The following is an 84,082-nucleotide window of genomic DNA, read 5'->3' on the forward strand; positions in this document are numbered from 1 at the left end:
CCCTTCCCATCCCGAACAGGACCGTGAAACAGCTCCACGCCGATGATAGTGCGGATTGCCCGTGTGAAAGTAGGTAATCGTCAGGCTCCTTATGCAGTACGTCCAGAACCCCGGTGTCTCCGAAAGAGAGCCGGGGTTCTGGCGTTTACGCGCGTGGAAAATACGAAACCACGCTCAGAACGAATTTCGCCCTGAGCGTGCACGCAAAAGCTACTTCGGCTGCTCAAATCAGCCGATCCAATTCGATACACCATCGCTGGAACCTCAATGCGCAGTTCCCGCGCAAGCACTCAGTGCTTACGGCGCACCCGATCCAGCACGTGATGCTCGGACAGCCAGTGGTGCATCATGCCTTCGCCGTTATGTTCTTGCCGATAGGCTCTCGATTCAAAGATCGACAACCCCAGCAATACCAGCAGCCCAACGGCCAGGCCGATCAGTCCCGCGATAGTTTCGCCATCCATGGCAGCCTCCTTGGTTCGCAGCCATGTCCTTATCTTAGGACAGCAAGGGGCGAGAGAAAATAGCGCTGTTGGCGAGCCGCCAGACAGGACGAGCAGGCGCTAGACTGTTGCGCGGCAACATTTTCTGAAGGAGTTTGTGCTGATGTCACGAGCCTGGCTGGCCATCGCAATGGCCGCACTGCTTTCCGCTTGCGCCGACGATACGGCGAACAAGCATCACGGACCGCCACCTCACGATCCGCCCGACTATCACGGTGTACCGACTGACGATCGGCCGCCCGCGATGATCGACGCACCGCAGCCGGCGCGATAAACAGGACCGGCAAAAAACAGGCGCCTCAGGGCGCCTGTTGCACTTCCAGCGGCGTGATCGTGCCCGTGACGCGCCCAAGCAGGGGCATCAACGTCAGTCCGCGCGATGCCATAAAGATCAGCAGCGCGACCCAGAGACCGTGGTTGCCGAACGGCCCCACGAGCGCCCATGAGGCGGCGAGAAAAACGGCCAGGGAGACAGCCATGGCCTGCATCAATTCACGCGTGCGCGTCGCGCCGATGAATACGCCGTCAAGCAGGAAGCCCCACACAGAGACGAGAGGCGAGAGGGCCGCCCAAGGCAAGAATGCTGACGCGGCAACGCGCACAGCGGCCTGGTCCGTGAGCTTGTCGATGATCCACGCACCGGCACACCAATAAACCAATGAGAAGCCAAGAGCGCCCAACGCGGACCAGAGCAGATTGACCTTCACCGCCTGTCGGAAGGCATGGCGATCGCGCGCGCCGATTGCCGCGCCGACCAGCGCCTCAGCCGCATGCGCGAAGCCATCGAGCCCATAGGCCATAAACGTCTGGAAATTGAGCAGCAGGGCGTTGGCCGCGAGAATCGCATCGCCTTGTCGCGCGCCCACATGGGCGAACCACGCGAACGAGCCAAGCAGGCACATCGTCCGTAAAAAGATGTCGCGATTGATGACCACCAGACGCTTGAGTGCGGCGGCTTCCGTGACTGCACGCCAGGCCAGCGGCGCGAGCCCGCGCGGACGCAACCGCCACAATACCCCTGCGCCGAAGACGAACCCCGCCGCATCGGCGGTAGCCGTCGCCGCGCCGATTCCCGCGATGCCCCAACCGAATCCATAGACGAACGCGAGCACGGCGATCACGTTGACCGCGTTGATCAGCAACTGCGACGCGAGCGCAATACGTACGCGCTGAGTCCCTAGCAGATAGCCAAGCACCACATAGTTCGCCAGCGCGAACGGCGCGGATCCAATCCGCGCGTGACAGTACAGTCGGGCGTTGCGCTGCACCTCTTCGCTGCCGCCGATGAGCTCAAGCGCATAGCGAATCAGCGGCGACTGCACGAGCAGAATGAGCGCGCCGATACCGAACGCCAGCAACAAGGCGCGCACGACATTGAGGCGCAACGCGGCGAGGTCCCCGGCTCCATGCGCCTGGGCCACGAGCCCGGTCGTGCCCATGCGCAGGAAGCCGAAGCCCCAGAACACGAAGTTGAAGAAAAGCCCGCCGAGCGCGACGCCGCCGAGATCCGCGGCGCTGCCCAGATGCCCCGCAACCGCGGTATCGACGGCGCCAAGAATCGGTTGAGTGAGATTGGCGAGAACGATCGGAAAAGCGAGCATCAGCACGCGCCGATGCCAGCCTGCGCCTGTCGGCAGCGCTTGAGCGCCGCTCAACTGCGTTCCTGCACGCAGACCCAGGGCGAAACCACGACGGCCCAGAGTTCGGGCTTGCGCGCGGCGTAATCGGCAGCGGTTTCGGACTGCATGCGCTCGACGTGGCCGGCGGACAGCCATTGCGCGACCTGCGCTCCGTCGTCGCTGGCGATCGCTTCGGCGACGCTCACGAGATCGAGATCGCGCGCCACGGACAGCAGCTTGCCCTGAGCGAAGAATCGTTCGAGGTCCTGCCAGTCGATCTTGGCGGTTTCGCCGAGCAGTTTGGCGTAGAGGGAGCTGGGGGTAGCGTCGTCGGTAGTCATGATTCTGGGCCTGAAGGTGCGGCCGATACTATAAACGATAGGCCGCAGGGGTAAGGAGGGGGCGAATGCGAGTCGAGCACGACTCACCCAGCCGACAAATCGAATGCGCCGTATGCGGGAACGCGAATAATCGGACGAATAAAGCTTTAAAGAAGTCCGCCAAAGCGCGCATTAAAATGCTCTCGATACTGGCAATTCGCGTGTTTCAAAAATCCCACTCGCGCCGATAATTGCGCGCATACGTGCGTTTGCACACTCAATGACAGGCGCCGCGCAAGCGTCCGGAAAAGCCTGATGCAACGCGGCAGAAAGCGCTCCCATTAACGCTTCAAAGGAGCCTTGCAATCATGCTGTAGCGCCCGTCCCACAAGCGTTTTCGGCGATTTCCAGTGATTGCACAAAGCCCGCTGCAATGCGTATTTCTATACGCAAATGAGGCGATGACCGCACGACGATTCGCCATCGGGAATTGTTACGGTACACAAACCGTGCGCCGCGTCACATTTTCCTGTCAATTAAGTGATTGCGCCGTGGGGGGGCCGTTGATAGATTGCCATTCGGCGCATGGTAAACCGGTCCTTTGCCGATATGCGCCAAACCCCCGTTAGCCCGGCGCCATGCCGGGCTTTTTTTCGTTCGGAGATCGAAGGGCTTCGTCGCATGCCCGATGGCCCCTTCGATGCACGACGATCAGCGCGGCGGCAAATCGCGCGCAGGGTCGATCGAGCGGCCTTGATAGCGCAGCTCGAAATGCAGCAGGACGCGGTCATTGTCGCTGCTGCCCATCTCGGCGATCTTCTGGCCTTGAGAAACCGCCTGGCCTTCCTTCACGAACAGCGCCTGATTGTGCGCATAAGCCGTGAGGTAGTCATTCTCGTGCTTGATGATGAGCAGATTGCCGTAGCCGCGCAGACCGTTGCCCGCGTAGACGACGGTGCCAGGCGCCGCGGCGACGATCGGCGTACCCGCACTATTGGCGATGTCGATACCCTTCGAGTCGCGGCCGTCGAAGCCGCGAATCACCTGGCCGGCGCTAGGCCAGACCAGGGAAATCGGCGTGGCGGCGGTCGCCGGTGCGCTTGCGGTATCGGCGCGGCTATCGCGCGGCGAGGATGCCGCGGCGGAGCCCGACGACGAGGCGCGCGGCACCGTGCGCTGCGCACCCGCTGATGAACCGGCCGGCGGCGAGACGCGCAACACCTGGCCCACTTCGATCGCATCCGGATTCGACAGATTGTTCCAACGCACGATGTTCGACACCGACTGCCGGTTGCTGCGCGCGATCCTGGAGATCGTGTCGCCGCGTTCCACGCGGTAGAAGCCCGGTCCGACCGGCGCCGAACCGCACGCGGCGAGCAGCGCGACGAGCGCCGCGCATGCGAAATGGCAAGTAAAGCGTTTGAATCCTTTGGTGAATTCCTTTCCCAACGTCGGACCTCGCTAGACGCAGCCGGCGGCTGCCCGGAAGCGGGCGCCGCAACGGCAAAGCGTCCGATTTTAGCGGGTTTGCCGCCGCGCTTGCGCTATCAACCGACGAATCGCCCGGCGCATCGCGTCGCATGGCGTTTGCGCGGAGTCATCTCGCTGCCGACTAATGGGCTCTGATGGCCTGTTAGTCAAGCGAGCCAAGCGCTCCGACGCGCAACTGCAGCGTGGCGGACTCTGTCGCGCCCGGCGCCAGCCAACGAAGGCCCAAGCCGTTGTGGATCGCATCGGGCAGGCCGAGCCACGGCTCGACGCAATAGAAGTCGGAGTCGGCAGCCTCGGTCCACGTTGTCACGGCGTACCAGGGCAGTGAATCCGGGCGATCGAGATCGATCGTCACGGCCCGCTTGAGGCCTGGCGTGACGAGCCGCACAGGCGTTGCAGGCGGCGTTGGCCCAAGCACATGGAAGCGGTCGATGATGGCAGCATCGTCGAGACGGTATTGCGTCACGCCCGTCTCCGGCGCGCTGATCGCCCCGTCGGGCAACTGATGGCGACGCTGCGCGGGCGGCATCTCCAGCGTGCTTTGCGCGCGTTGCGTGTGCGGCAGCTCGAAATAGAAGTGATGGCCCGCGTACCACGGCAGCGGCGTATTGCCGGTGTTGGCGGCCGTGAGCGTGACGTCGAGCGCATGATCGTCGGCGAGACGGTATAGCGCCTCGAAGCGGAACGCGAATGGATAGCCCACTCGCGTGGCGGGCGTATCCGTGAGCGTCATGCGCACGCCGCGACCGTCAGGATCGACTGCGGCGATAAACGGTAGATCTCGCGCAAACCCATGCATTGACAGATCGCGCACCACGCCCTGCGCATCGCGCCAGTGCCCAATCTGTCCATCGGCGAAATGACGCCCGAGAAACGGAAACAGCAACGGATTGCCGCCACGAACGCGCGCCGGCTGCTCCCAGTTGGCGTTCTCGGGCCAGCGGATCACGGCATCGCCGCCGACGTGCCACGACAGCAGCCGACCCCCTGCCCAAGGCGCGAAACGCAGCGTCGAAGCGCCGCTGTTGAGTTCGAGGATGTCGTGCGGAGGACGGTTTTCCATGTCGAGACGTCGCGAAAAGTTGAGGGAGCAGGGGAGCTCAATCCGGCGAAACGCGTACCGAAGGGTGCCCCGGGATTGTGCGCTGCTTTCGGATGCGTGAAAACCCTCGTCGGGAAATCGTGGGTGTCGCTCACGGAACGCCGCGCTCATAATCCAATACGAATGTGTCACCGTGCGTAACCGCACGTTTTCATATGTAGCAAAGACGAAGCAACGCAGCCATGAAGAAGGAGGGCGCAAAGATGGATCTCGCAATGACCATGGGAATGGGACTCTTCAGTCTGTTCATTGGAAGCAGCGCATACTTCTTTTACAAAATGGCGCGCTAGATAGCGTGCTGGGACACTAGCCCAGTCGCTAGCGGATGCGGTCAGCGCCACGCTGGCCGTGTAACTTTTCATAGCCTTTCTCCGTCTTTCAAGCCGACTTCCGCATCAATCCCTCCTGCCTGCGAAGCGGGCCGCCAGAGCGCGGCCATCGGCATCTTGCCGGCTTTCCCGCCGCTTTCGCCTCTACACTCGTCTGGCTTAGCGCAACCTTATTTTGTTGCGATGCGGTAACTTTTCCGACAAATGCGGCTTGAAGCTTGGCGCTGCAATTCGGGCCAGGCATAATCGGGGCGCTTTGCCGCGCCGTCCGCGCGATGGTCCGGCGTTTCGTCCAAACCCTTCCGAGGATCCCCCGCGTGAGTCTCTCGTTCCTGTTGTTTCTGAGCGTGCTGCAAGGCGTCACAGAACTCTTTCCCGTCAGCAGTCTTGGTCATACGCTGCTCGTGCCGGCGCTGTTCGGCATGCACATCGACAAACATGCGCCGCAACTGCTGCCGTTCCTCGTTGCTCTGCACCTCGGTACCGCCGTCGCGCTGCTCTGGTACTTCCGTGCGCGCTGGGTCGCGCTGTTCAGGGGTTTCTTCGCATCGCTGGGCGGCCGCAGGAACGATGACGGCCATATGATGTGGGCGCTCATCATTGGTACGATCCCGACCGGCATCGTCGGCCTCGTGCTTGAAAAGCGCATCGAAGCGATCTTTCACGACCTGCGCATCGTGGCCGCGGCCCTGATGGTGAACGGCGTGCTGCTGTGGTTCGGCGACCGCCTGCAACAGGCGCGCGCGCATCGCGCACCCGAAAAGCTCACGTTCCGCCAGGCGTTCCTCGTGGGCCTTGCGCAGATTGGCGCGCTGATTCCGGGCTTCTCGCGCAGCGGCCTCACGATGATCGCGGGCAATGCCGCCGGTCTCACGACGGAAAAGGCCGCTGAGTTCTCGTTCCTGCTCGGTACGCCGATCATCTTCGCTGCGGGCGTGCTCGAACTGCCGAAGCTGTTTCATGCGCGCGATCAACTCACGACGGCGCTCGTCGGCGGCGTGCTGACCGGCATCGCCGCGTGGCTCAGCGTGAAATTCCTGATGCGCTATTTCGAAGGCCGCGGCCGTCTGGCTTCGTTCGGTCTTTACTGCGTGATCGCGGGCGCGATTTTCCTCGGCTGGTTCGTGATGCACCCGCAACCGGTTTGATGGAGCCTGCTGCCGCGCAGGAGTCGGCCACGGTGCGCGGACGATCGGGGTATAATCCACGCCCGTCGTTGCCCGCGGGTGTTCAGGTTTCAACGCTCAGCTCGCAACACGCAGATTACCCACGCGACAGTAGCTCAGCTGGATAGAGCATCGGCCTTCTAAGCCGAGGGTCGGGGGTTCGAGCCCCTCCTGTCGCGCCAATAGAATCAAGCACTTAGCCCGTTCATTGCGATCGGGCTTTTTGCTTTCTGGATTCCGTGTAACCGCTGTGTAACCCGCTTTCACTAACCAACATTCAGCTGAGTCGCTTCGTCAAACCGCTTGCCTGTTGCCTCTACCGTTCGAATCTACCTGAAAGTCGAGCGGTTATCCGCGCTCGATGCGAGCTTAGAGGTCGATCGTAACGATTACCTACCTCTTGCGATGGAGAGTTGCTGAATCAAGAGCCGCGCATGTCGTTCACAGAATGCGCTGATGGAGGTAAGCGTTAGCCCAATCTAGCCGGAGAACTCGGCAGGCAAATAGGTGCATTGGCGAGTGCAGCCGCAGCGATATGTGCCGCACTTGTTTATCACAGGCCGCTCGAAAGAAAAAAGCCCGCAAACGCGGGCTTAAACAAACGGAGAGTGGGCGCTATGCCTTTCCATGTGGCGTGGATTCGAAGGTGTCTTTTAGCGCAAGACAGCAGGCACAGCGGCAACGGGCAACTACCGCACTGACTGTCTACTTCGGGAGACTCCAGTACCACTTATTCTCCGCGCCACGCTGCTTGCGGACGTTGAGGAGTTGCGCAGCGCGCCGCAACGTGCGCAACGCTACGCCGGCTTGCCGCGCCTCCCGTTCAACCTCTTTGGTCGGCACGACGTCCGTGCCCAGCACCTCGCGAAGGAACTCAGTCGCCGAATCCAGCGCGGAAGAGCTCTCATCGCATTGTTCATTCGGATCAGTCAGGAGTTCTTGAGCCGAGCCCGGCAGCATTGCGCCCCATGCGATGCGCGAAGCCGGGATACCTTTTTGCGGTTCACACTGCTCCAGATGGTATTCAAAACCGCCGTTATCCGGGCCAATGTTCGATTTGGATCGGGCAAGGACGCGACGATCCTCGCCGTCATCGCTCCTAACTTTGGCGGCAACCATTACCACACGAGCAACAGCGGCGAACGCGATAGAGCCAATTACGCGTTGCGTCGGATCTGCACCCTGACCGCCTTTCGAGAAGTGCGTAATTCCAATCAGGCACGCACCCGTTTCGTGGGCGAGATCCACCAGAGGCTGCAATGCGCGGCGCGTCTCGGTGTTCTTGTGGCTGTCGCCGGTGACAGCCGACACGATCGGATCAACGATGATGAGGCGAATGTTTCCTTGGCGCAGGGTTTGCTCGCGAAGCGAGAACATATCCCGCGCCGGATCGAAGGGGCGCAATTCACCGTTGATATTGACGCCGCTGATGAAGTCGACGCGCTTGAGGTCGGCACCGGCAGCCATCAGGCGCGGAACGAGGGTGTCCGCCGCATCGTCTTCGCCGCTCCAGATCAACACGTTGCCCGGTTCGCAAGGGGTGCCATCAGGCCATTGGCCGCCGCGCGTTACGGTCGCGGCGAAATCAACCGTGATAGTCGTTTTGCCTTGGCCCGGAGCGCCTGCGAGGAGGTGCATTTTGCCGCGTGCGAGCCAGCCGTTCCAAAGCCATTCAACCGGCTGCGGAACGAGTTCGGCAGCATTGACAAGAACGACGCCATTTTGAGCGGGTGCCGTCTTGACGATGCGTTCTGCGTTGGCGACAACGGCGCGCATGATTTCCGTTTCGTTGATCATGCTGCCTCCTTGAGCGTATCGTTCAGATCATTGGCTGCTTGGCGCGTCACAAAGACCTCCATCCCAGCTTGGGACAGTTGGTGCGCAAGCGTGCGTGCTTGATCGACGCAGTCACGGTAATGAGCGGCTTAACGGACGAGCCAATCCAAGTGCCGCGATCGGGACGGTGGCTCTCCGTGTACTCGCAGCGAAAGCAATGGGACACGCCGTTGCCGGCTGCTTCGATGGTCAGACCCAAAGTACGGTCACGATCGCCGCGCCCGCATGCCGGGCACGTAACGCGGTGATTGCCGGCAGCGTAGTTGAACCAGTCGATCATTACGCGGCCTCCGCCAGCTGCTTGATCGAATCCGCAGGCCACATCAGGCGGCCGTTCGCCAGCTTCACCGGCCGCAGGCTGAAATACGTGCCGGTTTGGCAGTAGCGTTTGCGAATGGATTGCGGACGGAGCGCCAGTTGTGCCGCGAGCTGGTCAGTCGGAATCAGGCGGCGATTGTCGGTAATCGTCGCGATATTGTTTTTGCAGTTCATGAGGCTTAACCCAGAGTCAAAGATTGAACTTTTCGCGTCCTCTGATCGGGGTGCCACTGCTGAACGACTTCTGTGCCCCCGCGAATCAATTCAGATCGCTTGGGAGAAGTCTGAGATCCGCAACCTTGCGCAATCAAACCGCAACCGCAGAGCCTTATGCAGCAAGACTTTGCGGGCAGTTGCCGCAACTTTGGGTGCAACTGGCTTCTTCGCCGCTACCGGGGACGGCGATGGAAAACGGAGTTTCTCGGCTGCTCGTTTTCCTTCGCTTCGTTCACCAGTTTGTTCACGTATTGCCGGGAAACCGCAAATTCATCGGCCAGATCTTGCTGGCGCTCTCCAGCGGTGGCGCGACGCCGAATTTCCTCGCGCTGATTTTCCGATAGCCTCACTGTGTTGGCGCTATTTGCCTTTGGCGACGGTGAAGGAAATCGATACGGAATGCGTGTCTCGTGCTCTTCAAGCCAACCGTTGAGATCGTCCCAGTAAGCCTCCTCGTAGTACCACCGTACAGGAGAGCCGGCCGCATGTACGAGGCGCGCTCGTTTGCCAGGCTCATACGTAGCAAGCTCGCCGCGCCCTGTCGAGGCGCATAGTTTCTCTTGAATAACGTCAACCGACTCGCCGGAGGTTGCAATTGCTTCCGCTGCCTCTTCAAGCGTGTAGCGACCCTCCGCTTTCTTGTCATCGCTCTGGCGCTTGAGCTGCATTTGGTGCTGGGTTAGCTCATCAAAGCGCTTCGCTGCGTGCAGTCTTTCAATTGGTGTCAGGCGATCCCACATTAGGCCCGCTACGAGTGCTGTAAATTGCCTGTCGACGCGTTCTGCTAGATCACGCGGGAGGTCGCAAAATGCTTTGTTCAGATGTTCGCGAATCGCGATCTCCAAGGTCGCATGCTCAACCTGCAATGCATCTTTGTCGCTCACTTGCATCCTATGAATCCAATCGTTTGTTTGTGCGCTGGGTCTGTGCCAATCGACATGCTCGGCGTCTGGCACGCGGCCGACAAGGGTCGTAATGGTAGACCCATGTTGTCCAGGTTGGCCAACTTTTCCACGTCTCAAATGATGGCCAAGTTGGCCATCTTGGGTGCTTGTTGGATGACGGGCAGAGTGGGGCACTGTACGACGCGACGCTCTGCCGGGGCTTTAGCCATTGAGATCGGAATCGCCACTACAACCGCTTGATCGACGCGGCGACGACGCAGATCGCGACATTGAGCGAGTGGCTATTCATCGAAAGAACTCTGTGATAGCTTTCACCGTTATTGCCGTCCGTCACGTAGTGTGAGAGAGGCGCGCCTTAGGCTCTCATCCTCGTTGATGACTCCCCCGTTGACAACCATTCGCTAGAACATGGCAAGCAGCTTCTTCTTCCTTCAGGCCGACAAAAATCACTCGAACCAGGATTTCGTGGATCGCGTCGAGCATCTTGCCGCTGAGAAAAAAGAGCAAACTTATATTATCTCGCGGCCGCTTGGTGACAGTCGGTATAGCTATCCGCACGAAGGCGCAGTAGTTGTCCTTTCGCCAAAAAGAAAACTATCGTTTGTGGATTTTTCGGGTGACGGTAATTCGTTTGAAGATTTCGTGGACGATTTCCTCGAAGATTTAGCGTCTATTTCCGATAAATATCGTTACAAGGATGCTATTGGGCGACCGCGATCATGGAAAAGCGATCTTACGCTTAAAATCCATGCGGACAACGTTGATGCCTTTGAAACTTGGAGTGAGGAATCAATAATTGTTGACCCTGCAAAGCAGCGGATTGCTGAATTATTGGTTTCCCTGCTCACAGGTAGCATAAATGATATTGAGCGAGTCAAGGCAGATTTGCCGGATAGTCTATTGGACAAAGTTAAACGGAAGATTCTTTTGTTTGATGGCGACCAAACGCGCTTCATTTATGAGGAGCGAGAGAGTGACATCGTTCGAATCCAAGGATTGTCGGGAACTGGGAAAACAGAACTGCTTCTGCACAAACTCCGCGATCTGTATGTGAACTCACCGAGCTCAAAGATCGCGTTCACATGCCACAATCGAATTCTCGCAGACAATCTCAGACGAAGAATCCCCGACTTCTTCAATTTTATGAAGGTAGAGGAGCAAATCGAATGGGAGCAGCGGCTTTGGTGTTTTCATGCGTGGGGATCAGCAAATAATTTGAATTCTGGATTGTATCGGCTCATCTGTGAGCGCTATGACTTGGAATTCGAGCGATATAGCCCTTATATGTCATTTGATCGTGCATGTAAGCAGGCGCTTGCGGAGCTTAGAGGGCTTCCGAATTATGAGCCGTATTTTGACTATATTTTGATTGATGAAAGTCAGGATTTTCCTGATTCTTTTGTTGATCTATGTAAGTTGGTCACAAAAGAAACGGTTTATGTTGCTGGTGATATTTTCCAGAGCATCTTTGACGATAATATTGCGCCAACAATCGAGCCTGATTTTTTGTTGAGCAAATGTTACAGAACGGATCCGCGCACTCTAATGTTCGCTCATGCAATTGGTATGGGGCTTTTTGAGCCACACAAGCTGCGCTGGCTCGAAGATGACGAATGGAAGGCTTGCGGCTACGTTATTACGAAGAGAGCTGGCGGCTCCGCCTATCGCCTCACTCGTGAGCCGCTTCGCAGATTTGAAGACATTGATAACTCAGTACCAAGTGTCGTAGTGAACGCCGTTCAAGATGAGTTCTGGATTTCTACGATTCGCCACACAATTGATACGATTAAAGCGTTGGCAAATGAGCATCCTTCACTCACGCCTGACGACATTGGTATCATCTTGCTCGATAGCGGTGACGTCGTTTATACGCTTGCCGATCAACTTGCCATTGCCATTCGGAGAGAGCTTGGTTGGCAAGTAAATAAGGCGCATGAAACGAAGAGACGGGAAAGCAACCACCTGTTTATTAGTAATCGCAATAATGTGAAGGGGTTGGAATTCCCTTTCGTGATTTGCATTAGTCAAAAAATTTCGAGCGGATACAAATACCGAAACGCGCTATATATGACGTTGACGCGATCATTTTTGCAATCATATCTATTGGTTTCTGATCGCGAGAATGCCGACATTTTGCCCGATGTAACGAATGGGCTTCGGAGTATTAATGTCGATGGTTGTATTGAAGTTTCTCCGCCGGGGATTGAGGAGCAGAGACTCATCAAAACTACTATTCGAGCAGTATCTAATCAATTGTCATTTTTTGACATGGCCGAGAAAATTTTCGATGAAATTGGCGTGATGCCGATTATGCGGGAGCCGGTGTTTGACGCATTGAAGAAAGTTATCGGTGAAGATCTCGATGAAGATAATATTCGAGATACCACGCGCTTTATTTACAAAAAAATGCTGCGCGAGAAATCATAAAAATGAAAAGATTTGATTTGGCCATCGACAAATATCAAGCGGAAGAGCTTTTTAGTGCCGTTCGATCAAAAAAAGATGTGATTGTTCTGTGGATGCAGGCGATCAAGATGTTTCTTGCCAATCAACCGGCCGAGAATGACAAGAAAATTGCTGATCTTTCGATAGTGGTTCGCTCGATGAGTCGGCTTTTTTGTGAGTTAAATAATGGGGATAAGATATTTTCGGTCGCTTTTCCATTCAACTCTAAGAGTGTGGAGGGGCGACTCGAATTTTCTTCCCGCGAGGGGGTTTTAATCGATAGTCGAGTGTCGTCGCAGGTTCTTACTCTTATTCAGGGCAATGGGATATTTGACTGCCTTGACTTTAATGATTTTATTGATCCAATATTTGATGCTGCTGATGTGGATAATAATCTGTGGGGATTGATTCGGGAATTGATGCTTGTTGAGGACGCGTACCTTAGGTATGACAACGACCCTGATCAGGTCAATGGCCACATCCATCCCTTGCATCATATCGACATGTACTACTCGTCGAGCGGGTCATTCAAAATCGGATTAGATCAACAAATCGATAAGGCATCCCTTATTGGGATATTGAGCACCGAAACAGACTGTCATTATTTAAGGCCAGCCGAAGTTGCCGCTGTGAGGCGCGGAAATCAGAGGTAGAGCGAAATGCACGATGCGCATTCTTACACGGCAGTCTAGGACGGATAGAGCGTGTGCTGATGACATGCTGGAGTTCATCAAGGATGCGCGCAACGCAAATCCGAGGCTTACGTTTGGCGGTGCCATTTTGACTAAACACGACGGCCGCCAGAAGATCTGCAAGATCGTCGCCGGTGCTGTGAAAGATTACTACGGATGCGTACTTGAATCGTCGATCCCGCCGACGAACAGCATTGTGAAAGCTCAAGCAGCCGGCAATACGATCCTTCAATACGACGGTGATGACCCCGTTTCGCATGACTTCAAGCAGATGGCGCTCGAAATTATGGCGATAACTGGTCTTGCTGCGAAGGAGCCAGTCTTGGCTTAGTCCAGGGGCTTGCTTCGACGATCTGAGTGCGTCCGAGTAGTGACAAAACAGCACGAAAGTCAGCAGAGCCCCAGCCTGAATGGGGCGAGTCAAACATCGCGTAGCTCGCGTGGTTGTCGCTGATTGGGCAGCACAAGTGATATCAATACGTGTGCTGCCGATCCGCAATCTATTGTGATGCAGTGTTAAGAGTCTTGAACTTTGGAATGGCCTGTTCTGACTTGAAATCAATACAGGCCTGCTCCAGCATCCACACCTCGATTTTGTCATGCCACATGCGCAGCAGGTCGAGCGGACGGCGGCGGTAATGCTTCTCCGCCAGTGCGCTTGGCTTGTGTCCTTGAATCTGCGCCACTACGCCCACCGGACACTCAACCCATTCGGAGAGTGTGCCGAACGAGCGCCGCAGGCCGTGGAGTGTTACATGGGGCAAGCCGGCCATCTGCTGCGCCTTAGTGTGCGCGATTCGCGGCTCAGCCAGCTTGCCATCTGCCGAGGTTTTGCTGGAAAAAACCCACTCAGACGGTTTCCATGTCTTGCCCTCGGCTCCGATACGCGCGAGAGCACGCACGTTCGGCGGCGAGTCGTTCAGGCGCTTCAGTTCAAGCAGTAGGGTCGCGAGGTAGGGCGTAAGCGGGATGACGCGCCCGGTCGCAGTTTCCACCTTGTCGGAGACGTGGAGGCTGCGCCACTGAAAATCTACATCGTCCCAGCGGAGACCGGCCAGTTCCTCGCGGCGCGCGCCTGTAATCAGCAGACCTTGAAGGTACGTGCTGATTATGGGATTGGTAATCCGGCGCACCGCATTGAACCATGTCGCTAGTTGCTCGCGCTGGAGGCAGTCGTCCTTTGCTTTCGGGCGGGGAACAGCGTCGCGCACCATTCGCGCTGTGTATGCACCGTCGGGAACAAGGCGGCGATAGTCCGGGCGTTCGTCGCACCAGCGAATGAACGCGCGCAACTTGCGATAGGCCTGTTCGGCATTCGTCGGGCGGCTTTCCGCCTCACCATGTAGCCAGGTGGCGACGTGCTCGGCGTCGAGGTTAGACAGTTTTAGTCCCATGAGCGGTGCGAGCGGCCCTGCGACGGTCAAGCCCTTACCGCGCTTCTTTTCTTGTCCGCCAGCCTGTGCGAGGTGCTCGTGGTCGAGCATGTGTCGCTCGCTCCATTTCGTGCGGTGCGCGTCGAGATAGGCTGCCCACGCTTCGCGGACGGTCGCATCCTTGCGTCGCGCCTCTAGTCTTCGCGTGGCGACGGCGGCAAGCTGTTCGGCCTTTTCCTCGCGGGGGTCTTTCCCAGCATCCGCCAGTCTCTTGAGGCGGCGTGCCTCGTCTCGCGCCTTGTCAATGCCCCAGTCCTTCGGCGCACCAATCGAGACGCGAATCGTCGCGCCGTCGAGCTTGCCTTGCCAGATGTAGGTGCGTGCTCCCGCAGCTGTAGCGCGCAGGCCGAGACCAGTAGCGGCGATATCCCATATAAACGCCTGTGACTTTCCAGCCGGGCAGCTATGCCCGTTGACACGAGCCGCCGTGAAATTGACCTTCGCCATCGTCCGATTTTCCTAAGATCCGGGTTACATGAGAGCCCCGTGTAACCGCCATGTAACCGGATTCTATGGAAAACAATCAATTCCGGTCAACGCTCAAATTTTGATAGAGTTGATAAAATCCATTGCTGGCGGGCGTTTTCGCGGTTTCTTGAAATGCGGATCAACGCCGATAAATATGCACTTGTTCGGCCTTCTAAGCCGAGGGTCGGGGGTTCGAGCCCCTCCTGTCGCGCCAAACAAAAAAGCCCGCAAATTTGCGGGCTTTTTGCTATCCGAAGGCCTTACGGGCGCTTCGCGCTTTTTTCGAGCCGACGGCGTTCCACCCATCCCTCGACTCGCTCTCCGGTTTTCGGATTGACGTAAGCGACGGACGTGAAATCCGCATAGTCATCCAGGCGAGTCAGTGCGTCTCCGGGGATGACGAACACACCCTTCATCTCGCATTCCTCTGCCGGTGCATAGAGGAACTGCAGACGGCCAACGCCGCTGACCACATAGCTGGACGGCGCGAGTTCGTCGGGCACGCTGTCTTTGGCGGCTTCGTCGTTGATGGCTGCGCACTGAGCCGACTGTTGGGCCGGCCACGGCTTGCCATTCACGCTCTGGCCAAATGACGGACTTGCCGACGTGACGGCAAGAATGGCTCCCAACGCGACCATGTGTTTCATTACGACCTGCATCCCCGATTTTATGAAAAGCCGCTAGATTAGCGTCGGCGCACGAAAAAAGCCCGCATTTTGCGGGCTTTCTGTCGTTGATTGCGCGAATCGGGCGCGAATCGAAGCGATACGTCATTTCCCAGCGCACTCAAGCCGCCATCTTCATCTGCAATGCCAGCGCGTCGCGCAGCCTTGTCAGCCGCTCGCGAAACGTAAAGGGCTTCTCGATACCCGCGATCCGCAACGTCGGCGCCGAGCCGCCCCCGATCACCAGCGTGCCGTAGTCGAAAATCCCGCCCATCGGTCCCTGGCGCACATGCACGCGCCGCACTTCGCCCAAGTCGAACATCACGCTGCGCGGTTTGAAGATCCCGAATGTGGCGATCATGCGTCTGCGCGTCAGCGCGAGCTGGGTCGTGAGCAGCAGGGCGATCACGACGCCAAACATCAGCAGTCCGCCGCCAAACAGCAATACGGCAGAAAGAGCCGCATCGCCCAGGCAGCCCAGCAGTACGCCCCACACCATCATCACGATGCCGAGCGAGAGCCACGGCCCCATGGCCCACATGCTCAAATGACCCTCATAAACGACCCGTTCGCCGGGCGGCAATGTCGATTCCACGCGCCTCATTCTTGACCTCCATCAAAACCTGCCTAAGCAACTAAATTGAGATTAGGCGATGGGGAGGATCGGACGCTGTGGTCAAAAGTCGCGTTCGAAGCGTCCTTCAAACACGATTCCAACAAGAAAACGGGCAACCCGAAGGCTGCCCGGAAGGAAGACTGGACGGCACCCCTGACGTCCAGTTGTCGATGATCGGAACGATCCGAAACATCCGAAACGTCCGAAAGACTTACAGCTTCAGATCGAGCGCGTTGGTCAGGTCGCCCATCGGCTGAGCGCCATTGCTCTTGAGCGCGGTGTCGCGTGCGCTCAGGCCCGGCAGCGTCGGCAGCGCGAAGCGGCGGGTGATCAGGCGCAGGATCGAGGTCGTGTCGTACTGCGTGTGATCGACATAACCCTTCTTCGCGTACGGCGAGATGACGAGCGCCGGAATGCGCGAGCCCGGACCCCAGCGGTCGCCCTTCGGCGGCGCGACGTGATCCCAGAAGCCGCCGTTTTCGTCGTAGGTCACCACGATGACCATGTCCTTCCACTGCGGGCTCTTCTGCAGATGCGAAATGACGTCGGCGATATGCTGGTCGCCGCTTGCCACATCGGTGTAGCCCGGGTGTTCGTTCAGGTTGCCCTGCGGCTTGTAGAACGACACGGCCGGCAGCGTGCCTGCGTCGATCGCCTTGATGAACTCGCTGCCGTCCATGCCGCCATCCAGCAGGTGAGCCGTGCGCGCGGCCGTGCCCGGCGCGTAGTTCGTGAAGTAGTTGAACGGCTGGTGATGCGGCTGGAAGTTCGGCGCTGTCATGTTCGCGCCGTAGATCACGTTGCTGGTGCTGTTCTTCGCCGCGTTCACGGCTGCGCCCCACGCGCCGCTGTACCACGCCCACGTCACGCCCGCGTTCGAGAGCAGGTCGCCGATCGTCTGCGACGTCTGCGGCGGCAGCGTCGAGGCGTTGTTCGGGTCGGCCAGGTTGGCGTCGCCGCCCGAGGCCGCCGCGTTGCCGCTCGGCTGATACGGCGGCTGCATCGTGTTGACCGCGTAGAAGTCAGGCGTGAGGTTGCCCGACTTCACGAACTTGGGCACGCCGGTAAGCGCCGATGCCGGCGAGTTGGAGGCGAGCGTGAGCGACACGCCGTCGGCGTTCACCGTCGAGATCGCCGGCTTGGCGGCAGCCGTATTGGCGTTCGCGTAGTAAGGCGTGCACGCGCAGATCAGCCATTGGTGGTTCAAAAACGAGCCGCCGAACGCGCCCATGAAGAAATTGTCGGCGAGCGTGTATTGCTGGGCGATCTTCCAGAGCGGCAGTTTTTCGGCGCTGCTCGTATAGTGGCCCATCACGAGACCGCCCGAATCGCCGTAGGCGGCGAACATGTCGTTCTTGCCGCCGTGAATCTGCATCTGGTTCTCGTAGAAGCGGTGATACAGGTCGCGCGTCGTCGTCGAGAGCGGTGCGTTGTAGCCCTTCGGATCGTCGATCGCGAACGGCGCATTCGCCATGTTCGCGGTCATCGCGGCCGTGATGGCGGGCGTGACGCCGGTTTGCGTGAGACCGTTCCAGACCGTCGGCAGCGTGGCGAGCACGGAGCCGTCGCGGTCGAGCTGCTGGGCGCTGGCGGCGCTCACGTTCTGCAGACCGTTGGCGTTCGGGAAGCTGCCGTAGAGGTTGTCGAAGCTGCGGTTTTCGGCGTAAATCACGACGATGTTCTTCACCGACGCCAGGCCGGGTTTGATGTCGTTGCCGCCGCATGCCGTGACGGCGAGGGCCGCTGCCGCTGCTGCGATCGGCGTCGCATAGAACCATTTTTTCTTGATCATTTTTTCTCTCTCGCGTTGGGGTCCCCGGAGCTGGCGCGAAAGGAGCGCCTGCCTTTTGGGCGAGGCGAAGTGTCTCAACGGAATTTGACAGCTATGTGTAATTAATTACATTTAGCTTTTTCAATTCCTGTGTTTGCATGACTAAAACATTACGTAACGACATCTGATCGTCACATCGCTGACATACGCTTTCGCGAGTTCGATGCGCGACGAGGCGTATCGGCAATCGCGGTGAAAGCGCGCCTGGCCGCGCGCGCCGCCACGTTCCGGGGATCAGTTCATGTTGCGTAGATTGGCGCGTCGCTCGACGCGGATTCGGACCCACGCGCGCACTCAGGCGCGTTCGGCGCGGCTGATGCTGGCGGCACTCGCGCTGGCGGCGCTGGCAGCGTGTGATGGCGGCGCGTCACCCGCGGATGGCGCGAACGGCGCAGGCGCGCGCGGTGCGAACGCCAACGCCAACGCCGGCAACGGCGCCAAGCTGGTGAAGATTTCGACCCGCGCGGCCGCCACGCATGGCCAGTCGCGCGCCGAGGTCTATGCGCAGGTGCGCCGCATGACGGCGCTCGGCAAGCAGATTTTCTTCGATCCGTCGCTGTCGGGCTCGGGCAAGATGTCGTGCGCGACCTGCCATAGTCCCGATCGCGCTTTCACGCCCGCCAATGCGCTCGACGTGCAGATGGGCGGTGCGGATATGCACCGTCCCGGCATGCGCGCGGTGCCGACGCTCAAGTATCTGCAGGCGGTGCCGGCGTTTTCCGAGCACTATCACGACTCCGACGACGAAGGCGACGAAAGCGTCGATGCCGGTCCGACCGGCGGTCTCACCTGGGACGGACGCGTCGATCACGGCGCGGACCAGGCGCGCATCCCGCTGCTTTCGTCGTTCGAGATGGCGAGCACGCCGCACAAGGTCACCGCAGCCGTGCGCGCAGCGCCTTACGCGAACGCGTTTCGCGAGGCCTTCGGCGAACACGTCTTCGACGACGAGGACGCGACCTTCAAGGCCGTGCTGAAGTCGCTCGAAACCTTCGAGCAGGCGCCCGACGTGTTCTACCCGTATTCGAGCAAGTACGACGCGTATCTGGCGGGCAAGGCCACGCTCACGGCGGCCGAGTTGCGCGGGCTGCAGCTGTTCAACGACGAGAAGAAGGGCAATTGCGCGAGCTGCCATATCAGCCAGCGAGCCAAGGATGGTTCGCCGCCGCAGTTCAGCGACTTCGGCCTGATTGCGGTGGGCGTGCCGCGTAATCGCGCGCTCGCCGTGAATCGCGATCCGCGCTTTTTCGATCTGGGCGCGTGCGGCCCGGAGCGCACCGACCTCGATCATCGCGAGGAGTTCTGCGGCCTGTTCCGCACGCCCACCTTGCGCAACGTCACGCTCAAGAAGAGCTTCTTCCACAACGGCATTTATCATTCGCTGGAAGACGTGATGCGCTTTTATTCGCGCCGCGATACGAATCCGCAGGAGTTCTATCCGGTCGTGAAGGGGCGGGTGCGGAAGTTCGACGATCTGCCGCGTCGGTACTGGACCAATCTGAACACCGATGCGCCGTTCGATCGCAAACCTGGCGACGCGCCGGTCTACACCGAAGCCGAAATCAAGGATGTGATCGCTTTCCTTGGCACGCTGACCGACGGCTGGCAGCCCACGGCGCATTGATCGTGCAGGGGGCATCGCGCTTTGCGGACACTGATGCCCGCTCAGATGCCCGCGATCATGAGGCAGGTCGCTGTGAGGAGCACGAAGGAAACAAGCAGGCAGACCGTGCCGCCGCACAGCACGGTCTCGGGCCAGCGCGGCGCGTCGTCAAAGCGGATCGCGAAGCTCGCGGCCGATTCCGATTGATCGGAGCAGTGAGCGACGCGCGGAGTCGCCGTGTGATGGGCGATCAGCGCCATCAGACCGATGCACAGCAGGGCCAGCATGACAGCGAAAAGACGTAGGGCGATGGCGTAGGTCATGACGGGAACCTCGTGTTCGTGCATAAGCGGATGACAGTGCAAGGCTACGTTTTCGCTGTCAGACGCTCCATCGGATCAATCCTAAATTTCCGAGAATCGGGTAGGAATATGCCTCGACAAGCTGGGCATGCGCGCGAGGCAAAAATAGGGCGCATGCTATTCTTTTCAGGTTGTTTCGAAGAAATAGCCGCCCTTGCCCTTCCAGGAGAACGTTCGCATGTCGACCTTGTCCCGTGTTCTGTCCGGCGTTGCCGCCGCGTGCGTCGTGGCCCTCGCGCCGGCCGCGCAGGCCGCCAACCTTAACTTTCTCACCGACACACCGGCCTCCTGGATGAAGCAGGCCGATTACAGCTCGCTCACGCATGCCGTGCGCGAGGCCGTCGCCACCAAACAGGACGGCGAATCGGTCAGCTGGAACAACGACGGTCTGCGCAACAGCGTCAAGATCGACGCCAACATCACCGTCACCAAAACCGAAAAGGACGGCGACAAGACCTGCCGGGACTCGGAAGTGGTGGTCAACGCCAAGGGCCAGTCGATGACGGTGCGCCCGCAGTTCTGCAAGGTTGGCGACGGCGCCTGGGTCTACCAGAAGAAGCATTGAGGGCGCAGTGACAGGGAAGATCGTTTCATGCGGCATCGTGCTGCTCGATGCGCAGGGCCGCGTGCTGCTCGCACATGCAACCGGCACCGGCCATTGGGACATTCCGAAGGGGCAGGGCGAGCCCGGCGAGACCGAGGCGCAGAGCGCGCTGCGCGAGATGGTCGAGGAGACGGGCATCGCCATCGACGAGACTCGCCTGGTCGATCTCGGGCGTTTCGCCTATCGGCGCGACAAGGATCTGCATCTGTTCGCAGCGCGCGCGCTGGAGAGCGAACTCGATTTGTCGAGTTGCGTGTGCGTGTCGATGTTTGCGCGCCGCCATGACGGCGTGATGATTCCCGAGATGGACGCGTGGCGCTGGACCGCGCCCGCCGATGTCGATCAGTACGCGAGCCGCAGTCTCGCGCGCCTGTTCCACACCGCGCTCTCGCTGGCGGAGTTGCACGAACGTCTCTAGCCGCGCGCGCAAATGAAAAAAGCCCTGCAAATGCAGGGCTTTTTGACTTTGGGTAACGCCGGCAACGGGCTTACTTGCCCCAGCTGTCGCGCAGACCCACGATGCGGTTGAAAACCGGCGCGCCCGGCTTCGAGTCGTAGCGATCGGCGACGAAGTAGCCGTGACGCTCGAACTGGAAGCGGTCTTCCGGTGCGGCTTCGCGCGCCGCCGGTTCGACATACGCCTGGACGACGCGCTTCGAATCCGGATTCAGCGCTTCGAGGAAGTCGCGTCCGCCCGCGTCGGGCTGCTCTTCGCGGAACAGTCGGTCGTAGAGGCGCACTTCGGCCGGCACCGCGTTGTCGGCGCTGATGAACTGGATCGTGCCCTTGACCTTGTAGTTGCTCGACCCTTCGGTACCCGATTTGCTGTCCGGGAAATAGTTGCAATGCACGGCGACGATGTTGCCGTCGGCGTCCTTGTCCGCGCCCGTGCACTCGACTACGAAGCCGTACTTCAGTCGCACCTTATTGCCCGGGAACAGACGGAAATAGCCCTTGGGCGGCGTTTCCTGGAAGTCTTCGCGCTCGATCCACAACTCGCGCGAGAAGGTGAATTCGCGGTTGCCGCGCTCCGGATGATGCGGATGCACCGGCGCGCTGCACAGTTCCGACTGGCCTTCGGGGTAGTTGTCGACGATCAGCTTGAGCGGATCGAGCACGGCGGTCGCACGCGGCGCCTTGTCGTCCAGATCGTCGCGCAGCGCGCCTTCGAACACGCTCATGTCGATCCACGAATCGACCTTGGTCACGCCGATGCGCTCGCAGAACAGCTTGATCGCATCGGGCGTGAAGCCGCGGCGACGCACGCCGACGATGGTCGGCATGCGCGGATCGTCCCAGCCGTCCACATGGCTTTCGGTCACCAGTTGCAGCAGCTTGCGCTTGCTGGTGATTGCGTACGTGAGGTTCAGACGCGAGAACTCGATCTGTTGCGGCAGCGGACGCGTGAACACGCCGGCGTCGGCCAGTTCGTTGAGCACCCAGTCGTAGAGCGGACGGTGATCTTCGAATTCCAGCGTGCACAGCGAATGCGTGATGCCTTCGAGCGCATCCGAAATGCAGTGCGTGTAGTCGTACATCGGGTACACGCACCACTTGTCGCCGGTGCGATAGTGATGAGCGAAACGAATGCGGTAGATGACCGGGTCGCGCAGATTGAAGTTCGGCGCGGCCATGTCGATCTTCGCGCGCAGCACATGCGCGCCTTCCTCGAATTCGCCGGCCTTCATACGGCGGAACAGGTCGAGGTTTTCTTCGACCGAGCGCTCGCGGAACGGCGAATTCTTGCCCGCTTCGGTGGCCGAGCCGCGGTTCGCGCGCATCTCTTCCGGCGACTGGCTGTCCACGTACGCACGGCCGCGCTGAATCAGCAGTTCGGCGAATTCGTAGAGCTTGTCGTAGTAGTCGCTCGCGTAGAAGAGGTATTCCTTATCCTCTTTCTTCCAGTCGAAGCCCAGCCAGGTGACCGCGTCGATGATCGAATTGACGTATTCGACGCTTTCCTTTTCCGGGTTCGTGTCGTCGAAACGCAGATGGCAGACGCCGTTGTAGCGCTGCGCGACGCCGAAGTTCAGGCAGATGCTCTTCGCGTGCCCGATGTGCAGATAGCCGTTCGGCTCCGGCGGGAAGCGCGTTTCCACGCGCTGCGCCCACTTGCCCGAGCGGTTGTCGTCGTCGATGATGTTGCGGATGAAATTGGATGCCGCAGGCGCGTCCGTGCGGTCGGCGTCTTTACGTTCGGTATTCATGCGAAAAGGGAAGTCGTTCGAGGGCGCGATGCAAGTGGCCAGCCTGTCGGCAGGTGAGCGTTGAATTTTCAACCCTGCCGAAGCCGCACCGCGCGCCGGTGGTGCCTTCCATTCTACCTGACGCGACCTTTCCCGCCAGTCCAGGCGTCGGGGTGTCGCGTCGGGCTCACTTTGGCGGAGAAAAAATGACGATAAGCGAGCCGCGCGTGCTGGTGCTGCCGGGCTATATGAACTCGGGGCCGGGACACTGGCAGACGCGCTGGGAAGGCGCGCACAGGGGCTTCCAGCGACTGCGCATGCCGGACTGGATGCACCCGGAGTGCGACGCGTGGTGCGCCGCGCTGGAAGCGGCGCTGTGCGCCGAAACGGGCGGCGCGGGCAGCGTGCTGCTGGCGGCGCACAGCCTGGGCTGCCTGACGGTGGCGCACTGGGCCGCCCACCACGCAAGCGAGGCGACGCGAGCCAAAGTGGCGGGCGCGCTGCTAGTGGCGCTGCCCGACCCGCATGGCCCCGAATTCCCCCGCGACGCGCATGGCTTCGATCCGGTGCCGCTGGCCGCGCTGCCGTTCGCCAGCATCGTCGTCGCCAGCACCGACGATCCTTACGGCGGCGTGGCGTTTTCGCAGCGATGCGCGCAGGCGTGGGGTAGCCGCTGGGAGGATATCGGCGCGCGCGGGCACATCAACGCTCAAAGCGGCCTGGCCGACTGGCCGCAGGGCTTCGCCTGGCTGATGTCGATGAAAACGCGCGCCGCCGCCTAAACCACGCCCTTGTCGCGCAACGCCGCCACGCGCGCGCCGTCATAGCCGAGCACGTCGCGCAGCACCGCCTCCGTGTGTTCGCCGAGCGTCGGCGGATGCGCGGCCACGGCGGGCGGCGTCGCGCTCATGCGGATGGGATTGCGCACCAGCCGCGCCGTGCCGCCCGAGGGATGCGGCACGTCCACCTGCATGCCGCGCGCGATCACCTGCTCGTTTTCGAATACTTCGGCGAGGTTGTTGATCGGCCCGCACGGCACGCCTGCGCTCTCCAGCGCACTAATCCAGTCGCTCTTGCTGCGCGCGCGGATCAGCTCCGCGACGATCGGCACGAGCGTGTCGCGATGGCGCACGCGTTCGGGGTTGGTGGCGAAACGCGCGTCGTCAGCCAGGCGAGGCGCGCCCGCCACCTCGACGAACTTGCGGAACTGGCCGTCGTTGCCGATGGCGAGGATGATCCAGCTATCGCTGGTCTGGAACGCCTGATAGGGCACGATGTTGGGATGGGCGTTGCCCCAGCGCGCGGGCGGATTGCCGCTCGCGAGGTAGTTCGAATTCATGTTGGCGAGCATCGCCACCTGCACGTCGAGCAGCGCCATGTCGATGTACTGGCCTTCGCCCGTGCGGTCGCGGTGCGCGAGCGCGGTGAGCACGGCGACGCTCGCGTACATGCCGGTCATCAGGTCGGCGATGGCCACGCCTGCCTTTTGCGGACCGCCGCCGGGCAGGGCGTCGCGCTCGCCCGTGATGCTCATGAAGCCGCCCATGCCCTGCACGATGAAGTCGTAGCCCGCGCGCGACGCATACGGCCCGGTCTGGCCGAAACCCGTGACTGAACAGTAGACGATGTCGGGCTTCACCTCGCGTAGCGACTCGTAATCGAGCCCGTATTTTTTCAGCTGGCCCGCCTTGTAGTTCTCCAGCACCACATCGCTCTGCGCGGCGAGTTCGCGCACGATGCGCTGACCTTCGGGCGTGGCGATATCGACGGTCACCGAGCGCTTGTTGCGGTTCGCGGCGAGATAGTAGGCGGCCTCCGCCGTATCGTCGCCCGCGGGTGTCTTGAGGTACGGCGGCCCCCAGTGACGCGTGTCGTCGCCGGCGCCCGGGCGCTCCACCTTGATCACGTCGGCGCCGAAATCGGCGAGTGTCTGCGCGCACCACGGACCGGCGAGCACGCGGGTGAGATCGAGTACGCGAATGTGGCTCAGAGCGCCCATGCGGTGTCTTCCAATGTCGTTATAGGTCGGGTTCGCCGCCGCGCACGATGGGGTCGATAGGGTGGCCCGGGGCGGACGTTCGGTTCATCTTAAGCGATCCCGAATCGCGCGTGGCAAATTTCGGTACGACGTTCCGCCAAGCGGAACAACGGATGCGCCGTGGTGAGGTGCCGTGCGCCACTGTGGCAAGCCTGCACGCCATGCCGAGCGCGCCGCCGCGAGCGTGCGGCGATCCCGTATAATCGTCCGATTCAGCATCACGGAAACCGCGCAGAACGCGCCTTTCCGCGCTCAAACAAGATTCAGCACAGACGCCCCGAAGGTAAATACAGCACGCCATGAAAGCCTCCGAAATCCGCGAGAAATTCCTCAAGTTCTTCGAATCGAAGGGCCACACGATCGTGCGCTCGTCGAGCCTCGTGCCGGGCAATGACCCCACCTTGCTCTTTACCAACTCGGGCATGGTGCAGTTCAAGGACGTGTTCCTCGGCGCCGAATCGCGTCCGTACTCGCGCGCGACCACCGCGCAGCGCAGCGTGCGTGCAGGCGGCAAGCACAACGACCTCGAAAACGTCGGCTACACCGCGCGTCACCACACGTTCTTCGAGATGCTCGGCAACTTCTCGTTCGGCGACTACTTCAAGCGCGACGCGATCCACTACTGCTGGGAACTGCTGACCAAGGTCTACGCGCTGCCGGCGGAAAAGCTCACGGTCACCGTGTACCAGGAAGACGACGAAGCCTTCGACATCTGGGCGAAGGAGATCGGCGTGCCGGTCGAGCGCATCATCCGCATCGGCGACAACAAGGGTTCGCGCTACGCGTCGGACAACTTCTGGCAGATGGCCGACACCGGCCCCTGCGGCCCGTGCTCGGAAGTGTTCTACGACCACGGCCCGGAAATCTGGGGCGGCCCGCCGGGGTCTGCTGAAGAAGACGGCGACCGCTTCATCGAGATCTGGAATCTCGTGTTCATGCAGTTCAACCGTGATGCGCAAGGCAACATGACGCCGCTGCCCAAGCAGTGCGTCGACACGGGCATGGGTCTGGAGCGTCTCGCCGCGGTGCTGCAGCACGTGCACAGCAACTACGAAATCGATCTGTTCCAGAACCTGATCAAGGCCGCCGCGCGCGAAACCGGCATCAGCGATCTGGAAAACAACTCTCTGAAGGTGATCGCCGATCACATCCGCGCCTGCTCGTTCCTGATCGTCGATGGCGTGATTCCGGGCAACGAAGGCCGCGGCTACGTGCTGCGCCGCATCGTGCGCCGCGCGATCCGCCACGGCTACAAGCTCGGCAAGAAGGGTTCGTTCTTCCACAAGCTCGTGAAGGATCTGGTCGCTGAAATGGGCGCAGCCTATCCGGAACTGACCGAAGCGCAGCAGCGCGTGACGGACGTGCTGCGCCAGGAAGAAGAGCGCTTCTTCGAGACCATCGAACACGGCATGTCGATTCTCGACGCCGCGCTGGCTGATCTCGATTCGAAGGGCGGCAAGACGCTCGACGGCGAACTCGCCTTCAAGCTGCATGACACCTACGGCTTCCCGCTCGACCTCACGGCCGACGTCTGCCGCGAACGCAACGTCACGGTCGACGAAGCGGCCTTCGACGAAGCCATGGCGCGCCAGCGCGAACAGGCGCGCGCCGCGGGCAAGTTCAAGATGGCGCAGGGCCTCGAATACGCGGGCGCGAAGACCACCTTCCACGGCTACGAAGAAATTGTCTTCGACGACGCCAAGGTGGTCGCGCTGTATGTGGATGGCGCATCGGTCAATGAAGTGAAGGCGGGCCAGGACGCCGTGGTCGTGCTCGACCACACGCCGTTCTACGCGGAATCGGGCGGCCAGGTGGGCGACCAGGGCGTGATTTCGAACGCGAGCATCCGCTTTGCCGTGACCGATACGCTCAAGGTTCAGGCCGATGTGAGCGGTCATCACGGCACGCTCGAACAAGGCACGCTCAAGGTCGGCGACGTCGTGAAGGCGGAAATCGACGCCGTGCGCCGCGCGCGCACGCAACGCAATCACTCGGCCACCCACCTGATGCACAAGGCGCTGCGCGAAGTGCTGGGCGCGCACGTGCAACAGAAGGGCTCGCTCGTCGACGCCGACAAGACCCGCTTCGACTTCGCGCACAACGCGCCGATGACGGATGAGCAGATCCGCCGCGTCGAAGAAATCGTCAACGCCGAAGTGCTGGCCAACGCGCCGGGCATCGTGCGCGTGATGCCGTACGACGAAGCGGTGAAGGGCGGCGCGATGGCGCTGTTCGGCGAGAAGTACGGCGACGAAGTGCGCGTGCTGGATCTCGGCTTCTCGCGCGAACTCTGCGGCGGCACGCACGTGCGGCGCAGCGGCGACATTGGCCTGTTCAAGATCGTGATGGAAGGCGGCGTCGCAGCCGGCATCCGCCGCGTGGAAGCGATCACGGGCGACAACGCCGTGCGTTTCGTGCAGGACCTCGACGCGCGCATCAACGCGGCGGCGGCGGCCCTGAAGGCGCAGCCTTCGGAACTGACGCAGCGTATCGCGCAGGTGCAGGATCAGGTCAAGTCGCTGGAGAAGGAACTGGGCGCGCTCAAGTCGAAGCTGGCGTCGAGCCAGGGCGACGAACTCGCGGGCCAGGCCATCGAAGTGAACGGCGTGCACGTGCTGGCCGCCACGCTCGAAGGCGCGGATTCGAAGACGCTGCGCGAAACCGTCGACAAGCTCAAGGACAAGCTCAAGAGCGCGGCAATCGTGCTGGCGGCCGTCGAAGGCGGCAAGGTCAGCCTGATCGCGGGCGTGACCGCTGAGGCCAGCAAGAAGGTCAAGGCAGGCGAGCTGGTGAACTTTGTCGCCCAGCAGGTGGGCGGCAAGGGCGGCGGCCGTCCGGACATGGCGCAGGCTGGCGGCACGGAACCGGCGAACCTGCCGGCCGCGCTCGCGGGCGTGAAGGGCTGGGTCGAAGCGAAGCTGTAAGCGCGAGATTTTCCCGAACTCACCGATAAAGAAGGGCTGCCCGAAATGGCAGCCCTTTTTGTTTGTGGCTCAGATCGCGGCGGTTTCCGCGGGCGCCGGCGTTGCGCTGCGCGCATGTTCCAGCAGCGCCGATTTCAACGCGTCCAGCGCGGGAGAAAAATGCCCGCGCCGCCACGCTAGCAGCGTGTCGATCTGGCCGAGCGCGCCAAGCGAATGGATCGTGATGTCATCGGCGCCGCGCTGCAGATCGAGCACCGAACGCGGCGCGACCGCCACGCCTGCGCCCGCCGCCACACAGGCGACGATCGCGTGATACGAACCCAGCTCCAGCACGCGGGTGGGGCGGATGCCGTGCTCCAGATACCACGCCTCCACGTAGCTGCGGTACGCGCAGCCGCGCTCGAAGGCCACCAGTGTCGAAAGCGCCACATCGCCTGGCTGGCGGATCGGCCGATGCCCGCGTGGCGTGATCATCACAAGTTCCTCGCGATAGACGGGCACGGATTCGAACACCTCCGGGTCGGTCAATCCGGCCAGCGGCGTGGCGATCAGTGCGGCGTCGACTTCGAATTCGCGCAGGCGCTCGATCAGGCAGCCGGTCGTGCCGGTTTCCAGTTCGAGCGTCACGTCGGGCCAGTTCTGGTGATAGCGCGCAAGCACGCCGGGCAGGCGGCTCGCGGCCACGCTTTCCATGGTGCCCAGGCGCAGCCGCCCCGATGGACGCCCGGCCTTGAGCGCGTGGCGCGCTTCGTCGGCGAGCGCGAGCAGGCGTTCCGCGTAGGGCAGCAGGGTCTCGCCGGCGGGCGTGAGCACGAGGCGACGGCCATCGCGCGTGAAGAGCGCGGTGCCCAGCTGCTCTTCGAGCTGCTTGATCCGCGTGGTGACATTCGACTGCACACGGTTGAGCTTGGCGGCAGCCCGCGTCACGCCGTTTTCGCGGACCACGGCCCGAAAGATCGCCAGTGCGGCCAGATCCATGATTCTCTCCGTGGAATGGATTGAATCATGATAATTCATTTTTCGTGAACGGTTCCGGTGACTAAGATGGTTGGAACGGCGCCGTGCGCGACGCCGGCTTTCGTATCTGTCCCCGTATTTTCATTGGCTGGCCACCCATCATGAATGACATTGCATCCCGTCCCAACTTAGCGCAGGCGCCTCGCGCGCAGCCGGTTCGCCATCACGAGGCCCGCCGCGCGGCACTCGCCTGCATGCTCACGCTGGCGGCGGCGCTCGGCATCGGGCGCTTCGCGTTCACGCCGCTGCTGCCGCTGATGCTGCATGGCGGCGGTCTGGATCTGCGCCACGGCAGTTGGCTCGCGTCGCTCAATTACGCCGGCTACTTCGCCGGCGCGATGGCTTGTGCGGCACTGCGCTTTACGCCCGCACGCGTCGTGCGCGCTGGGCTGGTGGCGACGGCGCTCCTCACGATCGTGATGGGCCTCACGCAGTCGTTCTGGATGTGGGCGATCGTGCGTTTCGTGGCGGGCGCGGTCAGCGCGGCGACCTTCGTGTTCGCCTCGCAATGGGGCTTGCGGCGGCTCACGCAACTGGGCGCGCACGCATGGAGCGGCGTGATCTATACGGGGCCGGGCGTCGGCATCGTGGCGACGGGCCTGCTCGTGAGCGCGGCGGGCGGCCTGGGCGCGCGGGCCGGGTGGATCGGCTTTGGGCTGGTGTGCGCGCTGATCGTGGCGATCGTCTGGCCGGTGTTCGTGGAAACGCCTCGGCAGGCGCATCCGGCGCACCCGGCTGCCGCTGCATCGCAGGCGCGTGCCGCTGGCGCTCAGAGCGCCCCCACGGCCAGCCGCGCCGACGCCTTCTGGCTCGTCGTGCTCTACGGCGTGCCCGGCTTCGGCTACATCATCACCGCGACCTTTTTGCCGGTGATCGCGCGACACGCGCTGCCGGGCTCGATATGGCCGGATCTGTTCTGGCCGATGTTCGGCGCGGCGCTGATCGTCGGTGCGCTGTGCGCGGCGCGCCTGCCGCTGCACTGGGACAACCGCCTGTTGCTGGCCGCCTGCTATGTGCTGCAGGCGCTGGGCATCGCGTCGGGCATCGTGTGGCCCAACGCGGCTGGTTTTTCATTGGGCAGCGTGCTGATCGGCCTGCCGTTCACGGCGATCACGCTTTTCGCGATGCGCGAGGCGCGCATCATGCGCGGCGATCATGCGGCCGCGCTCATGGGTTATGCGACGGGCGCGTACGGGATCGGCCAGATTCTGGGGCCGCTGGCGGCCGCGCCGCTGGCCGCGTCGAGCGGGTCGTTCTCGCCTTCGTTGTGGCTCGCGGCGCTGTCGCTGGTTGCGGGCGCGGCGGGACTCGTGTGGCGGACCTTGCGCGGCGCGAAGCGACAAGGAAGCTGGCGCATCAACATCAAAAGGCCGTCCGCTGAGGGGACGGCCCGACCCGCTGCATCAGGCGACGACTGCCGCGTCTAGCGGAAGTAGTAGTGCATGCCGACCGTGAAGCTGTTGTTATTCCAGCTCGAATTCTTCGAATTGGTGTGGTCGCCGGTCCATTCCGCGGCCACGCCCAGGTTGCGCGTGACGGCGTATTCAACGCCCAGCCCCCAATGCGGGCGCGTCGCGGGCCAATCGAGCGTGAAGCCCACACGGGCATAAGGCATGATCTGGCCGATCGGCATGCCGATCTTGGCATCGACGCCGCCGTCCTTGAACGTGGCCGAGCCGTGATGCAGATCGGCGAATGCTTCCGCACCGATCATCAGCGAACCCACATCGAAACCGTAGCCGAGCGTGAAGCCGGGGAAGACCGTCGTATGGGTCGGCTTGTTGTATGCGCCCGAGGCATTGGAGACGTTCGCGCCCACCTTGAAGCCCGCGTAGGGGCCGGAAAACAGGCTGCCGCTGCCCAGAGGAGCCGATGCGCCCAGCGGCGCGGCCATGGGCAGAGCGTCATCTGCGTGCGCGAGCGTGACACCCGACGTCAGGGAAATAATAAGTATGGCTAACAGTTTCTTCGAAATCATGGTGCGAGGTCCGGTCAAGTGGAGACAGGCGAGATTTGCCTCGCCCGATAACGCTAGAAGTCGCCAGACCGTGCACAATTGAGACGTAAACGATTGTCAGGACGCCGTGCAGCGTGACCTTGCGCGGTGCGCGGTCTTTGCGCCCGTCACGCGTATGCCGATCTTGCCAACTATCCCGCCCGGGATAATCGGCGCGCGCACGCGGCCATCGATAGCGCACTAAAATAGCCGCTTGGCGCTTTCGCGCCATTCACTGCGACTTCCATCGATCCATGAGCGACTATCAGTTTTGCCCGCGTTGCGCCTCGCGTCTCGTCGAGCGCGCCGACCCCGCCCACGAGGGCGGCCGCGTACGCATGGCGTGCCCCGACACCGCATGCGCCTACGTGCACTGGAACAATCCGCTGCCGGTGGTCGCGGCCATCGTCGAATACGAAGGGCGCATCCTGCTCGCACGCAACGCCGCGTGGCCCGAAGGCATGTTCGCGCTCATCACCGGCTTTCTCGAAAACGGCGAGACGCCGGAACAAGGCATCGCACGCGAGGTGCTCGAAGAAACCTCGCTGCACGCACAAAGCGTCGAGCTGATCGGCGTCTACGAATTTATCCGTAAGAACGAACTCATCATCGCCTATCACGTCAAGGCGACGGGCACCGTGGCGCTTTCGCCCGAGTTGCTCGAATACCGTCTCGTCGAGCCCGCGAAGCTGCGCCCCTGGCGCGCGGGCACGGGGCAGGCGCTCGGCGAATTCATGCGCCGCCGCGGTCTGCCGTTCGAATTCGTCGAGCGTCCGGGCGATTGATCAGCACCCCTGCCGTGACGTTTCCAATCCGCTCCTGAACCCGCACGCTCACAGCCACGATGAACCGACCCGTCGCCATTGCCCGCTCCGACTATCGCCACTTCCTCGCCATCACCACGCGCTGGATGGACAACGACGTCTACGGCCACGTCAACAACGTCGTCTACTACAGCTACTTCGACACCGTCGTCAACGAGTATCTGATCCGCGCCGGCGCGCTCGATGTCGAGCACGGCGAGACGATTGGCCTGGTGGTCGAAACGCAGTGCAACTACTTCGCGCCGCTGGTGTTTCCCGAGCGCGTCGAAGCCGGTTTGCGCGTGGCGCGACTCGGTTCGTCGAGCGTGCGCTACGAAGTCGGGCTCTTTCGCGAAGGCGAGAGCACGCCCGCGGCGCAGGGGCATTTCGTGCACGTCTATGTCGATCGCGAAACGCGCCGTCCGGTGAGCGCGTTGCCCGCAGCGTTGCGCGCCGCGCTCGAGTCGCTCAATCCGCTCAAGCCGCTGGCGCTGCCGCAAACGCACGCGCAAGACTGACGCGCCGCCCGTGCAGGCCATCGTCATCGACACCCTCAACGGCGCGAGCTACGGCTTGCTGCTGTTCATGCTGTGCGCCGGTCTCACGCTGATCTTCAGCATGCTCGGCGTGCTCAACTTCGCGCACGCGAGCTTCTACATGCTCGGCGCGTATCTGGGCGTGACGCTGGCGGGCACGCTGGGATTTGGCTGGGCGCTGGTGCTGGCGCCGTTGGTCGCGGGCGTGGCCGGCGCGATCTTCGAGACGACCCTGCTGCGACGCGCGCGCCCGGGCGGCCCGCTCAATGCGCTGCTGCTGACCTTCGGCGCGGCGTGGGCGATCGGCGAACTGGTCAAGCTCGCCTGGGGACTCCAGCCGCTCGCGGCGAACGTGCCTGCATGGCTCGACGGTGCACTGTTCACCTATGGCGGCGCGGCATTCTCGCGCTATCGCGCCTTTACGATGCTGGTGGCCGTGGCGATGTTCGCGTTGATCTTCGCGGCGTTGCGCATCTCGCGCACGGGCCTGATCGTGCGCGCCGCGCTCACCCACGCGCAGGCCGTCGAGGCGCTAGGCCATGACGTGGCGCGCGTGCGCACGCTGGTGTTCGCGCTCGGCACCGCACTCGCGGCGCTGGCGGGCGCGGTGGCCGCGCCGCTCTTTGTGGTGGAGCCGGCGATGGCCGAATCGGTTGGCTCGATCGTGTTCGTGGTGGTGGTGACGGGCGGGCTGGGCTCGCTCGGCGGCGCATTGCTCGCTGCTCTTGCGGTGGGATGGCTGCAGACCTTCGCGGTGGCGAGCGACGTCTCGTTCGGCGCGCTGGCGCAACGGCTCGGTGTGACGATCGCGCCCGCGTGGAGTGCGCTCACGCTTGCGCAGATCGCGCCGATGTTGCCGTATCTGCTGCTGGTCGTCATGCTTGCCGTGCGCCCGCAAGGCCTGCTCGGCCAACGCGGCGAGGACGCCTGACGCGCCATGCATTCCGTGCGTTCGACGATAAAACCCCGCATACGCGCGCCCTGGATTGCGCTGGTGGCGCTGCTTGCGATGCCGCCGCTGGTATCAGCGTGGCTCTCGCCCGCGGGCGTGCCGCAGGGCTGGCTGCTTGCCGCGCTGGCTCAGGCTGCGACGATGATCGTGTTCGCGCTCTCGTACAACCTGCTGCTCGGCGAGACCGGGCTGCTGTCGTTCGGTCACGCCGCGCCTGCCGGTCTTGGCGCGCTGGCCGCGGCGCAGGTTTTCAACAGCACGGCGATGCCGCTGCCGCTTTTGCCCATCGTGGGCGGCGTGGCGGGCGCTGCCGTCGGCGCGCTCACGGCGCTCTTCGCCGCGCGGCGCGCGGGCACCGCGTTCGCCATGATCACGCTCGGCCTTGGCGAACTGGTCGCGGCTGCCGCGTGGGCGCTGCCCGACTGGTTCGGCGGCGAGGCGGGCGTCGCCATCGACCGCGCGAGCGGCCCGGCCATCGCGGGCTGGACCTTTGGGCCGCAGCGCGAGGCTTACTGCTTGATCGCGCTCTGGTGTCTCGCGGCCAGCGTGGCGATCCATGTGCTCACGCGCACGCCTTACGCGCGGCTCGCCAACGCCGTCCGCGACAACCCGGTGCGCGCCGCCGCGCTCGGCGCAACGCCCGCGCGCGTGCGGGCGATGATGATTGTGCTGGGATCGGCGTTCGCGGGCGTCGCGGGCACGCTCGCGCTCATCAACGTGGAGCTTGCCGCTTCGGAAAGCGTGGGCATGACGCGCTCGGCCGGCGTGCTGATCGCAACGGTGACGGGCGGCTCGGCGTCGTTCTTTGGGCCGGTGCTCGGCGCGCTCGTGTGGGTGGCGTTCAGCGTGGGCGTGGCGAGTGTCTCGCGCGCCTGGATGCTTTACGTCGGGCTGTTCTTCATCGTCGTGGTGCTGAGCGCGCCCGACGGGCTCGCGGGTTTCGCGGCACGGCAGCGGGCGGCGCTTGCGCAGCATGGCTGGCGGCGCTGCCGCGCGTACTGGACGACGGCCGCGCTCGCGGCGGGCAGCGGCACGCTCGCGCTCGTGCTGGCGGTGCAATGGGCCTACGCGCAGCGCTTCGGCGATGACGATGCGAGCGCCTGGTTGATGGCGCTGTCGCCGCGCGTGCTCGTCGCGACGATCGTCGCTTTGTCGCTGGCGGCGGCGTGGCTCACGCGCCGGGCAGGGCGGGCCGCCACCGCGCTTGCCCGCACCGGCCAGGTACGCACATGACCGCGCTTGCGCTCCGGCTCGATGGCATCGAAAAGCGCTTCGGTGCGACGCAGGTTCTGCGCGGCGTCGATCTCGACGTGCGTGAGGGCGAACGCCACGCCCTGATCGGTCCGAACGGCGCGGGCAAATCCACGCTCTTCAGCCTGATCGCCGGAGAACGGCGCGCGAGCGCAGGCCGCATCGCGCTGCGCGGCGAGGACGTCACGCGTCTTGCAAGCGCGGCGCTGGCCCGGCGCGGACTCGCGCGCAGTTTCCAGACCACCAGCGTATTCGCGAATCTGACGGTGCGCGACAACCTGCGCTGCGCGGTGCTGGCCTCGCTCGGCGGCGGCGCGGGTTTTGTTGCGCGCTGGCTCGGATCGAAACGAATCGATGTGCGCGCAACGGAATTGCTCGACGCACTCGATCTCGCCTATGCCGCCGATCACGCAGCCGCGACGCTCAGCTACGCGCAGCAGCGGGCACTCGACCTCGGGCTCGCGCTCGCGGGTGGCGCGCATACGCTCTTGCTCGACGAGCCCACCGCCGGTATGAACCGCGCCGAAGCCGCGCGCGCCATCGAACTGATCCGCACCATGACGGCAGGCAAGACCGTATTGCTGGTCGAGCACGACATGGATGCGGTGTTCGGTCTGGCCGATCGCGTCTCGGTGCTTGCGCAGGGCCGCGTGATCGCGACCGGCACGCCCCAAGTCATTCGCGCCGATGCGGCAGTGCGCGAGGTGTATTTCGGCGCATTCGGACAAGATGCGCAAACCGATGCGGGAGCGCCCGATGCCTGAACCCGGCGCGATGAATCCGCTGCTCGAAGTCGCCGGGCTGCGCGCGTGGTACGGCGCGAGCCAGGTCCTGCATGGCGTCGATCTGCGTCTTGGCGCGGGCGAAGTCGTGGCGCTCGCGGGCCGTAACGGCTCGGGGCGCTCGACTTTCGCGAAGGCGCTGATGTCGATGGTGAGCGCCGAGGGCATGCGGCGCTTCGCGGGCGTCGATCTCGCGCCGCTGCGCACGTTCGAAATCGCGCGCCAGGGGCTGGGCTATGTCGCGGAGCAGCGCGATATCTTCCCGACCTTGAGCGTCGACGAGAACCTGCGCCTGGGCATCAAGGATCGCACTATTCGCAGCACGCGCTTCACGCTCGCCGATGCGCACGCGCTCTTTCCGATCCTGCGCGAGCGCCGCAACGCGCGTGCGGGTGTGCTCTCGGGCGGCGAGCAGCAGATGCTCGCGCTCGCGCGTGCGCTGCTGGGCGATCCCGTGCTGCTGATCGTCGATGAACCCGCCGAAGGGCTGTCCGCGCCAATGACCGCGCGCGTGGCGGCGTGTCTGCGCGCGCTGCGCGAACGCGGCGTGGCGATCCTGCTGATCGAGCAGCGGCTTGCGCTCGCGCCGCAACTGGCGGACCGGATCGCGGTGATGGGGCATGGGCGCATCGTGTTCGACGACACGCCCGCTGCGCTCGCGCAACGCGCGGATATCGTGCGCGACTGGCTGGGGATTGGCTAAAAGTCAGGCGGTCTGCTTCGCCACGCGCGCCAGCGCCGTCATTGGCCCGATGCGGGCGAGCGTCGCGAGTTGCTGCGCGTCGCGCACGAATAGCGATCCGGCAAAGCCCAGCGCATTGAGCGAGATGCCGTCGACGCGTTCGGCCGCGCGCGGCACCATCAGCATCCAGCGGCGCGTGACGAGCAGGTTATAAGGTGCGCTCTGGTGCGCGAGACCGTCCACATCGATAGTGCCGATGGCGCTTGCACGCAGCATCGCGCGATAGATTTTCAGGGCGTTCTGCGCCGCGTCGGCGGCCATCATGTCGAACCGCGCGAAGGCATGCGCGAACGGCAAACCGTCAAGCCTCGCGCCGCGATCTGCTACGGATACCGAATCAAATAGCGCTTCGATCGGCACCGACAATCCTGCCTCGTCGAGCGGCAAGGGCACGGCCTGCAGATGCTTGTGAGGCTGGCTCGCGCCGGCCTCTTCGCCGCCGTTGTAAAAACCCAGCGCATCGCCGCCGCGCAGCGCCACGAGCAGCGCCTCGAAATCAGCGAGATCGAGCAATGCCGTCTGCGGCACGAAGCGGCGTGTGACGATCAGCAGGTGATCGTCGATCACGTTGTACTTGTTGAGCAGCGCGATGTGAGTGGGCGAAAGTACGCCCACGCAGAGATCGGCTTCGTAAGGAAGAAAAGGGTTGGGGCGTCCGGCTGCGGCTCCGGTCGCGGTCGAGGCATCGGTGCGGCGCGCGGCCTCCTTGCGCGCGAGGCTCGACACCTGGCGCACGGCGAAACGCACGCCATCCTGTTGCAGATGCGTGAGCGCGGTTTCGATGGGCTGGAGCGCGCCGCATTGCAGCGCGTGGCGGGTCTGCGCACGCAGCGCGGGCCAGAGCGTTTGGGAATTGAGCAAGGTCATGGGCAATCAGGCCGCGATCACGCTGCAATCAGGCCTTGTAGCCGATGGCGCGCAGCAGATCCTTGCGCCAGCGCACGTCGTCCTCGGCTTCGACGCCCAGCGGCGGCAGACCGTCCACCACGCCAACGATGCCGCGCCCCTGATTCGTTTCGGCGATCAGCACCTGGGTGGGATTGGCCGTTGCGCAGAAGATGCGGCAAACCTCGGGTACGGCCTTGACCGCATTGAGCACGTTGACCGGGAAAAAACCGTCGCCGAGAAACACGATGAAGCTATGGCCCGCCGCGATGCGCAGCGCGTTGTCGCTCGCCATGTCGACGAGCGCGTCCTGCGTGCCCGAGCGCCGCACGAGCCGCTTGCCCGAGGCTTCGCAGAACGCCAGACCGAAAGCGAGACCCGGCACTGCACCGAACAGCGCCTCGTGCAGATCCTCGACCGTTTTGATGAAGTGCGACTGGCCGAGAATGAAGTTGGTGTTCTCGGGCTTGACGATGTCTACCGTGGACAGTTGCATGGCGAACCTCGGATGATGGCTTCGACGGCGTGGTTCAAGACTAGTACGAAGCCGCGAGGCGTCCAAGCAGCAACCGGCGTGCCCAGAAAAAACGGCCGGCGCCTGAAAGGCAGCCGGCCGTTCCCGCCTGCGCGCGAAGGACGCGAAAGGTGCGTCAGGCGGTCTTCCTGGCGCGCTTGCCCTCGACATCGGGCAGGAACACCGTGAGGATGCCGATCAGCGGCAGGAACGAGCAGACCTTGTAGACGAAGCCGATGCTGGTGGCATCCGCGAGTTGCCCGAGCACGGCCGCGCCGATGCCGCCCAGTCCGAACGCGAAGCCGAAGAACAGCCCCGCGACCATGCCCACCTTGCCAGGAATCAGCTCCTGCGCATAGACGAGGATCGCCGAGAACGCCGAGGCCAGCACCACGCCGATGATGATCGTCAGCACGCTGGTCCAGAACAGGTTCGCGTAGGGCAACAGCATCGTGAAGGGCGCCACGCCCAGAATCGAACCCCAGATCACGTACTTGCGGCCGATACGGTCGCCCACCGGGCCGCCGATGATCGTGCCCGCCGCGACGGCGGCCAGGAACACGAACAGATGCACTTGCGCGGCCTGCACGGGCAGATGGAAGCGGTCGATCAGATAGAACGTGAAGTAGCTGTTGATGCTCGCGAGGTAGAAGTACTTCGAGAACACCAGCAGCACCAGGATGCTGATGGCCATTGCCACGCGGCCGCGCGAGAGCGCGACGGCGGGCGCTTCCGCGCGCTTTTTCTTGAGATTCGGATGCGCCTTGTACCAGCGGCCGATCTGCGTCAGCACGACGATCGCCACCAGCGCCGCCGCCGAGAACCACGCGATGCTGCGCTGGCCGTGCGGAATGATGATCGCGGCGGCGAGCAGCGGCCCGAGCGACGAACCCGCGTTGCCGCCCACCTGGAAGAGCGACTGCGCGAGGCCGTGCTTGCCGCCCGAGGCCATGCGCGCCACCCGCGACGATTCCGGATGGAACACCGACGAGCCGCAGCCCACCAGCGCTGCAGCCACCAGCAGCACGCCAAAGCTCGGTGCGACCGACATCAGCAACAGACCGCACAGCGTAAAGCCCATGCCGACGGGCAGTGAATACGGCATCGGCTTCTTGTCGGTGTAGACGCCCACCAGCGGTTGCAGCATCGACGCCGTGATCTGGTAGGTGAGCGTGATCAGGCCGATCTGCGTAAACGACAGCGCGAAGTTGTCCTTGAGCATCGGATAAATGGCCAGGATCAGCGACTGGATCATGTCGTTGAGCAGGTGCGAAAAGCTGATCGCGCCGAGCACGGAGTAGACGGTGCGCTGCGCGCCGGAGGCGGCGGGCGTGGCGCTTTGCGTGCCTTGAGCGGACGCGGGAGCGGCGCCGGACACGGCGCGTTTGTCGAGGCTGGTTTCCATGGTGTCGATAAGCAGAAGAGCCTCACGCGGGCGCCGCGACGCTGAAAAGCCAGCGGGGCGGCGATGGCGTGACGTTGTCATGTATGGGAGTTATGGAGCGCAGTGTAATGTGTCCTGCTTGAATCGTCATGACAACATTTGTCGCGAATCGGACAGGAAATCACGTGACGCCGTGCCTCAGCCTCCCGCAGCCTCCCGCCGCGCGATGGCGTAAAACCGCCCGGCATTTTTGATCGCGGATTTTGGCCGGTTATAACCTGCCCCATGCATGTGCACGGCAACAGCCGGGCACGCGCCGAAGCTACGGGGCCGGAACACGCAGGGCGTGCGCGCAACTAAAGATTGGCAGCGCCGTGCCGTTGACCGGAGTTGAGGCGTCAAGCGATGCGCATCGATCGTCATCGGATCGATGCGGGCTGACGCTCACAACAAGCAGCGCTTTGCAGGAAACCGGACCACGCGCCAAAAGCGCCAACTCCGGTCAGCTCAGCATGGAGACCGAAGGACGATGAGAGCAATCAAAGAGGCCAGCCTGCACACGGGTTTCGTGCCGGAAGTGGACGGCGGGGCAGGTGCGGCGCCGGGCGGCGCGCCACGGGGAAAGAAGCAGAAAAGTCGGCCGTCTTCGCATGGCAGCAAGCTGTCAGTCAAGTCGATGCTGCGCACCGCCTTCGGAGTCGTGCTGATCGGCACCCTGGCGATTGGCGCGTTTTCGCTGACGCAGATCAGCCGGCTCAACGACTCCACCCAGTCGATCTACGAACAGGGCCATGTCGCGAGCCGCGCCGCCGAGGAAGCGCGGGGTCACGTATTGCGCGCGAGCCGCGCGCAGAAGATGCTGCTCACGGCCACCACGGCGAAAGAGCGCGACGAACTCGGCGAAGGCATCGAAAAGGATCTGGGCGCGCTCGGCACGGAGATTCAATCGCTTGGCCAGTACGCCGAACAATCGGGCGCGGATGCCTTGGCCCAGCAAAAGCAGTTCGCCACCGCCGCGCAAACCTGGAGCAGCCATCTGCGCGACTTCGTCACACTGGTGAAGGCGCAGTCGCTCGATCTTTCGCAGATGAGCTGGCAAGTGGGGACGCAGGACGTGTCGCTGCTGGTCGAGACCGGCAAGCTCGAAACCCTCGTCGATCAGATCGTGGCGCAGCGCGGCGCAGCGGCCAAGGCCACCATCGCGGCCTCGGCGTTCATTTTCAAATCGTCGTTCGTGATGATTGCCGCGGCGACCGTGGCGCTGCTCGTGCTGGCCTTCCTGGTGAGCGAATGGGTGGTGCGGCGTCTTGCGCACCAGCTGGGCGGCGAGCCCGCGCATGCCAAGGCCATCGCCGCACGCATCGCCTCGGGCGACCTCGCGCAACCGGTGCACGTCCACGCTCGCGACGCTTCGAGCATGCTCGGTGCGCTGCGCGATATGCAGGCCGGCCTCTCCACCACGGTCGCCGAAATCGCCGCGAGCGCCGAGGCCATTGCGAGCGCATCGAGCGAAATCTCGACCGGCAATCTCGATCTTTCGCATCGCACCGAAGAGCAGGCCGTTGCGCTCGAACGCACGGCGAGCAGCATGGAGCAATTGACCTCGACGGTGCGCCTGAACGCCGAGAACGCGCAGCAGGCGAGCACGCTGGCGGGCAACGCCTCGCAGATCGCCGAGAAGGGCGGCGCCGTGGTGGGCCGCGTGGTGTCGACGATGAACCAGATCAACGAGAGCGCGAAGAGTATCGCCGACATCATCGGCGTGATCGAGGGCATTGCATTCCAGACCAATATTCTCGCGCTCAATGCGGCCGTCGAAGCGGCGCGCGCGGGCGAGGAAGGGCGCGGCTTCTCGGTGGTCGCGGGCGAGGTGCGCAATCTCGCGCAGCGCAGCGCGGCGGCCGCGAAGGAAATCAAGACGCTGATCACGGCGTCGGTCGAACGCGTGGAAAACGGCTCGACGCTGGCGACGGACGCTGGCCACACGATGGAAGAAGTGGTGAAGGCGGTGCGACGCGTGAACGACATCATCGGCGAGATTTCCGCGGCGTCGAGCGAGCAGCGCGCCGGCATCGAGGAAATCAGCCGCGCGGTCTCGCAGATGGATTCGGGCACGCAGCAGAACGCCGCGCTGGTGGAACAGGCGACGGCGGCGGCGCAGTCGCTCGACGATCAGGCGAAGGTCTTGAAGCGGCTGGTGGGGAAGTTTCAGTTGGCTTGAGGCACCTGGTCGCAGACGTGAAAACGCCGCTGGTCGCGAGATGCACCAGCGGCGTTTTCATGGTGAAGCCATTGCTCAATCCCTACTGCGCATCCCGCTCGATGATCCACTCATGCGCGGGATCGTTATGGAAATGCCATTCGCGCGTGGGGCCGGCCATCACGTTCAGATAGTACGAATCGTAGCCATACGGCACGACGACCGGGTGATAACCGCGCGGCACCATCACCACGTCGTGATCCTCCACCGCCATGGTCTCGTCCAGATCGCGCGCATCGGTGTATACGCGCTGAAACGCAAAACCCTGCCGCGGATTGAGCCGATGGTAGTACGTTTCTTCCAGCGCGCTTTCCTGCGGCAGACGATCGGCATCGTGCTTATGCGGCGGATAGCTCGACGAATGGCCGGAAGGCGTGCGCACTTCGACCACGAGCAGCGATTCGGCCGCCTCGGTCTGCGGAAGAATATCGCAGACGTAACGCGTATTCGCGCCCTTGCCGCGCGTGGAGCGCTTCATCTGCGCCGGCTCGATCAGCCGCACCGGCAGCGTGCCTTGCGCGGGCGCGCTCGCTACGCCCACTTCGGCTTCGCGCAACGCGCGCACGGTCGCTTTCACGCCAGGCGGCACGTAAAGGGCCGTCGGGGCGGCATCCTCGAACACGCTGTCGCGCGAACCCAGCGCCGAGTAGCGCTGGCCATCCACCTCGACATCCACCGCGCCCGAGAGCACGACGATGCAGCTTTCGCGCTTCGTCTCGTAGATGTGCACGACTTCCTCGGTGCCCAGGCGATACGCCGCGAAGCCCACATAACGCCAGCCCGCCGTGGCGGGTGTGACGCGCGCGATTGTCTGGCCTTCGCGCGAGGCTTTGACCAGCAGGCTCATGCTGCCTCCTTTGATTCGGTATCCGCTGCATCGACGAGCGCGCGCAGCGTGCGATAACCCTTCTGCGCGTATTCATACGACGGCGCGATCACGGGATCCTGCTCGGCTTCCACGACGAGCCAGCCGCGATAACCGTGCCGCTTGAGCCGCGCGATGATGGACGGAAAATCCACCGCGCCGTCGCCCGGCACCGAGAACGCGCCCGCAAGGACCGCGTCCAGAAAGCTCCAGTTGCGATTGCGCGCGAGCTTCACGACCGCGGGGCGCACATCCTTGCAGTGCACGTGGCATACGCGCGCGATGTGCTTGTCGAGTTCCTTCACCGGATCGCCGCCCGCGAAGGTGATATGGCCCGCGTCGAACAGCAGGCCCACGGCGTCGCTGGTGCGCGCCATCAGCCTGTCGACGTCGGCGGGTGTTTCCACATACGCGCCCATGTGATGATGGTAGGCCAGACGCACGCCGCGCGAGAGCGTGTGCTGCGCGAATCGCTCGACACGCGCGGCGTACTCGTCCCACTGCTGTTCGCTGAAAAAACGCGGACGCTGATACAGCGGGCGCGGCGCGCCCTGAATCGAATCGGCGACTTCCCCATACACCATCACCGTCGCGCCGTTGCGGGCGAGCAGGTCCAGATGCGGGTCCACGGCGGCGATCTCTTCCTCGACGCTGCGCCGGGCGAGCATGCCCGAATACCAGCCCGACACCAGCGAGAGATCGTACTGCGCGAGCAGCGCCTTGAGCGCCTGCGGTTCGCGCGGAAACTTGTTGCCGAGCTCGAAGCCTTCGTAGCCGATCTCGCGCCCTTCGGTGAGCGCCGTGGAAAGCGGCGTCTCGCCGCCCAGCGAGGGTAAATCGTCGTTCATCCACGACAGCGGATTGATGCCGATGCGTACGTCAAATGCGCTCATGTGCGTGCCTCGAATCTCGTCATGCGTTGGATGTGGAGTCGTCGTTGGCGTCGTCGCGCTCAATGGCTTTCGGCGCGCGGCCGCCGCGTTCGGCGAGCTTGTCGTCATAGCGTTCGCGCGCCTCGCGCACGGCGGCGCGCGGCGAGACCTCGGGCACCGCCACTTCCCACCACCAGCCGCCGTCCTCGGTCGTGCGGGCAGGATCGGTGTCGATGCTGATGAGGTAGGTGCGCGCGGCCGCGCGGGCGCGTTGCAGCGCTGCTTCGAGTTCCGCGACGTTGGCGACATGCTCGGCCTGTGCGCCCAGCGAGCGCGCGTGCGAGGCGAAATCGATGCGCGGCGCGCCCAGCGGCCCTTGCGCGCAATCGTCGAAAAGATTGTTGAAGGGTGCGCTGCCGCAGGCCTGTTGCAGCCGGTTGATGCAGCCGTAGCCGCGATTGTCGAGCACCACGATGATGAGCTTCGCACCGAGCATCACCGAAGTAGCGATCTCGCTGTTCATCATCAGATAGCTGCCGTCGCCGACCATCACGATCACTTCGCGTTCGGGTCGCGCAAGCTTCGCGCCCAGGCCTCCGGCGATCTCGTAGCCCATGCACGAGTAGCCGTATTCGACGTGATACGCGCCGGGCTGGCCCGCGCGCCAGAGCTTGTGCAACTCGGCGGGCAGGGTGCCGGCCGCGCACACGACGATATCTTCGGTATCCGAATGGCTGGACGAGCGTTGCACCGCGCCGATCACATCGGCATCGTACGGCAGGCAGTGACGTTCTTGCGGCGCGTGCGTGAGCCGCTCCACGGTGGTGCGCCAGTCGTTGGCCCGATGCAGCGCGTTGGCGCTCCAGCCGCCTTCGGCGCGCCAGTTGACGAGCGCTTCGTCGAGCGCGGCGAGCGCGAGCTTCGCATCGGCTTGCACGGCTACGCTGTTGAGCTTGAGCGTATCGAAGCCGTTGGCGTTGATGCTGACCATGCGCGCATTCGCGAACAGCGAATTCGAGCCGGTGGTGAAATCCTGCAAACGCGTGCCCACGGCGAGCACGCAATCGGCTTCGCTGGCGAGTGAATTGGCGGCGGGCGATCCCGTCACGCCGACGGCGCCCGCATTGAGCGGATCGTCCCACGCAAGCGAGCCTTTGCCGGCCTGTGTTTCCACCACGGGAATGCCATGCGAGGCCGCAAAGGCCTGCAATTGTGGCGCGGCGCGCGAATACAGCACGCCGCCGCCCGCGACGATCAGCGGACGCTTCGCGCGCAGCAGTTGCGTAACGGCTGCGTCGATTTCGGTTTGCACTGGCGCGGGGGCGTGGAAGGTGACGAGGCGAGGCGTGAAGAAGCTCGCCGGATAGTCCCAGGCCATCGTCTGCACGTCCTGCGGCAGCGCCAGCGTGACGGGGCCGCACAGCGCCGCGTCGGTGAGCACGCGCAGCGCGCGGGGCAAGGCGTTGAGCAGTTGCGCCGGATGGACGATGCGGTCGAAATAGCGCGAAACCGGCTTGAGCGCGTCGTTGGCGGATAGTCCGCCATCCTGAAGATCTTCGATCTGCTGGAGTACGGGGTCCGGCTCGCGCGACACGAAGATATCGCCGGGCAGCAGCAGGACCGGCAGACGGTTCACGTGGGCGAGCGCGGCCGCGGTGACGAGATTCGTCGCGCCAGGTCCGATGGAGGTGGTGACCGCCATCATGCGACGGCGGAAATGCGCCTTCGCGTAGGCGATCGCGCTGTGCGCCATGGCTTGCTCGTTGTGCGCGCGCAGCGTCGGCAATTCATGGCGATACTGGTAGAGCGCTTCGCCGAGGCCCGCCACGTTGCCGTGCCCGAAGATCGCGAACACGCCGCCGAACAGCGGCTCGGTGCGGCCCGAGCCATCCTCGCAGGCCACGCGCTGCGCCGCCAGATAGCGCACCAGCGCTTGCGCCGCGGTCAGACGCACGGTCGCGCCGGGCGTCTGTTCCTGCGCGTGTTCGTGAGCCGCACCGGCGATAGGAGCGATGCGTTGATTCATGCCGCTTTCTCCTCATGTGCGATGTGGCCGTGCGGCTGCGCCCGAGTCTGACTGCGCGCCGCGCGCCACGCCGCGATCAGCGTCTCGAATGCGTGCCGCACGCGGGCGATCACTTCCTTGTCGTCGATTTCGCCCTTGAGCCACGCGAGGCTTGGCTCGTAGAAGATCGTGCGGCCGACCGTGAAGCCCCGGCAGGTGTGCGACGCGGCGGCAGCGGCGAAACCGCCCATTAGCTGCTCCATCGGCGCGGACAGGCCCAGCAGGACGACGCCGCGACAATGCGGATCGCGTTCGGCGATCAGCGCGTCGATCTCGCACCACTGCGCCGCGTCCACCGGTTCGAGCTTCCACCACTCGGGATAGAGGCCGATGTTGTAGAGCCGCTTGAGGGCGCGATAGATCGTGTCGGGCGCGTTCGGCTTGCCGTTGAGCTTTGGCGGAATCACTTCGAGCAGCAGTTCGTGGCCGCTCGCCTGCACGGCGTCGTAGAGCGCGCGCAATTGTGCTTCCTGTTCGAGGCGTTGCTCGATGGGTTCATCGGGATGGAACTGCACGAGGCACTTGACCGTGTGGCCGATGGGCCAGGCGGCAAGCGTCGTGCCAATCGAGCGGCCATGATCGAATACCAGCGGCACCGAACCGGGCAACTCCACCGGACGGCCGATCCACCAGTCGCGCCCGGTCGCCGCATTGAGCGCGTCCTGGCCGTAACGGTCGTCGATCAGCACGCCGATCTTGCCCTGCAGGCCGAGTGCGCTTTCGGTTTGCGCAACGGCTTCGACGAACAGGTTTTTCAGGTAGGAGATGCGCGTTTCACTCGCGCCGGTCTGCTGTGCGAGATCGAAGAACTGGTTGCGATGATCGAAGGCGAAACCGAGCACTTCATCGTATTGCTTGCGCGCGGGCGTGACGCGGTGCAGGCGCGCGAGCGTCGCGTCGCGATCCGGGCGGCGCATACGTACCGGGTCCGCCTGCGCTTCGCGCAAGAAATAATCGAGTTCGGCGGGCGTGGGCATGGCGGGCGCGCAGCCGTGGCGCGAGACCACCAGCGCGCCGCAGGCGTTGGCCGAGCGCGCGCAATCTTCCAGCGGCGCATCGCGCAGCCAGCCCGAAAGGAAGCCCGAGGCGAACGCGTCGCCCGCGCCCAGCACATTGAGCACGTCCACTTCGACGCCGCGCTGCATCGGCAGATCGTCGAGCGAGGCGGGCACCGCGCCTTCGACGATCTGGCAGCCAAGCGGCCCGCGCTTGACCAGCAGCGTCGCGGCGGTGAGCTCGCGCACACGCTTGAGCGCCGCGACCAGATCGTCCTGGCCGCCCGCGATGCGGAATTCTTCCTCGGTGCCGATCACCAGATCGAACTGCGGCAGGATGCGCTGGATATGTTCGCTCACCCCGGCGCTGGCAACGAAGCGGGTTTCGCCATCGGCCTTGCCGGTGAGGCCCCACAGCACCGGACGGTAGTCGATATCCAGCACCGTGCGCACGTTGTTGCGGCGCGCGTATTCCAGCGCCTTGAGGCTGGTGCGGTTGACGTGTTCGGTGGAGAAGTGCGTGCCGGTGATCAGCAGAGCCTTCGACGAGGCAATGAACGCTTCGTCGAAATCGGCCGGATCGACGGCCATATCGGCGCAATTCTCGCGATAGAAGATCAGCGGGAAGGTGTCGCGGTCCTTGATGCCCAGCAGCACGAGCGCGGTGAGGCGGTCGTGATCGATGCGAATGTGGCTGGTATCGCAGCCTTCCTTTGCCAGTGTTTCGGTGAGGAAACGGCCCATATGATCGTCGCCGACGCGCGTGAGCATGGCCGATTTCAGCCCGAGACGCGCGCAGCCAAACGCGATGTTCGCCGACGAGCCGCCCAGATATTTCGAGAACGTGGACACATCCTCAAGCCGCGCGCCCACCTGCTGTGCGTAAAGATCGACGCCAAGGCGCCCCAGGCAGACGATATCGCGGCTGCGTCCGGTAGCGAAGCGTGACGACGGGTTCGTGACAGAGCTTGTCATGTGCATTCCTGATGAATTCGGTATCAGATGGTGGCGCCGTCGAGTTCGGCGATCATCTTCTGCATTTCCGCGCCGCCCGCCATCATGTCGAGGACTTCGTTCTTGGTGATCGTGTCCTTCGTGTAGGTGCCAAGCGAGCGGCCGCGATTGAGCAGCGTGAAGGAATCGCCGATCGGATACGCGTGATGGACGTTGTGGGTGATGAAGATCACCGAAATGCCTTTGGCGCGCGCCGCATGAATCAGCTTGAGCACGTTGAAACTTTGCTTGACGCCGAGCGCGGCGGTCGGCTCGTCCAGAATCAGTACCCGCGCGCCAAAGTGGATCGCCCGCGCAATCGCCAGACACTGGCGCTCGCCGCCCGACATCGTGCCGATGGCCTGATGCGGATCGCGCACATGGATGCCCATTTCGGCGAGGCGATCGCGGGCGATGGTTGCGCTCGCATCGAGATCCATCACATTGATGAAGCCGAACAGCTTCTTTTGCGGCTCGCGGCCCATGAAGAAGTTGCGCGCCACCGACAGCAGCGGCACCAGCGCGAGATCCTGATACACCGTCGCGATGCCCAGATCGAGTGCGTCCTTGGGCGATTCGAAACGCACCGGTTTGCCATCGACATAGTACTCGCCGGTGGTGGGCGCATGGACGCCGGCGAGCGTCTTGATGAGCGTGGACTTGCCCGCGCCGTTGTCGCCCAGCAGGCAGTGCACTTCGCCGCGGCGTAGTTTCAGCGTCACGCCGTTGAGCGCGATCACTTTGCCGAAGTGCTTGCTGACGTTGTCGAGCGCGAGAATATAGTCTGCGTTGGCAGACGTTTGAACCGTTTGAGTGGTGTCCGACATGTTGGCCTCCGGCTTACGATTGCGCGACGCGGCGGCGCACATAGTGGTTGAACAGCACGGCGACCAGCAGCATGCCGCCGAGGAACACGCGGAACCAGTCCGAATCGATGTTCGTGTAGGTGATGCCGATCTGCACCACGCCGAAGATCAGTGCGCCAAACGCAGCCCCGATCACCGATCCATAGCCGCCCGTGAGCAGCGAGCCGCCAATCACCGCGGCGATGATCGCTTCGAATTCCTTCTGCAGGCCACGGTCTGCAGCGGCCGAGCCGATATCGCACACCTGCAGCACCGCGAACAGGCACGAGCAGAACGCCGTCAGCATGAAGAGCGAAATCTTGACGCGCTTGACCGGCACGCCCACGTTCTTGGCGGCGTTCGCGTCGCCGCCCACGGCGAAGATCCAGTTGCCGTAGCGCGTTTTCGCCAGCGTGAATGCGCCGATGATGACGAGCGCGATCCACCACAGAATCACCTTCGGAATGCCCGGCACGAGCGGCTGGCCGTTATCGAGCATCTTGCCGATGCCGATATGCGCGAGCCCCACGAACAGGCCCTTGAATGCGGTGCCGTGAAAAAGCAGGTTGGTGATGAAGTCGGCTTTGGCGACGTCGCCCACGCCCGAGACGATGGTGCGGTCGGCGAACATGATCGAGAGCGCAAGCGTGAGGCCGCGCAGGATGAACAGGAACGCCAGCGTGACGATGAACGAGGGCAGCCGCGTGCGCATCACGAGATAGCCGTTGAGCGCGCCAAGGGCGGTGCAGCCCACGAAGGCGAACAGGATCGACAGCGCAATAGGCCAGTGGAAATACATGGTGGGAATGGCGACCATCATGCCCGCGAAGCCGATCATCGAACCGATGGAAAGATCGAACTCGCCGGCAATCATCAACAGACACGCGCCAACGGAAAGGATGCCTAAATAAGCGGCCACTTGAGACCAGTTCATGACGCCGTCGAGGTCGAACATCCCGGACCCGCCTGCGCCAATCGCGAACACGGCGAACACGAGTACGGTTCCCGAAATCGCGGCGAATTCGGGACGGCCAAGCAGATGACCGAACCACGATTCTTTGCGCACGCGTTCGTCGCCTGCGGCCGCGGCGTTCGAGGCGGGCGGCGTGGCGGCGTCGCTGCCGTCCGGTGCGTGCGAGGGAAAGTGTTTGCCGGCTACACCCATGATGTCTCCTTGTCGACCAGAGTTGGCGCTTTAGCGCTGACTCTGGTCCCATGCATAGCAACCCCGGAACTGTGCGTAATGACAGGAACCGGTAATTAGACGCGCGGCTTTGCAGGTTTGAGGCGAAGCAGGTTTGCGCCGCCGCGCGTGACTGACAATAAGAACCGCTAGATCAGCGGTACTGACCCGCGTACTTCACGACCTTGTCCAGATTCTCTTTGGTGATGAAGCCGGGACCCGAGCGGATGTTCTTCGGGCCGTAGGACGGTTGCAGGCCATAGGTGTCGAGGCGCTGCTTGAACTTGGGATTCGCTTCGAGGATCTGGCGGATCTTCGCGGGATCGGTGGTGTGATCCTTCTTCACGATCGCCAGCACGGCCACCGGGATATAGCCTTGCAGGTAGGGCTGCTGGTCGATGGCGAACTGGATCGTGCCGGCGCGAATCGCCTTGGCGATTTCATCCGAGAAGTCGAAGGTGCAGAAGTAGATCTTGCCCGCTAGGCCCATCTGCTGGACCGCCTTGAGCGTGGCTGCCGCCGGCACCGGGCCGAGCGTGAGAATCGCGCCGGTGTTCGGGTGATTACGCAGGAAGGCGCTCACCTTCGACTGGATTTCCGTCGGGTCCTGGCCCGAGTCGATCGTCGAGCTCTTGTAGTCCACGCCGATGGCGTCCGCGAAACCCCGGCAGCGATCGAACGACACCGTATTGGTGGCGATGTGGTTCACGCACAGGAACGACTTCACGCCTGCGGCCTTGGCCTTTTCGCCGGCCGCGTGGCCCGCCACGTATTCGGGCTGGCCTACGTGCATGATCGCGCCGAGTTGCTCGCTCTGTTCCTCGGTGCCCGAATTGATGGTGACGAGCGGGATCTTCTTGGCCGTGACCTTGCCGATCGAGCTCTTGAGTACGTCGAAATCGGCGATGGTGGTGATGACGCCGTCGTAGTTGCGCGCGGCTGCCTGTTCGATCAGACGCGCCATGTCGGCGATGTCGCCGTTGGGCGGATTGCGGTAATCGGTTTCGACGTTGAAGTCTTCGTCGGCCTGCTTGATGGCGTTCTTGATCACGTTCCACCACGAGTCCGAATCCGGCGCGTGGCTAATGAGGACGAAGTGGGCGTCGGCGGCCTGCGCCGTTTGTGTGGCCATTACGCTCAAGCCGGCGCTCAAGCCAGTGAAGCCCGCTGCCAGCGTGATTGCCGCAGCCAGCCTTCGGAGCATGGTCTTGCCCTTGCGTTGCGTCATTGTCTCCACCTTTCTCGGTCTGTCGTTCGTTTTTGGGGTGAGCCCCGTGAGCGAATTCTCCGGCGCTCATCGACAAGATTAGGCGATCGTCAGAACGCTTGCAACAGAAATTTCATTGCAAATAAAAATGGAAAATCTGTTCCAATCCAATCTCGCGCTGCCTATAATCGGCTCCGTTAGCCTTCGCCCGAAGGCCCGCCCAGCAAGGGTTTGCGGCAGTGCGGCAAATGGCAGGGAAAAATGCAGGGAAAACGATCATGGCGGATGAAACCAGCGACGCTGTAGCAGGCGTAGACGAATTGATGCAGCGCATCGCACACGAGTACGAAGCGTTGCCGCGGCAGCTCAAAAGCATCGCAACGTATATCGAGCAGAACCGCGCGAGCGTGATGATGGACCGAACCAGCGACATCGCCGCGAGTTGCGGCGTGCATCCGTCGGCGGTGGTGCGCTTTGCGCAGCGCTTCGGCTTTTCGGGTTTTTCCGATCTGCAGGCGGTGTTTCGCCAGGCGTATGCGGGGCAGGGCGTGTCGGCCACGAGTTACCAGCAGCGCATTCGCCAGTTGATCGACGCAAAGGACGGCGAGGCCAGCCCGGAACTGGGCGGCACGGTGGCGCGCGAATTCATCGGCGCGTGCCGCAGCGGGCTGGACGAACTGGAAGCGGGCCTCGACGACGCGCAATTCGACGCCGCCGTGCAGATGCTCGAACACGCCGACAACATTTACGTGATCGGCGTGCGCCGCTCGTTCCCGGTGGCGAGCTACATCGTCTATGCGTTGCAGCACACGCGCAAGCGCGTGCATCTGGTCTCGGGCCTGGGTGGCATGTATCACGAGCAGATTCGCAGCGTGAAGAAGGGCGACGTGGTGGTGGCGATCAGCTTCGCGCCCTACGGCAAGGAGACGCAGTACTGCCTGCGCACGGCGCAGCAGCATCAGGCGAAAACGCTGGTGATTACCGACAGCCAGCTCTCGCCACTGGCGCGTCACGCCGATGCGCAACTCTATGTGAAGGAGGGGAGCGCGTTTGCGTTCCGCTCGCTGACCAGCACGTTCTGTCTGTGCCAGGCGCTGTTCGTGGCGCTCGCGTACCGGCTCGAACTCAACGTAGAAGAATCGACCGACCCTGGAGGATACGATGACTGATGGAAAGACGCTGAACGTCGCGGTTTTTGGCGCGGGCCGCATTGGCCGCATTCACGCGGCGAATCTCGCGCACCAGCCCGGCGTGCGTCTGAAGTACGTGATCGACGTGAACCGCGAGGCGGCTGCCGCGCTTGCCGCGCAGCACGGCGCGCAGGTGAGCGATATCGACAGCGCGTTCGGCGATGCCGGCATCGACGCCACGGTGATCTGCTCGTCAACCGATACGCATTCCGAACTGATTTTGAAGTCGGCGGCGGCAGGCAAGCATATCTTCTGCGAAAAGCCCGTCGATCTGGCGATTGACCGCGCGCGCGCATGCGCCGAGGCGGTCGAACGCGCGGGCGTGGTGGCGATGATCGGCTTCCAGCGCCGCTACGATCCCACCTTTGCCGCGCTCAAGACGCGCCTGGATGCGGGCGAAATCGGCACGCCGGAAATGCTGATCGTGACGAGCCGCGATCCGGGCGCGCCGCCGGTCGATTACATCAAGCATTCGGGCGGCATCTTCAAGGACATGCTGATTCACGACTTCGACATCTTCCGCTGGATTCTCGACGATGAAGCCGAAAGCGTGCATGCGACCGGCAGTTGCCTGTCCGATCCGGCGATTGCCGATGCGGGCGATATCGATTCCACCGCCGTGACGATCCGCACGAAACGCGGACGCCTTTGCCAGATCAACACGGCGCGGCGCGCGGCTTATGGTTACGATCAGCGTTTCGAGATTCTTGGCAGCGAAGGCATGCTGCAGGCCGGCAATATGAAGCCGACCGAAGTGGTGGCGTGGTCGAAGACCGCCGTGGCCCAGGACGTGCCGGAAGCGTTTTTCCTGGAGCGTTATCGCGCGGCCTATGCGCGTGAAATGGCCCATTTCCATGAGGCTGTGACGCAGGGCGTACCGGTGCGCACGAGTGTCGCTGACGGCCTGAAGGCGCTGGAACTGGCCGAAGCCGCAGCCTTGTCGTGGCGCGAAGGTCGGGTGGTGAAGCTGGGCGGTTGAATCGAAATGGATTGAGCGTCGCTCTTTTTTGGAGCGGCGCTCGTCATGTATGCAGGATTCCGAATCGAATACGAAGGAGACGGACCATGCAATCAAGCGATCGTGCCCGGCCATTGCGGGTGGGCGTGGTGGGGCTCGGCAGGCTGGGGCGGCGGCACGCGCAGAATCTGGCGTACCGTGTGCCCGGTGCAACGCTGGCGGCGGCGTGCAGCCCGCTCGAAGACGATCTGACGTGGGCGCGCTCGGCGCTGCCAGAAACGCAACTCTATAACGACTACGCCCAACTGCTCGCGGACGATACGCTCGACGCCGTCTGGCTGGTGACGCCGTCGTCGTTGCATGCGCAACAGATCGTCGATGCCTTGCACGCGGGCAAGCACGTGTTCTGCGAAAAGCCGCTTTCGCTCGATGTGGCCGAATGCCAGCGCGTGGTCGAAGAATCGCGCCGTTTCCCCGCCCAGCAAGTGACGATCGGCTTCATGCGCCGTTTCGATCCGAGCTATCACGACGCCTTCGAAAAGGTGCGCGAGGGCAAAATCGGCCGGCCGTTCCTGGTGCGCTCGCAAAACTGCGATCTCAACGACCCCGATGGTTTTTTCGTGCGTTTCGCGCCCACGTCGGGCGGCATCTTTCTCGACTGCACGGTGCACGATATCGACGTGGCGCGCTGGCTGCTGGGCAAGCCGCGCGCCACGCGCGTATTTGCGGCGGGCGCGGTGGCGCTGCACGAAGGACTGCGCGAATCCGGCGATGTCGATAACGGCGTGGCGATCTGCGAATTCGAAGGCGGCAAGCTGGCGATGTTCTACGCCTCGCGCACCATGGCGCATGGCAACGACGCGTCGAGCGAGGTGATCGGCACGGCGGGCGCGCTCGCCATCGGCCGGGTGCCGCGCATGAATCGCGTGGAGATCTACGACGCCCATGGCGTACGCAGCGAATGCACGCCGACTTTCTTCGAGCGATTCGAGGAGGCGTTCCTGATCGAGGCGCAGGCTTTCGTCGCGGCGGTGCGCGCCCGGCTCGATGGCGCCGCCGGGGACGCGGGGCAGGGCGCGAGCCTGGAGGATGCGCTCGAAGCGACGCGGATCGGCTATGCCTTGCGGCAATCGTTGCAGACGGGGCAGGCAGTGACGCTCTGAGGCCAGAGCGGGTCGGGGCGCGCCTGCGGTAAAATCGGGTTTATCTGACGCACTGAGCAGACGCACAGCGCCAAACAACGTGACGGAACTTCACCGCACGCCGTGGCGCGCCACCGAAGGATCCAACCCCGATGCAGATTCAGGTTCACAAGGAAGTGGATGCGCGCGGGCTGAACTGCCCGCTGCCGATCCTGCGCGCCAAGAAGGCGCTGGCCGATATGGAAAGCGGCCAGATACTCAAGGTTCTCGCCACCGATCCCGGCTCGCAGCGCGACTTCGCCGCGTTCGCGAAGCAGACCGGCAACGAGATCGTCGAGAGCAGCCAGCAGGACAAGACGTTCGTTTTTCTGATGCGCCGCCGCTAAAGCCGCGCACAGAACAGAAAAAAAGCCCGCAATCGCGAGATTGCGGGCTTTTTCCTTCCAGCAGGTAAAAACCGATGCTTAGCCTTCCAGCACCGGGTTGCGCGTGCGCAGGTATTCCTGGAAGTCGTCGGCGACTTCCGGGTGACGCAGCGCGAACTCCACCGTCGCCTTCAGGTAGCCGAGCTTGCTGCCGCAGTCGAAACGCGTGCCGTGATACTTGTACGCCAGCACCTGTTCATCGGCGAGCAGCGACTGGATCGCGTCCGTGAGCTGCAGTTCGCCGCCCGCGCCCGGCTTGAGCGCGCGCAGGTGGTCGAAAATACGGGGTTTGAGCACATAGCGGCCCACCACGCCGAGATTCGAGGGCGCAACTTCCGGCGCCGGCTTTTCGACGATGCCCGAAAGCTTGACGATCGAGTCTTCCCACTCCTTGCCGTCTACGATGCCGTACGAGCGCGTTTCCGAGGGCGGAATCTCTTCCACGCCGAGCACCGAGCTATGGTAGTGGTCGAACACCTCGACCATCTGTTTCATCACGGGCGGCGTGCCGTACAGCAGGTCGTCCGCGAGGATCACGGCGAACGGGTTGTCGCCCACCAGCTTCTCCGCGCAAAGGACCGCGTGGCCCAGGCCCAGCGCTTCCGGCTGGCGCACGTAGAAGCAGTCCACGTTGTTCGGCTTGATGTTGCGCACCAGTTCGAGCAGCTTGGCCTTGCCGCGTGCTTCGAGTTCCGCTTCGATCTCATAGGACTTGTCGAAATGGTCCTCGATCGCGCGCTTGCTGCGGCCCGTCACGAAAATCATCTCCGTGATGCCTGCGGCCACGGCCTCTTCCACCGCGTACTGGATCAGCGGCTTGTCGACGACCGGCAGCATTTCCTTCGGGCTGGCCTTCGTTGCCGGAAGGAAGCGCGTGCCGAGGCCCGCCACCGGGAATACCGCTTTGGTAACTTTTAGCATGTCTGTTGTCCTGGTCCTCTTGGGGTCGGGCGCCGCGCGCGCCGCCAGACCTCACCTTAGCCGATTCAGGCAGGCAGCCGCGCGAGTTGCGCGGTGAGCTTGCCCAGCGTTGCCTGAAATTCTGCCAGTCGTTTCTGCTCTTGTTCAACCACAGCAGGCGGCGCTTTTGCTACAAAACTGTCATTTCCCAGCTTTGCATTGCACTTCGTCACTTCATTCGACAATCGCGCGATTTCCTTCGAGAGGCGTTCGCGCTCGGCTGCCACGTCGATTTCGACCTTCAGCACGAGCTTGTCCGTCCCTACGATAGCAACCGGCGCGCCTGCCGAGGCCGCGTCGAGCGCCGCTTCGTCGGCGATGACCTGCACTTCCGACAGTTTCGCCAGCGCCTTTGCATAGGGCGCGAACGAGGCAAGGCGTTCGGCGTTGCCCGTGACCAGCAGCGGCACCTTCGTTGCGGGCGAGAGATTCATCTCGCCGCGCAGGTTGCGGCACGCGTCGATCACGGCCTTCAGGTCGTTGGCCCACTGCTCGGCGGCTTCGTCGATCTTTTTCTGTTCGGCGACCGGGTAGGGCTGCGTCATGATCGACGCTTCGCCTTCGGTCTTGCCCGCGGGGTAGGCGTCGGTCAGCGGCGCCACCTTTTGCCACAACGCTTCGGTGATGAACGGAATCACCGGGTGCGCGAGGCGCAGGACGGTTTCCAGCACGCGCAGCAGTGTGCGGCGCGTGGCGCGCTGCTGCTCCGGCGTACCGTTCTGGATCTGGACCTTCGCCAGTTCCAGATACCAGTCACAGTATTCATCCCAGACGAACTTGTAAATGGCATTGGCCACATTGTCGAAGCGATAGTCGGCAAAACCCTTGGCGACGTCGGCTTCCACGCGCTGGAGCAGCGACACGATCCAGCGGTCGGCCTGCGAGAAGTCCAGGTAGCCGCCCGGGCCGCAATCGCCCGGCTGGCATCCAGGCTGTGAAGCGCCCGGCTTGGTGAAGCCGCAATCGTGGCCTTCGCAGTTCATCAGCACGAAACGCGTGGCGTTCCAGAGCTTGTTGCAGAAGTTGCGATAGCCTTCGCAGCGCGCGAGGTCGAAGTTGACGTTACGGCCGAGCGTGGCCATCGACGCCATCGTGAAGCGCAGCGCGTCGGTGCCGAAGGCGGGGATGCCGTCCGGGAATTCCTTGCGCGTCTTCTTTTCGATGGTGGCGGCCTGCTTGGGGTTCATCAGGCCCGTGGTGCGCTTGGCGACCAGCGTTTCCAGGTCGATGCCGTCGACGATATCGATCGGGTCGAGCGTGTTGCCCTTGCTCTTCGACATCTTCTGGCCTTCGGCGTCGCGCACGAGACCGTGCACGTAGACCGTATCGAACGGCACCTTGCCGGTGAAGTGCGTGGTCATCATGACCATGCGCGCGACCCAGAAGAAGATGATGTCGAAGCCCGTCACCAGCACGGACGACGGCAGGAACGCTTCAAGTTCCGGCGTCTTCTCGGGCCAGCCGAGCGACGAGAACGGCACCAGCGCCGACGAGAACCACGTATCGAGCACGTCTTCGTCGCGCTTGAGCGCGCCGCTGTAGCCCGCGGCGTCGGCCTTGGCGCGTGCTTCTTCCTCGCTCTTCGCCACGAAGATTTCGCCGCTTTCGCCGTACCACGCCGGGATCTGGTGGCCCCACCAGAGCTGGCGCGAGATACACCAGTCCTGGATGTTTTCGAGCCACTGGTAATACGTGGTGGTCCAGTTTTCCGGCACGAACTTGATCTGGCCGTTGCGCACCACGTCGAGCGAGGTTTCGGTGATCGACTTGCCCGGGTTGAAGGTGCCTTGCGGCGCGGGCTTGCTCATCGCCACGAACCACTGGTCGGTCAGCATCGGCTCGATCACCACGCCCGTGCGGTCGCCGCGCGGCACCATCAGCTTGTGCGGCTGCACCGAATCCAGCAGGCCGATCGCTTCGAAGTCCGCCACCACCTGCTTGCGCGCCTCGAAGCGGTCCAGACCGCGGTACTTTTCGGGCGCGTTGTCGTTGACCCTGGCGTCGAGCGTGAGGATCTCGATCATCGGCAGGCCGTGGCGCTGGCCGACCGCGTAGTCGTTGAAATCGTGCGCGGGCGTGACCTTGACGACGCCCGTGCCGAACTCGCGATCGACGTATTCGTCGGCGATGATGGGGATTTCGCGGTCCGTCAGCGGCAGCTTGACCATCTTGCCGATCAGATGCGCGTAGCGCTCGTCTTCCGGATGCACCATCACGGCGGTGTCGCCGAGCATGGTTTCCGGGCGCGTGGTGGCCACCGTCAGATGGCCCGAGCCGTCCGCGAGCGGGTAGCGCAGATGCCAGAGATTGCCGGCTTCTTCTTCGCTTACCACTTCGAGGTCCGAGACGGCGGTGCCCAGCACCGGGTCCCAGTTCACCAGACGCTTGCCGCGATAGATCAGGCCCTGTTCATAGAGGCGCACGAACACGTCGCGCACGGCGCGCGACATCTTGTCGTCCATCGTGAAGTATTCGCGCGACCAGTCGATCGAGGCGCCCAGACGGCGCACCTGGCGCGTGATGGTCGAACCCGACTGCTGCTTCCACTCCCACACGCGTTCGACGAACTTCTCGCGGCCCAGGTCGTGACGCGAGATCTTCTGCGCGTCGAGCTGGCGCTCCACCACGATCTGCGTGGCGATGCCGGCGTGGTCGGTACCCGGCACCCACAGCGTGTTTTCGCCGAGCATGCGGTGGTAGCGCGCGAGGCCGTCCATGATCGTCTGGTTGAACGCATGGCCCATGTGCAGCGTGCCGGTGACGTTGGGCGGCGGCAACTGGATCGAGAAGTTCTTGCGGCCGGGCTCGAAGGTCGCGGCGGCGTAGCCTCGACGCTCCCATTCCGGGCCCCAATGGGCCTCGATGGTCTGGGGCTCGAAGCTTTTCGCTAGCGTGCTGTCGCTCATGGGTGGAATCTGCCGAAAAAAGGATGCGTAAAACCTTCGATTATAAGGGGTAGCGAGGGGTGTCGCGGCGCGCATTCCCCGTGCGCGCCGCTAGTACGGCCCTGTATACGGGCGCGCATGCCCTTGTCAGCCGCGAGGCCGTCGCCATTTATAATGACGCTCTAATCTGAATTCCGCCGCCCCATGCCAGAACTGCTCGCCAATCTGAACCCCGAACAACACGCCGCCGTCACGTTGCCCAACGAACCGGCACTCATTCTGGCCGGGGCCGGCAGCGGCAAGACGCGCGTGCTGATCACGCGCATCGCGTGGCTGATCCAGCAGGGCCTCGCCTCGCCCATGACCATCCTCGCGGTGACCTTCACGAACAAGGCCGCGCGCGAAATGACGGCGCGTCTGCAGGCGATGATGCCCATCGACACGCGCGGCATGTGGATCGGCACCTTCCACGGCCTGTGCAACCGCATGCTGCGCGCGCATTGCCGCGACGCCGGCCTGCCGCAGACCTTCCAGATTCTCGATACCGCCGACCAGCTTTCGGCGATCAAGCGCCTGATGAAGGGCCTGAACGTCGACGACGAAAAATATCCGGCGAAGAACCTGCAGTACTTCATCAACAACGCGAAGGAGCAGGGGCTGCGTCCGAAGGACGTCGACGTCACCGACAACTTCAACCGCAAGTTCGTCGAGCTGTACGAGGCCTACGACCAGCAGTGCCAGCGCGAAGGCGTGGTCGATTTCGCCGAGCTGCTGCTGCGCTGCTACGAACTGCTCGCCTTCAACCCGCCGCTGCGCGCGCATTATCAGGCGCGCTTTCGCGACATCCTCGTCGACGAGTTTCAGGACACCAACAAGCTCCAGTACGCCTGGCTCAAGCTGCTGGCGGGTCCGGGCAACGCAATTTTCGCGGTGGGCGACGACGACCAGTCGATCTACGCGTTCCGCGGCGCGAACGTCGGCAATATGCGCGATTTCGAGACCGAATTCCGCGTCAAACACATGATCAAGCTGGAGCAGAACTACCGTTCGCATGGTCATATTCTCGATACCGCGAATCACCTGATCTCGCATAATTCGCGGCGTCTGGGCAAGAACCTGCGCACCGACGCGGGCCACGGCGAACCCGTGCGCGTCTACGAGGCCGCCACCGATTCGCAGGAAGCCGGTTTTATCGTCGAGGAAATTCGCGCGCTGATCGCGCAAGGACTCGCGCGGCATGAAATCGCCATTCTGTATCGCAGCAATGCGCAGTCGCGCACGATCGAGCACACGCTCGTCAACGGCGGTATTCCGTACAAGGTGTATGGCGGTCTGCGCTTTTTCGAGCGTCAGGAAGTCAAGCACGCGCTCGCGTATCTGCGCCTGATCGACAATCCGAACGACGATACGGCGTTCTCGCGCGTGGTGAACTTCCCGGCGCGCGGCATTGGAGCGCGTTCGATCGAGCAACTGGCGGACGCCGCGCGTCTGTACAACTGTTCGATGGCGGCGGCGATTCCCTACGTCACGGGCAAGGCGGGTACGACGCTCGGTTCGTTCGCGAATCTGGTCGCGAAAATGCGCGCCGAAACCGCGCAGATGAGCCTGCCCGAAACCGTCGAATACACCGTGCGCATGAGCGGTCTGGCCGAGTTCTATCAGGGCGAGCGCGAAGGCCAGGATCGTCTGGAGAACTTGCAGGAACTCGTGACCGCGGCCACCGCTTTCGTGAGCGAAGAGGGCTACGGCATGGACACGCCGGCGCGCTCGATTCCGCTGCGTCCGGGTGCCTCGAAGGCGCCCGAGATCGTCTCGCAGGACGGCGAGATCGAGGTGCTCGACGCCGCTGCCATCACCGATCCGGCGCAAAACCCCGACGTCATGACGCCGCTCGCGGGCTTCCTCTCGCACGCCTCGCTCGAAGCGGGCGACAACCAGGCGCAGGCGGGCCAGGACGCCGTGCAACTGATGACGGTGCACGCGGCCAAGGGGCTGGAATTTTCGGCGGTGTTCATCACCGGTCTGGAAGAAGGCCTGTTCCCGCACGAAAACAGCGCGATGGAAACCGATGGCCTCGAAGAAGAGCGCCGTCTGATGTACGTGGCGATCACGCGCGCCAAGGAGCGGCTCTACCTGTCGTTCGCGCAAAGCCGCCTGCTGCATGGCCAGACGCGTTACAACGTGCGTTCGCGCTTCTTCGACGAATTGCCGGCGGAAACGCTCAAGTGGCTCACGCCGAAGGTTGAGGCGGGCGCGCGTTGGGGCGGACGTGCCGATAACGCCGGCTGGGGCCGCGACTGGTTCTCGCGCGGTGGGAATGGCGGTAATGGTGGCAAGGGCGGCGGCGGTAGCGGCAGTTCGCGCGATCGCGACGCCTATGTCGCCGATAAAACCCCGCTGCCGAATTTCGCCAACGAGCAGCGCGCCGCCGAAGCGGGCTTCCGCGTGGGGCAGGACGTGTTCCACACCAAATTCGGCGAAGGCAAGATCACGGCGCTCGAAGGCAGCGGCACCGACGCCAAGGCGCAGGTGCGCTTCAAGCGTCACGGCGAAAAGTGGCTCGCGCTGGCGGTGGCGAAGTTGCAGGCGGTCGACTGAGCCGCGGGACAAAACGGGGATTCACAGCATGAATAGCACCACGCGCCGCCTTGGCGTACTCGCGGCCTTGCCGCAGGAACTCGGCGACCTGATCGCGGCCATGCAGGCCGAATCGGGCGTAGAAACGCGCACGTTTGGCCAGCGCGACTATCACCTCGGCACGGTGCATGGCGTGCCCTGCGTGGTGACGCTGGCGCGTGTGGGCAAGGTGGCGGCGGCCGCGACGGCCAGCGCGCTGATTCACGTCTTCGATGTCGAGGCGATCGTCTTTACGGGCGTGGCGGGCGGCGTGGGCGAAAACGTCCACGTGGGCGATGTGGTGATCGGCGAAACGCTGCTCCAGCACGACATGAACGCAGAACCGCTGTTCCCGCGTCACGAGATTCCACTGCTCGGCCGTGCGCGTTTCGACGCCGATCGCACGCTCACGGATGCCTTGACCGCAGCCTGCGAACGCTTTGTCGCCGAGGAGGGCGCGGCCCTGGCGGCGCATTTCAAGGGTGCGTTGCCGCGCCTCGAACATGCGCTGCCGGGCGTGCATCGCGGGCTGATCATCAGCGGCGACCAGTTCGTGGCGAGCGCAGCGGCGGTGAGCGCGCTGCGTACCGATTTGCCCGACACGCTGGCCGTCGAAATGGAAGGCGCGGCGATCGCCCAGGTCTGCTACGAGTACGGCGTGCCGTGCGCCGTGGTGCGCACGATCTCCGATACCGCCGACGAGCACGCAAGCGTCTCGTTCTCGTCGTTCCTCACCGATATCGCCGGCACATATTCCACCGGCATCCTGCGGCAGTTCCTGGCCGCTTACGGCGCGCGCGCCTAAGCCTTGCTGACGGCCTCGCGAATCGCCTGCAACGCGCCGGCATCCTCGATAGTCGGCAGATCGCCTGCTTCGCGGCCTTCCGCGAGCGCGGCGATGGCGCGGCGCAAGAGCTTGCCGGAGCGCGTCTTCGGCAGCATCGGCACGAAATGCACGCGCGCCGGGCGGCCGATGGCGCCAAGCTGGCGGTCCACGGTCGCGGCGATCGCGGCGGCGAGTTTGTCGGCCGCTTTGGGATCGGCGGCGGCCTGAGCGTCGCGCAGTACCACGAAGGCCAGCGCGGCCTGCCCCTTCACCGCGTCGTCTACGCCCACCACGGCGACTTCCGCGACTGCGGCATGCGAGGAAATCGCTTCCTCGATCTCGCGGGTGCCGAGCCGATGGCCCGCCACGTTGATGACATCGTCGGTGCGCCCGAGGATCGTCACGTAGCCGTTTGCGTCCTGAATGCCCCAGTCGAAGGTCGAATAGACCTGCTGGCCGGGCACGCTCTCCCAATACGTTTTCACGAAGCGCGCGTCGTCGCCCCAGACCGTCTGCATGCAGCCCGGCGGCAGCGGGTAACTTAGCGTGATCACACCTTTCGCGCCGCTCGCGCAGGGCTCGCCGGTCTGTTCGTCGCGCAGCACCAGGTCGTAGCCGTAGCAGGGCACGCCCGGCGAGCCGAGCTTCTGCGGCAGATCTTCCACGCCGCGCTGGATCGCCAGCATCGGCCAGCCGGTCTCGGTCTGCCAGTAGTTATCGACGACGGGCTTGCCGAGCGCGTCCGAGATCCACGTCGCGGTGGGCTCGTCGAGCGGTTCGCCTGCGAGGAACAGGGTGCGCAGGCTGGAGAGATCGGCGGCGCGCAACAGGCCCGGGTCCTGCTTTTTGAGCACGCGGATCGCCGTGGGCGCGGTGAACATCAGGTTGATCTTGTGCTGCTCGACCAGACGCCACCAGATGCCGCCATCGGGGCGCACCGGCGTGCCTTCGTACATCACCGTGGTCATGCCCGCAAGCAGCGGGGCGTAGATGATGTAGCTGTGCCCGACCACCCAGCCAATGTCGGAAGCCGTGAACATCGTGTCGCCCGCGCGGCCCTCGAAGATATATTCCATCGAAGCCGCCAGCGCCACCGCATAGCCGCCCACGTCGCGCTGTACGCCCTTGGGCTTGCCTGTCGTGCCCGAGGTGTAGAGGATGTAGGACGGCTCGTTGGATTCGAGCCATTCGCAGGGCACGTGCGCGTCGTGGAACTGCTCGCGCAAGGGTTCGTAGTGCACGAGATAGGGCGCATCGAAACGCTGCGGCGCGAGCTGACGGTCGATCAGCAGCACCTTGGGCGGCGCGAATTCCGCGCGCGCCATCGCTTCGTCCACCAGCGGCGTGTAGTCGATCACTTTGCCGCCGCGTGCGCCCGCATCGGCGGCGACCAGCAGTACGGGCTTCGCATCGTCGATACGCGCGGCGAGACTCGGTGCCGCGAAGCCGCCGAACACCACCGAATGGATCGCCCCCAGCCGCGCGCAGGCCAGCATGGCGAACACGGCTTCGGGGATCATCGGCAGATAGATCAGCACGCGCTCGCCGCGCTTGACACCCAGCGAGCCCATCACGGCCGCCATGCGGTTCACTTCGGCGTGCAGATCGGCGTAGGTGTAGCGGCGCTCGATGCCGGTTTCGGTCGAGACGTAGACGAGGGCGTTCTGCTGTGCGCGCGCCGCCAGATGGCGATCGACAGCGTTGAAGCAGAGATTGGTGCGCCCGCCCGTGAACCAGCGCGCAAACGGCGGATTCGAGCGGTCGAGCACGGCGTCGAACGGCGTGTCCCAATGGATGCGCGCGGCTTCGCGACGCCAGAAGTCTTCGGGGTGTTCGATCGACTCGCGGTGAAAGTCGCGGTAGCGCATGACATCCATCCTCCCGTGCTGTCGGAGAGTCGAGGATAGTGCAGCGCAACGGCGGCGGGCAACGCGGGCGAACCCGCGTAGCGCCGCGTCAAGCAGCGATGGATGCGCTTATCGGTATCAGGCCGGCGCGGGCGGCCCGTCTTCGCGCGCGAGCGGGTTTTCGCCAGGCGGACGCGGGCGTGGGCGCGCGTGCCAGCGCCGCAGCCAGCGGCAGGCGAGCGCAATGGCCGGATCGAGCTGGGCGCTTATCGCGGGGCGCAGGCCCTGGCCATAATCGTCGAGGGCGAGCGGCTGGACGCCGATCAGCACCAGTTCGCGCGGGTATTTGCCCTTGAGCTGTGCGCAGGCGAAGGTGTCGGCGAAGTCCATCTGATGCAGGTTGAACGGACGCGTGCCCAGATAGCGGATGGCCTCGTCGTCTTCGCGCACGCATAGCGTGCCGGGCGCGCGGTGGAAGTCGGCGGCATTGAAAACGATCATGCGCTGCGCCGTTTCCACCAGCGGCAGCAGCGCGCGGCCTTCGATGCCGCCCGCCACCATGTCGACGTGCGGCGCGCATTGCCAGCCGGCCTTCATGCGCTCGATCGCACGCATGCCGAAACCGGCGTCGCCCCATTGCACGTTGCCGATGCCGAGCACGACGATGCGCGGCGCTGCCTGAATGCGCGCGCCAGAGTCTGTCGGCGCGATGACGTAGCGTGCGAAGGCCTGGGGAACGTGCTCGTAGAGAAAACTCACGCGGCTCACTTGAAGAAGGACAATTAAGTCAGAATAGTCTTAGCTGTGAGCCATTTTTGTGTTGATCCGGATCAGGGCGCGGGCCGTTTTGCCCGAACGGGGGATCATATTTTGCAGGTCTGCGCGATCGTCTGTCAGAACATGCCTGAAATGTGCCTCGAAGGTTTAAAGCAAGGTCAGGGACGTTGCGTCCCCGCTGCGTCCCCGTAGTGTTCTCGTTGCGTTCCCTTCGGAGCGCGCACAAAGAAAAAGAGCGCCCGCAGGCGCTCTCACTGGTCGATCCCGATCCGCTGTCCGTGCAGCGCTCGCTCGGGGGACGTGACGGAGCCCGGCGCGCTTACGCGCCCGGTTTGACCACCACCGTGCAGGTCGTGCCCGCCGAGAGAATCATGCCGTCCGGCACCTTGTCGATATGGATGCGTACCGGCACGCGCTGCGCAAGGCGCACCCAGTTGAACGTCGGGTTCACATCGGCGAGCAGTTCGCGGCTTTGCGGATTGTCGCGGTCGTAAATACCGCGCGAAATGCTTTCCACGTGGCCTTCGAGCGTGCCGCCGCTCATCAGCTTGATATCGGCCTTGTTGCCCACCTGCACGTGCGGCAGCTTGGTTTCCTCGAAGTAGCCGTAGACCCAGAACGAGTGGCTGTCGACCACGGCGAGTTTCGCCTGGCCCGCGATCGCGTAGTCGCCCTTGAACACCTGCAGGTTGGTGATATAGCCGTCCACCGGCGCGATCACACGTGTGCGTTCGAGGTTGAGTTTGGCGGCGTCGAGCTCGGCGATCGCCTGCTGGTATTGCGCCTGCGCCGAATTGGCGGTGTGCGAGGCGTTTTCGCGGTTTTCCTGCGAGACCACCAGGCTGTCCATATCGGCGCGACGGCGCGCGTCGTCGAGCTTCATGGTGAGTTCGGCCTTGCGCGCGGCCACGGCGGCTTCGGCCTGCTCGACGGCGATCTGGTAGTGAGACGGGTCGATCTGCATCAGCAGGTCGCCCTTGTGCACGAACTGATTGTCCTTGACGGGCAGCTCGACCACCGCGCCGGAGACGTCGGGGGCGATGTTGACCACTTCGGCGCGCACGCGGCCGTCGCGCGTCCACGGCTCGTCCATGTAGTGAACCCACAGCGCGCGGCCGACCAGGATGGCGACGACGAAGATGATCGCCGTCGCGATAAAGCCAATGATGTTTCGGATAGTCATGATTCTTAGCCGGTTCAACGCCGGATCAACGATAGACGGCAAGTCCGATCACGCAGCACACGACCACGAGCAGACTCACGCGGAACAGGGACGGGTGCCAGACGATGCGATACAGGCCGGTTCGGGCCAGCACGGAATCGAGCACCCAGGTGATCGCCGCGCCCAGAATGAAGAGCAGCACGATCGCCGGAATGTAGGCGTCCAGAAACGCCACGTCACGAGGCATGGTTGGCTCCTTGCGTGTCGTCGGGGCGCTTGCCCGACGGGTGGTTCGCATCGGCGCCGCTTGCGCCCGCATAGGCCGCGAACGGCGACTGCGGATCGATCAGCGCGGTGCGGATGAAATGCAGATGGCTCAGGCAGCGCTGCAACGCGTGCCGCTGTTCGCGCGGCGCGTCCTCGCGCAGCACGTCTTCGAGCACCGCTTGCGCGGCGCCGATGGCGGCGGTCGTCGTGAGCAGCGCGGCGGCATGGCGGCGAGCGTCCGGACGCTCGAACAGCGCGGCCACGCTCTTGAGCGCCGCGGCGGTTTGCGTGCGCCAGGGCGCGTGCGTGTCGAAGCGCGGATGCACCGGCAGCGCGCTTAGCTCCTCGCGCAGATCGATCGCGGCGTTGCCGGTTTCGAGCGTCGAGAACATCCAGCGCAGCGTGTCCTGGCGGAACGTCTCATCCTTGCCCGCGAGTGCATTGAGCTGGAACATCAGATCGCGCGCGCCGCTCTCGAAGCGGTTGCGCAGGCCCGCCCCGCCAGCGATGCCCGGCAGTTTTTGCAGACGAGCGCGGCACGCATGCACGGCCTGGCCGCGCAGGTTGGCGAGCAGGCGGTTGCGCAGCCAGGGCGTCGAAGGCGGCAACAGCACCGCGAAGGCGGCCGCCGAAACGATCTGTGAGACCACCAGCGCGAAGGCGTCGTTGATATAGCCGCTCGGGTTGTACTGCACCACATTGTCCGGGCCCGCGAGAAAGCACAGGAAGATGCAGTAGCCCATGCCATAACCGGCGTAAGCGGGGCGCGTCGTCAGGAAGGTGCCGAAGGCGAGCGCCGGCGCGAGTGCCACGCACAGCATCGGGAAGCCGTCGATGTGCGGAAACACGCCAAACGTCAGGATCATGCCGACGATGGCCGCGATCATCGTGCCCACCGCCATCTGGCTCGACATGCGCGTGGGGGCGGGCGAGGCCGAGGCCAGCGCGCAGGTGGCCGCCGCATTGAGCACGAGGTTCGTGCCGCTCGGCCAGGCCGTGGCGATCCAGAACGCGCCCAGCAGACCCATGACGATGGCCGCGCGCACGCCATGCACGCTCGCCGCGAACAGGTTTGTCTTCGGCACATAGCGCGCGATCCACTTCTCGCGCGAATGCGTATCGACGGCAAGCGACGCGTAGGTCGCCGTGTACTCGTTCATCTCGTGCACGAAGCGGTAGAACAGTTCGGTCGCGGTGTCGAAGTCGAGCAGGCTGGCGGCTTTTTCGGCGTTGGCAAGCGTGGCGACGAGCTGATCGCGCGTCGCGCGCACGCGGGCGGGCAGCGCCGCGCGGTACTGCGAAAGTTGCGCCGAGGCATGCGTCGCGTCGGCGGCGCTCATCACGCGCTCGCCGGCCTTGTCGAACAGCGGCGCGATCTCGCGGAAATACGGCTCCAGCGCCTCGATTGTGACCTTCGCGCTGACCGTCGAGCCTGCGTGGCGCAGGCGGTTCATCAACTGATGCAGCGCGTGAAAACGCGTCGACGCCGCCATGAACTCGGTGTTCAGGCGCGCGAGACGCCCCGAACGCATGCGCGAATCGGGCGACTCGAACACGGCATTGCTGCGGCTCGCCTCGAAGCCGACGATATCGGCCACGAATCGCGCGTTGGTGGCTTCGATCTGCGAACGGTCGATGCGACCGGCCAGCGACGCCGACACATAGTCCACGAACGACGAAAAGCGGCGGCGCACGGTGGAGCGCAGCAGCTCGCCCGTGTATTGCGGAAACACGATGGCGCTCACGGCGCCCGAGGCCAGAATGCCGATCGAGATTTCGGCCACGCGGGTCATCGCCGACATGAACGCGCCGTCGGGATTCTGCGAAGCCGGAATGCCGATCAGCGCGGCCGTATAGCCCGCGAGCACGAAGCCATAAGAGCGGAAGTTGCGGTTACGCGCCGCGCCTGCCGTGCACACGCCCACCCACATCGCCGTGGTGGCGATGAAGAGCTCGGGCTGCTGCGCGAACAGCCCGATCAGCGCGAGCATCACGACGAGACCGACCAGCGTGCCGCAGATCCGGTAAAAGCTCTTGGCGAACACCGGGCCGCTTTGCGGCTGCATGACGATGAACACCGTCGTCATGGCGGTGCGCGGCGAGGGCAGTTCGAGCTTCATCGCCACGCCCAGCGCGATGAGCGCCGCGGCGATGGTCTTGAACAGATAAAGCCAGACGAGGCCGTCGGTGCGGGCCCAGTCGGCGAAGGCCTTGATGACGCCCTGGCCTTGCGGCGGCGAGGCGGACGAAGGAGAGGAGGAGGCTTGCATGGTCGCTCGCCTCAATGAATACCGTCAGCCGCCGACGAATGCGGCGCGAGCAGCGCGGCAGGCGCGAGCGGCACGGCGCGCGTCTTCTTGCCGTGCGCGGGCAGTTGCTCGGCGGGCGTCGGACTGGCCACGGCCGGGTCGGCGGCCGCGTCGGCGCTCGCACTGATGGCGCCGCCGCCCAGCGCCGCCACCAGCGTCGCGTGTGCGGTCAGACGCTCGGCCTGGATGCGCGCGACGCCTTCCTGCGCGTGCAGCAACTGCGTCTGCGCGATCAGCACGTTGACGTAGTCGCTCAGACCGCGGCGATAGCCTTCCTGCGACAGATCGTAATTGCGCTGCGCGGCGGCCACCGAACGATGCGCGTCGTCTTCCTGGGTCGCCAGCGAGCGCATGCGCACCACCTGATCGGCGATTTCCTTGAGCGCGGTGACGACGGTCTGGTTGTACTGATCCACGGCGATGTCGTAAGCCGCCGATTGCGCGCCGAGCTGCGAGCGCAGGCGCCCGCCGTCGAAAATCGGCAGCGACAGGGCCGGACCGCCCGCGTAGCTGCCGCTCATCGACTTCAGGAACTGGAATAGCGGACCGGCGGCCGCGTAGCCGCCCATCGAGACCAGCAGGTTGATGTTCGGATAGAAGTCGGCCTTGGCCACGTCGATGCCGCGCGCCTGGGCGGCGACGGTCCAGCGTGCCGCCACGATGTCCGGGCGATGGCCGATGAGTTCGGCCGGCAGGGCCGAGGGCAGGCCTGCCGGTGTGGCCAGCGAAAGCGCCGGGCGCTGGATGGTTTCGCCCGCGCCGGGGCCTTTGCCCGCGAGCGCCGCAAGCTGGTTCTTGCCCAGCGCGATCGCTTCTTCGAGCGAATCGATCTGGCGTTCGTACTCGGGCAGCGGCGTTTCGGCCTGGCTCACTTCGAGCTGCGTGCCGATGCCGCCCTTCAGGCGACGCTGTGCGAGTGCGAGGACTTTCTGCTGTTCGGCGAGCGTTTGCTTCGCGATATCGAGCAGCGCGTAGTTCATCGACATGTCGATGTAGGCGCGCGTGACGTTCACTTCCAGTTCGAGCTGGGCGGCGCGTGCGTCGGCGGCGGTGGCGTGGGCCACGTCGAGCGCGCGTTCGGCGTTGTTCTTGTCCTGGCCCCAGAGATCGAGGTGGTAGGACAGACCGAGCGAGGCGGTATTGTTCCAGGAGTTCGAATTGGCGAGCGAGCCCGGGCCGTAATAGATATTGTCGGACCAGTGCTGGCGCTGCACGGACATGCTGCCGTTGATCTGCGGCAGCAGACCGGCTTCGGCCACGCCCGCCATCGAGCGGGCTTCGCGCACGCGTGCCTGGGCGGCGGCGAGCGACGGATTGCCCGCGATCGACGCCTCGATCCACGTATTCAGCTGAGGGTCGTTGTAGCCGCGCCACCAGTCGCTGGCGGGCCATTGGGCGTCGCTATTGGCGGCGCGAATCGCCGAGCCGACGTCCAGCTCGCTCGCGTCGACGTGCTTCGCTTCTGGGGCGATTCCCCCGGTACTGGCGCATCCCGCGATTATCAACGAGAACGTAAGAACCACGGCTACGGCGAGTCCTTTTGGCACCGGAGACTGCACGATTTACTCCTTTACTGGCGATAGATTGCTGTGCGTCATTATATTTTTTGCTCGATTGGCGAATAACCGGTAAGGATGCAAGGCATTCTTACGGGTTATGAGATAATTGATTTTGCAAAACGTGCAACAATAAGCCCGTCAGAAAGAGGATTGGTATGGATACGCTTCAAAACATGCGTGTATTCGTGCGGGTGGTCGAGGCGGGCAGCTTTACCGGCGCCGCCCAGCATCTGAATACGACGACGGCTTACGCGTCGCGCGCGGTTTCCGATCTGGAGGCGCATCTGCGCACGCGCCTTCTGAACCGCACCACGCGACGCATCGCGCTCACCGAGGCTGGCGAGCGTTATCTGCAGCGCTGCGAGCAGATCCTGGCCTACGTAGACCAGGCCGAAGCCGAAGCCGGCGACGCGCATGCCCGCCCGTCGGGCAAGCTCAAAGTCCACGCCATGACGAGCTTCGGGCAGCACTATGTGGTGCCGGCGGTGGGGCGGTATCAGGCGCAATATCCCGACGTTCACATCGAATTGACGCTGGCCCAACGCATGCCGGACCTGCTCGACGAGGGCTACGACGTGGCGCTGGTGCTGGCAACCGACCTGCCGGATTCGGGCTTTGTCTCTCAGCGTCTGACCAGCGCGTTCAGCATCGCATGCGCGTCTCCCGCCTATCTGGAGCGCCACGGCGTGCCGCAGACGCCGCACGATCTCGTGAACCATCGTTGTCTGCAACTGGTGACGCCGGTGTTCCCGTCCTCGCAATGGACGTTCGGCGGCCCGCAGGGCATCGAGACGATCGAGCTCGGGCCGGCGACCTTCCAGGTGAACGTGGCCGAGGCGATGGCGGTGGGTGTGCGCGAAGGCATGGGCGTGGGACTGCTGCCGATCTATTCGGCCATCAGCGGGTTGCGCAGCGGGGAACTGGTGTGGATCCTGCCCGAATACCGCTCGCAGGAAATGACCGTGTTCGCGATGTATCCGTCGCGCCAGTATCTGGACGCGAAGATCCGCACGTGGGTCGAAATGTTGCGCGAGACGCTGCCGGCGACGCTTGCGAAAGATCAGACCGAGTTGCGCCAGTTCGCGCGCACCTGAATGGGGGCGTGGGAGTCGTCGGGAGTCGGCGGGAATCGGCTGGCGAAGGTGGGACTGTGACAGGCTGTTACAGCTACGCCATCTGGCAACACTTCCTTACGCACAAGCGGGCGGCGGGTTGATAAGGTAGCGCCACTGAAACGTCAATTCGCCAGAACCCGAGGATTTCCATGGATACGCATCTGATGATCGGCATCGCCGTGATGATGGGCCTGATCGGCATCGCCGCGTCGCGCGACCTTTTGCGCATGCGCCGCGCACAGCTTCAGCCCGCCACGCTGCGCGTGCAGCGCCCTCTCGACCATTCGCGCGGTCTGCGTTGAGTTGGCCGGTCTAGATTTCCACGACCTTGTCCCACGCAAACGCCGGATTCTCCGGCAGACCGCTGCGCCGGTCGCGATAGCCGCGCGGATTGCATACCACGCGCGTGCCATCCACGGTGTAGTCGAAACCCGTATGCGTGTGGCCATGCACCCAGAGCGCCGTGGGCGCGCCCAGCAGCGCGCCAAGGTCGCTCACGAATCCCGCCGATACCGGATCGTTCGCATAACGCCCGGCCAGACTTAGCCGATGCGGCGCGTGGTGCGTCACCACGATCGTCTTGCCCGCGAAGGGCGTTGCCAGTTCCGCTTCCAGCCATGCGCGCGCGTGCGCGTGCAGCGCCAGCGAATCCGCCGGCGTGAAGTCGCGCGCGCCAGCCGCGACGCTCGCCGGCCACGACACCTGTATCAAACCCTTGAAGTCGAGCATCACGCGCTGCGCCGCCGTGATCGCGGCTTCGCGCGCCGCATCGTGCACGCCGAACAGCGCGAAATCCGCCCACAAGGTCGTGCCCAGCACGCGGAAGCGGCCAGCCGGATCGACGTAGGTTCCGTTATTCAGAAAGTGCACGTTGTCGAGCGAGGCGGCGGCGTCGCGCATCGCCGTCTCGAGCGCGCCAAGCTCGCCGTCGTAATACTCGTGATTGCCCGGTACGTAGATCACAGGCACCTGCGGATCGAAGGTTTCGGCGGCCCAGCGCAGGCCGAGCCCGTGATTGTGGATGTCGCCCGCGAGCACCACGAGGTCGGCTGTGGCGTGCGGAATCAGCACGGGTTCGTCCAGTTCCAGATGCAGATCGGACAGCACGCGGATCTTCACGGCGTTGGCTCCTCGCGGTTGACGGGATTCGCGTCAGCGAATCACCTTGCCCGGATTCATCAGGTTGAGCGGATCGAGCGCCGCCTTGATGGCGCGCATCATGCCCAGTTCGACTTCGCTCTTGTAGTGCGCGTTTTCTTCGACCTTCAACTGGCCCAGGCCGTGTTCCGCGCTGATCGTGCCGCGATGGCGCGCGACGCTGTCGTAGACGATGCGGTTGAGCTGTTTTTCGTGATCGGCGAGGAACTGCTTTGGGTCGCCGCCTTCGGGCGCCTGCACGTTGTAATGCAGATTGCCGTCGCCCAGATGGCCGAACGTCACCATGCGCGCGCCGGGCACCGCGCGCGCGATTTCCGCGCCGGTTTCCTCGATGAAATGGCCGATGCGCGAAATTGGCACGCCGATGTCGTGCTTCACGTTCAGCCCTTCCTGGGCCTGCGCGAGCGGAATGTGCTCGCGGATATTCCAGAAGGCCTGCGACTGCGCGAGGCTTTCCGCCACCACCGCATCCTCCACCAGACCCTGTTCGAGCGCCGCTTCCATGAGGCGCTCGAACAGTGCGCGGCCATGTTCTTCGCTTTCGTTGTCGGACAGTTCGAGCAGGACGACCTGGGCGTGGCGCCCGGCGAACGGATAGCGCAACTGTGGGAAATGGCGGCCTACCAGTTGCATGCAGAAGTCCGACATCAGCTCGAAACCGGTCAGCAGCGGCCCTGCATAACGTTGCGCGAGCGCCAGAAAGTCGAGCGCCGCATGCGCCGATCCCAGTGCCGCGAGCGCCGTGACGCTCGCCGCCGGTTGCGGATGCAGCTTCATGACCGCGGCGGTGATGATGCCAAGCGTGCCCTCCGCGCCGATAAAAAGATCGCGTAGATCGTAGCCGGTGTTGTCCTTGCGCAGGCCGCGCAGCCCATCCCACAGTTCGCCTTGCGGCGTCACGACTTCGAGACCGAGGCACAGCTCGCGCGTGTTGCCGTAGCGCAGCACGCCGGTGCCGCCCGCATTGGTCGACAGATTGCCGCCAATCGTGCAACTGCCTTCGGCGGCCAGCGATAGGGGGAACAGCCGCCCGGCGTCGGCGGCGCGCGCCTGCACCTCAGCGAGAATCACACCCGCTTCGACGGTAATCGTGTTGTTGTGCGCATCGATCTCGCGTACGCGGTTCAGGCGGCGCAGGCTCAGCACGGCTTGCTGGCCGCTCGCGTCAGGCGTCGCGCCGCCCGCGAGGCCGGTGTTGCCGCCCTGCGGCACGAGTGCGACGCGATGCGTGTGCGCGAGCTTGACGATGGCGGCGGTCTCCGCGGCGCTGGCCGGGCAGAGCACCGCGCAGGTCGCGCCCTGATAGCGCTTGCGCCAATCGACGACATAGGGCGCGGTGTCGTGGGCGTCGGTCAGCACGTGCTGCGCACCGATGGCGGCGGCGCAGGCGTCGAGGAAGGCTTGCGGGGCGGATTGGGTCATGGCTTGGTGGGGTGTTGGCGATGCGATTGCTGCGGCCTGGCATACGGAATGCGTCTGCCCTTGCTGCGAACGGTTGCAGCAAGGGCGACCAAAAGCTTAGTGTGACACGCCTGGCGTGTGCGTTGCGTCGGCCGATGCGTCTATAGCGTCTATGGCGCCTTTATGCGGCCTCGCGTTTCGCACGCCGGGCGGCGCGCTTGAACGGGGCGACGTAGGCGAGCGCGCAGCCAAAGAAGGCAAACGACAGCCCAACTTCGATCCAGCCGAGCACGTCGCCGGGGGCGGGATCGGTCATGCCGCGCACGATGCCTTCGGCGAAATACAGCAGCACCAGCATCGACGCCCACTGAAAGGTGTAAAGGCGGCGGCGCAATACGCCGGGCAGCGCAGCCGCGAGCGGCAGGGCCTTGAGCACCAGCGCACTGCCGCCGGGGCGCAGCGGCGCGATGCGCCACTCCCAGGCAAGGCAGAGCGCGGTGAGCGCGGCCAGCAGGATGAATGCGCCGAGCGCGGCGAAGCGGCGACCTTCGCGTGGCGTGAGAGCAGTCGCCGCCAGGTCGCGCTCGTGCCGCGAGTTTTGCGATGACGGTAGAGTGCGCGGCTGCGTTTGCTGCGTTTTGTTGGCGTGGTGATCGGCATCGAGCCGCCCGTCTGGCGTGCTCGACGTGCGCGCGGCTTGCTCGCCATCGGCTTCACGTCGTGCGCCAGTGATATCGGGCGGCCCGCCGCTCATGGCCGTTCGCCTTGCGCGAGGGATAGCGAGGCGCGCGCCAGACGCACGCCCAGAGCGACGGCGAGCGCTTTTTCATCGGCGCTCAAACCGTGGCCGCGGCCGTCGGAGCGGGCGTGATGCGAAGCGCCATAGGGCGTGCCGCCGCCATCCGTCGACGAGAGCGCGCTCTCGGTGTAGGGAATGCCCACGAGCAGCATGCCGTGGTGCAACAGCGGCAACATCATCGAAAGCAGCGTGCTTTCCTGGCCGCCATGCAGGCTGCCGGTGGAGGTGAACACGCAGCCGGGCTTGCCCGCGAGCGCGCCGGCGAGCCACTGCGGCGTGGTGCCGTCGAGGAAGTACTTGAGCGGCGCGGCCATGTTGCCGAAGCGCGTGGGCGAGCCGAGTGCGAGACCGGCGCATTCCTCCAGGTCGCGCAATTCGGCGTAGGGCGGCCCGTCATCGGGAATATCGGGTGCGGTGGCCTCGCAAACCGTGGATACGGGCGGCACCGTGCGGATGCGCGCTTCGGCGCCCGGCACGCTGTCGATGCCCTGAGCGATGGCGCGCGCGAGTTCGCGGGTGGCGCCATGGCGACTGTAGTAGAGCACAAGAATCGGTTTCATCGGGCCTCGTCGGTGGACGGGATATTATAGGGTCTGGGTTCGGCGCGGTTTTCGCAGCGTGCCCACGGGGTTTTCACCGCAGCGCCCCCGCAAGGCGCGCTGCGCTGTCTGGAGAAGGCTGCACAATGGATGTGTTGTCGAGAGTACGAATCGATCTGGATATCGTGAAGCGGCTGGCACGCTTCGCGGCGCGGCGAAGCCGCGAGGATCGCATTCCGCAGGTGGCGGGCAGCCTGACATTTACGACCATGCTGGCGATCGTGCCGCTTGCCACGGTCGCGTTCGCGCTCTTTACGGCGTTTCCCATCTTCTCGTCGTTCCAGAACTCGCTGCAGGTTTTTCTAGCCGATCACCTGATGCCGGCGCAGATCAACAGCCAGATTTTCCTTTACCTGAATCAGTTCGCGTCGAAAGCCAAGGGCTTGACGACGATGGGCATGATCGTGCTGTTCGTCACATCGGTCATGACGATGATGACGGTCGAGTCGGCGTTCAACGTGATCTGGCGTGTGCGCAAGGCGCGGCCCTTTGCGCAGCGCGTACTGGTGTACTGGGCGATTCTCACGCTCGGGCCGATTCTGATCGGCGTGAGTCTGTCGATTTCGTCTTATCTCTTTACGCGTTCGCTGGCGCTGGCCACCGAGCAGCACGTCTCGATGCTGTTCGACTGGATGCTGATGGGCGCGTCGCTGCCGCTCACGGCGCTGGCCTTCACGATGCTCTATGTCTACCTGCCCAACTGTCGCGTGGAATGGCGCGATGCCGTGATTGGCGGGATCGCCGCGGCGATTGCCTTCGAACTGGCCAAGCGGGGATTCGGTTATTACGTGCGGCGTATTCCGACTTACACGGCGGTCTACGGCGCATTCGCGGCCGCACCGATGTTCCTGCTCTGGATGTATCTGAGCTGGTTCATCACGCTGGTGGGCGCGATGATTACCTCGGCGCTGCCCGAGATACGCACGGGGCGCTTCAACCGGCCGCGTTTTCCGGGCAGCGATCTGCTGGACGCGCTCGAACTGCTCGGCGGTCTGGCGCAGACGCGCGACGCGGGCAGCCCAGGCTTGAACACCGAGCAGATCGCCCAGCTATTGCGGCGCGATCTTGCCACGGTGACGCGGCTCGTGAACTGCCTTGAAGAAGACGAATTGATCGCCCAGCTGGAACGCGACGGCGCGAAGCCCCATTACGTGCTGATCGCCAATCCAGCGCGCGTTTCGGTAGAGCGCATTTATGCGCGGTTCGTGATCGATCGCACGGAACTGGCGTATCAACTGAAGTCGAGCGACATCGACGCCGGCCTGCTGCTGGCTGCGCTGGACAACGACAAACTGTCGGTTTCGCTGGCTTCGCTGCTGGCGGCGCGCCGTGAACTGGCGCGTCTGGCCGAGGCCAACGGCCAGCCGTCCGGGCTTCCGCATCCGGCGGCGTGAGGTCTGCTGCCGCCGGTGCGTTTGGGCCGCGGCGATGGAGCGTGGCTAGAGCGAGATCTTTCCGCGGCAGATATCCGAAAACATGACCCAGTCTCCCATCAGACTGTAGATCGGGTGCCGGAAGGTGGCGGGGCGATTCTTCTCGAACATGTAGTGACCGATCCAGGCGAACCCATAGCCGCAGATCACAGCGGCGGGCAGCCAGAGCCAGATGCCCGTGGCGATCGCCATGGCGATGCAGCCGATCACACCCAGCGAACCGATGAAATGCAGCCGCCGCGACATGAGGTTGCTGTGTTCGCTCAGATAGAACGGATAAAACTCCGCGAAATTCGCGAAGTGCCGATGGTCGGTGTGGGTAGCGTGTGCCATGTCTCCTCCTTGCGCGTGAGGGATGCGGACGCGACTTGGGCTGGTCAGCAAAAGCGGTTCCTGCGAAGCATTTTCTTGCTAATCGAACGACCGTGCAAGCCGGGAAATGCCTGTGGAGGCGATGCGTATTGCATCGCTTTTCGCAGGCATTTTCAGCCACTGCCATGCCCGCTCAGCCGTTGCCCACCCGTGGACCGTTGACCGCGAAATCGTAAAGCGAATCGAGCGTGGCGTCGGGTTGTTCGGTCATCAGCGCGTGGCCAGCGTCGAGCGTGACCGTATCGAAGCGCACACCCGCATCCTTGAACACTTTAGCGATTGCAGCGCTCGCGCGCGGCGGCGTCATGAGGTCGCGTTTGCCGACGATCAGGCGCGCTGGGCAGCTTACCTTCGCCGCGCTCGCCAGGCCCTCGGCGTAGGCATTGCACGCCGCAAAATCGGTATGAAAAAGCTCTGGTTCGCCCCGGGCGGCGACGCGCTCCATCAAACGCTGGTTCATGCCGCGCAGCCAGAAACCCGGCCCTGGGCTCGACGGCTTGGCCGCGAGCGTGGAATGCGACCAGGCGTTGACGAGTTCAATGGCCTCAGGTTCACGCTCGCGCGCGGCTTCGAGTAACGCTGGAGAGACCGTCATGGGAAACGCCGTGGCGAGCAGGGCGACGGCCTTGGCGCGCGCGGGGTAACGCGCCGCAAATTCCAGCGCGACGAGCGAGCCCATGCTGTGTCCCACGACAATCGCTTGCTCCACCTGCAGCACCCGGAGCAGGGCGTCGAGCCAATCCGCGAGCGCGCCAATGCTTGTGAGCGCGGGACCGGCGCTGCGCATATGGCCCGGCAGATCGACGGCCAGCACACTAAAGCCGTGATGTGCGAAATAGCGCGATTGCAGCCCCCAGACACTGTGGTCGTGCTGCGCGCCATGCACGAACACGACGGTGGGGCACGCTGGATCGAACGCGCGACCGCCGGTGTAGGCGTAGACGTGTTTGCCCGCGACATCGGCGATCATGACGCCTCCTTGCCTGCCGCAGCCTTGTTGGGCGTGTTGCTGCTTTTCTGCGAGGCCTTGAGCGCGCGTTTGAGGTCGTCGATGAGGTCGTCGGGGTCTTCGAGTCCGATCGACAAGCGGATCGTGCCCGCCCCAATTCCGGCCGATTGAAGCGCGGCTTCGTCCATGCGGAAGTGCGTGGTGGAGGCGGGGTGAATCACCAGCGAGCGCGCATCGCCTACATTGGCAAGGTGCGAAAAGAGCGAGAGCGACTCGATAAAGCGCTTGCCCGCCTCGCGGCCGCCCTTGAGGTCGAAGCTGAACACCGCACCCGCACCGCGCGGCAGCAGGCGCTTCGCAAGCGCATGGTCGCGATGGCTTTCGAGTTCGGGATAGGCCACTGCCTCTACGGCCTCGTGCGCCGCGAGAAACTCGACGACACGGCGCGTGTTCGCCACATGGCGCTCCATGCGCAGCGGCAGCGTTTCGATGCCTTGCAGCAACTGCCACGCGGCCTGCGGATGCAGGCAGGCGCCGAAGTCGCGCAGGCCTTCGCGGCGCGCACGCAGCAGGAAAGGCGCGACGCTGCTTTCTTCACTGAACACCATGCCGTGAAAGCCTGCATAAGGCTGCGTGAATTCCGGAAATTGCCCCGAAGCCTCGAAATCGAACGTGCCGCCGTCGACCAGCACGCCGCCGATGGTCGTACCGTGGCCGCCCAGGAATTTGGTGGCCGAGTGATAGACGAAATCCGCGCCATGCTCGAAAGGGCGTAGCAGGTAGGGCGTGGTGAAGGTCGAATCGACCAGCAGCGGCACGCGATGCTCATGGGCGATCTGCGCGACGGCGGCGACGTCCAGTACGTCGAGCCCAGGATTGCCGAGCGTTTCGCCGAACAGCAGGCGCGTGTTGGGACGTAGCGCCGCACGCCAGGCATCCAGATCGCCTGGCTTGACGAAGGTTGTTGCGATGCCGAAACGACGCAGCGTGTAGTTGAGCAGGTTGTGCGAGCCGCCATAGAGCGCCGCCGAGGCGACGATATGCGCGCCCGCGCCCATCAACGTGGCGATCGCCAGATGCAGCGCCGCCTGGCCGCTCGCCGTGCCAATTGCGCCCGCGCCGCCCTCCAGCGCGGCTACGCGTTCCTCGAACACGGCCACCGTGGGGTTCGAAATGCGCGAATAGACGTGACCCGCGCGCTCCATATTGAAGAGCGCGGCGGCGTGGTCGGTGTCGCGGAACGCGAACGACGTGGTCTGGTAGATCGGCGTCGCGCGGGCGCCGGTGACAGGGTCGGGCGCGGCGCCGGCATGCAGCGCGAGCGTGTCGAAGCGGGGATCGGACATTCTGGCAGCACAGCCGGCGCGAACCGGCGACGGGTGAAAGGTGCTGGCATCGTATCACCGACCAGGCGGTCAGCAAACGCGGCGCCGGTGGCACTCCAACGCCCGGCGAGGGGCCAAAACCCTTGCGGCACGGGGCCTGGCGAGGATCGTTGCCAGGCTGTCCGGTATAACCCGAATGGCCGATGCTGCTTCGCGCAAGCCGTGCGAACACGCGGCTCCGGTCACGCTGGCCGGGATTTTCAGGGCCCGGATGGGTCTTTCGGCCCGCTTTCCTGCGGCTTTTCTTTTGACGGTCTTTCCGCTAGGATCGAAAACAGGTAGGTATCTTTTCAGCATCTCCCCCCAATAGACCAGCATTTCCCCGGAGACACATCATGCGTGTGAGCGATATTCTCAAGGTCAAGGGCAATACGCTCTACACCGTCACGCCGGACACGGCGCTGCACGACGCCGTCAATACCATGGCTGAACACGACATCGGCTCGCTCGTGGTCATGGAGTACGGTGATCTCGTCGGCATGCTCACGTTCCGCGAGATCATTCTCACGCTGCGCACCAACGGCGGCAGCGTGGGCACCACGACGATCCGCAAGGTCATGGACGACCATCCCATCACCTGTACGCCTGAAACCGAAGTGGACGAAGTGCGCCGCATGATGCTTGAGCACCATGTGCGCTATCTGCCCGTGATGGAAAGCCGCTCACTGATGGGCGTGATCTCCTTCTACGACGTCGCGAAGGCGGTGGTGGAAGCGCAGGGCTTCGAAAACAAGCTGCTCAAGGCATATATCCGCGACTGGCCCGAAGAAGAGCGTCATTCCGCGACCTGAGCGCCGCGTACCGGCCTGCAGTTTGCCAGGGGCAGCCCCAAAAGCTGCATGAAGAAAGCGCGCATCAGGCGCGCTTTTTCACGTCTGACGACCGATTCCGACCGCATAAAAACAACTCGATGAACGATAGACCGATGCACGCCGCGCAGGCGGCCCCCGCCGAAGAAACCGGGCACGGCTCGCAGTTCGCCCTGCTGCGCCAGCGCCGTTTTGCGCCGTTCTTCTGGACGCAGTTTCTGGGCGCGATGAACGACAACGTGTTCAAGATCGGTTTTACGTCGCTCGTGACCTATCAGGCATCGCGATTCTCGGGCGTGGATCCCAAGACCGTGGCGTTCCTGATCTCGGCGATTTTCATCGTGCCGTTCGTGCTGTTTTCGGCAACCTCGGGCCAGATCGCCGACAAATACGACAAGGCCGTGCTCACGCGCTGGGTCAAGACCTTCGAGATCGCGGTGATGCTGGTGGGCGCGGCCGGCTTCTGGATGCACAGCGCACCGCTGCTGTATTTGTGCACGTTCCTGATGGGCGTGCATTCCACGGTGTTCGGGCCGATCAAGTACGCGTATCTGCCGCAGAAGCTTTCGGACGATGAACTCGTCGGCGGCAACGGCCTGGTGGAAATGGGCACGTTCGTCGCGATCCTGATCGGCACGATCATGGGCGGGATTGCGGCGGGAATTGGTGCAAATTCAGGCGCGAGCGATGCAGGCGCCAGCACCGCGACGGGCACGCCGGTCGGGGCATGGTGGCTCGGCGGCCTGTGCATCGTCATCGCGCTGATCGGGCGCGTGGCCAGCAGTTTCGTGCCGCCGTGCGCGTCCCTGCAGCCCGACCTGCGCATCAACTGGAACCCGTTTTCCGAGACCTGGCGCAATCTGCGCCTCGCGCACCAGAACCGTACGGTGTTCCTCAGTCTGCTGGGGATTTCGTGGCTGTGGTTCGTCGGCGCAACCTTTCTCGCTTCGTTCTTCAACTTCGCGAAGGACGTGCTGTCCGCCGATCCCGATGTCGTGACGCTGCTGCTCGCCATGTTTTCGCTCGGCATCGGTTTCGGCTCGCTGATGTGCGAAAAGCTCTCGCGCCGCCGTATCGAAATTGGCCTCGTGCCGCTGGGCTCGATCGGCATGAGCGTGTTCGGCATCGACCTGTTTTTTGCGAGCCATGCGCTGCCCGCTGCGCCGCATCTGCTGTCGGTGGGCGAGTTCGTGGCGACGCTCGCGCACTGGCGCGTGCTGGCCGATCTGTTCCTGCTGGCGATGTTCGGCGGCTTCTACAGCGTGCCGCTTTATGCGCTGATTCAGAGCCGCAGCGCGCCGGGCCATCGCGCGCGCATCATCGCCGCGAACAACATTCTCAACTCGCTGTTCATGATTGCATCGGCGCTGATGGCGATCGGGCTGTCGGCGGCCGGCGTAGGCGTGCCGGGGATCTTCCTGACGACGGCGCTGCTCAACATCGTCGTGGCGGCTTATATCTACACGCTCGTTCCCGAGTTTTTGCTGCGCTTCGTGGCGTGGGTGCTTGTGCATACGGTCTACCGCGTGCGGCTCGTCAACGCCGAACGCATCCCCGCCGCGGGCCCTGCCGTGCTGGTCTGCAATCACGTGAGCTTCGTCGATGCCGTGGTCATCATGGCCGAGAGCCCGCGGCCGATCCGCTTCGTGATGGATCATCAGATCTTCCGCTCGCCGCTGCTGGGCTGGGTGTTCCGCCACGCGAAGGCGATTCCGATCGCGCCCGCGCACGAGGACGCGGCGTTGCTCTCGGCGGCCTATGACGCCTGCGCTGCGGCGCTGGCCGAGGGAGAACTCGTGTGCATCTTTCCCGAGGGCAAGATCACGCGCGACGGCGAGATGAATCCGTTCCGTCACGGCGTAACCGAGATCCTCAAGCGCCATCCCGCGCCGGTCGTGCCGATGGCGCTGCGCGGTTTGTGGGGCAGCACGTTTTCGCGGCACGCGGCGTCGGGGCAGGGGCGTCCTACCCGGCGCGGTCTGACCAGCCGGCTCACGCTGGCGGTGGGGGAGCCGGTCGCGCCCGCGGACGTGACGGTGGAAGGGCTGCAACGCACAGTGTCGGATCTGCGCGGCGAGCGCCGTTAGTACGGGCGGCGGCCGTCCGTTGTCCAACGTCCGCAGGGCCGGGCGGGGCGGCGCGCGGACTGGCATAATGCTGGATTCCCCGAATCACTTTGGACGACTGCCATGTCCGGCAATACGCTCGGTACGCTTTTCACCGTCACCACCTTCGGCGAATCCCACGGTCCGGCCATCGGCTGCGTCATCGACGGCTGCCCGCCCGGCATGGCGCTCACCGAAGCCGACATCCAGATCGATCTGGACCGTCGCCGTCCCGGCACGTCGCGTCACGTCACGCAGCGCCAGGAAGCCGACCAGGTCGAAATCCTTTCGGGCGTGTTCGAAGGCGTCACGACCGGCACGCCGATCGCGCTCCTGATCCGCAACACCGATCAGCGCAGCAAGGACTACGGCAACATCGTCGAAACCTTCCGTCCGGGTCACGCCGACTACACCTACTGGCAGAAGTACGGCGTTCGGGACTATCGCGGCGGCGGTCGCTCCTCGGCTCGCCTGACTGCGCCCACGGTCGCGGCGGGCGCAGTGGCGAAGAAGTGGTTGCGCGAGCGCTTCGGCGTACAAGTGCGCGGCTACATGAGCGCGCTCGGCGAGATCGACGTGCCGTTCGTCGACTGGCAGCACGTGCACGAGAATCCGTTTTTCGCCGCCAACGCCGATGTCGTGCCGCAGCTTGAAGACTACATGGACGCCCTGCGCAAGGACGGCGACTCGATCGGCGCACGCATCAACGTGGTCGCGAGCGGCGTGCCGGTGGGCTGGGGCGAGCCGCTGTTCGACCGCCTGGACGCCGACATCGCGCACGCCATGATGGGCATCAACGCCGTGAAGGGCGTGGAGATTGGCGCGGGTTTCGCGAGCGTCGCGCAACGCGGCTCGACCCACGGCGACGAACTCACGCCTAACGGTTTCCACGGCAATCACGCGGGCGGCATTCTCGGTGGTATTTCGACGGGCCAGGACATCACCGTGTCGATCGCGATCAAGCCGACTTCGAGCATCCGCACGCCGCGCCGTTCGATCGACAAGGCGGGCGAGCCGGCCGTGGTCGAAACCTTCGGCCGTCACGATCCGTGCGTGGGCATTCGCGCCACGCCGATCGCCGAAGCCATGCTGGCGCTCGTGCTGATCGATCACGCCATGCGTCATCGCGCGCAGAACGGCGATGTCGTCGTGAGCACGCCCAGGATCGCGGCCAGCGACGTCTGATTGCCCGCAGTGCTGGAAGGTGTGCGGAAGGCGTGCCGAAGGTGTGCGGCAGGGCGTCGCATTTTGGCTCCTTCCCACGCCTTTTTAAGACTTAGCCAATGTTCTGGCGCATCGGAGTTTCATAAATTGCCCGGATCGGCGCATTTCGCGCTGTCTCCGGGTTGTTTTGATGAACGCTGCGCATTCCTCCGCCTTTCCCTTCTCATCCGCCGATATCTGGCAGACCGCACAGACGTGGTACGCCGCGCACGACTACGACGCTGCGCTTGAGGCGCTGGAACGGCTACTGGACGTTCATCCGGCCGACCAGGACGCATTGGAACTGGCTGCGCGCGCGTTGGCAGCGAAGGGCGTGTCCGGCCCGGCCGATACGCTTGCCACCGTTGGCGCGCTTGCCGATGCTCACTACGCGCTAGGTGCGTGGCTGCTTCGGCGCGGCCGTATCGCGGCGGCGGAGCAGGCTTACCGGCGTTTGCTTGCGCTGCGCCCGGACGATGTTTCCGCGCTGTCCAATCTTGGCGTCGTTCTGATGCATGAGTCGCGCATGGACGAAGCCGAGGCCGTGCTTGCACGCGCACTCGAAGCCGATCCGAACCATATCAACGCGCTGCTCCATCAAGGTTTGCTGATGTGGCGCCTGGGACGGCTCGCGCAGTCCGAAGCCGCTTATCGCGCGGCGCTCGCGCGCGATGCAAATAACGCGCAGGCGTGGAACAACCTCGGCTTGCTACTCAAGGATATGAACCGGCTGCCGGAATCCGAGACGGCGTGCCGCCGTGCGGTGGCGCTCAACGGGAGTCTCGCCGAGGCGCATAACAACCTCGGCAACGCGCTCTGGCAACTCGGGCGCGTTGAAGAATCCGTCGAAGCCTATCGCCACGCGCTCGCGCTGCGTCCGGATTACGCGGCTGCGCGCGCGAATCTTGCATTGCCGCTGCTGTGTCTTGGCGACTACGAAAGCGCGTGGCCTTTGTACGAGGCACGCCATGATCCGTCGATGGGTGCGGAAGGCGTGCGCAGGCCGCCGGTGCCGTATCCGCCATGGCAGGGCGAATCGCTCGTCGGCAAGTCCATCCTCGTCTGGCCCGAGCAGGGGTTAGGCGACAGTCTGCAGTTTTGCCGCTATGTACCGATGCTGAAAGCGCTGGGCGCGGCTCATGTGAGCGTGGCATGCGCGCCTACCCAGCAACGCCTGTTCGAAACGCTGGCGGGCGCGGATCGGGTGATTCCCCTGAACGGTCAAGGCCGGATCGAACGCCACGACTACTGGTGCCTGATGATGAGCCTGCCGCTTCGCTTCGGCACCACGGTCGCGACCATTCCGGCGCGTGTGCCGTACTTGCTCGCGCAGGCAGACGAAGTCGAAAAATGGCGCACGCGCTTGCCTCGCACGGGCTTGAAGGTGGGTCTCGTGTGGGCCGGCAATCCCCGTGCGGATCAGGCGAGTTCGAACGCCATGGATCAGCGGCGCTCGCTGGACGCGCAGGCGTTCGTGCCGCTCTTGAACATGCCCGGTGTCACGTTCATCAGCCTGCAACTCGGCGACTCGACGCGGCCGCAGATCGCGAAGCTGCCTGCAGCAATACAGCCATTCGATCCGATGGATGAGGTCCGCGATTTCGCCGATACCGCAGCCATCGTCGCTAATCTCGATCTGGTGATTACCGTCGATACGTCGATGGCGCATCTGACGGGCGCGCTTGGCAAGCCCGTGTGGGTGCTGTCGCGTTATGCGGCGTGCTGGCGCTGGTTCAAGGACCGCGAGGATTCACCGTGGTACCCGGGTGCGCGGGTGTTTCGCCAGACTCAAGCCGATGCATGGGACGACGTATTGCGGCGAGTGGAGCGCTCGCTTGCGGAACTGGCCGCTTAGAGACGAATGAGGACGAAAAAGGGCCGCGCGAGCGGCCCTTCGAATGACGGACTTCCGTCTTTACATGTTCGGATAGTTCGGCCCACCGCCGCCTTCGGGGGTGACCCAGACGATGTTCTGCGTCGGGTCCTTGATATCGCAGGTCTTGCAGTGCACG

At 63.8% G+C, this 84,082-nt stretch carries 75 protein-coding genes and 1 tRNA gene; 32 read left to right on the forward strand and 44 right to left on the reverse strand.

Features of this window, described 5'->3' with window-relative positions:
• Window positions 1-290 precede the first annotated feature (290 nt).
• Window positions 291-464, reverse strand: coding sequence for a hypothetical protein (locus F4827_RS29815; RefSeq protein WP_183731089.1), 174 nt, complete (start codon window positions 462-464; stop codon window positions 291-293).
• Between the two features lie 142 nt (window positions 465-606).
• Between F4827_RS29815 and F4827_RS29820 the strand changes: the two genes are divergently transcribed.
• Window positions 607-777 (forward strand): hypothetical protein, encoded by a 171-nt coding sequence (locus F4827_RS29820; RefSeq protein ID WP_183731093.1) that lies wholly within the window; start codon window positions 607-609, stop codon window positions 775-777.
• Between the two features lie 25 nt (window positions 778-802).
• Here F4827_RS29820 and F4827_RS29825 read toward each other — a convergent pair whose 3' ends face one another.
• The 4 genes from F4827_RS29825 to F4827_RS29840 form a co-directional block, all read right to left on the reverse strand.
• Window positions 803-2,104, reverse strand: a complete 1,302-nt coding sequence (locus tag F4827_RS29825; protein ID WP_183731301.1) for an MATE family efflux transporter — start codon at window positions 2,102-2,104, stop codon at window positions 803-805.
• Between the two features lie 50 nt (window positions 2,105-2,154).
• A complete protein-coding gene (locus tag F4827_RS29830) occupies window positions 2,155-2,463 on the reverse strand; it encodes a DUF2288 domain-containing protein (RefSeq protein ID WP_183731096.1) in 309 nt (102 codons plus the stop codon).
• 690 nt (window positions 2,464-3,153) lie between these two features.
• Complete coding sequence (locus F4827_RS29835; protein WP_183731099.1) at window positions 3,154-3,891, reverse strand: peptidoglycan DD-metalloendopeptidase family protein; 738 nt, start codon at window positions 3,889-3,891, stop codon at window positions 3,154-3,156.
• 184 nt (window positions 3,892-4,075) lie between these two features.
• On the reverse strand, window positions 4,076-4,996 hold the full coding sequence (locus F4827_RS29840) for an aldose epimerase (protein ID WP_183731102.1): 921 nt from the start codon (window positions 4,994-4,996) through the stop codon (window positions 4,076-4,078).
• A 685-nt stretch (window positions 4,997-5,681) separates the two neighbouring features.
• Here F4827_RS29840 and F4827_RS29845 point away from each other — a divergent pair.
• Both F4827_RS29845 and F4827_RS29850 read left to right on the forward strand, forming a co-directional pair.
• Complete coding sequence (locus tag F4827_RS29845) at window positions 5,682-6,512, forward strand: undecaprenyl-diphosphate phosphatase (RefSeq protein WP_183731105.1); 831 nt, start codon at window positions 5,682-5,684, stop codon at window positions 6,510-6,512.
• A 123-nt stretch (window positions 6,513-6,635) separates the two neighbouring features.
• Window positions 6,636-6,712, forward strand: a tRNA-Arg gene (locus tag F4827_RS29850).
• A gap of 523 nt (window positions 6,713-7,235) precedes the next feature.
• Here the strand turns inward: F4827_RS29850 and F4827_RS29855 are convergent.
• From F4827_RS29855 to F4827_RS29870, 4 genes are all read right to left on the reverse strand, one after another.
• The gene (locus F4827_RS29855; RefSeq protein WP_183731108.1) at window positions 7,236-8,327 is read right to left on the reverse strand and encodes an AAA family ATPase; all 1,092 of its coding nucleotides are present in this window, start codon (window positions 8,325-8,327) and stop codon (window positions 7,236-7,238) included.
• Window positions 8,328-8,373: 46 nt separating this feature from the next.
• A complete protein-coding gene (locus F4827_RS29860) occupies window positions 8,374-8,646 on the reverse strand; it encodes a hypothetical protein (protein ID WP_183731112.1) in 273 nt (90 codons plus the stop codon).
• Entirely contained in the window at window positions 8,646-8,858 is a 213-nt protein-coding gene (locus F4827_RS29865; RefSeq protein WP_183731115.1) for a DNA-binding protein, read from the reverse strand. Before F4827_RS29865 ends, F4827_RS29860 begins: the two co-directional genes overlap by 1 nt.
• A 215-nt stretch (window positions 8,859-9,073) precedes the next feature.
• Entirely contained in the window at window positions 9,074-9,790 is a 717-nt protein-coding gene (locus F4827_RS29870) for a hypothetical protein (protein WP_183731118.1), read from the reverse strand.
• 423 nt (window positions 9,791-10,213) lie between these two features.
• Between F4827_RS29870 and F4827_RS29875 the strand changes: the two genes are divergently transcribed.
• From F4827_RS29875 to F4827_RS29885, 3 genes are all read left to right on the forward strand, one after another.
• Window positions 10,214-12,232 (forward strand): DEAD/DEAH box helicase, encoded by a 2,019-nt coding sequence (locus F4827_RS29875; RefSeq protein WP_183731121.1) that lies wholly within the window; start codon window positions 10,214-10,216, stop codon window positions 12,230-12,232.
• Between the two features lie 2 nt (window positions 12,233-12,234).
• Window positions 12,235-12,903, forward strand: coding sequence for a hypothetical protein (locus tag F4827_RS29880; protein ID WP_183731124.1), 669 nt, complete (start codon window positions 12,235-12,237; stop codon window positions 12,901-12,903).
• A gap of 64 nt (window positions 12,904-12,967) precedes the next feature.
• Window positions 12,968-13,273: a ParA family protein gene (locus F4827_RS29885; RefSeq protein WP_183731127.1), complete on the forward strand. Its 306-nt coding sequence runs from the start codon at window positions 12,968-12,970 to the stop codon at window positions 13,271-13,273.
• A 169-nt stretch (window positions 13,274-13,442) separates the two neighbouring features.
• Here the strand turns inward: F4827_RS29885 and F4827_RS29890 are convergent, their stop codons facing one another.
• From F4827_RS29890 to F4827_RS29905, 4 genes are all read right to left on the reverse strand, one after another.
• The gene (locus tag F4827_RS29890; protein ID WP_183731130.1) at window positions 13,443-14,822 is read right to left on the reverse strand and encodes an integrase family protein; all 1,380 of its coding nucleotides are present in this window, start codon (window positions 14,820-14,822) and stop codon (window positions 13,443-13,445) included.
• 281 nt (window positions 14,823-15,103) lie between these two features.
• Complete coding sequence (locus tag F4827_RS29895; RefSeq protein ID WP_183731133.1) at window positions 15,104-15,490, reverse strand: hypothetical protein; 387 nt, start codon at window positions 15,488-15,490, stop codon at window positions 15,104-15,106.
• Window positions 15,491-15,629: 139 nt separating this feature from the next.
• Window positions 15,630-16,112, reverse strand: a complete 483-nt coding sequence (locus tag F4827_RS29900) for a PH domain-containing protein (protein ID WP_183731137.1) — start codon at window positions 16,110-16,112, stop codon at window positions 15,630-15,632.
• A gap of 223 nt (window positions 16,113-16,335) precedes the next feature.
• The gene (locus F4827_RS29905) at window positions 16,336-17,916 is read right to left on the reverse strand and encodes an acid phosphatase (RefSeq protein ID WP_183731140.1); all 1,581 of its coding nucleotides are present in this window, start codon (window positions 17,914-17,916) and stop codon (window positions 16,336-16,338) included.
• A gap of 280 nt (window positions 17,917-18,196) precedes the next feature.
• Here F4827_RS29905 and F4827_RS29910 point away from each other — a divergent pair, with 280 nt between their 5' ends.
• Complete coding sequence (locus F4827_RS29910) at window positions 18,197-19,579, forward strand: cytochrome-c peroxidase (RefSeq protein ID WP_183731143.1); 1,383 nt, start codon at window positions 18,197-18,199, stop codon at window positions 19,577-19,579.
• Window positions 19,580-19,620: 41 nt separating this feature from the next.
• On the opposite strand, the gene F4827_RS29915 is transcribed toward F4827_RS29910, so the two are convergent.
• Window positions 19,621-19,881, reverse strand: coding sequence for a hypothetical protein (locus F4827_RS29915; protein ID WP_183731146.1), 261 nt, complete (start codon window positions 19,879-19,881; stop codon window positions 19,621-19,623).
• A gap of 217 nt (window positions 19,882-20,098) precedes the next feature.
• On the opposite strand from F4827_RS29915, the gene F4827_RS29920 reads away from it, so the two are divergent.
• Window positions 20,099-20,485 carry a hypothetical protein gene (locus F4827_RS29920; RefSeq protein WP_183731149.1) on the forward strand — a complete coding sequence of 129 codons (387 nt, stop codon included), beginning with the start codon at window positions 20,099-20,101 and terminating at the stop codon, window positions 20,483-20,485.
• 7 nt (window positions 20,486-20,492) lie between these two features.
• The gene (locus F4827_RS29925; RefSeq protein WP_183731152.1) at window positions 20,493-20,942 is read left to right on the forward strand and encodes an NUDIX hydrolase; all 450 of its coding nucleotides are present in this window, start codon (window positions 20,493-20,495) and stop codon (window positions 20,940-20,942) included.
• 70 nt (window positions 20,943-21,012) lie between these two features.
• Here the strand turns inward: F4827_RS29925 and F4827_RS29930 are convergent, their stop codons facing one another.
• The gene (locus tag F4827_RS29930) at window positions 21,013-22,731 is read right to left on the reverse strand and encodes a glutamine--tRNA ligase/YqeY domain fusion protein (RefSeq protein WP_183731156.1); all 1,719 of its coding nucleotides are present in this window, start codon (window positions 22,729-22,731) and stop codon (window positions 21,013-21,015) included.
• A 185-nt stretch (window positions 22,732-22,916) separates the two neighbouring features.
• Between F4827_RS29930 and F4827_RS29935 the strand changes: the two genes are divergently transcribed.
• Complete coding sequence (locus F4827_RS29935; protein WP_183731159.1) at window positions 22,917-23,492, forward strand: alpha/beta hydrolase; 576 nt, start codon at window positions 22,917-22,919, stop codon at window positions 23,490-23,492.
• Here the strand turns inward: F4827_RS29935 and F4827_RS29940 are convergent.
• Window positions 23,489-24,709: a CaiB/BaiF CoA-transferase family protein gene (locus F4827_RS29940; RefSeq protein ID WP_183731162.1), complete on the reverse strand. Its 1,221-nt coding sequence runs from the start codon at window positions 24,707-24,709 to the stop codon at window positions 23,489-23,491. The two genes, F4827_RS29935 and F4827_RS29940, sit on opposite strands and share 4 nt — an antisense overlap.
• A 338-nt stretch (window positions 24,710-25,047) precedes the next feature.
• Here F4827_RS29940 and alaS point away from each other — a divergent pair, with 338 nt between their 5' ends.
• The gene (gene alaS / locus F4827_RS29945; RefSeq protein WP_183731165.1) at window positions 25,048-27,672 is read left to right on the forward strand and encodes an alanine--tRNA ligase; all 2,625 of its coding nucleotides are present in this window, start codon (window positions 25,048-25,050) and stop codon (window positions 27,670-27,672) included.
• 69 nt (window positions 27,673-27,741) lie between these two features.
• Here the strand turns inward: alaS and F4827_RS29950 are convergent, their stop codons facing one another.
• The gene (locus tag F4827_RS29950) at window positions 27,742-28,650 is read right to left on the reverse strand and encodes a LysR substrate-binding domain-containing protein (protein ID WP_183731168.1); all 909 of its coding nucleotides are present in this window, start codon (window positions 28,648-28,650) and stop codon (window positions 27,742-27,744) included.
• 140 nt (window positions 28,651-28,790) lie between these two features.
• Between F4827_RS29950 and F4827_RS29955 the strand changes: the two genes are divergently transcribed.
• Window positions 28,791-30,116 (forward strand): YbfB/YjiJ family MFS transporter, encoded by a 1,326-nt coding sequence (locus F4827_RS29955; RefSeq protein ID WP_183731171.1) that lies wholly within the window; start codon window positions 28,791-28,793, stop codon window positions 30,114-30,116.
• Here the strand turns inward: F4827_RS29955 and F4827_RS29960 are convergent.
• Complete coding sequence (locus F4827_RS29960) at window positions 30,113-30,667, reverse strand: porin family protein (RefSeq protein WP_260184672.1); 555 nt, start codon at window positions 30,665-30,667, stop codon at window positions 30,113-30,115. The genes F4827_RS29955 and F4827_RS29960 overlap by 4 nt on opposite strands.
• A 272-nt stretch (window positions 30,668-30,939) precedes the next feature.
• Here F4827_RS29960 and F4827_RS29965 point away from each other — a divergent pair, with 272 nt between their 5' ends.
• From F4827_RS29965 to F4827_RS29990, 6 genes are read left to right on the forward strand one after another with little or no spacing between them, the layout of a single operon-like run.
• A complete protein-coding gene (locus F4827_RS29965; protein WP_183731177.1) occupies window positions 30,940-31,470 on the forward strand; it encodes an NUDIX domain-containing protein in 531 nt (176 codons plus the stop codon).
• A gap of 59 nt (window positions 31,471-31,529) precedes the next feature.
• Window positions 31,530-32,006, forward strand: coding sequence for a thioesterase family protein (locus F4827_RS29970; protein ID WP_183731180.1), 477 nt, complete (start codon window positions 31,530-31,532; stop codon window positions 32,004-32,006).
• Window positions 32,007-32,016: 10 nt separating this feature from the next.
• Window positions 32,017-32,955, forward strand: coding sequence for a branched-chain amino acid ABC transporter permease (locus F4827_RS29975; protein ID WP_183731183.1), 939 nt, complete (start codon window positions 32,017-32,019; stop codon window positions 32,953-32,955).
• Window positions 32,956-32,961: 6 nt separating this feature from the next.
• Window positions 32,962-34,209, forward strand: a complete 1,248-nt coding sequence (locus tag F4827_RS29980; protein ID WP_183731186.1) for a branched-chain amino acid ABC transporter permease — start codon at window positions 32,962-32,964, stop codon at window positions 34,207-34,209.
• Window positions 34,206-34,991, forward strand: a complete 786-nt coding sequence (locus F4827_RS29985) for an ABC transporter ATP-binding protein (RefSeq protein WP_183731189.1) — start codon at window positions 34,206-34,208, stop codon at window positions 34,989-34,991. The genes F4827_RS29980 and F4827_RS29985 overlap by 4 nt, the downstream gene beginning before the upstream one ends.
• Window positions 34,992-35,001: 10 nt before the next feature.
• Window positions 35,002-35,712, forward strand: a complete 711-nt coding sequence (locus tag F4827_RS29990) for an ABC transporter ATP-binding protein (RefSeq protein ID WP_183731304.1) — start codon at window positions 35,002-35,004, stop codon at window positions 35,710-35,712.
• Between the two features lie 3 nt (window positions 35,713-35,715).
• On the opposite strand, the gene F4827_RS29995 is transcribed toward F4827_RS29990, so the two are convergent.
• From F4827_RS29995 to F4827_RS30005, 3 genes are all read right to left on the reverse strand, one after another.
• Complete coding sequence (locus F4827_RS29995; RefSeq protein WP_183731192.1) at window positions 35,716-36,618, reverse strand: DUF4922 domain-containing protein; 903 nt, start codon at window positions 36,616-36,618, stop codon at window positions 35,716-35,718.
• A 28-nt stretch (window positions 36,619-36,646) separates the two neighbouring features.
• The gene (locus tag F4827_RS30000) at window positions 36,647-37,132 is read right to left on the reverse strand and encodes an adenosine-specific kinase (RefSeq protein WP_183731195.1); all 486 of its coding nucleotides are present in this window, start codon (window positions 37,130-37,132) and stop codon (window positions 36,647-36,649) included.
• Between the two features lie 154 nt (window positions 37,133-37,286).
• Entirely contained in the window at window positions 37,287-38,555 is a 1,269-nt protein-coding gene (locus F4827_RS30005; protein ID WP_183731199.1) for an MFS transporter, read from the reverse strand.
• Between the two features lie 508 nt (window positions 38,556-39,063).
• On the opposite strand from F4827_RS30005, the gene F4827_RS30010 reads away from it, so the two are divergent.
• Window positions 39,064-40,755: a methyl-accepting chemotaxis protein gene (locus F4827_RS30010; protein ID WP_183731202.1), complete on the forward strand. Its 1,692-nt coding sequence runs from the start codon at window positions 39,064-39,066 to the stop codon at window positions 40,753-40,755.
• Window positions 40,756-40,837: 82 nt separating this feature from the next.
• On the opposite strand, the gene iolB is transcribed toward F4827_RS30010, so the two are convergent.
• The 7 genes from iolB to F4827_RS30045 all read right to left on the reverse strand — a co-directional run bounded on the left by iolB (window position 40,838) and on the right by F4827_RS30045 (window position 49,840).
• Complete coding sequence (gene iolB / locus F4827_RS30015) at window positions 40,838-41,641, reverse strand: 5-deoxy-glucuronate isomerase (protein ID WP_183731205.1); 804 nt, start codon at window positions 41,639-41,641, stop codon at window positions 40,838-40,840.
• Window positions 41,638-42,552, reverse strand: coding sequence for a myo-inosose-2 dehydratase (iolE, locus tag F4827_RS30020; RefSeq protein WP_183731208.1), 915 nt, complete (start codon window positions 42,550-42,552; stop codon window positions 41,638-41,640). Before iolE ends, iolB begins: the two co-directional genes overlap by 4 nt.
• 19 nt (window positions 42,553-42,571) lie before the next feature.
• Window positions 42,572-44,557 (reverse strand): 3D-(3,5/4)-trihydroxycyclohexane-1,2-dione acylhydrolase (decyclizing), encoded by a 1,986-nt coding sequence (gene iolD, locus F4827_RS30025; RefSeq protein ID WP_183731211.1) that lies wholly within the window; start codon window positions 44,555-44,557, stop codon window positions 42,572-42,574.
• A complete protein-coding gene (gene iolC / locus F4827_RS30030; protein WP_409258872.1) occupies window positions 44,554-46,566 on the reverse strand; it encodes a 5-dehydro-2-deoxygluconokinase in 2,013 nt (670 codons plus the stop codon). Before iolC ends, iolD begins: the two co-directional genes overlap by 4 nt.
• Before the next feature lie 23 nt (window positions 46,567-46,589).
• The gene (locus F4827_RS30035) at window positions 46,590-47,411 is read right to left on the reverse strand and encodes an ATP-binding cassette domain-containing protein (protein WP_183731217.1); all 822 of its coding nucleotides are present in this window, start codon (window positions 47,409-47,411) and stop codon (window positions 46,590-46,592) included.
• 13 nt (window positions 47,412-47,424) lie between these two features.
• Window positions 47,425-48,594 (reverse strand): ABC transporter permease, encoded by a 1,170-nt coding sequence (locus F4827_RS30040; protein WP_183731220.1) that lies wholly within the window; start codon window positions 48,592-48,594, stop codon window positions 47,425-47,427.
• 172 nt (window positions 48,595-48,766) lie between these two features.
• On the reverse strand, window positions 48,767-49,840 hold the full coding sequence (locus F4827_RS30045; protein WP_183731223.1) for a sugar ABC transporter substrate-binding protein: 1,074 nt from the start codon (window positions 49,838-49,840) through the stop codon (window positions 48,767-48,769).
• Between the two features lie 257 nt (window positions 49,841-50,097).
• On the opposite strand from F4827_RS30045, the gene F4827_RS30050 reads away from it, so the two are divergent.
• The 4 genes from F4827_RS30050 (at window position 50,098) to F4827_RS30065 (ending at window position 53,495) form a co-directional block, all read left to right on the forward strand.
• Window positions 50,098-50,988 (forward strand): MurR/RpiR family transcriptional regulator, encoded by an 891-nt coding sequence (locus F4827_RS30050; protein WP_183731227.1) that lies wholly within the window; start codon window positions 50,098-50,100, stop codon window positions 50,986-50,988.
• On the forward strand, window positions 50,981-51,988 hold the full coding sequence (gene iolG / locus F4827_RS30055; protein ID WP_183731230.1) for an inositol 2-dehydrogenase: 1,008 nt from the start codon (window positions 50,981-50,983) through the stop codon (window positions 51,986-51,988). Before F4827_RS30050 ends, iolG begins: the two co-directional genes overlap by 8 nt.
• An 86-nt stretch (window positions 51,989-52,074) precedes the next feature.
• A complete protein-coding gene (locus F4827_RS30060; protein WP_183731233.1) occupies window positions 52,075-53,130 on the forward strand; it encodes a Gfo/Idh/MocA family oxidoreductase in 1,056 nt (351 codons plus the stop codon).
• Window positions 53,131-53,267: 137 nt separating this feature from the next.
• Complete coding sequence (locus F4827_RS30065) at window positions 53,268-53,495, forward strand: sulfurtransferase TusA family protein (protein WP_028208042.1); 228 nt, start codon at window positions 53,268-53,270, stop codon at window positions 53,493-53,495.
• Window positions 53,496-53,573: 78 nt separating this feature from the next.
• Here the strand turns inward: F4827_RS30065 and galU are convergent, their stop codons facing one another.
• Both galU and F4827_RS30075 read right to left on the reverse strand, forming a co-directional pair.
• Window positions 53,574-54,455: a UTP--glucose-1-phosphate uridylyltransferase GalU gene (gene galU / locus F4827_RS30070; RefSeq protein ID WP_167056491.1), complete on the reverse strand. Its 882-nt coding sequence runs from the start codon at window positions 54,453-54,455 to the stop codon at window positions 53,574-53,576.
• 65 nt (window positions 54,456-54,520) lie between these two features.
• Window positions 54,521-57,400, reverse strand: coding sequence for a valine--tRNA ligase (locus tag F4827_RS30075; protein ID WP_183731237.1), 2,880 nt, complete (start codon window positions 57,398-57,400; stop codon window positions 54,521-54,523).
• A 183-nt stretch (window positions 57,401-57,583) separates the two neighbouring features.
• On the opposite strand from F4827_RS30075, the gene F4827_RS30080 reads away from it, so the two are divergent.
• Window positions 57,584-59,977: a UvrD-helicase domain-containing protein gene (locus tag F4827_RS30080; RefSeq protein WP_183731240.1), complete on the forward strand. Its 2,394-nt coding sequence runs from the start codon at window positions 57,584-57,586 to the stop codon at window positions 59,975-59,977.
• A gap of 28 nt (window positions 59,978-60,005) precedes the next feature.
• Window positions 60,006-60,800 (forward strand): 5'-methylthioadenosine/adenosylhomocysteine nucleosidase, encoded by a 795-nt coding sequence (locus F4827_RS30085; protein ID WP_183731243.1) that lies wholly within the window; start codon window positions 60,006-60,008, stop codon window positions 60,798-60,800.
• Here the strand turns inward: F4827_RS30085 and F4827_RS30090 are convergent.
• The 6 genes from F4827_RS30090 to F4827_RS30115 all read right to left on the reverse strand — a co-directional run bounded on the left by F4827_RS30090 (window position 60,797) and on the right by F4827_RS30115 (window position 68,742).
• Window positions 60,797-62,689 carry a propionate--CoA ligase gene (locus tag F4827_RS30090; RefSeq protein ID WP_409258873.1) on the reverse strand — a complete coding sequence of 631 codons (1,893 nt, stop codon included), beginning with the start codon at window positions 62,687-62,689 and terminating at the stop codon, window positions 60,797-60,799. The genes F4827_RS30085 and F4827_RS30090 overlap by 4 nt on opposite strands.
• Window positions 62,690-62,806: 117 nt before the next feature.
• Window positions 62,807-63,427: a hydrogenase maturation protease gene (locus tag F4827_RS30095; RefSeq protein WP_311674823.1), complete on the reverse strand. Its 621-nt coding sequence runs from the start codon at window positions 63,425-63,427 to the stop codon at window positions 62,807-62,809.
• A 337-nt stretch (window positions 63,428-63,764) separates the two neighbouring features.
• The gene (locus tag F4827_RS30100) at window positions 63,765-64,628 is read right to left on the reverse strand and encodes an HlyD family secretion protein (RefSeq protein WP_183731248.1); all 864 of its coding nucleotides are present in this window, start codon (window positions 64,626-64,628) and stop codon (window positions 63,765-63,767) included.
• Window positions 64,629-64,653: 25 nt separating this feature from the next.
• Entirely contained in the window at window positions 64,654-64,854 is a 201-nt protein-coding gene (locus F4827_RS30105) for a DUF1656 domain-containing protein (protein WP_167056474.1), read from the reverse strand.
• Window positions 64,844-67,144 carry an FUSC family protein gene (locus tag F4827_RS30110; protein ID WP_183731253.1) on the reverse strand — a complete coding sequence of 767 codons (2,301 nt, stop codon included), beginning with the start codon at window positions 67,142-67,144 and terminating at the stop codon, window positions 64,844-64,846. The genes F4827_RS30105 and F4827_RS30110 overlap by 11 nt, the downstream gene beginning before the upstream one ends.
• A gap of 11 nt (window positions 67,145-67,155) precedes the next feature.
• Window positions 67,156-68,742: an efflux transporter outer membrane subunit gene (locus F4827_RS30115; RefSeq protein WP_183731256.1), complete on the reverse strand. Its 1,587-nt coding sequence runs from the start codon at window positions 68,740-68,742 to the stop codon at window positions 67,156-67,158.
• A 155-nt stretch (window positions 68,743-68,897) separates the two neighbouring features.
• On the opposite strand from F4827_RS30115, the gene F4827_RS30120 reads away from it, so the two are divergent.
• Both F4827_RS30120 and F4827_RS30125 read left to right on the forward strand, forming a co-directional pair.
• Complete coding sequence (locus F4827_RS30120; protein ID WP_183731259.1) at window positions 68,898-69,836, forward strand: LysR family transcriptional regulator; 939 nt, start codon at window positions 68,898-68,900, stop codon at window positions 69,834-69,836.
• Between the two features lie 170 nt (window positions 69,837-70,006).
• Window positions 70,007-70,159 carry a hypothetical protein gene (locus F4827_RS30125; RefSeq protein WP_183731262.1) on the forward strand — a complete coding sequence of 51 codons (153 nt, stop codon included), beginning with the start codon at window positions 70,007-70,009 and terminating at the stop codon, window positions 70,157-70,159.
• 10 nt (window positions 70,160-70,169) lie between these two features.
• Here F4827_RS30125 and F4827_RS30130 read toward each other — a convergent pair whose 3' ends face one another.
• The 4 genes from F4827_RS30130 to wrbA form a co-directional block, all read right to left on the reverse strand.
• Window positions 70,170-70,976, reverse strand: a complete 807-nt coding sequence (locus F4827_RS30130; protein ID WP_183731265.1) for a metallophosphoesterase — start codon at window positions 70,974-70,976, stop codon at window positions 70,170-70,172.
• Between the two features lie 33 nt (window positions 70,977-71,009).
• Entirely contained in the window at window positions 71,010-72,437 is a 1,428-nt protein-coding gene (locus F4827_RS30135; RefSeq protein WP_183731268.1) for an FAD-binding oxidoreductase, read from the reverse strand.
• A 160-nt stretch (window positions 72,438-72,597) separates the two neighbouring features.
• On the reverse strand, window positions 72,598-73,170 hold the full coding sequence (locus F4827_RS30140) for a DUF2069 domain-containing protein (RefSeq protein ID WP_183731271.1): 573 nt from the start codon (window positions 73,168-73,170) through the stop codon (window positions 72,598-72,600).
• The gene (wrbA, locus tag F4827_RS30145) at window positions 73,167-73,775 is read right to left on the reverse strand and encodes an NAD(P)H:quinone oxidoreductase (protein WP_183731274.1); all 609 of its coding nucleotides are present in this window, start codon (window positions 73,773-73,775) and stop codon (window positions 73,167-73,169) included. Before wrbA ends, F4827_RS30140 begins: the two co-directional genes overlap by 4 nt.
• A gap of 125 nt (window positions 73,776-73,900) precedes the next feature.
• Here wrbA and F4827_RS30150 point away from each other — a divergent pair, with 125 nt between their 5' ends.
• Window positions 73,901-75,208, forward strand: a complete 1,308-nt coding sequence (locus F4827_RS30150; protein WP_183731277.1) for a YihY family inner membrane protein — start codon at window positions 73,901-73,903, stop codon at window positions 75,206-75,208.
• Window positions 75,209-75,253: 45 nt separating this feature from the next.
• Here F4827_RS30150 and F4827_RS30155 read toward each other — a convergent pair whose 3' ends face one another.
• From F4827_RS30155 to F4827_RS30165, 3 genes are all read right to left on the reverse strand, one after another.
• Entirely contained in the window at window positions 75,254-75,580 is a 327-nt protein-coding gene (locus tag F4827_RS30155; protein WP_183731280.1) for an Mpo1-like protein, read from the reverse strand.
• Between the two features lie 172 nt (window positions 75,581-75,752).
• The gene (locus F4827_RS30160) at window positions 75,753-76,589 is read right to left on the reverse strand and encodes an alpha/beta fold hydrolase (RefSeq protein WP_183731283.1); all 837 of its coding nucleotides are present in this window, start codon (window positions 76,587-76,589) and stop codon (window positions 75,753-75,755) included.
• Window positions 76,586-77,914, reverse strand: a complete 1,329-nt coding sequence (locus tag F4827_RS30165; RefSeq protein WP_183731287.1) for an O-acetylhomoserine aminocarboxypropyltransferase — start codon at window positions 77,912-77,914, stop codon at window positions 76,586-76,588. The genes F4827_RS30160 and F4827_RS30165 overlap by 4 nt, the downstream gene beginning before the upstream one ends.
• A gap of 374 nt (window positions 77,915-78,288) precedes the next feature.
• On the opposite strand from F4827_RS30165, the gene F4827_RS30170 reads away from it, so the two are divergent.
• The 4 genes from F4827_RS30170 to F4827_RS30185 all read left to right on the forward strand — a co-directional run bounded on the left by F4827_RS30170 (window position 78,289) and on the right by F4827_RS30185 (window position 83,925).
• Window positions 78,289-78,744, forward strand: a complete 456-nt coding sequence (locus tag F4827_RS30170; protein WP_183731290.1) for a CBS domain-containing protein — start codon at window positions 78,289-78,291, stop codon at window positions 78,742-78,744.
• Window positions 78,745-78,863: 119 nt separating this feature from the next.
• On the forward strand, window positions 78,864-80,849 hold the full coding sequence (locus F4827_RS30175) for an MFS transporter (RefSeq protein ID WP_183731293.1): 1,986 nt from the start codon (window positions 78,864-78,866) through the stop codon (window positions 80,847-80,849).
• A gap of 102 nt (window positions 80,850-80,951) precedes the next feature.
• Window positions 80,952-82,052, forward strand: a complete 1,101-nt coding sequence (gene aroC, locus F4827_RS30180) for a chorismate synthase (protein ID WP_183731295.1) — start codon at window positions 80,952-80,954, stop codon at window positions 82,050-82,052.
• Window positions 82,053-82,221: 169 nt separating this feature from the next.
• Entirely contained in the window at window positions 82,222-83,925 is a 1,704-nt protein-coding gene (locus tag F4827_RS30185; RefSeq protein WP_183731298.1) for a tetratricopeptide repeat protein, read from the forward strand.
• A 60-nt stretch (window positions 83,926-83,985) separates the two neighbouring features.
• Here F4827_RS30185 and F4827_RS30190 read toward each other — a convergent pair.
• Window positions 83,986-84,082, reverse strand: a 97-nt coding sequence (locus F4827_RS30190; RefSeq protein ID WP_133254623.1) for a 4Fe-4S dicluster domain-containing protein, incomplete at its 5' end; no start/stop codon positions are given.

The sequence above is a fragment of the Paraburkholderia bannensis genome, from assembly GCF_014200455.1.
GTDB classification, from domain to species: Bacteria; Pseudomonadota; Gammaproteobacteria; order Burkholderiales; family Burkholderiaceae; genus Paraburkholderia; species Paraburkholderia bannensis_A.

What these genes read in the sequence shown, in the direction of transcription:
- F4827_RS29815 (WP_183731089.1), bottom strand. Translation starts at nt 464, where the DNA reads ATGGATGGCGAAACTATCGCGGGACTGATCGGCCTGGCCGTTGGGCTG.
- F4827_RS29820 (WP_183731093.1), top strand. Translation starts at nt 607, where the DNA reads ATGTCACGAGCCTGGCTGGCCATCGCAATGGCCGCACTGCTTTCCGCT.
- F4827_RS29825 (WP_183731301.1), bottom strand. Translation starts at nt 2,104, where the DNA reads ATGCTCGCTTTTCCGATCGTTCTCGCCAATCTCACTCAACCGATTCTT.
- F4827_RS29830 (WP_183731096.1), bottom strand. Translation starts at nt 2,463, where the DNA reads ATGACTACCGACGACGCTACCCCCAGCTCCCTCTACGCCAAACTGCTC.
- F4827_RS29840 (WP_183731102.1), bottom strand. Translation starts at nt 4,996, where the DNA reads ATGGAAAACCGTCCTCCGCACGACATCCTCGAACTCAACAGCGGCGCT.
- F4827_RS29855 (WP_183731108.1), bottom strand. Translation starts at nt 8,327, where the DNA reads ATGATCAACGAAACGGAAATCATGCGCGCCGTTGTCGCCAACGCAGAA.
- F4827_RS29860 (WP_183731112.1), bottom strand. Translation starts at nt 8,646, where the DNA reads ATGATCGACTGGTTCAACTACGCTGCCGGCAATCACCGCGTTACGTGC.
- F4827_RS29865 (WP_183731115.1), bottom strand. Translation starts at nt 8,858, where the DNA reads ATGAACTGCAAAAACAATATCGCGACGATTACCGACAATCGCCGCCTG.
- F4827_RS29870 (WP_183731118.1), bottom strand. Translation starts at nt 9,790, where the DNA reads ATGCAAGTGAGCGACAAAGATGCATTGCAGGTTGAGCATGCGACCTTG.
- F4827_RS29875 (WP_183731121.1), top strand. Translation starts at nt 10,214, where the DNA reads ATGGCAAGCAGCTTCTTCTTCCTTCAGGCCGACAAAAATCACTCGAAC.
- F4827_RS29880 (WP_183731124.1), top strand. Translation starts at nt 12,235, where the DNA reads ATGAAAAGATTTGATTTGGCCATCGACAAATATCAAGCGGAAGAGCTT.
- F4827_RS29885 (WP_183731127.1), top strand. Translation starts at nt 12,968, where the DNA reads ATGCTGGAGTTCATCAAGGATGCGCGCAACGCAAATCCGAGGCTTACG.
- F4827_RS29890 (WP_183731130.1), bottom strand. Translation starts at nt 14,822, where the DNA reads ATGGCGAAGGTCAATTTCACGGCGGCTCGTGTCAACGGGCATAGCTGC.
- F4827_RS29895 (WP_183731133.1), bottom strand. Translation starts at nt 15,490, where the DNA reads ATGAAACACATGGTCGCGTTGGGAGCCATTCTTGCCGTCACGTCGGCA.
- F4827_RS29900 (WP_183731137.1), bottom strand. Translation starts at nt 16,112, where the DNA reads ATGAGGCGCGTGGAATCGACATTGCCGCCCGGCGAACGGGTCGTTTAT.
- F4827_RS29905 (WP_183731140.1), bottom strand. Translation starts at nt 17,916, where the DNA reads ATGATCAAGAAAAAATGGTTCTATGCGACGCCGATCGCAGCAGCGGCA.
- F4827_RS29910 (WP_183731143.1), top strand. Translation starts at nt 18,197, where the DNA reads ATGTTGCGTAGATTGGCGCGTCGCTCGACGCGGATTCGGACCCACGCG.
- F4827_RS29915 (WP_183731146.1), bottom strand. Translation starts at nt 19,881, where the DNA reads ATGACCTACGCCATCGCCCTACGTCTTTTCGCTGTCATGCTGGCCCTG.
- F4827_RS29920 (WP_183731149.1), top strand. Translation starts at nt 20,099, where the DNA reads ATGTCGACCTTGTCCCGTGTTCTGTCCGGCGTTGCCGCCGCGTGCGTC.
- F4827_RS29930 (WP_183731156.1), bottom strand. Translation starts at nt 22,731, where the DNA reads ATGAATACCGAACGTAAAGACGCCGACCGCACGGACGCGCCTGCGGCA.
- F4827_RS29935 (WP_183731159.1), top strand. Translation starts at nt 22,917, where the DNA reads ATGACGATAAGCGAGCCGCGCGTGCTGGTGCTGCCGGGCTATATGAAC.
- F4827_RS29940 (WP_183731162.1), bottom strand. Translation starts at nt 24,709, where the DNA reads ATGGGCGCTCTGAGCCACATTCGCGTACTCGATCTCACCCGCGTGCTC.
- alaS (WP_183731165.1), top strand. Translation starts at nt 25,048, where the DNA reads ATGAAAGCCTCCGAAATCCGCGAGAAATTCCTCAAGTTCTTCGAATCG.
- F4827_RS29950 (WP_183731168.1), bottom strand. Translation starts at nt 28,650, where the DNA reads ATGGATCTGGCCGCACTGGCGATCTTTCGGGCCGTGGTCCGCGAAAAC.
- F4827_RS29955 (WP_183731171.1), top strand. Translation starts at nt 28,791, where the DNA reads ATGAATGACATTGCATCCCGTCCCAACTTAGCGCAGGCGCCTCGCGCG.
- F4827_RS29960 (WP_260184672.1), bottom strand. Translation starts at nt 30,667, where the DNA reads ATGATTTCGAAGAAACTGTTAGCCATACTTATTATTTCCCTGACGTCG.
- F4827_RS29965 (WP_183731177.1), top strand. Translation starts at nt 30,940, where the DNA reads ATGAGCGACTATCAGTTTTGCCCGCGTTGCGCCTCGCGTCTCGTCGAG.
- F4827_RS29970 (WP_183731180.1), top strand. Translation starts at nt 31,530, where the DNA reads ATGAACCGACCCGTCGCCATTGCCCGCTCCGACTATCGCCACTTCCTC.
- F4827_RS29980 (WP_183731186.1), top strand. Translation starts at nt 32,962, where the DNA reads ATGCATTCCGTGCGTTCGACGATAAAACCCCGCATACGCGCGCCCTGG.
- F4827_RS29985 (WP_183731189.1), top strand. Translation starts at nt 34,206, where the DNA reads ATGACCGCGCTTGCGCTCCGGCTCGATGGCATCGAAAAGCGCTTCGGT.
- F4827_RS29990 (WP_183731304.1), top strand. Translation starts at nt 35,002, where the DNA reads ATGAATCCGCTGCTCGAAGTCGCCGGGCTGCGCGCGTGGTACGGCGCG.
- F4827_RS29995 (WP_183731192.1), bottom strand. Translation starts at nt 36,618, where the DNA reads ATGACCTTGCTCAATTCCCAAACGCTCTGGCCCGCGCTGCGTGCGCAG.
- F4827_RS30000 (WP_183731195.1), bottom strand. Translation starts at nt 37,132, where the DNA reads ATGCAACTGTCCACGGTAGACATCGTCAAGCCCGAGAACACCAACTTC.
- F4827_RS30005 (WP_183731199.1), bottom strand. Translation starts at nt 38,555, where the DNA reads ATGGAAACCAGCCTCGACAAACGCGCCGTGTCCGGCGCCGCTCCCGCG.
- F4827_RS30010 (WP_183731202.1), top strand. Translation starts at nt 39,064, where the DNA reads ATGAGAGCAATCAAAGAGGCCAGCCTGCACACGGGTTTCGTGCCGGAA.
- iolB (WP_183731205.1), bottom strand. Translation starts at nt 41,641, where the DNA reads ATGAGCCTGCTGGTCAAAGCCTCGCGCGAAGGCCAGACAATCGCGCGC.
- iolE (WP_183731208.1), bottom strand. Translation starts at nt 42,552, where the DNA reads ATGAGCGCATTTGACGTACGCATCGGCATCAATCCGCTGTCGTGGATG.
- iolD (WP_183731211.1), bottom strand. Translation starts at nt 44,557, where the DNA reads ATGAATCAACGCATCGCTCCTATCGCCGGTGCGGCTCACGAACACGCG.
- iolC (WP_409258872.1), bottom strand. Translation starts at nt 46,566, where the DNA reads ATGACAAGCTCTGTCACGAACCCGTCGTCACGCTTCGCTACCGGACGC.
- F4827_RS30035 (WP_183731217.1), bottom strand. Translation starts at nt 47,411, where the DNA reads ATGTCGGACACCACTCAAACGGTTCAAACGTCTGCCAACGCAGACTAT.
- F4827_RS30040 (WP_183731220.1), bottom strand. Translation starts at nt 48,594, where the DNA reads ATGGGTGTAGCCGGCAAACACTTTCCCTCGCACGCACCGGACGGCAGC.
- F4827_RS30045 (WP_183731223.1), bottom strand. Translation starts at nt 49,840, where the DNA reads ATGACGCAACGCAAGGGCAAGACCATGCTCCGAAGGCTGGCTGCGGCA.
- F4827_RS30050 (WP_183731227.1), top strand. Translation starts at nt 50,098, where the DNA reads ATGGCGGATGAAACCAGCGACGCTGTAGCAGGCGTAGACGAATTGATG.
- iolG (WP_183731230.1), top strand. Translation starts at nt 50,981, where the DNA reads ATGACTGATGGAAAGACGCTGAACGTCGCGGTTTTTGGCGCGGGCCGC.
- F4827_RS30060 (WP_183731233.1), top strand. Translation starts at nt 52,075, where the DNA reads ATGCAATCAAGCGATCGTGCCCGGCCATTGCGGGTGGGCGTGGTGGGG.
- galU (WP_167056491.1), bottom strand. Translation starts at nt 54,455, where the DNA reads ATGCTAAAAGTTACCAAAGCGGTATTCCCGGTGGCGGGCCTCGGCACG.
- F4827_RS30075 (WP_183731237.1), bottom strand. Translation starts at nt 57,400, where the DNA reads ATGAGCGACAGCACGCTAGCGAAAAGCTTCGAGCCCCAGACCATCGAG.
- F4827_RS30080 (WP_183731240.1), top strand. Translation starts at nt 57,584, where the DNA reads ATGCCAGAACTGCTCGCCAATCTGAACCCCGAACAACACGCCGCCGTC.
- F4827_RS30085 (WP_183731243.1), top strand. Translation starts at nt 60,006, where the DNA reads ATGAATAGCACCACGCGCCGCCTTGGCGTACTCGCGGCCTTGCCGCAG.
- F4827_RS30090 (WP_409258873.1), bottom strand. Translation starts at nt 62,689, where the DNA reads ATGCGCTACCGCGACTTTCACCGCGAGTCGATCGAACACCCCGAAGAC.
- F4827_RS30100 (WP_183731248.1), bottom strand. Translation starts at nt 64,628, where the DNA reads ATGACTATCCGAAACATCATTGGCTTTATCGCGACGGCGATCATCTTC.
- F4827_RS30105 (WP_167056474.1), bottom strand. Translation starts at nt 64,854, where the DNA reads ATGCCTCGTGACGTGGCGTTTCTGGACGCCTACATTCCGGCGATCGTG.
- F4827_RS30110 (WP_183731253.1), bottom strand. Translation starts at nt 67,144, where the DNA reads ATGCAAGCCTCCTCCTCTCCTTCGTCCGCCTCGCCGCCGCAAGGCCAG.
- F4827_RS30120 (WP_183731259.1), top strand. Translation starts at nt 68,898, where the DNA reads ATGGATACGCTTCAAAACATGCGTGTATTCGTGCGGGTGGTCGAGGCG.
- F4827_RS30125 (WP_183731262.1), top strand. Translation starts at nt 70,007, where the DNA reads ATGGATACGCATCTGATGATCGGCATCGCCGTGATGATGGGCCTGATC.
- F4827_RS30135 (WP_183731268.1), bottom strand. Translation starts at nt 72,437, where the DNA reads ATGACCCAATCCGCCCCGCAAGCCTTCCTCGACGCCTGCGCCGCCGCC.
- F4827_RS30140 (WP_183731271.1), bottom strand. Translation starts at nt 73,170, where the DNA reads ATGAGCGGCGGGCCGCCCGATATCACTGGCGCACGACGTGAAGCCGAT.
- wrbA (WP_183731274.1), bottom strand. Translation starts at nt 73,775, where the DNA reads ATGAAACCGATTCTTGTGCTCTACTACAGTCGCCATGGCGCCACCCGC.
- F4827_RS30150 (WP_183731277.1), top strand. Translation starts at nt 73,901, where the DNA reads ATGGATGTGTTGTCGAGAGTACGAATCGATCTGGATATCGTGAAGCGG.
- F4827_RS30155 (WP_183731280.1), bottom strand. Translation starts at nt 75,580, where the DNA reads ATGGCACACGCTACCCACACCGACCATCGGCACTTCGCGAATTTCGCG.
- F4827_RS30160 (WP_183731283.1), bottom strand. Translation starts at nt 76,589, where the DNA reads ATGATCGCCGATGTCGCGGGCAAACACGTCTACGCCTACACCGGCGGT.
- F4827_RS30165 (WP_183731287.1), bottom strand. Translation starts at nt 77,914, where the DNA reads ATGTCCGATCCCCGCTTCGACACGCTCGCGCTGCATGCCGGCGCCGCG.
- F4827_RS30170 (WP_183731290.1), top strand. Translation starts at nt 78,289, where the DNA reads ATGCGTGTGAGCGATATTCTCAAGGTCAAGGGCAATACGCTCTACACC.
- F4827_RS30175 (WP_183731293.1), top strand. Translation starts at nt 78,864, where the DNA reads ATGAACGATAGACCGATGCACGCCGCGCAGGCGGCCCCCGCCGAAGAA.
- aroC (WP_183731295.1), top strand. Translation starts at nt 80,952, where the DNA reads ATGTCCGGCAATACGCTCGGTACGCTTTTCACCGTCACCACCTTCGGC.
- F4827_RS30185 (WP_183731298.1), top strand. Translation starts at nt 82,222, where the DNA reads ATGAACGCTGCGCATTCCTCCGCCTTTCCCTTCTCATCCGCCGATATC.